At 54.0% G+C, this 115343-nt stretch carries 110 protein-coding genes and 3 tRNA genes (1 of these 113 running past the window's edge); 79 read left to right on the forward strand and 34 right to left on the reverse strand.

Annotated elements, in window-relative coordinates:
- The first annotated feature begins 22 nt into the window (after positions 1–22).
- A tRNA-Asp gene (locus tag ACOTY5_RS00005) sits at positions 23–99 on the forward strand.
- A gap of 160 nt (positions 100–259) precedes the next feature.
- Positions 260–1063 carry a 2,5-didehydrogluconate reductase DkgB gene (gene dkgB, locus ACOTY5_RS00010; RefSeq protein ID WP_045142002.1) on the forward strand — a complete coding sequence of 268 codons (804 nt, stop codon included), beginning with the start codon at positions 260–262 and terminating at the stop codon, positions 1061–1063.
- A gap of 30 nt (positions 1064–1093) precedes the next feature.
- Here the strand turns inward: dkgB and yafC are convergent, their stop codons facing one another.
- Positions 1094–1999: a DNA-binding transcriptional regulator YafC gene (gene yafC, locus ACOTY5_RS00015; RefSeq protein WP_015571393.1), complete on the reverse strand. Its 906-nt coding sequence runs from the start codon at positions 1997–1999 to the stop codon at positions 1094–1096.
- Positions 2000–2102: 103 nt separating this feature from the next.
- Between yafC and ACOTY5_RS00020 the strand changes: the two genes are divergently transcribed.
- The 3 genes from ACOTY5_RS00020 to ACOTY5_RS00030 all read left to right on the forward strand — a co-directional run bounded on the left by ACOTY5_RS00020 (position 2103) and on the right by ACOTY5_RS00030 (position 5067).
- On the forward strand, positions 2103–3278 hold the full coding sequence (locus ACOTY5_RS00020) for an MFS transporter (RefSeq protein ID WP_045142003.1): 1176 nt from the start codon (positions 2103–2105) through the stop codon (positions 3276–3278).
- Positions 3279–3415: 137 nt separating this feature from the next.
- The gene (locus tag ACOTY5_RS00025; RefSeq protein ID WP_026080641.1) at positions 3416–4216 is read left to right on the forward strand and encodes an endonuclease/exonuclease/phosphatase family protein; all 801 of its coding nucleotides are present in this window, start codon (positions 3416–3418) and stop codon (positions 4214–4216) included.
- 77 nt (positions 4217–4293) lie between these two features.
- A complete protein-coding gene (locus ACOTY5_RS00030) occupies positions 4294–5067 on the forward strand; it encodes a class I SAM-dependent methyltransferase (RefSeq protein WP_015571390.1) in 774 nt (257 codons plus the stop codon).
- A gap of 52 nt (positions 5068–5119) precedes the next feature.
- On the opposite strand, the gene mltD is transcribed toward ACOTY5_RS00030, so the two are convergent.
- The gene (mltD, locus tag ACOTY5_RS00035) at positions 5120–6484 is read right to left on the reverse strand and encodes a murein transglycosylase D (protein WP_023295957.1); all 1365 of its coding nucleotides are present in this window, start codon (positions 6482–6484) and stop codon (positions 5120–5122) included.
- A 68-nt stretch (positions 6485–6552) separates the two neighbouring features.
- Entirely contained in the window at positions 6553–7311 is a 759-nt protein-coding gene (gene gloB / locus ACOTY5_RS00040) for a hydroxyacylglutathione hydrolase (protein ID WP_032102816.1), read from the reverse strand.
- 32 nt (positions 7312–7343) lie between these two features.
- Here gloB and ACOTY5_RS00045 point away from each other — a divergent pair, with 32 nt between their 5' ends.
- A complete protein-coding gene (locus ACOTY5_RS00045) occupies positions 7344–8060 on the forward strand; it encodes a class I SAM-dependent methyltransferase (RefSeq protein ID WP_017383714.1) in 717 nt (238 codons plus the stop codon).
- On the opposite strand, the gene rnhA is transcribed toward ACOTY5_RS00045, so the two are convergent.
- Positions 8061–8639 carry a ribonuclease HI gene (rnhA, locus tag ACOTY5_RS00050; RefSeq protein WP_161799327.1) on the reverse strand — a complete coding sequence of 193 codons (579 nt, stop codon included), beginning with the start codon at positions 8637–8639 and terminating at the stop codon, positions 8061–8063. It lies immediately after the preceding gene.
- On the opposite strand from rnhA, the gene dnaQ reads away from it, so the two are divergent.
- A complete protein-coding gene (gene dnaQ, locus ACOTY5_RS00055) occupies positions 8593–9324 on the forward strand; it encodes a DNA polymerase III subunit epsilon (RefSeq protein WP_003863237.1) in 732 nt (243 codons plus the stop codon). The two genes, rnhA and dnaQ, sit on opposite strands and share 47 nt — an antisense overlap.
- Before the next feature lie 132 nt (positions 9325–9456).
- A tRNA-Asp gene (locus tag ACOTY5_RS00060) sits at positions 9457–9533 on the forward strand.
- A gap of 100 nt (positions 9534–9633) precedes the next feature.
- Here ACOTY5_RS00060 and ACOTY5_RS00065 read toward each other — a convergent pair.
- Both ACOTY5_RS00065 and fadE read right to left on the reverse strand, forming a co-directional pair.
- Positions 9634–10404: an amidohydrolase gene (locus tag ACOTY5_RS00065; RefSeq protein ID WP_045142005.1), complete on the reverse strand. Its 771-nt coding sequence runs from the start codon at positions 10402–10404 to the stop codon at positions 9634–9636.
- Between the two features lie 107 nt (positions 10405–10511).
- On the reverse strand, positions 10512–12956 hold the full coding sequence (fadE, locus tag ACOTY5_RS00070; RefSeq protein WP_015571378.1) for an acyl-CoA dehydrogenase FadE: 2445 nt from the start codon (positions 12954–12956) through the stop codon (positions 10512–10514).
- Positions 12957–13195: 239 nt separating this feature from the next.
- On the opposite strand from fadE, the gene lpcA reads away from it, so the two are divergent.
- Positions 13196–13774: a D-sedoheptulose 7-phosphate isomerase gene (gene lpcA, locus ACOTY5_RS00075; RefSeq protein ID WP_003863232.1), complete on the forward strand. Its 579-nt coding sequence runs from the start codon at positions 13196–13198 to the stop codon at positions 13772–13774.
- 48 nt (positions 13775–13822) lie between these two features.
- Positions 13823–14590 (forward strand): class II glutamine amidotransferase, encoded by a 768-nt coding sequence (locus ACOTY5_RS00080; RefSeq protein WP_017383120.1) that lies wholly within the window; start codon positions 13823–13825, stop codon positions 14588–14590.
- On the opposite strand, the gene dpaA is transcribed toward ACOTY5_RS00080, so the two are convergent.
- Complete coding sequence (gene dpaA, locus ACOTY5_RS00085) at positions 14561–15301, reverse strand: peptidoglycan meso-diaminopimelic acid protein amidase (RefSeq protein WP_045142006.1); 741 nt, start codon at positions 15299–15301, stop codon at positions 14561–14563. The genes ACOTY5_RS00080 and dpaA overlap by 30 nt on opposite strands.
- A gap of 300 nt (positions 15302–15601) precedes the next feature.
- Here dpaA and ACOTY5_RS00090 point away from each other — a divergent pair, with 300 nt between their 5' ends.
- The 8 genes from ACOTY5_RS00090 (at position 15602) to dinB (ending at position 22807) form a co-directional block, all read left to right on the forward strand.
- The gene (locus tag ACOTY5_RS00090; protein ID WP_045142007.1) at positions 15602–16945 is read left to right on the forward strand and encodes a Na(+)-translocating NADH-quinone reductase subunit A; all 1344 of its coding nucleotides are present in this window, start codon (positions 15602–15604) and stop codon (positions 16943–16945) included.
- A 2-nt stretch (positions 16946–16947) separates the two neighbouring features.
- Positions 16948–18183, forward strand: a complete 1236-nt coding sequence (locus ACOTY5_RS00095) for an NADH:ubiquinone reductase (Na(+)-transporting) subunit B (RefSeq protein ID WP_022647143.1) — start codon at positions 16948–16950, stop codon at positions 18181–18183.
- On the forward strand, positions 18176–18970 hold the full coding sequence (locus ACOTY5_RS00100; protein ID WP_062933932.1) for a Na(+)-translocating NADH-quinone reductase subunit C: 795 nt from the start codon (positions 18176–18178) through the stop codon (positions 18968–18970). The genes ACOTY5_RS00095 and ACOTY5_RS00100 overlap by 8 nt, the downstream gene beginning before the upstream one ends.
- Positions 18963–19601: an NADH:ubiquinone reductase (Na(+)-transporting) subunit D gene (locus ACOTY5_RS00105; RefSeq protein ID WP_003863219.1), complete on the forward strand. Its 639-nt coding sequence runs from the start codon at positions 18963–18965 to the stop codon at positions 19599–19601. The genes ACOTY5_RS00100 and ACOTY5_RS00105 overlap by 8 nt, the downstream gene beginning before the upstream one ends.
- Positions 19602–19607: 6 nt before the next feature.
- Positions 19608–20204, forward strand: coding sequence for an NADH:ubiquinone reductase (Na(+)-transporting) subunit E (gene nqrE, locus ACOTY5_RS00110; protein WP_003863217.1), 597 nt, complete (start codon positions 19608–19610; stop codon positions 20202–20204).
- Between the two features lie 10 nt (positions 20205–20214).
- Complete coding sequence (nqrF, locus tag ACOTY5_RS00115; RefSeq protein ID WP_045142009.1) at positions 20215–21438, forward strand: NADH:ubiquinone reductase (Na(+)-transporting) subunit F; 1224 nt, start codon at positions 20215–20217, stop codon at positions 21436–21438.
- 2 nt (positions 21439–21440) lie between these two features.
- Positions 21441–21641, forward strand: coding sequence for a (Na+)-NQR maturation NqrM (gene nqrM, locus ACOTY5_RS00120; RefSeq protein WP_003863212.1), 201 nt, complete (start codon positions 21441–21443; stop codon positions 21639–21641).
- A gap of 107 nt (positions 21642–21748) precedes the next feature.
- Positions 21749–22807, forward strand: a complete 1059-nt coding sequence (gene dinB, locus ACOTY5_RS00125) for a DNA polymerase IV (RefSeq protein ID WP_023303124.1) — start codon at positions 21749–21751, stop codon at positions 22805–22807.
- Positions 22808–22862: 55 nt separating this feature from the next.
- Here dinB and pepD read toward each other — a convergent pair whose 3' ends face one another.
- On the reverse strand, positions 22863–24320 hold the full coding sequence (gene pepD / locus ACOTY5_RS00130) for a cytosol nonspecific dipeptidase (RefSeq protein ID WP_023303125.1): 1458 nt from the start codon (positions 24318–24320) through the stop codon (positions 22863–22865).
- A gap of 258 nt (positions 24321–24578) precedes the next feature.
- Between pepD and gpt the strand changes: the two genes are divergently transcribed.
- From gpt to crl, 3 genes are all read left to right on the forward strand, one after another.
- Entirely contained in the window at positions 24579–25037 is a 459-nt protein-coding gene (gpt, locus tag ACOTY5_RS00135) for a xanthine phosphoribosyltransferase (protein WP_003863205.1), read from the forward strand.
- A 104-nt stretch (positions 25038–25141) separates the two neighbouring features.
- Positions 25142–26386 carry an esterase FrsA gene (gene frsA, locus ACOTY5_RS00140; protein WP_017694464.1) on the forward strand — a complete coding sequence of 415 codons (1245 nt, stop codon included), beginning with the start codon at positions 25142–25144 and terminating at the stop codon, positions 26384–26386.
- A gap of 56 nt (positions 26387–26442) precedes the next feature.
- On the forward strand, positions 26443–26844 hold the full coding sequence (gene crl, locus ACOTY5_RS00145) for a sigma factor-binding protein Crl (RefSeq protein ID WP_006809999.1): 402 nt from the start codon (positions 26443–26445) through the stop codon (positions 26842–26844).
- Between the two features lie 132 nt (positions 26845–26976).
- On the opposite strand, the gene phoE is transcribed toward crl, so the two are convergent.
- Complete coding sequence (gene phoE, locus ACOTY5_RS00150) at positions 26977–28029, reverse strand: phosphoporin PhoE (protein WP_017383128.1); 1053 nt, start codon at positions 28027–28029, stop codon at positions 26977–26979.
- Positions 28030–28334: 305 nt separating this feature from the next.
- Here phoE and proB point away from each other — a divergent pair, with 305 nt between their 5' ends.
- The 15 genes from proB to ACOTY5_RS00225 all read left to right on the forward strand — a co-directional run bounded on the left by proB (position 28335) and on the right by ACOTY5_RS00225 (position 42249).
- On the forward strand, positions 28335–29438 hold the full coding sequence (gene proB / locus ACOTY5_RS00155) for a glutamate 5-kinase (protein ID WP_015571369.1): 1104 nt from the start codon (positions 28335–28337) through the stop codon (positions 29436–29438).
- An 11-nt stretch (positions 29439–29449) separates the two neighbouring features.
- The gene (gene proA, locus ACOTY5_RS00160) at positions 29450–30703 is read left to right on the forward strand and encodes a glutamate-5-semialdehyde dehydrogenase (protein WP_045142010.1); all 1254 of its coding nucleotides are present in this window, start codon (positions 29450–29452) and stop codon (positions 30701–30703) included.
- 111 nt (positions 30704–30814) lie between these two features.
- Positions 30815–30890: transfer RNA gene (locus ACOTY5_RS00165), tRNA-Thr, on the forward strand.
- A gap of 164 nt (positions 30891–31054) precedes the next feature.
- On the forward strand, positions 31055–32245 hold the full coding sequence (locus ACOTY5_RS00170; protein WP_045324669.1) for a tyrosine-type recombinase/integrase: 1191 nt from the start codon (positions 31055–31057) through the stop codon (positions 32243–32245).
- Complete coding sequence (locus ACOTY5_RS00175) at positions 32235–33032, forward strand: hypothetical protein (RefSeq protein WP_421631805.1); 798 nt, start codon at positions 32235–32237, stop codon at positions 33030–33032. The genes ACOTY5_RS00170 and ACOTY5_RS00175 overlap by 11 nt, the downstream gene beginning before the upstream one ends.
- 108 nt (positions 33033–33140) lie before the next feature.
- The gene (locus tag ACOTY5_RS00180) at positions 33141–33341 is read left to right on the forward strand and encodes a helix-turn-helix transcriptional regulator (RefSeq protein WP_045324665.1); all 201 of its coding nucleotides are present in this window, start codon (positions 33141–33143) and stop codon (positions 33339–33341) included.
- 22 nt (positions 33342–33363) lie between these two features.
- Positions 33364–34248 carry a hypothetical protein gene (locus ACOTY5_RS00185; protein WP_226869115.1) on the forward strand — a complete coding sequence of 295 codons (885 nt, stop codon included), beginning with the start codon at positions 33364–33366 and terminating at the stop codon, positions 34246–34248.
- Positions 34249–34262: 14 nt separating this feature from the next.
- Complete coding sequence (locus ACOTY5_RS00190; protein ID WP_045324660.1) at positions 34263–35267, forward strand: P2 family phage major capsid protein; 1005 nt, start codon at positions 34263–34265, stop codon at positions 35265–35267.
- 108 nt (positions 35268–35375) lie between these two features.
- The gene (locus ACOTY5_RS00195) at positions 35376–35930 is read left to right on the forward strand and encodes a host cell division inhibitor Icd-like protein (protein ID WP_073970423.1); all 555 of its coding nucleotides are present in this window, start codon (positions 35376–35378) and stop codon (positions 35928–35930) included.
- Complete coding sequence (locus ACOTY5_RS00200; RefSeq protein WP_042713601.1) at positions 35927–36166, forward strand: hypothetical protein; 240 nt, start codon at positions 35927–35929, stop codon at positions 36164–36166. Before ACOTY5_RS00195 ends, ACOTY5_RS00200 begins: the two co-directional genes overlap by 4 nt.
- The gene (locus ACOTY5_RS00205) at positions 36156–36566 is read left to right on the forward strand and encodes a hypothetical protein (RefSeq protein WP_045324658.1); all 411 of its coding nucleotides are present in this window, start codon (positions 36156–36158) and stop codon (positions 36564–36566) included. Before ACOTY5_RS00200 ends, ACOTY5_RS00205 begins: the two co-directional genes overlap by 11 nt.
- Complete coding sequence (locus ACOTY5_RS00210) at positions 36563–39250, forward strand: DUF927 domain-containing protein (RefSeq protein WP_421631806.1); 2688 nt, start codon at positions 36563–36565, stop codon at positions 39248–39250. The genes ACOTY5_RS00205 and ACOTY5_RS00210 overlap by 4 nt, the downstream gene beginning before the upstream one ends.
- Before the next feature lie 277 nt (positions 39251–39527).
- Positions 39528–39800: an ogr/Delta-like zinc finger family protein gene (locus ACOTY5_RS00215; protein ID WP_023325787.1), complete on the forward strand. Its 273-nt coding sequence runs from the start codon at positions 39528–39530 to the stop codon at positions 39798–39800.
- Positions 39801–40351: 551 nt separating this feature from the next.
- Entirely contained in the window at positions 40352–40912 is a 561-nt protein-coding gene (locus tag ACOTY5_RS00220; RefSeq protein WP_045324654.1) for an SLATT domain-containing protein, read from the forward strand.
- On the forward strand, positions 40912–42249 hold the full coding sequence (locus tag ACOTY5_RS00225) for a reverse transcriptase domain-containing protein (RefSeq protein WP_045324652.1): 1338 nt from the start codon (positions 40912–40914) through the stop codon (positions 42247–42249). The genes ACOTY5_RS00220 and ACOTY5_RS00225 overlap by 1 nt, the downstream gene beginning before the upstream one ends.
- Positions 42250–42633: 384 nt before the next feature.
- On the opposite strand, the gene ACOTY5_RS00230 is transcribed toward ACOTY5_RS00225, so the two are convergent.
- The 6 genes from ACOTY5_RS00230 to ACOTY5_RS00255 form a co-directional block, all read right to left on the reverse strand.
- Positions 42634–43380 carry an SAM-dependent methyltransferase gene (locus tag ACOTY5_RS00230; RefSeq protein ID WP_045142019.1) on the reverse strand — a complete coding sequence of 249 codons (747 nt, stop codon included), beginning with the start codon at positions 43378–43380 and terminating at the stop codon, positions 42634–42636.
- 10 nt (positions 43381–43390) lie between these two features.
- Entirely contained in the window at positions 43391–43648 is a 258-nt protein-coding gene (locus ACOTY5_RS00235) for a YjhX family toxin (RefSeq protein WP_045142020.1), read from the reverse strand.
- A 259-nt stretch (positions 43649–43907) separates the two neighbouring features.
- Positions 43908–45845 (reverse strand): putative bifunctional diguanylate cyclase/phosphodiesterase, encoded by a 1938-nt coding sequence (locus tag ACOTY5_RS00240; protein WP_045142021.1) that lies wholly within the window; start codon positions 45843–45845, stop codon positions 43908–43910.
- A 17-nt stretch (positions 45846–45862) separates the two neighbouring features.
- Positions 45863–46357 carry a molybdopterin-dependent oxidoreductase gene (locus ACOTY5_RS00245; protein ID WP_023303170.1) on the reverse strand — a complete coding sequence of 165 codons (495 nt, stop codon included), beginning with the start codon at positions 46355–46357 and terminating at the stop codon, positions 45863–45865.
- A gap of 383 nt (positions 46358–46740) precedes the next feature.
- Positions 46741–48525: a diguanylate cyclase gene (locus tag ACOTY5_RS00250; RefSeq protein ID WP_045142022.1), complete on the reverse strand. Its 1785-nt coding sequence runs from the start codon at positions 48523–48525 to the stop codon at positions 46741–46743.
- A 114-nt stretch (positions 48526–48639) separates the two neighbouring features.
- Positions 48640–49749: an AI-2E family transporter gene (locus tag ACOTY5_RS00255; protein WP_045142023.1), complete on the reverse strand. Its 1110-nt coding sequence runs from the start codon at positions 49747–49749 to the stop codon at positions 48640–48642.
- Positions 49750–49906: 157 nt separating this feature from the next.
- Here ACOTY5_RS00255 and mmuP point away from each other — a divergent pair, with 157 nt between their 5' ends.
- From mmuP to tauD, 6 genes are all read left to right on the forward strand, one after another.
- A complete protein-coding gene (mmuP, locus tag ACOTY5_RS00260; protein WP_045142024.1) occupies positions 49907–51307 on the forward strand; it encodes an S-methylmethionine permease in 1401 nt (466 codons plus the stop codon).
- Positions 51294–52226, forward strand: coding sequence for a homocysteine S-methyltransferase (gene mmuM, locus ACOTY5_RS00265; RefSeq protein ID WP_040117252.1), 933 nt, complete (start codon positions 51294–51296; stop codon positions 52224–52226). The genes mmuP and mmuM overlap by 14 nt, the downstream gene beginning before the upstream one ends.
- A gap of 174 nt (positions 52227–52400) precedes the next feature.
- The gene (gene tauA / locus ACOTY5_RS00270; RefSeq protein WP_015571327.1) at positions 52401–53363 is read left to right on the forward strand and encodes a taurine ABC transporter substrate-binding protein; all 963 of its coding nucleotides are present in this window, start codon (positions 52401–52403) and stop codon (positions 53361–53363) included.
- Positions 53364–53373: 10 nt separating this feature from the next.
- Complete coding sequence (tauB, locus tag ACOTY5_RS00275) at positions 53374–54141, forward strand: taurine ABC transporter ATP-binding subunit (RefSeq protein ID WP_045142025.1); 768 nt, start codon at positions 53374–53376, stop codon at positions 54139–54141.
- A complete protein-coding gene (gene tauC / locus ACOTY5_RS00280) occupies positions 54138–54965 on the forward strand; it encodes a taurine ABC transporter permease TauC (protein WP_017383144.1) in 828 nt (275 codons plus the stop codon). The genes tauB and tauC overlap by 4 nt, the downstream gene beginning before the upstream one ends.
- Positions 54962–55813, forward strand: coding sequence for a taurine dioxygenase (gene tauD / locus ACOTY5_RS00285; protein ID WP_017694443.1), 852 nt, complete (start codon positions 54962–54964; stop codon positions 55811–55813). Before tauC ends, tauD begins: the two co-directional genes overlap by 4 nt.
- Positions 55814–55892: 79 nt before the next feature.
- On the opposite strand, the gene ACOTY5_RS00290 is transcribed toward tauD, so the two are convergent.
- On the reverse strand, positions 55893–57593 hold the full coding sequence (locus tag ACOTY5_RS00290; protein ID WP_045142026.1) for a lysophospholipid acyltransferase family protein: 1701 nt from the start codon (positions 57591–57593) through the stop codon (positions 55893–55895).
- Positions 57594–57721: 128 nt separating this feature from the next.
- Positions 57722–58696, reverse strand: coding sequence for a porphobilinogen synthase (gene hemB, locus ACOTY5_RS00295; RefSeq protein WP_015571323.1), 975 nt, complete (start codon positions 58694–58696; stop codon positions 57722–57724).
- Positions 58697–59148: 452 nt separating this feature from the next.
- Between hemB and ACOTY5_RS00300 the strand changes: the two genes are divergently transcribed.
- Both ACOTY5_RS00300 and ACOTY5_RS00305 read left to right on the forward strand, forming a co-directional pair.
- The gene (locus ACOTY5_RS00300) at positions 59149–61923 is read left to right on the forward strand and encodes an autotransporter outer membrane beta-barrel domain-containing protein (RefSeq protein ID WP_045142028.1); all 2775 of its coding nucleotides are present in this window, start codon (positions 59149–59151) and stop codon (positions 61921–61923) included.
- Between the two features lie 89 nt (positions 61924–62012).
- A complete protein-coding gene (locus ACOTY5_RS00305) occupies positions 62013–62639 on the forward strand; it encodes a helix-turn-helix domain-containing protein (protein ID WP_015571320.1) in 627 nt (208 codons plus the stop codon).
- Between the two features lie 2 nt (positions 62640–62641).
- Here the strand turns inward: ACOTY5_RS00305 and ampH are convergent, their stop codons facing one another.
- A complete protein-coding gene (ampH, locus tag ACOTY5_RS00310) occupies positions 62642–63802 on the reverse strand; it encodes a D-alanyl-D-alanine-carboxypeptidase/endopeptidase AmpH (RefSeq protein ID WP_045142029.1) in 1161 nt (386 codons plus the stop codon).
- 351 nt (positions 63803–64153) lie between these two features.
- On the opposite strand from ampH, the gene sbmA reads away from it, so the two are divergent.
- Positions 64154–65374 carry a peptide antibiotic transporter SbmA gene (gene sbmA / locus ACOTY5_RS00315; protein WP_003859162.1) on the forward strand — a complete coding sequence of 407 codons (1221 nt, stop codon included), beginning with the start codon at positions 64154–64156 and terminating at the stop codon, positions 65372–65374.
- Between the two features lie 12 nt (positions 65375–65386).
- Positions 65387–66484, forward strand: coding sequence for a DUF1615 domain-containing protein (locus ACOTY5_RS00320; RefSeq protein WP_045142030.1), 1098 nt, complete (start codon positions 65387–65389; stop codon positions 66482–66484).
- On the opposite strand, the gene ACOTY5_RS00325 is transcribed toward ACOTY5_RS00320, so the two are convergent.
- On the reverse strand, positions 66485–66787 hold the full coding sequence (locus ACOTY5_RS00325) for a DUF2755 family protein (RefSeq protein ID WP_421631807.1): 303 nt from the start codon (positions 66785–66787) through the stop codon (positions 66485–66487).
- 248 nt (positions 66788–67035) lie between these two features.
- Here ACOTY5_RS00325 and ACOTY5_RS00330 point away from each other — a divergent pair, with 248 nt between their 5' ends.
- Positions 67036–67257 carry a DUF2754 domain-containing protein gene (locus ACOTY5_RS00330; protein ID WP_045142031.1) on the forward strand — a complete coding sequence of 74 codons (222 nt, stop codon included), beginning with the start codon at positions 67036–67038 and terminating at the stop codon, positions 67255–67257.
- 3 nt (positions 67258–67260) lie between these two features.
- On the opposite strand, the gene ddlA is transcribed toward ACOTY5_RS00330, so the two are convergent.
- Complete coding sequence (ddlA, locus tag ACOTY5_RS00335) at positions 67261–68358, reverse strand: D-alanine--D-alanine ligase (protein WP_045142032.1); 1098 nt, start codon at positions 68356–68358, stop codon at positions 67261–67263.
- A 103-nt stretch (positions 68359–68461) separates the two neighbouring features.
- Here ddlA and ACOTY5_RS00340 point away from each other — a divergent pair, with 103 nt between their 5' ends.
- From ACOTY5_RS00340 to adrA, 5 genes are all read left to right on the forward strand, one after another.
- The gene (locus tag ACOTY5_RS00340) at positions 68462–69145 is read left to right on the forward strand and encodes an extensin family protein (protein WP_045142033.1); all 684 of its coding nucleotides are present in this window, start codon (positions 68462–68464) and stop codon (positions 69143–69145) included.
- 169 nt (positions 69146–69314) lie between these two features.
- Positions 69315–70529 (forward strand): multidrug efflux MFS transporter, encoded by a 1215-nt coding sequence (locus ACOTY5_RS00345; RefSeq protein ID WP_015571317.1) that lies wholly within the window; start codon positions 69315–69317, stop codon positions 70527–70529.
- Between the two features lie 209 nt (positions 70530–70738).
- Positions 70739–70999, forward strand: a complete 261-nt coding sequence (gene iraP, locus ACOTY5_RS00350) for an anti-adapter protein IraP (protein WP_003859148.1) — start codon at positions 70739–70741, stop codon at positions 70997–70999.
- Between the two features lie 294 nt (positions 71000–71293).
- Entirely contained in the window at positions 71294–71614 is a 321-nt protein-coding gene (gene psiF / locus ACOTY5_RS00355) for a phosphate starvation-inducible protein PsiF (RefSeq protein ID WP_015571316.1), read from the forward strand.
- 102 nt (positions 71615–71716) lie between these two features.
- Complete coding sequence (gene adrA / locus ACOTY5_RS00360; protein ID WP_045142034.1) at positions 71717–72820, forward strand: diguanylate cyclase AdrA; 1104 nt, start codon at positions 71717–71719, stop codon at positions 72818–72820.
- Between the two features lie 16 nt (positions 72821–72836).
- Here adrA and proC read toward each other — a convergent pair whose 3' ends face one another.
- Positions 72837–73646: a pyrroline-5-carboxylate reductase gene (proC, locus tag ACOTY5_RS00365; protein ID WP_015571314.1), complete on the reverse strand. Its 810-nt coding sequence runs from the start codon at positions 73644–73646 to the stop codon at positions 72837–72839.
- A 97-nt stretch (positions 73647–73743) separates the two neighbouring features.
- Here proC and ACOTY5_RS00370 point away from each other — a divergent pair, with 97 nt between their 5' ends.
- The 5 genes from ACOTY5_RS00370 to ppnP all read left to right on the forward strand — a co-directional run bounded on the left by ACOTY5_RS00370 (position 73744) and on the right by ppnP (position 76380).
- Complete coding sequence (locus ACOTY5_RS00370; protein WP_045142035.1) at positions 73744–74202, forward strand: YaiI/YqxD family protein; 459 nt, start codon at positions 73744–73746, stop codon at positions 74200–74202.
- 144 nt (positions 74203–74346) lie between these two features.
- The gene (aroL, locus tag ACOTY5_RS00375) at positions 74347–74871 is read left to right on the forward strand and encodes a shikimate kinase AroL (protein ID WP_017383154.1); all 525 of its coding nucleotides are present in this window, start codon (positions 74347–74349) and stop codon (positions 74869–74871) included.
- A gap of 44 nt (positions 74872–74915) precedes the next feature.
- Complete coding sequence (yaiA, locus tag ACOTY5_RS00380; RefSeq protein ID WP_003859135.1) at positions 74916–75107, forward strand: protein YaiA; 192 nt, start codon at positions 74916–74918, stop codon at positions 75105–75107.
- Between the two features lie 236 nt (positions 75108–75343).
- The gene (locus ACOTY5_RS00385) at positions 75344–76021 is read left to right on the forward strand and encodes an AroM family protein (RefSeq protein ID WP_045142036.1); all 678 of its coding nucleotides are present in this window, start codon (positions 75344–75346) and stop codon (positions 76019–76021) included.
- Positions 76022–76092: 71 nt separating this feature from the next.
- Positions 76093–76380, forward strand: a complete 288-nt coding sequence (gene ppnP, locus ACOTY5_RS00390) for a pyrimidine/purine nucleoside phosphorylase (protein ID WP_003859131.1) — start codon at positions 76093–76095, stop codon at positions 76378–76380.
- A gap of 47 nt (positions 76381–76427) precedes the next feature.
- Here ppnP and rdgC read toward each other — a convergent pair whose 3' ends face one another.
- Positions 76428–77342 carry a recombination-associated protein RdgC gene (gene rdgC, locus ACOTY5_RS00395; RefSeq protein WP_006809928.1) on the reverse strand — a complete coding sequence of 305 codons (915 nt, stop codon included), beginning with the start codon at positions 77340–77342 and terminating at the stop codon, positions 76428–76430.
- Between the two features lie 123 nt (positions 77343–77465).
- Here rdgC and mak point away from each other — a divergent pair, with 123 nt between their 5' ends.
- Entirely contained in the window at positions 77466–78371 is a 906-nt protein-coding gene (gene mak / locus ACOTY5_RS00400) for a fructokinase (protein ID WP_017383156.1), read from the forward strand.
- A gap of 83 nt (positions 78372–78454) precedes the next feature.
- Here mak and sbcC read toward each other — a convergent pair whose 3' ends face one another.
- Positions 78455–81586 (reverse strand): exonuclease subunit SbcC, encoded by a 3132-nt coding sequence (gene sbcC, locus ACOTY5_RS00405; protein ID WP_045142037.1) that lies wholly within the window; start codon positions 81584–81586, stop codon positions 78455–78457.
- Positions 81583–82788 (reverse strand): exonuclease subunit SbcD, encoded by a 1206-nt coding sequence (sbcD, locus tag ACOTY5_RS00410; RefSeq protein ID WP_017694432.1) that lies wholly within the window; start codon positions 82786–82788, stop codon positions 81583–81585. Before sbcD ends, sbcC begins: the two co-directional genes overlap by 4 nt.
- Positions 82789–82975: 187 nt before the next feature.
- Here sbcD and phoB point away from each other — a divergent pair, with 187 nt between their 5' ends.
- From phoB to ACOTY5_RS00445, 7 genes are all read left to right on the forward strand, one after another.
- Positions 82976–83665 carry a phosphate response regulator transcription factor PhoB gene (gene phoB / locus ACOTY5_RS00415; protein WP_045142039.1) on the forward strand — a complete coding sequence of 230 codons (690 nt, stop codon included), beginning with the start codon at positions 82976–82978 and terminating at the stop codon, positions 83663–83665.
- A 21-nt stretch (positions 83666–83686) separates the two neighbouring features.
- The gene (phoR, locus tag ACOTY5_RS00420; protein ID WP_017383159.1) at positions 83687–84982 is read left to right on the forward strand and encodes a phosphate regulon sensor histidine kinase PhoR; all 1296 of its coding nucleotides are present in this window, start codon (positions 83687–83689) and stop codon (positions 84980–84982) included.
- Between the two features lie 409 nt (positions 84983–85391).
- Entirely contained in the window at positions 85392–86711 is a 1320-nt protein-coding gene (gene brnQ, locus ACOTY5_RS00425; protein WP_003859118.1) for a branched-chain amino acid transporter carrier protein BrnQ, read from the forward strand.
- A gap of 81 nt (positions 86712–86792) precedes the next feature.
- Positions 86793–88166 (forward strand): proline-specific permease ProY, encoded by a 1374-nt coding sequence (gene proY, locus ACOTY5_RS00430; protein WP_017383160.1) that lies wholly within the window; start codon positions 86793–86795, stop codon positions 88164–88166.
- A 163-nt stretch (positions 88167–88329) separates the two neighbouring features.
- Positions 88330–90147: a maltodextrin glucosidase gene (malZ, locus tag ACOTY5_RS00435; protein ID WP_062933926.1), complete on the forward strand. Its 1818-nt coding sequence runs from the start codon at positions 88330–88332 to the stop codon at positions 90145–90147.
- 91 nt (positions 90148–90238) lie between these two features.
- The gene (locus ACOTY5_RS00440; protein WP_045142041.1) at positions 90239–92848 is read left to right on the forward strand and encodes a DUF2339 domain-containing protein; all 2610 of its coding nucleotides are present in this window, start codon (positions 90239–90241) and stop codon (positions 92846–92848) included.
- Positions 92845–94224: a DUF3999 domain-containing protein gene (locus tag ACOTY5_RS00445; RefSeq protein WP_045142042.1), complete on the forward strand. Its 1380-nt coding sequence runs from the start codon at positions 92845–92847 to the stop codon at positions 94222–94224. The genes ACOTY5_RS00440 and ACOTY5_RS00445 overlap by 4 nt, the downstream gene beginning before the upstream one ends.
- A gap of 49 nt (positions 94225–94273) precedes the next feature.
- Here the strand turns inward: ACOTY5_RS00445 and ACOTY5_RS00450 are convergent, their stop codons facing one another.
- Positions 94274–94876 (reverse strand): peroxiredoxin C, encoded by a 603-nt coding sequence (locus ACOTY5_RS00450; protein ID WP_003859113.1) that lies wholly within the window; start codon positions 94874–94876, stop codon positions 94274–94276.
- 127 nt (positions 94877–95003) lie between these two features.
- A complete protein-coding gene (gene acpH / locus ACOTY5_RS00455) occupies positions 95004–95585 on the reverse strand; it encodes an ACP phosphodiesterase (protein ID WP_032647405.1) in 582 nt (193 codons plus the stop codon).
- A 92-nt stretch (positions 95586–95677) separates the two neighbouring features.
- Between acpH and queA the strand changes: the two genes are divergently transcribed.
- From queA to ACOTY5_RS00490, 7 genes are all read left to right on the forward strand, one after another.
- Positions 95678–96748, forward strand: coding sequence for a tRNA preQ1(34) S-adenosylmethionine ribosyltransferase-isomerase QueA (gene queA / locus ACOTY5_RS00460; RefSeq protein WP_015571304.1), 1071 nt, complete (start codon positions 95678–95680; stop codon positions 96746–96748).
- A 53-nt stretch (positions 96749–96801) separates the two neighbouring features.
- Positions 96802–97929 (forward strand): tRNA guanosine(34) transglycosylase Tgt, encoded by a 1128-nt coding sequence (gene tgt / locus ACOTY5_RS00465; RefSeq protein ID WP_015571303.1) that lies wholly within the window; start codon positions 96802–96804, stop codon positions 97927–97929.
- Positions 97930–97951: 22 nt separating this feature from the next.
- Positions 97952–98284, forward strand: a complete 333-nt coding sequence (yajC, locus tag ACOTY5_RS00470; RefSeq protein ID WP_003859109.1) for a preprotein translocase subunit YajC — start codon at positions 97952–97954, stop codon at positions 98282–98284.
- 27 nt (positions 98285–98311) lie between these two features.
- Complete coding sequence (gene secD, locus ACOTY5_RS00475; RefSeq protein WP_017383164.1) at positions 98312–100159, forward strand: protein translocase subunit SecD; 1848 nt, start codon at positions 98312–98314, stop codon at positions 100157–100159.
- A 10-nt stretch (positions 100160–100169) separates the two neighbouring features.
- Entirely contained in the window at positions 100170–101141 is a 972-nt protein-coding gene (gene secF, locus ACOTY5_RS00480) for a protein translocase subunit SecF (RefSeq protein ID WP_003859105.1), read from the forward strand.
- A gap of 138 nt (positions 101142–101279) precedes the next feature.
- Entirely contained in the window at positions 101280–101645 is a 366-nt protein-coding gene (locus tag ACOTY5_RS00485; protein ID WP_045142043.1) for a VOC family protein, read from the forward strand.
- Positions 101646–101655: 10 nt separating this feature from the next.
- Complete coding sequence (locus tag ACOTY5_RS00490) at positions 101656–102336, forward strand: helix-turn-helix transcriptional regulator (RefSeq protein ID WP_017383166.1); 681 nt, start codon at positions 101656–101658, stop codon at positions 102334–102336.
- Positions 102337–102423: 87 nt separating this feature from the next.
- Here ACOTY5_RS00490 and ACOTY5_RS00495 read toward each other — a convergent pair whose 3' ends face one another.
- Complete coding sequence (locus ACOTY5_RS00495) at positions 102424–103308, reverse strand: nucleoside-specific channel-forming protein Tsx (protein WP_026080602.1); 885 nt, start codon at positions 103306–103308, stop codon at positions 102424–102426.
- A gap of 268 nt (positions 103309–103576) precedes the next feature.
- Positions 103577–104116 (reverse strand): DUF3251 domain-containing protein, encoded by a 540-nt coding sequence (locus ACOTY5_RS00500; protein WP_421631808.1) that lies wholly within the window; start codon positions 104114–104116, stop codon positions 103577–103579.
- 152 nt (positions 104117–104268) lie between these two features.
- Here ACOTY5_RS00500 and nrdR point away from each other — a divergent pair, with 152 nt between their 5' ends.
- The 5 genes from nrdR (at position 104269) to thiL (ending at position 107875) form a co-directional block, all read left to right on the forward strand.
- On the forward strand, positions 104269–104718 hold the full coding sequence (nrdR, locus tag ACOTY5_RS00505; protein WP_003859099.1) for a transcriptional regulator NrdR: 450 nt from the start codon (positions 104269–104271) through the stop codon (positions 104716–104718).
- A gap of 4 nt (positions 104719–104722) precedes the next feature.
- On the forward strand, positions 104723–105826 hold the full coding sequence (ribD, locus tag ACOTY5_RS00510; RefSeq protein WP_045142044.1) for a bifunctional diaminohydroxyphosphoribosylaminopyrimidine deaminase/5-amino-6-(5-phosphoribosylamino)uracil reductase RibD: 1104 nt from the start codon (positions 104723–104725) through the stop codon (positions 105824–105826).
- An 87-nt stretch (positions 105827–105913) separates the two neighbouring features.
- Positions 105914–106384, forward strand: coding sequence for a 6,7-dimethyl-8-ribityllumazine synthase (gene ribE / locus ACOTY5_RS00515; protein WP_003859098.1), 471 nt, complete (start codon positions 105914–105916; stop codon positions 106382–106384).
- Positions 106385–106405: 21 nt separating this feature from the next.
- Positions 106406–106825 carry a transcription antitermination factor NusB gene (gene nusB, locus ACOTY5_RS00520; protein WP_006809908.1) on the forward strand — a complete coding sequence of 140 codons (420 nt, stop codon included), beginning with the start codon at positions 106406–106408 and terminating at the stop codon, positions 106823–106825.
- Between the two features lie 78 nt (positions 106826–106903).
- Positions 106904–107875: a thiamine-phosphate kinase gene (gene thiL / locus ACOTY5_RS00525; protein ID WP_045142045.1), complete on the forward strand. Its 972-nt coding sequence runs from the start codon at positions 106904–106906 to the stop codon at positions 107873–107875.
- 99 nt (positions 107876–107974) lie between these two features.
- On the opposite strand, the gene ACOTY5_RS00530 is transcribed toward thiL, so the two are convergent.
- From ACOTY5_RS00530 to xseB, 4 genes are all read right to left on the reverse strand, one after another.
- Positions 107975–108949 carry an aldo/keto reductase gene (locus ACOTY5_RS00530; protein ID WP_045142046.1) on the reverse strand — a complete coding sequence of 325 codons (975 nt, stop codon included), beginning with the start codon at positions 108947–108949 and terminating at the stop codon, positions 107975–107977.
- Between the two features lie 62 nt (positions 108950–109011).
- Entirely contained in the window at positions 109012–110874 is a 1863-nt protein-coding gene (dxs, locus tag ACOTY5_RS00535; RefSeq protein ID WP_015571294.1) for a 1-deoxy-D-xylulose-5-phosphate synthase, read from the reverse strand.
- A gap of 24 nt (positions 110875–110898) precedes the next feature.
- On the reverse strand, positions 110899–111798 hold the full coding sequence (gene ispA / locus ACOTY5_RS00540; RefSeq protein ID WP_017383172.1) for a (2E,6E)-farnesyl diphosphate synthase: 900 nt from the start codon (positions 111796–111798) through the stop codon (positions 110899–110901).
- Positions 111799–112041 (reverse strand): exodeoxyribonuclease VII small subunit, encoded by a 243-nt coding sequence (xseB, locus tag ACOTY5_RS00545; protein ID WP_015571292.1) that lies wholly within the window; start codon positions 112039–112041, stop codon positions 111799–111801.
- Between the two features lie 178 nt (positions 112042–112219).
- Here xseB and thiI point away from each other — a divergent pair, with 178 nt between their 5' ends.
- Both thiI and ACOTY5_RS00555 read left to right on the forward strand, forming a co-directional pair.
- A complete protein-coding gene (gene thiI / locus ACOTY5_RS00550; protein ID WP_006809903.1) occupies positions 112220–113668 on the forward strand; it encodes a tRNA uracil 4-sulfurtransferase ThiI in 1449 nt (482 codons plus the stop codon).
- Positions 113669–113737: 69 nt separating this feature from the next.
- Positions 113738–114472 carry a GntR family transcriptional regulator gene (locus tag ACOTY5_RS00555; RefSeq protein WP_017383174.1) on the forward strand — a complete coding sequence of 245 codons (735 nt, stop codon included), beginning with the start codon at positions 113738–113740 and terminating at the stop codon, positions 114470–114472.
- A 26-nt stretch (positions 114473–114498) separates the two neighbouring features.
- Here the strand turns inward: ACOTY5_RS00555 and ACOTY5_RS00560 are convergent, their stop codons facing one another.
- Positions 114499–115221: a glucosamine-6-phosphate deaminase gene (locus ACOTY5_RS00560; protein ID WP_017383175.1), complete on the reverse strand. Its 723-nt coding sequence runs from the start codon at positions 115219–115221 to the stop codon at positions 114499–114501.
- Positions 115218–115343, reverse strand: partial view of a 6-phospho-beta-glucosidase gene (locus ACOTY5_RS00565; protein WP_015571289.1) — the final stretch only. 1200 nt of this gene lie beyond the right edge of the window; 126 of the gene's 1326 nt are visible here — the last part of the coding sequence; its start codon lies beyond the right edge, outside the window; its stop codon occupies positions 115218–115220. Before ACOTY5_RS00565 ends, ACOTY5_RS00560 begins: the two co-directional genes overlap by 4 nt.

The following is a 115343-nucleotide window of genomic DNA, read 5'->3' on the forward strand; positions in this document are numbered from 1 at the left end:
GGTGGTTACAGAAGTATTCGGTGGAGCGGTAGTTCAGTCGGTTAGAATACCTGCCTGTCACGCAGGGGGTCGCGGGTTCGAGTCCCGTCCGTTCCGCCACTTATTAAAAGCCCTGAGCTAACGCTCAGGGCTTTTTTCTTATCTGTCGTTTGATTGTTGCGAAATTAACAAAAATCCTCTGCGTTTTACGATCTTTTTCGGCATAACAACTACAGCGATAATTCTCCTCAGTTTACGAACATAACGATTGAGGAATCATATGACTATCCCTGCACTGGGTCTGGGTACTTTCCGCCTGAAAGACGACGTTGTTATCGCATCTGTTAAATCCGCACTTGAGTTGGGCTATCGTGCTATTGATACGGCGCAGATTTATGATAACGAAGCTGCCGTAGGCCAGGCTATCGAAGAGAGTGGCGTACCGCGCGACGAACTTTTCATCACCACTAAAATCTGGATTGAGAATCTCGGCCAAAACAAGCTGATCCCAAGCCTGAAGGAAAGTCTGAAAAAGCTGCGTACTGACTATGTTGATCTGACGCTGATCCACTGGCCATCACCTGACGATGCCGTCTCTGTGGAGGAGTTCATGCAGGCGCTGCTGGAAGCGAAAGAGCAGGGCTTAACGCGTAAAATTGGCATCTCTAACTTCACCATCCCGTTGATGGAAAGGGCCATTGCCGCAGTGGGTAAAGAAAATATTGCCACCAACCAGATTGAACTCTCTCCTTACCTGCAAAACCACAAAGTCGTGGAATGGGCGAAACAGCATGGTATTCACATCACCTCGTACATGACGCTGGCATATGGTAAGGCGCTGAAAGATGAAGTGATTGCACGCATCGCTGAAAAACACAATGCGACAGCCGCACAGGTGATCCTGGCATGGGCGATGGGTGAGGGCTATGCCGTGATCCCGTCTTCAACCAAACGTGAAAACCTGGCAAGTAACCTGTTAGCGCGGGATCTCCAGCTTGATGATGAAGATAAAAACGCGATCGCTGCACTGGAATGCAACGATCGTCTGGTCAGCCCGGAAGGGTTAGCACCAGACTGGGATTAATAAAAGCCCTTCCTCTGTACCCTTAAACCCTCACACAGCTCCTCCGGGAGCTGTTTTTATATGTTCGCTAAGGAAGTCGATAAAAGCGCGTATGCGCGTACTTACCGCTCTGTCACTGTAATACACTGCGCTAAAAGGCATCTCTACAGGTAAGCGTTTGTCAGCCATCAGTTCTACAAGCTGACCCGCAGCTATTTCCTTATCAATCATATAGTCTGATAAACAGGCGATCCCATTTCCTTCAAGACAAAGCTGTTTCAGCGTTTCTCCGCTATTAGACGAAAGTCCGCAAGTGATCTCATGAAGTTGTCCGTCATGACAGGCCACGGGCCAGGTGTTCAGCGAGACAGGTTCCGTAAAGCCCAGGCACAGGTGCTGCTTCAGCTCCTCAACGGTCTCCGGTTTGCCATGCTCTGCAATATATTGCGGTGACGCGATAATTTTGCGGTAGCTGGTGAACAGTGGGCGAGCGCGTAAACTTGAATCCGTCAGGGTTCCCGCGCGGATCGCCACATCAACTTTACGCTCAATCAGGTTAATAAACGTCTCTGAAGAGACCAGGGACAGAGTCATCTCCGGATAACGTTCCCGGAATGGCTTGATTAACGGCATCAGAAAATGAAGCACGACCGGCGTCGCCGCATCAATGCGTAGCAATCCACGCGGAGTGCTACGCGACTCCATTATTTCCGTCTCAGCTGCCGCCATCTCCTGCAAAACGGATTGTACGCGGCGAAAATAACGTTCACCTTCTTCCGTCAGGCTGAGCTGCCGCGTTGTTCTGTTGAGCAGACTTACCCCGAGCTTCATCTCCAGCTTTTTCACCGAGCGGCTGATGGCGGAGTTCGCCTGCCCGAGCTGTTCGGCCGCACGGCTGAAGCTGCCGCTTTCAACAACGGCAACAAAGATAGTCAGTTCTTCCGATGTGGCTTTCATTATTGCATCATCCGCAAAATTCTATTGAGATTCTAACCATTTTTGTTATTTAAACACTGGCGCATACTGCCTGTCATCTTAATCCTGAAGAGACGGAGTATTTATGCCACTGGCGCTTCTTGCCCTGACGATCAGTGCCTTCGCAATTGGCACGACCGAATTTGTTATTGTAGGACTTGTTCCCACTATTGCTGAACAACTCGCCATTTCGCTGCCTTCTGCCGGGCTGCTGGTATCTATTTACGCGTTAGGCGTCGCTGTTGGGGCGCCTGTGCTGACCGCACTGACTGGACGCTTTCCACGTAAACAACTGTTAGTTGCCCTGATGGTGCTCTTCACCGCCGGCAATATTCTGGCGTGGCAGGCTCCGGACTACACCACTCTGGTCATTGCCCGTTTGCTGACTGGCCTCGCACACGGTGTCTTCTTCTCCATCGGCTCCACGATTGCAACCAGCCTGGTGCCAAAAGAGAAAGCGGCGTCAGCCATTGCGATTATGTTTGGCGGCTTAACCGTCGCGCTGGTCACCGGCGTGCCGTTAGGAACGTTTATTGGGCAACATTTTGGCTGGCGAGAAACCTTCCTTGCGGTATCGCTGTTGGGCGTGATTGCTCTGGTAGCCAGCCTGCTGCTGGCGCCCTCCAGTATTCCGGGGCGCGCGAGCGCCAGCCTGAGCGATCAGGTTAAGGTTCTGACACACCCGCGCCTGCTGCTGATCTATGCCGTTACGGCTCTGGGTTATGGAGGTGTGTTCACTGCGTTCACTTTCCTTGCACCGATGATGCAGGAACTGGCTGGTTTTTCTCCGGGCGCAGTGAGCTGGATTTTACTGGGCTACGGTATCTCCGTCGCAATCGGCAATATCTGGGGCGGCAAGCTTGCAGATAAGCATGGTGCGGTACCGGCGCTAAAATTTATCTTCGCCGCGCTGGTTGTCCTGCTGATGATTTTCCAGTTCACCGCGTCGATACAATACGCAGCGCTGGTAACTGTGTTGGTTATGGGAATATTCGCGTTTGGTAACGTACCGGGATTGCAGGTCTATGTTGTACAGAAAGCCGAACGCTATACGCCCAATGCGGTGGATGTCGCATCCGGCCTGAATATCGCCGCATTCAATATCGGTATCGCACTCGGATCGGTTATCGGCGGGCAGACGGTTGAACACGTTGGATTAACCCAAACGCCATGGATTGGTGCGGTAATTGTGCTTGTCGCTTTCCTGCTTATTGGTCTGAGTGGACGGCTTGATAAACCCGCTCGTATAGCGCTTGGATAAGTATCAGTAAGTGCTTGCTTACAAAACTGGAAAGCGGTTTCTCAGTAATTGCGTTGAAAGTGTGACCTAAAATCCCTATAACATTAGAACCAGTCCGTTTTCCGGGCTGGTTCATGTTACAGAGGTCGTTTCCAAAAGTGCGAAAAAATACCTATGCCATGCGTTATGTTGCCGGAATGCCCGCGGAGAGGATCTTGCCTCCGGGGTCGTTTGCGAGCCTGGGTCAGGCATTACCGGCGGGCACGCCATTAAGCAGTGACGAAAAAATTCGCGTACTGGTGTGGAACATCTTTAAACAACAGCGTGCGGAGTGGTTATCCGTACTTAAAAATTTTGGTAAAGATGCGCATCTGGTTCTGTTACAGGAGGCGCAAACCACGCCTGAGCTGGTCAGGTTTGCAACGACAAACTATCTTGCAGCCGATCAGGTGCCTGCCTTTGTTCTGCCACAGCATCCTTCTGGGGTGATGACCCTTTCAGCCGCACATCCGGTCTATTGCTGCCCGCTGCGTGAACGTGAGCCAATCCTGCGTCTGGCAAAATCGGCGCTGGTCACGGTCTATCCGTTGCCCGACACCCGTCTGCTGATGGTGGTAAACATTCATGCGGTGAACTTCAGCCTGGGTGTTGATGTGTACAGTAAGCAGTTACTACCCATTGGCGATCAGATTGCTCATCACAGTGGGCCGATCATTATGGCCGGGGACTTCAATGCCTGGAGCCGTCCACGTATGAACGCGTTGTACCGCTTCGCGCGTGAAATGTCGCTGCGTGAAGTTCGTTTTAACGATGACCAGCGCAAGAAAGCGTTTGGTCGTCCTCTCGATTTTGTCTTCTATCGGGGTTTAAGCGTGCACGACGCCTCCGTTCTGGTGACGCGCGCCTCCGATCATAATCCTCTACTAGTTGAATTCAGTCCCGGCAAACCTGATAAATAATGGTGCGTCAGGTCTGCCGTGGGGCAGGCCTGTGCGGGTGCTGCCCTTTATTTTTTAACCCATAAAAGGACAGCAACATGACAACAACACACTCCCATCATGACAACGTCGAAAAACAGTTTGGTTCTCAGGCAAGTGCCTACCTGAGCAGCGCCGTGCACGCCTCTGGCCGCGATCTGGTACGTCTCGGCGAACGGCTCGCCGCGTTTCCTGACGCGCACGTGCTGGACTTAGGCTGCGGGGCGGGGCACGCCAGTTTTACCGCCGCACAGCAGGTTGCTCAGGTGACGGCATATGACTTATCGAGCCAGATGCTGGATGTGGTTGCTGAAGCGGCGAAAGCGAAAGGGCTGAATAACGTCACGACGCGCCAGGGCTACGCTGAATCTTTACCCTTTGAGGATGCGTCGTTTGAGGTTGTGATTAGCCGTTACTCTGCACACCACTGGCATGATGTGGGGCAGGCATTACGGGAAGTGAAACGCGTGCTCAAACCGGGCGGAATCTTCATCATCATGGACGTGATGTCTCCCGGACATCCAGTACGAAATATCTGGCTCCAGACGGTTGAAGCGCTGCGTGATACCTCGCACGTGCAAAACTACTCCAGTGGAGAGTGGCTTACGTTTATCACCGAAGCCGGCTTGATTTCACGCTCATTGATAACCGACCGTTTGCCGCTGGAGTTCACATCATGGATTGCACGGATGCGCACACCCGAGGCATTGACTCAGGCGATCCGATTGTATCAGGAGAGCGCCTCTGCTGACGTGAAGGCGTACTTTGAACTGCATGATGATGGTTCGTTTACCAGCGACACCATTATGGCTGAAGCGCAAAAAGCGGGATAAATAAAAAAGGCACCGAGGGGAATCGGTGCCTTTTTAACAAGCGATCGTACTATCAGGAATCTGGCGTGGCGCTGTTTTTCACAAACAACGTCAGCTGGTCGCCAGGTTGCAGGTTGTCAGTATCGTTGTTCCAGCGCATCACATCTTTGATGTTTACGCCGTGACGCTTAGCAATACTGGACAGCGAGTCGCCTTTACGTACGCGATAGGTAATGCTATCGCTGTTTTTAGCGAGACGCTGTGCGCTGCTACCTGCACCTACGGTCAGCGTTTGACCCACTTTCAGACCAGATCCGCGCAGATTATTCCACTGCTGGAGATCTTTCGCATTCACGCCAAGACGTGATGCAATACCTGAAAGCGTATCACCTGAACGCACCTTATAGCTGCGGCTACTTACAGGCGACGTATCAGCGATCAGCGTGGACTGAACGGCTGCAATTTCACCCGAAGCCAAAGACTCTCGTAACTGTTCCGCATGTTTCTGCGGAACCATCACATAGCCAGGGCCACTAGCGCCCAGCGTGGAGCCTTTAACACCTGCATTAAAGGTTTTAAGCTTACTTACCGACATACCCGTCATATCGGCAACCTGTTGAATATCAACCGGGCTGCTGAGGCGGACACGCGCCAGTGCACGACTTTCGTCTGGTGTTGGCAGTTGTACACCGTAACGTTTGCTGTTCTTGAGAATATCGCCCAGTGCCAGCATTTTCGGTACGTAAATCTTTGTTTCCTGTGGCAGTGAGAGCGACCAGAAGTCTGTGGGTTTTCCACGCGCTTTATTCGCTTTCATTGCCTTCAGTACACGACCTTCACCACTGTTATACGCCGCGACGGTCAATAACCAGTCGCCGTCAAACATCTTGTTCAGACGTTGCATCATGTCGAGAGCGGCTGTCGTTGAAGCGACAACATCACGACGCGCATCGTAGTTGCGGGTCTGCTTTAAACCATAATTTCGCCCTGTGCTCGGAATGATCTGCCAGATGCCTGCTGCATTGGCGCCAGACGTCGCGTGCGGGTCAAAAGCGCTCTCCACTATGGGTAGTAGTACCAGTTCCATAGGCATGTTACGTTTCTTAACTTGCCCGGCTATCCAGTACATATACGGCTCTGCCCGTAATGTTACATCGTGGAGATAGCTCTTATTTCTCAAATACTTCTGTTTCTGTTCGCGAATCCGGCTGTTTTCCGGAATTCCCATCTTTAGCTCGTCGCCAATAGAGGCCCACAAGTCTTGTTCCTGCGCGAAGGATGTCCCATCGTCCAACCATCGCGCCTGACTCGTAAACTTCCCTGCTTCCCCTTGACCAGCCGCAGAAAGGCTCTGTGCGTGCTGTTGTACGTTGCTGCCGTTTTGTGACTGGCAACCTACAAGCAGGACAGAGGCGAGTAATATCGCTTTTGCCTTCATGTGTGTGTCAATAGTTGCTTAAAAGACGAGCGATGATAACGGCGAAATTTTGAAAAGGCAACCCGCAATTATCTGAAGTTATCTTTCTTTGACCTTAACCATGCAAATCGCGCTTCAGGTTGTAACAAATTTGTTTCTTGATTAATTTTATTAATTAAATCAACATCATCAGTTCTTAAAAATAAATTTATTTGTCGCTCATTTTTCAGAATTACGGGGAGTGTTTTTTGGTTTTTTGCACGTAACTCCTTCACTTTCTGGTAATAATCCTGAATCGCCCGATCCTCAGGCAGCACGCTTGCAGCAAACTTCATATTCCCTAATGTATACTCATGTGCGCAACAAATTACGGTGTCGGCTGGCAGTGCATTAATTTTTTGTAAAGATTGATACATCTGTTCTGGCGTGCCTTCAAACAGCCTTCCACAGCCGCCAGAAAACAGCGTGTCGCCACAAAATAGATAAGGTTTGCTGTAGAAACAGAGATGCCCGGAAGTGTGACCTGGCGTAGCAAATACGGAAAACTCCCACCCGAGGATGAGGATACTTTCGCCTTCTTCGACAACTTGCGTTGTACCCTTATCCTGTGTCTCTGCTGGTCCGTAGACGGGTAGATGGGGATAGCGCGCAAGGAGATCGGGAACACCGCCGACATGATCGTGATGGTGATGGGTAAGGAGGATCGCCTCCGGCTGCCAGCCGTTTTCTTTAATCGCGTGCAGGATCGGTGCGGATTCGCCTGGATCAACAATGATGCATCTGCGATCGTCGTCGACTAAAACCCAGATGTAATTGTCCTGAAAGGCGGAAATACTGATAAGATTCATGCATTACCTCTTATAGCGTGGCGGGTGTTTTGATGAAACCGGCAAGGATACCTCAGACTGTCGCACCACCGGAACGTTGGGCAGAGTTGCCCTGGGGTGAATATTATCGCGAGGCCTTAGAACTTCAGCTTAAACCCTGGCTCGCGAAAATGTATGGTTTTCACCTACTTAAGATTGGCAATCTGAGCGCAGAAATCAATACCGAAAGCTGCGCTATCTCGCATCAGGTTAGCGTATCGCTTAATGGCTCCCCGGTTCAGGTGAAAGCGGATCCGCTGCATTTGCCGTTTGCGGAAAAATCCATTGATGCCTGTCTGCTCGCCCACACGCTGCCCTGGTGCAGCGATCCCCATCGTCTGCTGCGGGAAGCCGACCGCGTTTTGATTGATGACGGCTGGCTGATCCTGAGCGGTTTTAATCCGCTGAGTCTGATGGGGCTACGTAAACTGACGCCCGTTCTGCGTCGCACGCCGCCTTATAACAGCAGGATGTTTACCATGATGCGCCAGCTGGACTGGCTTTCACTGTTAAATTTCGAAGTGCTAAGCTACGGGGGTTTTCAGGTCATCCCCTGGACGCGTAAAGGCGGGGTCTTATTAAGCACCCATTTACCCGCGCTGGGCTGCATGCAATTTATTGTCGCGCGTAAGAGGACGATCCCCCTTACGCTCAACCCGATGAAGCAAAGCAAATCAAAAACGCGGATCCGCCAGACCGTGGGGGCCACGCGGCAGTACAAAAAACCGTGATCAGGATTCAGGTTGATAACCTGTATCCTCATGGGTCGGGTTGGATGCCGCCGCGCGAGCCAGCTCGTCACAGCGTTCGTTTTCAGGATGACCGGCGTGCCCCTTTACCCACTCCCATTTGATTTCGTGCTGACCGAGGGCGGCATCAAGACGCTTCCAGAGATCGACATTCTTGACGGGTTTTTTCTCTGCCGTTTTCCAGCCCCGCTTTTTCCAGTTGTGGATCCATTGGGTAATGCCCTGGCGGACATACTGGCTGTCGGTACTCAGCACCACGTCACAATGTTCTTTTAACGCTTCCAGCGCCACGATGGCCGCCATCAACTCCATGCGGTTGTTGGTGGTCAGGAAATAGCCTTCACTAAATGTTTTTTCATGCTGGCGATAGCGCATAATGGCGCCATAGCCGCCGGGCCCTGGGTTACCGAGACAAGATCCATCGGTGAAAATTTCTACCTGTTTACGCATCTCTGGTAGACTTCCTGTATTTGAAACGTTCAGTAAAACGATAAGTCTGACATAAATGACCGCTATGAGCACTGCAATTACTCGCCAGATTGTTCTTGATACCGAAACCACCGGTATGAACCAGATTGGCGCCCACTACGAAGGGCACAAAATCATTGAGATTGGTGCCGTTGAAGTGGTGAACCGTCGCCTTACGGGCAACAACTTCCACGTTTACCTTAAACCCGATCGGCTGGTGGACCCGGAAGCGTTCGGCGTTCACGGAATTGCCGATGAGTTTTTGCTGGATAAGCCCACCTTTGCCGACGTCGCAGATGAATTTCTCGACTACATCAGAGGTGCGGAACTTGTCATTCATAACGCGTCGTTCGATATCGGCTTTATGGACTATGAGTTCAGCAAGCTCAACCGTGATATTCCGAAGACGAATACGTTCTGTAAAGTCACGGATAGCCTGGCGCTGGCAAGGAAGATGTTCCCCGGCAAGCGTAACAGCCTTGATGCCCTGTGCTCTCGCTATGAGATAGACAACACCAAGCGAACGCTGCACGGCGCGTTGCTCGATGCCCAGATCCTGGCCGATGTCTACCTGACCATGACCGGCGGGCAAACGTCGATGAAATTCAGTATGGAAAATGAATCCCAGCAGACGCGGGATGAAGGGGGAATTCAGCGCATTGTGCGTCAGGCGAATCGCCTGCGGGTTGTTTTAGCCAGTGATGAAGAACTGATGAACCATGAATCTCGTCTCGATTTAGTGCAGAAGAAGGGCGGAAGCTGTCTGTGGCGCACGTGAAAATGTGCCGAAACGTTTGTTAAATCACCGTTTGGGTGAATTTTGCAGCAAACGATTCAAAACCTAAGAAAAAGCGTTGACGAGTTCAGAGGCAAACCGTAATATTCGCCTCGTTCCCCAAACGGGAACAGTGGAGCGGTAGTTCAGTCGGTTAGAATACCTGCCTGTCACGCAGGGGGTCGCGGGTTCGAGTCCCGTCCGTTCCGCCACTATTCAGGCCCACGTTATTTATAACGTGGGCCTTTTTCATTTCTGCTTTTCCCTGATGTTACGCAGGGCGATAAGCCAGGGTAACATCGCGGGTTGCGTTTATCCGATCGTAAACGGATCTGCATCCTGCCAGGCCGGAAACTTCTCCCGATACTCCTTTAACGTCGTTAACGAGATCTCAGCGTCAATTCGTGTTGCCTGATGCGGCTCGGCGGTGGCAATAATCTCACCCTGCGGACTGATCACCCGGCTGTCACCGCGATAGTGATGCCCGTTGCCGTCCGTTCCCACGCGGTTACAGCCAACGACATAAGCCTGATTTTCAATCGCGCGCGCGGTCAGTAAAGCCTGCCAGTGCAGGGAGCGTGGGGCGGGCCAGTTGGCGACGTACAACGCCAGGTCATAATCGTTGCGGTTGCGCGACCACACCGGGAAGCGCAGGTCATAGCAGACCAGCGGCAGAATACGCCAGCCGCGCCATTCAAATACCACGCGTTCGCTTCCGGCTTCATAATGTTGATGTTCGTCCGCCATGCGGAACAGGTGGCGCTTATCGTAGAAATGGACTTTTCCTTCCGGCTCAACCAGCAGGAAGCGGTTGACCGGTCCGCGCCCGGTCTGGAGTGCGACGCTACCGGCAATCAGCGCATTTGTTTCCTGCGCCCTGGCGTGCATCCAGGCCACCACCTCGTCCTGCGGCATGGACTGTTTTGCTGCCTCCATCGCGAAACCTGTGGTAAACATCTCCGGCAGGACAATCACATCGCGTCCGGTAATCTCTTCCAGCTGGCGATCAAAATGGCGAAGGTTGGCGGGGCCGTCCATCCACACTAAAGGTTGCTGCAAAACAGAAATCTTTAAACCAGGCACGATACAGGCTCCTTAATAAACACTTTTTGACACTGTAGCACGTCATTACCAGAAAATGTGGCAATAAAAAACCCCGCGCGGGGCGGGGTTTGTGGGAGCAAAAGGCCTTATGCCGCTTCAGGTTTGCGGTGCTTCTCTGGCAGCTTTACCGGCTGTGTCGCCAGCTCTTCAGGTTCGAAATCATCCACATTAATACTGCGCAGACGGCTCTCTTCGGCTTTCACCAGAATCGCAGCTTCGCTGTTGTCGATGATGCCACCTGCCAGCGCCTGTTTTGCCAGCTCATCCAGTCGTGTAAACGGCAGGTTTTTGCCCAGCTGTTTGCAGATCTTCTGGTGAATCGGGTCGGCGGCCATCACGTCAAGCAGCGCCTCTTCCAGCAAACCTACCGGGTTATGCGGGGTAGGTGCCAGATATTGACCCCGACCAATACGAGAGCGGGTTGCGCTTGGTACCTGGAGGATTTTTGCCACTTTGTGATCCAGCTTGTCGGACGGCGCCAGGTGATGACGACCGGTCGGGAAGATCACCGCGCGCAGGGCACCCGCTACGAAGCGGTTCGGGAAGTTCGCCAGCAGATCGTCAATCGCCTGTTCGGCCTGATACATCGCATCCTGAACGCCCCAGTGCACCAGCGGCAGATCCGCTTCCTGACGGCCTTCATCGTCGTAGCGTTTCAGCACCGCAGAGGCCAGGAAGATCTGGCTCAGCACATCACCCAGACGGGCGGAGATGCGTTCGCGACGCTTCAGGCTACCGCCCAGCACCGCCATGGAAACGTCAGACAGCAGAGCCAGGTTGGCGCTCAGACGGTTCAGGTGCTGGTAGTAACGTTTGGTCGCATCGCCGGTTGGCGTCGCGCTGGTCAGCCCGCGCGTCAGGCCCAGCCAGAAGCTGCGCACCTTGTTGCTGCCGACGTGACCGATATGTTTGAACAGCAGCTTGTCGAAGGCATCCACATCATTATTCTGCGCGGCAGCCATCTCTTCCAGCACGTACGGATGGCAACGAATCGCACCCTGGCCGAAGATCATCATGCTGCGGGTCAGGATGTTTGCCCCTTCCACGGTGATGGCAATCGGCGCACCCTGATAGCCGCGCGCCAGGAAGTTGCCTTCGCCGAGCATGATACCTTTACCGCCTGCGATATCCATTGCATCAATAATTGACTGCTGTGCGCGGTGGGTACAGTGATACTTCACAATCGCTGACAGCACGGCGGGTTTTTCACCCAGCATAATGCCGTAGGTAATCAGCGAGGCTGCGGCGTCCATCACATAGGCATTGCCCGCAATACGCGCCAGCGGCTCTTCGATACCTTCCATCTTGCCGATGGAGATTTTGAACTGACGGCGGATATGCGCGTAAGCCCCAATCCCCATCGCCACCGATTTCAGACCGCCTGTTGAGTTCGACGGCAGGGTAATGCCGCGGCCCACAGACAGACATTCCACCAGCATACGCCAGCCCTGCCCGGCCATTTTCGGGCCACCGATGATGTAGTCAATCGGAACAAAGATATCCTGACCGCGGGTAGGACCGTTCTGGAACGGCACGTTCAGCGGGAAGTGACGGCGACCAATTTCAACGCCCGGAGTTGAGGTTGGGATCAGCGCACAGGTAATACCCAGCTCTTCTTCACCGCCCAGCAGTTTTTCCGGGTCAGAGAGTTTGAACGCCAGGCCCAGCACCGTGGCAATAGGTGCGAGGGTGATATAACGTTTGTTCCAGGTCAGGCGCATACCCAGCACCTGCTGGCCCTGCCATTCGCCCATGCAAACCACGCCGGTATCAGGGATTGCGCCGGCATCGGAGCCCGCTTCGGGGCTGGTCAGCGCGAAGCACGGAATTTCCTGACCACGCGCCAGACGCGGCAGGTAGTGATCTTTCTGCTCTTCTGTACCGTAATGCTGTAACAGCTCGCCCGGGCCTAAGGAGTTTGGCACGCCAACGGTGATCGCCAGGATCCCGGAGACACCCGCCAGTTTTTGCAGCACCCGAGCCTGAGCGTAAGCGGAGAACTCCAGACCGCCGTACTCTTTCTTAATGATCATCGCGAAGAAGCGATGCTCTTTCAGGTATGCCCACAGCTCAGGCGGCAGGTCGGCCATTTCGTGAGTGATGGCAAAGTCGTTTGCCATGCGGCACGCTTCTTCTACCGGACCATCAATAAAGGCTTGTTCTTCGGCGGTCAGACGCGGCTGCGGATAGTTGTGAAGCTTTTTCCAGTCGGGGTTGCCCTGGAACAGATCGCCTTCCCACCAGGTCGTACCGGCGTCAATCGCTTCTTTCTCTGTACGCGACATCGGCGGCATCACTTTACGGAATCCCCTGAACACCGGTGCAGAGATCATTGACTTACGCATCGGCGTCAGGTTGAACGGCAGCAAAATGATGGCCAGGGGAACAAGGACCCAGATATTCCACAGGCCAGCGACGCCAAGTGCAGCCGTCCAGGCCAGAAGAATCAGGCTACTCAGGAATAAACTGACACGGTGATAGAACAACACACCGAGCAGCACAACGGTTGCGAAAATGCTCAAAATCATCATAAAGAAAAGCTCCCTTGCTTGTAGGAGGTCTGACCACTTGTGATGATATGGTTGTAGTTGATGTCATTTCCTTTAGCAATGTGTTTACAAAATAATTACAACTTGGTTCACATTGTTCGTGTTTTAGCCGGCACAAAAAATCAAAACGCCGGACGATTCGCATGGCTTTAGCTTCTCGCTTTTACTGCTATCCGGTACACTCCACTGTGTTATTTCATCAATACTGAAGGATTATCCTCATGTACCAGGATCTTATTCGTAACGAACTGAACGAAGCGGCGGAAACGCTGGCGAATTTTCTGAAAGATGATGCCAATATTCACGCTATTCAGCGCGCGGCGGTCCTGCTTGCCGACAGCTTCAAAGCCGGCGGTAAAGTGCTCTCCTGCGGTAACGGCGGTTCCCACTGTGACGCCATGCACTTCGCCGAGGAGCTGACCGGACGCTATCGCGAAAACCGTCCGGGCTACCCGGCGATTGCGATTTCCGACGTGAGCCACATCTCCTGTGTAGGCAACGACTTCGGTTACGACCATATCTTTTCCCGCTACGTTGAAGCCGTAGGCCGTGAAGGCGACGTGCTGCTGGGTATCTCCACGTCCGGTAACTCTGCTAACGTGATCAAAGCGATCGCCGCCGCGCGTGAGAAGGGCATGAAAGTGATCACCCTTACCGGGAAAGATGGCGGTAAGATGGACGGTACAGCGGACATTGAAATCCGTGTACCACACTTCGGTTATGCGGATCGCGTTCAGGAAATTCACATCAAAGTGATCCACATCCTGATCCAACTGATCGAAAAAGAGATGGTTAAGTAAGACTTCGCTGGGGGGCGTCGGTGCCCCCCGCTGTTGTGGAGGTGATCTATGTGCGAACTGCTCGGGATGAGCGCCAATGTGCCAACCGATATCTGCTTTAGTTTTACCGGGCTGGTTCAGCGCGGTGGAGGAACCGGGCCGCATAAAGACGGCTGGGGTATTACCTTCTACGAAGGCAAAGGATGTCGCACGTTTAAAGATCCACAACCCAGCTTTAACTCACCCATTGCCAGACTGGTGCAGGACTATCCTATTAAATCCTGTTCGGTGATCGCCCATATCCGCCAGGCAAATCGCGGCGAAGTGGCGCTGGAAAATACCCATCCGTTTACCCGTGAACTGTGGGGCCGTAACTGGACCTATGCGCACAACGGGCAGCTTTCGGGCTATAAGTCGCTGGAAACCGGCAATTTCCGTCCTGTCGGTGAAACGGACAGCGAAAAAGCATTTTGCTGGCTGCTGCACAAGCTGACCGAGCGCTACCCCCGTACGCCCGGCAACATGACCGCCGTTTTTAAGTACATAGCGTCACTGGCGTCTGAGTTACGCGAGAAGGGCGTCTTTAATATGCTGCTGTCTGACGGGCGCTACGTGATGGCGTTCTGCTCGACGAATCTGTTCTGGATCACCCGACGTGCGCCGTTTGGCGTCGCCACGCTGCTCGATCAGGATGTGGAAATTGATTTTCAGAAGGAGACCACACCGAACGATGTGGTCACTGTCATTGCAACGCAGCCGCTGACCGGCAACGAAACCTGGCAAAAGATCATGCCAGGCGAGTGGGCGCTATTTTGTCTCGGGGACCGCGTAATTTGACGCCAGCTGCGGCTGAACCACTTCATGGCTGAGCGGTTTACTCACCACGTAACGGCCATTGACGATGGACACCACCGGCGGCTTATGGGTCTGCTCGAAGTAGTCATAGCCCGGTTTTAGCTGTTTCCAGAAATCTGTGTAAACAGAGTACTTATGGCGCGCCATGTTCGCTTCCGTCATACGGAACGGGTAGATGCTGACCTGAACATTCGGCTGGCCGAAGACCAGTGCGCCCGTGACAAACTGGAAGATTTCATCAATGCCGGAATCCGTCATCGCATAACAACCGACTGACACGCAGGCACCGTGAATCATCAGGTATTTCCCTTCGTAACCGTGCGCACGGTCGAAGGCATTGGGGAAACCGATGTTAATCGCTTTATAGAACCGGCTGTCCGGTTTTAGCTGGTTACGCTGAACGTTGTAAAACCCTTCCGGACTTTTGAAGTCACCCTGACGCTGTTTCGGCCCCAGCCCGCCAGAATAGTTACAGATTTTGTAGCTATCGAGCAGCTGATACGTCTCGCCCATTTTGACAAACAGATCGAGTGTGCGCTCTTCCTTGAAGATTTGAATATAAACCGGGGATCCCATCAACTGCTGTTTATACTCTTTGCTGACCGGCGTCGTTGAACTATTACTGCCAAGCAGCCCGGCAAACGACATGCACGGTATCAGAAGCATCGCAATGAACAATGCGATTTTACGCATACTACTGGTTCCTTGATAAAACAATGACCAACTTGCCAGAACGGCAAAAGACACCCGAAATCAGACTAATCTGGACAGGAGCGCTCACATTAGCACCGATGGAGATTTTCGCAAGAGCCAACCTTTGCGTTTACAAATTAGTTTTACTTTATAACCCATTCATAATGTCCTGACTCCAGGAACTTTGCGCAATAGCTCGCATTTCGGCGCGCCAGACGGCGGATTTGCTGCCCCTGGCAGGGCCGAAAATGATACACTCCGGCCTCTCTGGATTGTTGTTCATGGATACCTGCTAACCACATGTTTAGAATCAGAAAAGGACTCGATCTGCCAATCTCTGGCGTGCCTGAACAGCACGTTACCACCGGCGCCAGTATTCATCATGTCGCCATTGTAGGTGATGATTACGTAGGCATGCGTCCTGCGATGCTGGTACAGGAAGGCGATCGCGTCATAAAAGGCCAGGCGCTCTTCGAGGATAAAAAAAATCCTGGCGTTATGTTTACAGCCCCAGCCAGCGGCACCGTTGTCGCCATCCATCGTGGTGAGCGTCGCGTCCTGCAATCGGTTGTTATTCAAATTGAAGGCGATGAGAAACGCGAATTTGCGCGTTTTGACGCCGCCGATCTTGCCACCCTCAGCCACGACGCGGTGCAGACGCAACTGCTGGAGTCGGGACTGTGGACGGCGCTTCGCACGCGCCCCTATAGCAAAACGCCCGTGCCTGGCACTGTGCCGGCCGCTATCTTCGTCACGGCCATCGACACCAACCCGCTCAGCGCAGATCCGCAGCCTCTTATCCTGGCGGAACGAAACGCTTTCGATGCCGGCCTCTCCGTGTTAACGCGCCTGACGCCGGGCAAAGTGCATGTCTGTCAGGCCAGCGGCGGTAAGCTGGGCGGGCATCCGCAAGGGCAGGTAGCCTTTAATGAATTTGCCGGCCCGCATCCGGCCGGGCTGGTGGGAACGCATATTCATTTCCTGGAGCCGGTAAGCCTGACGAAACAGGTCTGGCATCTTAATTATCAGGACGTGATTGCTATCGGTAAGCTGTTCACCACGGGTGAGCTGTGCGCAGAACGCATTATTGCCATCGGCGGCCCTCAGGCAACCCAACCGCGTCTGGTTCGCACGCTGCTTGGGGCAGACCTGACGGCGCTGTTGGCTGGCGAAACGAAAGAGGGTGAAAACCGTATTATTTCCGGTTCGGTGCTGAGCGGCAGGCACGCGACAGGCCCGATGGCCTGGCTGGGTCGTTTCCATCTTCAGGTGAGCGTTGTGCTTGAAGGACGCGAGAAAGAGCTGTTCGGCTGGGTACTGCCTGGTGCAGAAAAATACTCGGTAACGCGCACCACGCTCGGCCACTTCCTGCGTCGTAAGCTGTTTAACTTCTCCACCAGCACCAACGGCGGTGAGCGCGCCATGGTTCCGATTGGCAACTACGAACGCGTGATGCCGCTGGATATTCTGCCCACCGTGCTGCTACGCGATCTCCTGGCCGGCGATACCGACGGTGCCCAGGCGTTGGGCTGTCTGGAGCTGGACGAAGAAGATCTGGCGCTGTGTACCTACGTGTGTCCAGGTAAATACGAATATGGACCCGTATTGCGCGAGGTGTTAACCCGCATTGAGCAGGAAGGATAACCATGGGCTTAAAACACCTCTTTGAAAAAATTGAGCCGCACTTTACCGAAGGGAAGCTCAAAAAGTACTACCCGCTGTATGAAGCGACAACGACCATTTTCTACACGCCGGGTCTGGTGACGAAAGGCGCGGCGCACGTTCGCGACGCCATCGACCTCAAGCGAATGATGATTCTGGTCTGGTTTGCGGTCTTCCCGGCCATGTTCTGGGGGATGTATAACGTTGGGTTGCAAACTATTCCGGCGCTGCACCATATGTACGATGCAGAGCAGCTGGCGCAGGTGATTCAGTCTGACTGGCACTATCGTCTGGCGCAGTCGCTGGGGGTGAGCTTTGCGGCAGATGCCGGCTGGATCAGCATGATGACGCTGGGCGCTGTCTTCTTCCTCCCCATCTATATGACTGTCTTTATCGTGGGCGGTTTCTGGGAGGTGCTGTTCGCTATTATTCGCAAACATGAGATCAACGAGGGCTTCTTTGTTACTTCTATTCTGTTTGCGCTGATTGTTCCGCCAACGCTGCCGCTCTGGCAGGCGGCGATGGGGATCAGCTTTGGCGTGGTGATTGCTAAGGAGATCTTCGGCGGGACCGGACGCAACTTCCTCAATCCGGCGCTGGCAGGGCGCGCGTTCCTGTTCTTTGCTTATCCGGCGCAAATCTCGGGCGACCTGGTGTGGACGGCAGCAGACGGATTCTCCGGCGCGACGCCACTTTCACAGTGGGCGGCTGGCGGCGGCGAAACGCTGGTCAATAATGCAACCGGACAGCCTGTCACCTGGTTTGATGCGTTTATCGGCAATATTCCAGGCTCCATCGGTGAAGTGTCTACCCTGATGATTTTGATCGGCGGGGCCATCATCCTCTTTGGCCGCGTGGCGTCCTGGCGCATTGTCGCAGGCGTCATGCTCGGGATGGTACTCACCGCCACGCTTTTCAACTTCATTGGTTCAGACACAAACCCGATGTTCTCCATGCCGTGGTACTGGCACCTCGTGCTGGGAGGCTTTGCGTTTGGCATGATGTTCATGGCCACCGATCCCGTCTCGGCTTCGTTTACCGACAGAGGTAAATGGTGTTACGGCGCGCTCATTGGGGTGATGTGTGTACTGATTCGCGTGGTCAACCCGGCCTATCCGGAAGGGATGATGTTGGCCATTCTGTTTGCCAATCTGTTTGCGCCGCTGTTCGACTACCTGGTCGTGCGCGCCAACATTAAGCGGAGGAAGGCGCGTGGCTGAGATCAAAAATAACGACAGCATCAGCAAAACGCTGCTGGTGGTGCTGGTACTGTGTCTGGTCTGTTCCATTGTCGTGGCCGGTTCTGCCGTAGGGTTAAAACCGCTACAGCAGGAGCAACGAGCGCTGGATAAACAGCGTAACATCCTGGCCGTGGCCGGGCTGATGCAGGAAGGCATGACGAAGGATGACGTCGCAGCGGTGTTTGCCGAACGTATTACCGCACGGCTGGTGGATTTAAAAACCGGGGAGTTAATGGATAAAGACCCGGCGAAATACAACCAGGCGCTGGCGCTAAAAGATCCGCAGATGAGCACCACGCTTGACGCCTCGCAGGATCCGGCAGGCATTAAGCGCCGCAGCAATGTCGCGGAGATTTACCTCGTCCGTGACGAGCTAAAGCGCATCCAGGAAATCGTGTTGCCCATCTATGGCAACGGTTTATGGTCAATGATGTACGCCTTTGTGGCGCTGGATACCGATGGTCGTACGGTGAAAGGCATTACTTATTACGATCAGGGCGAAACACCAGGGCTGGGAGGCGAAGTTGAGAACCCTAACTGGCGGGCACAGTTTGTTGGTAAAAAAGTGCTCGACGACAACGGCCAGCCTGCGCTGAAGGTGGTGAAAGGGGGCGCGCGTCCCGGCGATGAATTTGCCGTTGATGGCCTTTCCGGTGCCACGCTCACCTCTAACGGTGTGCAGCACAGCTTTGATTTCTGGATGGGTGAACTGGGCTTTGGTCCCTTCCTGAAGAATGTACGTGAAGGAGCGCTGAATAATGGCTGATACGGGTGAACTGAAAGAAGTTAAAAAGGTGCTGATTGGCCCGCTGTTAGCCAATAACCCGATAACGCTACAGGTGCTGGGGGTGTGCTCGGCGCTGGCGGTGACCACCAAGCTGGAAACGGCGGTGGTCATGACGCTGGCGGTAACGCTGGTGACAGCGTTTTCCAGCATGTTTATCTCAATGATCCGCCACCACATACCCAACAGCGTGAGGATCATCGTGCAGATGGCGATTATCGCCTCGCTGGTGATCGTGGTCGATCAGCTCCTGCGCGCCTTCGCCTATGAAACCTCGAAGCAGCTTTCGGTGTTTGTCGGCCTGATAATCACCAACTGCATCGTGATGGGGCGTGCTGAAGCCTATGCGATGAAAATGCCACCGCTGGCGAGCTTTATGGACGGTATTGGCAACGGCCTGGGTTACGGCGTGATCCTGTTGACGGTTGGTTTCCTGCGCGAACTTATTGGCAGCGGCAAGCTGTTTGGCATTCCGGTGCTGGATACGGTACAGAACGGCGGCTGGTATCTGCCGAACGGCCTGTTCCTGCTGGCCCCAAGCGCATTTTTCATTATCGGTTTGCTGATCTGGCTGATTCGTACGTTGAAGCCTGAACAGCAGGAAAAGGAGTAACCGACAATGGCTCATTACCTGAGTTTATTTGTGCGCGCGGTGTTTGTTGAAAACATGGCGCTCGCTTTCTTCCTGGGCATGTGTACGTTCCTTGCCGTTTCTAAAAAGGTATCGACGGCATTTGGTCTGGGCGTGGCAGTTACCGTTGTGCTGGGGCTTTCCGTTCCGATTAACAACCTGGTATTCAACTTCGTGCTGCGCGATGGCGCGCTGGTGGAGGGGGTTGATCTTAGCTTCCTGAACTTCATCACCTTTATCGGAGTGATTGCGGCGCTTGTTCAGATCCTGGAGATGATCCTCGATAAATACTTCCCGTCGCTGTACAACGCGCTGGGGATCTTCCTGCCGCTGATCGCCGTGAACTGCGCCATCTTCGGTGGCGTCTCGTTTATGGTTCAGCGCGATTACAACTTCAGTGAATCGGTTGTGTATGGCTTCGGTTCCGGTATCGGCTGGATGCTGGCGATTGTCACCATGGCGGGGATCCGTGAAAAAATGAAATATGCCAACGTACCTGCGGGGCTTCGTGGCTTAGGGATCACCTTTATCACCACCGGCCTGATGGCGTTGGGCTTTATGTCCTTCTCCGGTGTGCAGCTATAAGGGCTAACAGATGGAAATTATTCTTGGCGTGGTGATGTTCACGCTGATAGTACTGGTGCTGTCAGGGCTGATCCTGGCGGCGCGTGCGAAGCTGGTCAATTCCGGAGATGTGATCATTGATATCAATGACGATCCGCAGAATCAGATCCGTACCCCGGCAGGGGATAAGCTGCTTAACACGCTCTCCGGCAACGGGATTTTTGTCTCGTCTGCCTGTGGCGGCGGTGGCTCCTGTGGCCAGTGCCGTGTGACGGTCAAAGAGGGCGGCGGTGATATTCTGCCAACGGAACTGTCGCATATCACGAAGCGTGAAGCGAAAAAGGGATGCCGTCTGGCGTGCCAGGTCGCTGTGCGCCAGAACATGAAGATTGAGCTGCCGGAGGAGATCTTCGGCGTGAAAAAATGGGAATGCGAAGTTATCTCTAACGATAACAAAGCCACGTTCATCAAAGAGCTCAAGCTGCGTGTCCCTGAAGGGGAGAGCGTCCCGTTCCGTGCGGGTGGGTATATCCAGATTGATTGTCCGGCACACACCGTCGCGTATGCTGACTTCGATGTGCCTGAGGAGTACCGGGCAGACTGGGATAAATTTAACCTCTTCCGCTTTGTTTCCGAGGTAAAAGAGCCCGCGCTTCGCGCCTATTCCATGGCTAACTATCCGGAAGAGAAGGGCATTATTATGCTCAACGTGCGTATCGCCACGCCGCCACCGAATGTGCCTGATGCCCCTCCTGGCGTCATGTCGTCGTATATCTGGTCCCTCAAGCCTGGCGACAAAGTGACGATTTCCGGCCCGTTCGGCGAATTCTTTGCCAAAGATACTGACGCGGAGATGGTCTTTATCGGCGGCGGTGCGGGTATGGCGCCGATGCGTTCGCATATTTTTGACCAGCTCAAACGACTTGGCAGCAAGCGTAAGATCAGCTTCTGGTACGGGGCGCGTTCACTGCGCGAAATGTTCTATGACGATGAGTTTGAACAACTGGCGCGTGATAACCCTAACTTTACCTTCCATGTGGCGCTATCCGATCCGCAGCCGGAAGATAACTGGACAGGCTATACGGGCTTCATCCACAACGTGCTGTATGAAAATTACCTCAAACAGCACCCGGCACCGGAAGACTGCGAGTTCTATATGTGTGGTCCACCAATGATGAACGCCGCCGTGATTAAGATGCTAAAAGATCTTGGCGTGGAAGATGAGAACATCATGCTTGATGATTTCGGAGGCTGATTATGCTGACTTTTCTGGCGACCTTTGCGGTGTTTGTGCTGGTGATCTTCGGCATGTCCTTAGGCTGGATCATCAAGCGTAAAAGCATTCAGGGCAGTTGCGGAGGCATCTCTTCCATCGGAATGGAAAAAGTGTGCGATTGTCCGGAACCGTGCGATGCGCGGAAAAAGCGGATGGCTCGCGAGCAGCAACGCATTATTTAGTCTTCCAGGTCGGGTAAGGCAACGCCGCCACCCGACAATTCCTGCGCGCACTTCTCAACCCTCATTTGTTTACTGTATACTTATCCAGTAATAAGTGAGGGCTTACTATGCGCAAAATAATCCATGTCGATATGGACTGCTTTTTTGCCGCAGTGGAGATGCGTGACAACCCGGCGCTGCGGGATATTCCGATCGCCATTGGCGGCAGCCGGGTTCAGCGCGGTGTCATCAGCACCGCCAACTATCCTGCTCGCAAATACGGTGTACGCAGCGCCATGCCGACAGCGATGGCGCTGAAACTGTGCCCGCATCTCACTCTTTTGCCCGGACGTTTTGATGCCTATAAAGAAGCATCGAGCCACATTCGGGAGATCTTCTCCCGCTACACCTCACTGATTGAACCGTTATCGCTGGATGAAGCCTATCTGGATGTCACCCACAGCATGCACTGCCACGGCTCCGCCACCCTCATGGCGCAGGAGATCCGCCAGACTATTTTTAATGAGCTGAACCTGACGGCATCGGCAGGCGTCGCGCCGGTCAAATTTCTCGCCAAAATCGCCTCCGATTTAAATAAGCCCAACGGCCAGTACGTCATCACTCCGGAAGAGGTTCCGGCGTTTTTAAAGACGCTGCCGCTCAGCAAAATCCCCGGCGTGGGCAAAGTCTCCGCCGCGAAGCTGGAAAGTATGGGGCTACGCACCTGCGAAGACGTTCAGCGCAGCGATCTGGCGCTGCTGCTTAAGCGTTTTGGCAAGTTTGGCCGCGTACTGTGGGAACGCAGTCAGGGCATTGATGACCGGGATGTGAACAACGAACGGCTGCGTAAATCGGTCGGCGTTGAACGCACACTGAGCGAAGATATCCATGACTGGACCGAGTGTGAAACCATTATTACGGAACAGCTTTATCCTGAGCTTGAACGACGCTTACTGAAGGTCAAACCGGATCTGCTTATTGCCCGACAGGGCATCAAACTGAAATTTAACGATTTTCAGCAGACGACGCAGGAGCACGTCTGGCCACGCCTCAACAAAGAGGATCTTATCGCGACGGCGAAAAAGGCGTGGGAAGAACGGCGGGGCGGACGAGGGGTGAGGCTGGTGGGGCTGCACGTCACCTTGCTGGATCCGCAGCTGGAGCGTCAACTGGTGTTGGGACTGTAGATTACGCTAATCGTAGGCCCGGCAAGCGTAGCGCCACCGGGCATCAAACGGCTAATTACTTAACAGGAATTGCTTTCAGCAGCTCAGTCAGCAGCGTCCAGTAGTGACCGACGCTTTCAATGTGAACCTGCTCATCCGGGGAGTGTGGCCCGGTGATGGTTGGCCCGATGGAGACCATGTCCATATCCGGATACGGTTTCTTGAACAGACCACACTCCAGACCCGCATGAATAACCTGAATGTTCGGGGTGCTGTTGAACAGTCGCTGATAAGTTTCACGCACCAGTGCCATGACCGGAGAACTTGCATCCGGCTGCCAGCCCGGGTAGCTGCCTTTTGCAGACGTTTTCGCGCCCGCCAGGGTACCCAGAGATTCCAGCATGCTCACAACGTACTCTTTACCGCTGTCGATCAGGGAACGGATCAGGCAGATGATCTCTGCGCTGTCGTCACCCATGGTCACCACGCCCACGTTCAGGGAGGTTTCCACCACGCCTTTCGCCACGTCAGAGTTGCGAATAACGCCGTTTGGCGTTGCGTTCAGCAGCTGGACGAACGTGTCACGAGACTGTGCGGTCAGCGCGGCTTTATCCGTCGTAACGGACTCCAGCACCACCGTCAGGTTTTTCTCTTTCGCAGACAGTTCGTTTTTCAGGATCTCCAGATACACGCTGGAGAGTTTTTTCAGTTCGTCCGCTTTCGACGCAGATACCGCCACGGTGGCGAAGGCTTCGCGAGGGATCGCGTTACGCAGAGTACCGCCGTTGAAGTCCACCAGACGCAGATCCAGTTCAGCGGCATGGCCCGCCAGGAAACGCGCTAGCAGTTTGTTGGCGTTGCCCAGGCCCAGGTGAATATCACCGCCGGAGTGACCGCCTTTCAGCCCTTTCAGCGTCAGCTTAAAGGTCTCGAATCCGGCAGGGATCGCTTCGCGGGACAGCGGCAGGGTAGAGATAAAATCGATCCCGCCCGCGCAGCCCATGTAGATCTCACCCTCTTCTTCGGAGTCGGTGTTGATCAGAATGTCCGCTTGCAGCCAGTTTGCCTGGAGACCGAACGCGCCATCCATGCCCGCTTCTTCAGTCATGGTCAGCAGCACTTCCAGCGGACCGTGTTCAACGCTGTCGTCAGCCAGCACGGCCAGCGCGGAAGCCATACCAATGCCGTTATCTGCGCCCAGAGTCGTGCCGCGCGCCTTCACCCACTCACCGTCGATGTACGGCTGGATCGGGTCTTTTGTGAAGTCGTGAACGGTGTCGTTGTTTTTCTGCGGAACCATATCCAGGTGCGCCTGCAATACCACTGGCTTACGGTTTTCCATACCTGCGGTGGCAGGTTTGCGGATAAGAATATTGCCAACCTGGTCGCGCTCAGCGTGCAGACCTTTTTCCTTTGCCCAACCCATAATATGTTCGGCAAGCTGTTCTTCGTGATAGGAAGGGTGCGGAATGGAGCAGATTTTGGCAAAAATATCCCACAGTGGCTGTGGAGATAATTGAGACAGTTCAGACACGATAGGTCTCCTTGTCGTTGCGCTGCAAAACAATGTTGCAGGTCACAGGGTTAGCAGGTTAATCGTTACCACAAGTCAGGCTTGCGAGATGCAACTGAGAATACCACTTTCTCCCGTGGCTGGTAGCATTAAGCATGTAAAAACTCAGGCTCATGGCGCGTAACACTGGTTTTTAGTGCGTCAGATCTCTATAATCTCGCGCAACCTGGTTCACCCTCATTTTTTTAAGCCGTATATAAACAGGCTGGGACACTTCACATGAGCGAAAAATACGTCGTCACCTGGGACATGTTGCAGATTCACGCACGCAAACTGGCTGCGCGTCTGATGCCTTCCGAACAGTGGAAAGGCATTATTGCCGTCAGCCGTGGCGGTCTGGTACCGGGGGCGCTGCTGGCTCGTGAGCTGGGTATTCGTCATGTCGATACCGTATGTATCTCCAGCTACGATCACGACAACCAGCGCGAACTGAAAGTGCTGAAACGCGCGGAAGGCGACGGTGAAGGCTTTATCGTTATCGACGATTTGGTGGACACCGGCGGTACCGCGGTGGCTATCCGCGAAATGTATCCAAAAGCGCACTTCGTCACGATCTTCGCGAAACCAGCGGGTCGCCCACTGGTTGATGATTACGTCATTGATATCCCGCAGGATACCTGGATTGAACAGCCATGGGATATGGGCGTGGTCTTCGTACCGCCTATCTCTGGCCGTTAATTTCAGTACGTAACTTTACACGCCCGGTTATGCCGGGCGTTGTTCTTTTTAGCCTGCCACGCGTTACAATGGTCTTCATATGACGTATCCATGGAGGCAACGCAATGACGCAGGCGAATCTTACCGAAACTCTCTTCAAACCCCGTTTCAAGCACCCTGAAACGTCGACGCTGGTGCGTCGGTTTAATCCGGGGACAATGCCTGCCGTTCAGTCAGCGTTAGACGGTAAGAACGTGCCCCACTGGTATCGAATGATTAACCGCCTGATGTGGATCTGGCGCGGCATCGATCCGCGTGAAATCCTCGACGTGCAGGCGCGTATCGTGATGAGTGAGTCCGAGCGTACCGACGGCGATCTCTACGATACGGTGGTGGGCTACCGTGGTGGAAACTGGATCTACGAATGGTCAAAGCAGGCCATGCTCTGGCAGCAAAAAGCGAGCCAGGAAGAAGACGCCACTCTCAGCGGAAAGCACTGGCTGCATGCGGCAAATCTGTACAGCATCGCTGCATATCCGCATCTTAAAGGCGACGAACTGGCAGAGCAGGCCCAGGCGCTGGCAAACCGGGCTTATGAAGAGGCCGCGCAGCGGTTGCCTGGCCGGATGCGTGAAATTGAGTTCGCCATTCCCGGTGGCAGCCCGGTGACCGGATTCCTGCATATGCCGGAGGGGGAAGGGCCGTTCCCGACGGTTCTGATGTGCGGTGGACTGGACTCGTTACAAATTGACTATTACAGCCTGTATGAGCGCTACTTTGCCCCAAACGGAATCGCCATGCTGACGCTTGATATGCCTTCCATTGGTTTTTCATCCAAATGGAAACTTACGCAAGACTCCAGCCTGCTGCACCAGCATGCTTTAAAAGCGCTGGAGAATATCCCTTGGGTTGACCACACCCGGGTTGGCGCGTTTGGCTTCCGCTTTGGCGCTAACGTCGCGGTACGGCTTGCCTACCTTGAATCTTCACGCCTGAAGGCCGTCGCCTGTCTTGGCCCGGTGGTGCATGCTCTGTTAAGCGATCCTGCGCGTCAGGGTAGCGTTCCTGAGATGTATCTGGACGTGCTGGCGAGCCGACTTGGCATGCATGATGCTTCAGACGAAGCGTTGCGCATTGAACTTAATCGTTATTCATTAAAAACGCAGGGCTTACTCGGCCGCCGCTGCCCAACCCCGATGATGTCCGGTTTCTGGAAGAACGATCCGTTTAGCCCTGAAGAGGAGTCACGCTTAATCACGTCGTCATCTTCTGACGGTAAATTGCTGGAGGTACCCTTCAGCCCGGTGTACCAGAATTTTGACAAAGCGCTGAAAGAGATCACACGCTGGATCACGCAGAGATTGTGTTAATAGTTTGCTAAATTTCGTTGGTTTGGTAAAACAGTGCTTCACAAAAGGAGATCGCAATGACGTTACCGAGTGGACACCCGAAAAGTAGACTGATTAAGAAGTTCATGGCTCTTGGCCCGTATATTCGAGAAGAGCAGTGTGAAGAGAATCGCTTTTTTTTCGACTGCCTGGCTGTTTGCGTCAACGTGAAGCCTGCACCCGAAAAACGTGAGTTCTGGGGCTGGTGGATGGAAATGGAAGCACAGGAAAACCGTTTTACCTATAGCTATCAGTTTGGCCTGTTTAATAAAGACGGGCACTGGCAGGCGACGAGCATCAAAGATCAGGAAGTGATCGATCGCCTGGAGCATACGCTAAAAGAATTTCACGGCAAAGCTCGCGACCTGCTGGCAACGCTGGATCTGAAGCTGGAGCCTGCGGACGATTTTTCCAGCGAAGCGGTGAAACTGAGAGCCTGATGATGTCACAGCGCCGGGTGGCGGCTACGCCTTACCCGGCATGAAAAATGTACTATCCCGTATGCCCGGTAAGCACAGCGTCACCGGGCACAAAAAAACCGGCTCAGCGCCGGTTTTTTTATTACCACAACATCAGAACTGGTAGGTCATGCCCAGCGCAACGATATCATCGCTGCTTACGCCCAGTTTATTATCGTCATCGATCTGGTTGATCTTATAATCAACAAACGCAGACATATTTTTGTTGAAATAATATGTCGCACCTACGTCGATGTATTTCACGATATCTTCATCGCCGATACCTTCGATATCTTTGCCTTTAGACTGCACGTAACCCAGAGATGGACGCAGACCAAAGTCAAATTGATATTGCGCAACCACTTCGAAGTTTTGCGCTTTATTTGCAAAGCCACCGGAAATAGGGGCCATATTGCGGGTTTCGGAATAGATAGTGGCCAGATAAATATCGTTGGCATCATATTTCAAACCGGTTGCCCAGCCTTCTGCTTTTTTACCTTCGCCGCGTGCCTGAAGGTTTTGATCGTTAGTGCGATCGGAGCTGGCATACGCACCAATCACAGAAAAATCGCTGCCGCCGAAGTCATAGCTCAGGGAGGTACCGAAGCCGTCACCGTTTTGCTTCTTCACGTCGCGGTTTTCATTTTTGCCCTGGTATTGCAGGGTCATGTTCAGGCCGTCAACCAGGCCAAAGAAATCGGTATTACGGTATGTGGCCAGACCGGAGGCGCGTTTCGTCATGAAGTTATCGGTCTGCGCCAGGCCGTCACCGCCGAACTCCGGGAACATATCGGTGTATGCGGCGACGTCATACAGCGCGCCCAGGTTACGGCCGTAATCCAGTGAGCCGAAGTCTTTCAGTTTCAGCCCGGCAAATGCCAGACGTGTTTTTTGAGAAGAGTCGCTCTCAGCTTTGTTACCTGCGAACTCAGCTTCCCAACGTCCGTAGCCCGTCAGCTGATCGTTAATCTGCGTTTCACCCTTAAAGCCGAAACGAACGTAAGTCTGGTCACCATCCTTAGCGTCATCATCACTGATGTAGTGCATTGCTTTTACTTTGCCGTACACGTCCAGTTTATTCCCGTTTTTATTATAAACTTCTGCTGCCTGAACAGATGCGGAAGCAACTACGCCCATTACCACTAATGCCAGAGTGCTCTTTTTCATTTTCAATCCTGATTTTATAAAAACGCGCTAATATTCGCTGAGTAATAAGATTCGACTTATTACCCCGTGAAAAACAGGAAGGGTTTTATCGTTCGTGGGTGAAAGTTTTATGACAAAGTAAGAATATGTCTAAAAAAGTATGTTTTAATTTTTCGGTAATAAAATTGTCAAAATCTGCCGCTACGCTTCCTGATCCCGCGCAACAAAGTGACGGGTCATGCGCTAAGGCAGTTGGCAACGGAGCTGACACCTGTTAAAACGTCTGACTGACATCATTTTCCCTTATTGTTGAACGGCAGAGAATCATGAGTGACAGCCAGACGCTGGTGGTAAAACTCGGTACCAGTGTGTTAACAGGCGGATCGCGCCGCCTGAATCGTGCCCATATCGTTGAGCTTGTACGTCAGTGCGCTCAGTTGCATGCCGCAGGGCATCGTATTGTGATTGTGACTTCCGGGGCGATTGCCGCCGGGCGTGAACACCTGGGCTACCCCGAACTCCCCGCGACGATCGCCTCCAAACAGCTGCTGGCCGCCGTGGGACAAAGCCGACTCATACAGCTCTGGGAACAACTGTTCTCCATCTACGGCATTCACGTCGGGCAGATGCTGCTGACGCGTGCGGATATGGAAGACAGAGAACGTTTCCTGAACGCCCGCGATACGCTGCGTGCGCTGCTGGATAACCATATCGTTCCGGTCATTAACGAAAACGACGCTGTTGCCACCGCTGAAATCAAAGTGGGCGACAACGATAACCTCTCTGCGCTGGCGGCGATCCTGGCAGGGGCCGATAAGCTGCTGCTTCTGACCGATCAGCAGGGGCTGTTTACCGCTGACCCGCGCTCTAATCCACAGGCTGAACTGATCAAAGACGTTCACGGCATTGACGATGCGCTGCGTGCCATTGCGGGTGACAGCGTTTCTGGTCTGGGGACAGGCGGCATGGGCACCAAGCTCCAGGCCGCGGACGTGGCGTGCCGGGCCGGTATCGACACCATCATCGCCGCGGGCAGCCGTCCGGGTGTGATCGGTGATGTGATGGAAGGCATCTCTGTGGGCACTCGCTTCCACGCCCAGGCGTCCCCGCTGGAAAACCGAAAACGCTGGATCTTTGGTGCGCCACCGGCTGGCGAATTGACCGTGGATGAAGGCGCGACCGCCGCTATTCTGGAAAGAGGAAGCTCGTTACTTCCAAAAGGAATTAAAAGCGTGACAGGCAACTTCTCGCGTGGTGAAGTGATCCGAATCCGTAACCTTGAAGGTCGCGACATCGCTCATGGCGTAAGTCGTTATAACAGCGACGCGTTGCGTCGGATTGCTGGTCACCATTCCCAGCAGATCGACGCCATCCTGGGCTATGAATATGGCCCGGTTGCCGTGCATCGTGACGACATGATTATTCGTTAAGGAGCCAGAACATGCTGGAACAAATGGGCGCAGCCGCGAAAGCCGCCTCTTATAAACTGGCGCTCCTTTCCAGCCGCGAGAAAAATCGCGTGCTGGAAAAAATCGCTGATTATCTGGAATCTCAGTCGCAGGAAATTTTGCTCGCCAACGAGCAGGATCTGCTGGAAGCGCGTCGCAACGGCTTGAGTGAAGCGATGCTCGATCGTCTGGCGCTGACCCCGGCGCGTCTGAAAGGTATCGCCGACGACGTCCGTCAGGTGTGCAACCTCGCCGACCCGGTAGGGCAGGTGATTGACGGTGGGGTGCTCGACAGCGGATTACGCCTTGAGCGTCGCCGCGTGCCGCTTGGCGTCATTGGGGTTATTTACGAAGCGCGTCCAAACGTGACGGTGGATGTCGCCTCCCTGTGCCTGAAGACCGGTAATGCCGCGATCCTGCGTGGCGGGAAGGAGACCTGGCGCACCAACGCCGCGACGGTAAACGTCATTCAGCAGGCGCTGGAGGAGTGTGGTTTACCGGCGGGTGCCGTGCAGGCGATTGAAAGCCCCGACCGTGCGCTGGTCAACGAGATGCTGCGCATGGACAAATACATCGACATGCTGATCCCACGCGGCGGCGCGGGCTTGCACAAGCTGTGCCGTGAGCAATCTACCATTCCGGTGATCACCGGTGGTATTGGCGTATGCCATATCGTGGTGGATGACACCGCGGAGATCGAACCTGCGCTGAAGATTATCGTCAACGCTAAAACACAGCGTCCAAGCACCTGTAATACGGTGGAAACGTTGCTGGTGCATCAGGGCATCGCCAGTACCTTCCTGCCAGCGCTGAGCAAGCAGATGGCGGAAAGTGGCGTCACGCTGCATGCGGACGAGAAGGCTCTTGCCCTTCTGAAAGACGGTCCGGCGAAGGTCGTTCCGGTTAATGCGGAGCAGTACGACGATGAGTATTTGTCGCTGGATCTGAACGTGAAGGTGGTTGCGGATCTCGATGACGCTATTGCGCACATTCGTGAACACGGAACCCAGCATTCTGACGCGATCCTGACACGCACCCTGCGCAATGCCGATCGGTTTGTGAATGAAGTGGATTCGTCTGCGGTTTACGTGAATGCCTCGACGCGCTTCACCGATGGCGGCCAGTTTGGTCTGGGCGCGGAGGTGGCTGTGAGCACTCAGAAGCTGCATGCCCGCGGTCCGATGGGGCTGGAAGCGCTGACCACCTACAAGTGGATCGGCTTCGGTGATGATACGATTCGTGGGTAAATAATCGCGGGTGATGCAAAAATAGCCGTTTGATTCAAAAGGGCATTGACGCATCACCCGGTTAGATCTACTCTTTTGCCCCGTGGTTACGCTCGTAACCGGCCTTTCAGGGCCGATATAGCTCAGTTGGTAGAGCAGCGCATTCGTAATGCGAAGGTCGTAGGTTCGACTCCTATTATCGGCACCATCCCCTAGTTTTCTCAAGTCAACTCACATCAATAAAATCCTTTTAAAACATAGGTTTTACGTTGTTTTCAGTCATTTGACGTCAACCTCTATCTATTGAAATCAACATGCCTTTGGGGGCACAATCAGGGGCATGTTCTGTTTGGTCTAGGAAATGTGCCCCCAATGATGCTGAATGCCCGAAAGGTTGAAGCCGCGAAAGGAAAAGAGAAGAGCTACAAGCTGTCTGATGGAGGTGGTCTGTATCTTCAAGTAGAACCCAATGGCTCACGTTACTGGCGTATGAAGTACCGTTTTGCTGGCAAAGAGAAGCGTTTATCTTTTGGTGTCTATCCAACGGTTTCTTTGGCTGATGCCAGGCAAAAGCGTGAAGACGCAAAGAAATTGCTCGCAGCCGGTAAAGACCCTGGTGAAGTGAAGAAAGCCAAAAAACATGCTTTAACCGCTGCTACAGAGATACTCAATCCATTCAAAGAAGTGGCGTTAGAGTGGCACAAAATGAAGTCACCTAAATGGTCTGAAGGCTACGCTTCAGACATCATTGAGGCATTTGAGAAAGACATCTTCCCGCAGATTGGCCATCGACCCATTGCTGATATTAAGCCCCTAGAGCTGCTTGAAGTTCTGAGATTAATAGAAGCCAGAGGAGCAATGGAAAAAGCGAAGAAAGTCCGTCAACGATGCGGTGAAGTATTCCGCTATGCCATCGTAACAGGTCGAGCGATCTACAACCCGGCACCGGATCTTGCCAGTGCAATGCAAGGGCACGAAGCAGTTCACTATCCATTCCTGAAAGCTAACGAGCTGCCGGAGTTCTTTACTGCTCTTAACGCTTATTCAGGAAGTCCGATTGTATTACTGGGTGCATATTTGCTCATCTTAACAGGTCTCAGAACTGGAGAGTTACGAGCAGCGGAATGGCGTGAGGTGGATTTTGAGAACGCACTGTGGGAAATCCCTAAAGAACGCATGAAAATGCGTAGGGCTCATATTGTACCGCTATCAAGCCAAGCATTAGCTCATCTCGGGCGATTGAAAGAACTGACAGGCAACTATCCGCTCATGTTTCCTGGACGCAACGATCCCAGTAAGTGCATGAGTGAAGCCAGCATCAACCAAGTTTTTAAACGTATTGGATATGCTGGTCGTGTGACGGGGCATGGTTTCAGGCATACGATGAGTACGATTCTACACGAGAAAGGTTTTAACAGTGCTTGGATTGAAACCCAGCTTGCACACTTGGATAAAAATTCTATTCGTGGGATTTACAACCATGCTCAATATTTAGAAGGGCGCAGGAATATGATGCAATGGTATGCGGATTTTATTGAGGGAATTAATCTTAATGGCAAATAAATCTACTCCTTTAAAATTATTTCGCACACATTATAAAGTGGCTGAAGTTGCTAAGATACTAAGTTGTGAAGAAGAAGATATTTTGTATCTGGCCGGGGAGAACGATTTTTTGTTCTCAGCCTATGTAGGCAGGGAGGGTAACTTCTCAAAGCATCGAGTAAGAAATATAAGTGAATTTATTAATCATATTGATTCATTGGATAAGGACGATGAGGGTTATAGTTATATTAGTCAATATAGCCTCATAAAAATATATGAAGTAAAAAATGATAAAAATTTAGTTATTGCACGTATCAAAGGTTATTTTAAATATCCGCCAAAAGTCCAAAAAGACTTTATCTTTTTTAGTGGTCAATTTCCAGATTACCCTTCACTTCTCGTTCCAGCTGGGAAAGTGTTTTCAAATGATGTTAAATTTATCCAGATGGACTGGAAAAATTCGGATGGCTTTTTTTTGGAGCATGATGGGTATCTTGAAAGCGAGGACGTTCGAAAGCTTCATAACATCATTAATAATGAGTCATCGTCTGCTGATGTATATAAAACGCTATCAATTGCTCAACAAGAGCGACATGCAGCAAAAAGAAATCAAGTTTTGAGTGTGGCCATTTATCTTTATAAAGAAAATTCGAATGTTAAAAAAGACAACGCTACAGCGTTAACAGAGCTTATCTTCACCCGAGCCGATGAATTTTGGCCTGATAAGAAAGAACCTCCGTTGTCTTTCGCAGTAATTAGTAAGTTGATTTCAAGTATTATCAAAAAACCTGTTTTTACAAATAATTAACATTATTGGTGAGTAAGTTTTTTTTTACTTACTCGCCTTTTTTACATCCAAACCAAGTGCTTTAATCCTCTCCGTTGACACGAATTGATGAATTGAGAGGAACGAATCATGGCGCTCACTGATACTCGCCCTAGTGCAGACTCACTAATTGATATGAAGTATATCACCTCTGATTGCTTGTTTACTGATAAGTGGATTTATAAGCTGATCTCTCTTGGTAAATTCCCGAAGCCGATTAAGTTAGGACGTATGTCAAGGTGGCGTGCTGGTGATTATTATGCCTGGAGAGATAGTCACACATCTAATTAAAATTGTTAAGAATAGGACCAATATGACTAATATGACATCTATTAAACTCCCAATGGAGGGTAAATCCTTTTATCCTTCTCTTAAATGCGAACAAGTTACGGTATTAGATACTTATAAGGTCAGTATCTTCAATGAAGGATATGGTGATTCTGCATGTATAATAAGAATCATCGAGATCTTTACGTTAAATAAACTGCGTCATAAAGGAGAGGAATTACGTTCTTTAACAGGGCTAACAATCCCCGATACGGAAGCGACTGCCGATGAAATCAATCTCTTAATGAGTCGACTTGAGGTGCTATGTCAGCGTGAAGAAGAAGAGTTATCCTTCCGACAAAAGGATGTTAGCTCTGCCGAGTACGCATTAAAAAATGCAGGGTTGAATGTTAACTCCAGAACAGTTTCTGAAGTAAAAAACAAAAATGCCGTGAAAGGGGCGCGTGATGCCTATGAACGACAGTACAATTCTGCATTTTTACGACAGAAAGAGCAGCAAACGCGGGTAAGTCTCTTCAGAGGATTCGGAAGTTTGTTACTTGAAGAGGCTGAACATATCGGGAAGAACATTAGTAAAAAATATCTTAACTCTTTTTCCAGACCGTTAACTTCTCCCGCTGAGTTTATTAACGTTTTAAACGATGCGACTTTAGTTCGGGATGTGAGATTTATCTTGGATGCTCTATGTGCACTGGATAATGCAGTTGAGCACATTCTTAAATGTTGTGCATACCCAAATGACCGTTACGAACTGGAAAGAGGTGGGATAAGTCGAACTATGGCCTATCGGGAGTACTATCGCGCTGAAAATGCCATTCTTCGCTCCGTAGTAAGCGATCGTGAATATGCAGAGCATGCTGTGAAATATAATCAGCTCTCTGAATACAAGAAAAAAATATTTCGTAAATAATAAAAGGATAAATCATGTACGCATTCAAAGCCGAAAGGCCGGACGCTGCACGCCGTTATCACAGTAAATTCGTATCTGGTACAAATTACCAGGAATCTTCAAATAGACGATTTTCATTAAGCAAACCAACTGAAAATATTTTGCGAAGCTCAATTCTTGAGTCTGGTTGGTTAATCAATAATATTACTTTGCGTGACGTTAATGCTATTTCAGGTAATGCCATTAATATTGGAGCCAGCGAGTTACATACAGGACGAGTTCACGGTGGCAGATTCCATAAGATGTTAGCGATAAATGGCACTGAATTTTTTCTGTCCGAAACTGACACATGTGCACGAATCAGCTATTTAGATATGTCACATATTTATCATACAGGTGCTCAGGGCGAATTTGATAAATCGGTCAGTACGTTTTTTAGTCAGGCTTATGCACTTGATATGTTGCGGGTTGGTTTTAATGGAGAGTCAATTGCCGATACGACTGATCCAGAGATGAATAAAAAAGGTGAAGACGTAAATATCGGGTGGCATGCGCTGGCAAAAAACTATCAGGGTGGTCAACAAGTCTTAACTACTCCTGTAACCCTCGGTGAAACCGGGGAATGGAAGAATCTCGACCTGCTTGCTAATCACCTCATTACAGAGCTGATTGCCGAACCTTATCGTGAAGATCCACGCTTGGTGGTTCTCGTGGGTGCCGAGCTTGCTGCTAAACAGCGACTTAAGCTCTTCAACGCGGCTGATCGCCCGGCTGATGTGGATGCTGCGCAAATGGCAGTCAGTTCGGTTGCCGGACGGTTTGCTTTTATCCCGCCGTTCATGCCGGGAAAACGTCTTGCGGTCACTACGCTGGATAATCTGCACATTTATACCCAGTCCCGAACCCGATCATTCCGGGCTGAGTTTGATGATGAGAAAAGTGAATACGTTAATTCTTATCTTCGCAATGAAGGCTATGCGCTGGGGGAGCCTGAGCTTTATGCCGCTGTGGATGAGAGCGCTGTAACTTTCTCCGACTGATGCTGAAGAAATAAAAAGACCCGCTTATTAGCGGGTCTGTTTCACAGCGTAGGAAAAATGAAAAACTCAACTTCAAACTGAGGCTTAAGCATGTCAGGATTTAGATGGATGTTCAATAAACTAAATTCGGTTATAAATTTCTTGCGCCTTGCCAATTGCTCGGGCTATATTCGCACCGTTGCCGCAAAATCGGCAACCGGGCGTGGAAACCCGTGTAATCTGAAGGCGACACCAGACGCGCCACGCGTCTTTTTTTGTGTCCGTGTCTTTGCACACCTATTGCTTTTACAGCGGTTTCTTTGCCGTTGTAGCTATCGAGTAATGGTGGCTCAGGCGGGGCTGACTTCGGTCAGGCCGGTATCCTTCAGAGCCGGTATTTCCACCCCCGTCTGGGCTACCACCAGTGGGCGTGGAAACTCCGGTGGTAGCGTTAACCGCTATCTGAAGGAGATTGCCGCCATGGCTTCGATCCCTACATTGTCACATCCAGAATTTACCTTTGTTTTTCTCGCAGTGCGCCGTACTGATTATGCCGCGCGTCCATTCGCTGTGCGTACTGTTGCAACCTGCGAGCGTGCTGCCCGCATGAAACTCGTTGCCGATTTTGTACTGAGCTTCGCCGCACGTATTCCGATGAACAAACTCGGGGAGGTGAGCGCATGAGTCATTTACCCATCCCTAACCACGGTTGCACCTTGACTGAAGCAGGCGAGAACCGTCTTTTACGGGCTGCGCTGGCGAGCGAGTTCCTGGCCGAAGTTCTGTCATTTCCTGCGATGAGTGGGCAGAGAACAGTTTCTGCTGAGGGAGCCGCAGCAATCATGGCCTGTATTGCAGAACAGCTGGAGGGTGTGGTGAGAGAAACCAGTACCATTAAAGGAGAAAAGCATGAACGCTAATCTCGTAGTCCATTCACCTGAGTTTCGGGCGGCATTTCTGCGTTCCTGCATTGCTGATGCCTATATTTCCCTGATGGTGCGAATTAATGGGGAGGCTGTGTATATCGAGGATGGCGAGCGTATCGAGCTTACACCTAATCGCGTGGCCATGAATATTCTTTATCATATTGAAGCGCCATGGATTAACGAATTCGGCCAGGAAGAGGGGCATCGTCTGGCGTGTGACGTTCTGGAGCGAATGCTGTCACCCGGTTACATGGCTGAAAATATTCGCCTTTCCGCATTTGGTGTCTCTGAGCTACGTGAAGTGTACCGGGACATCGTTTTCGGTGCGCCCGATGGAGAAGTACCTCCGGGTTTCAGCATTACCACTGCGGGAGTCGGGGAGGTACTGCTATGAAAGTTCAGTCTGTATCTGCGGTTTCGGGGGCAGCAAACGGGCGCTGGCCACATATCCTTTCCGCGTTAGGGATTAATGTTCCTTCCGCCCGACGCCACGGTGCCTGTCCGGCCTGCGGCGGAAAAGATCGCTTTCGTCTTGATGACAAAGAGGGGCGCGGAACATGGTTCTGTAATCAGTGCGGCAATGGCGATGGCCTTGATTTAGTCCGTCTGGTGACTGGACGCTCAGTGAAGGAGGTCGCGGGAATGGTCTGTGAGGTTCTGGCATTGCCTGAAGTACAGGATAAACCCGCTATGCCAGCCAGGAAAAAGACGGGGGGAAACGAGACCGGGGCAGACCGCTATCAGAAACTTAAAAAGCTGTCTCAAAACGGTGAATCAGCCTATCTGACCGGAAAGGGATTACAGGGTTACTCTTTACCGCTTCTTACTGCCACCATCAATCTGGCGGGGATGTCTTTTCCAGCCGGGTCGCTGCTGCTGCCCTTAACTGACATTACCGGGAATGTTACAGGCGGCCAGCTTATTAACTCTGATGGTGATAAAAGTCTTTTACCCGGCAGTCAGCTGTCAGGTGCTTTTATTGCCGTGGCTGATGTTCCGTCTGATGCTCCGGAACAGGTCATTATCACTGAAGGATATGCCACTGCGTTGACGGTCAGCCTCCTGGCTGACGGCTGGATCGTTGCAGCTATTGCGGCCACAAATTTGGTAAAGGTCGCAGAGCAAATCCGCATTCGATGGCCTGACACCCGGATTATCCTGGCTGGAGATAACGATCTTGTTGACGGGAAAGAGAACACTGGCCGGATATGGGCTGAAAAAGCGGCGAAAGCCGTAGATGGTTGGGTAACGCTGCCTCCGGTACGTCATAAAGCCGACTGGGATGATTATCGCCAGGAAACCGGGAAGGAAAGGGCGCGTGAAGCCTTCCGGGAGGAAATGACATTACACGGAAAAGGGCAAACCAGATTGCCGCAGGGGTTCAGGCTCACGAAAGAATATTTGTGGTACGACAAGCTGGTGAACAAATCAGATGGTGACACTGAGATCCGCAATATCAAGATTTGCAGCCCGCTGCGTGTGACAGCTATCACCAGCGATGCTGACGGCAGTAACTATGGCCGACTGCTGGAATGGGAGGACACCAACGGTATGAGCCGAAAATGGGCAATGCCGATGGAAATGCTGGATGGTAGCGGAGAGGAACTGCGGCGCGTACTGCTGGTCAATGGGCTTTCTTATATCAATATCAACGGGATGGCCAGAGCACACCTGATGGAATACATCTCCCTGTGCAAGCCCGACAGAAAAGTGACCTGCGTAAATAAAACAGGCTGGCATGGCGGGGTTTATGTTCTTCAGGATGAAGTGATCGGCAAAGAGTCACAATCTGTCATTCTCCAGACTTCCAGTGTTCAGGGGCGTGATTTTCGTGTTACGGGCACCACGGAAGAATGGCGGGAAAATATAGGTCGCTATTGCGTCAATAATGCCCGACTGGCCTTTGCCGTAAGCCTGGCATTCGCCGCGCCGCTTTTGAAGCTGGTTGGCATAGGTGGCGGCGGTTATCACCTGAAAGGTGAATCTACAGACGGTAAAACCACGACCATGAAAGTGGCTGCTTCGGTGTGCGGTGGTACGGATTTCTGGCATACATGGCGTGCTACCGGGAACGCGCTGGAAGGAACGGCAAGCCGCCGCAATGATGCCACACTGATGCTTGATGAGATCCGGGAGGTGGATGGCAGAGAGGCGGGGAATATTGCCTACATGCTGGCAAACGGCCAGGGCAAAGCCCGCGCCCGAACTGATGGTTCGGTACGGGAAACAAACCGCTGGAATTTGTTGTTTCTATCGACGGGGGAGCTGTCACTGGTCGAGCACGCCGCCAATGCCGGAGAGCGAACTTACGCCGGGGTAGAAGTACGCATGATCCAGATCCCGAGTGATTCGGGCAAGCATGGCGTATTTGAGGAGCTGCATGGCTTTAGTGGTGGTAAAGCGCTGGCGGAGCATCTGGAACACGCCGTTATTCATTATCATGGCTCACCCTTCCGCGACTGGCTGCATTGTCTGACAGCCGATCTCCCGGAACTGACCAGCCAGGCGAAAGCGCTGCTGAAGGACTACACCCGCAGGCTGACCCCAGCGGATGCTGGAAACCAAGTTGGGCGTGCCGTTACCCGTTTTGCGCTGGTTGCTATGGCTGGAGAACTTGCCACACAAGCCGGGATAACCGGATGGCCTGAAGGTGAGGCGTTCAGGGCTGCTGAGTGTTGCCTGGCCTCATGGATGGCTGATCGAGGGCATACCGCGAACCAGGAGGATAAAACCGCACTGGAGCAGGTCAGGGATTATATGACACGTAACCAGTTCAGCCGCTTTGCTGACTGGCACGACGACAGGAACCGCCCACTGTCGATGATGGGGTTCAGGAAAGTGGACAAGGGCGACAACGTGACAGAATCCACTGTGACCTTCTACGTATTGCCATCTGGCTGGAAAGAAATTTGTAAAGGGTTCGATTCACGAAAGGTGGCCAGATTGTGTGTTGAGGCGGGCTGGCTGAAAGCCGGAGAGGACGGGAGAACGCAAAACAGCGTTCGCCTGCCAGAAATAGGGCTTAAGCGCGTTTACCAGTTTAATACGCAAGTACTGGGTAGCGCCGATCCCGAATAGTTATCGCGTGAGTCTTATTTTTATGAGGTAACACTGGTAACAGAGGTAACAGGCAGTAATGACGAGGCTTGCCACTGTTACCAGTCAGAAATATCCACTGGTAACAGTGGTAACAAAAATCAGTGTGTTACCACGCGTTACCTCTTTATTTGGCTCACTGGTAACAGATTAATTTCAATTAAATCAAAGATGTTACACGTGTTACCAGTGTTACACGTTCAGAACAAGAGGGAGGGAACCAAAATCCCTTCTTCTGGCAGGCAACAGAGGTTTAGCTATGCGAGTGATGAAAATTTACTGCCCGGAGTGTATGTCTGCGGCAACGGTGAGGAAAACAAACCGAAAGCACCCCAAATTATCAGATGTGTACTGTTATTGCTCAAATGTAGAGTGTGGGCACACGTTTGTGATGAACGTTTCCTTCTCACACACGATTAGTCCCAGCGCTTTGCGCGGCCAGGGACGAATTAAAGAGCTAATGGATGCCCTGCCACCGGACGAGCGACAAAAAGCATTAGAACTCCTGATGGCAGCCAAAGAGAGTCACTGAACGGTTCGCCGGGAGTAACTAAAATTTTCCCGGCTTCGGTTCATTAAATTTCAGCTGCTTAAGAAAAAATGTCTATAAGAATCAGTTTGTTAACTTTAAAGTGTGCCGTCAGTTATCATGAAAAATCTCACCTAAAATTTTATATCCCTTTACTTTCAATAGCTTAAGTCAAGTGCTTACGATTTTGGAGTAAAGCTAAACTGAAAAAAGCTGAAATTCTTTTCACTCTTTTCAGTTCTCTGCTCGCTGTAAATCCCCAGTTGTGGCGCGGTCTGGCGCTATCATTTGTAAAAAATCCCAACTGAAAAATTTTTGCGATCTGAAAACCGCAGGCGGGTGCGGTGTAGTGCGATTTTGGTCGTTTGAAGTTTTTTTTTGTAATGAAAAGTAGTACATTTCCTGTGAGGCGTATCGTAGGTGATTCACCTGCGATCATCCATACCAAATGGGTGCAACTAATTTTGGGAGGCTTTGCCTCTAGTCTGACTAGTCTGTTTACAGGCGTTACTTATTACTACCTTCGGCGCCTCACATTAATTAGGGATTATATGATGAGCGATTTATCTGATAAAATATGGTGGACAAGAAAAGCGAAAATTAAAGCTGAGCGACGCCTACTTAATTTTGATTACTATTCTCAACTTCTTTTGCTTTGGTATTCAACTTTTCTAGTATGTTATTCTATTTATACCTTAGTAAAACCCGCTCAAAAGATAGAAGAAGCAGCGATAATGGTTTCTTTGTCAGTGCTAATTTTAGTGTTGACTCTTTTTATCAATAATATGAATTTTAAAGGCCGTGCATTATTAATTAAACAATGTTACGAGCGACTGAGTGTAATACATACCGCATCACTTTCCCCAACAAATCCTTCCGAATTAGATAAAGAATATCAAGCAGTGTTAGGTTCGTCAGAAAACCATTTAGAAAAAGATTTTGCAAAAGCCATAGTCGACGAATATTTTAATACGAATGATAAAAGCCTTTTAACGAAAAAACCTACTTTTATCCATTTCTTCATGATAGCCATACTTTTTCTTCGAAATGTAGCATCATTTTTGTTTTTGTTTCTTTTTCCTTTTATTATCTTGTTTTCATTGAGAGCAGTCTAATGAGTGCACATGATATATTTCTCAAGCATTTTCAATCATCTAATTTAAAAAGAATTTACAAAGAAGTGGTTTTGTTATCTGCGGCAACAGGTATCGATAATATGTCTCATGAAGTCTTTTGGCGCTTTCATGATCACGAAATAGAAACAATTAGAAGAAAGTGTTTAGCTGGTACTTATCGCTTTAATAAATATAAACTAAAGCTTATAAGTAAAGGTAAAGGTAAGGCGCCAAGGGAAATTTCAATACCAACAATCAGGGACCGAATCGCCTTAAGAGCTATTTGTGATTTCTTGCAAGAGGTTTATGCATTTGATTTAAATTTTGAGTTACCACAGAATATGGTGGTAAAAGTTAATAATATTATTTTGAGTAAGCAGTATGATTATTTTATGAAGTTTGATGTGGCGAATTTTTATCCGTCAATACGGCATAACAAGTTAATATCGAGACTTAGAGCAAAAATTAGAGATGAAAATATATTATCTCTAATAGGTAAAGCAATTAGCTCACCAACGGTTTCTAAGCCTAATGCAAGTGATAAAGCTAATGAATGTGGCGTACCTCAAGGATTATCAATTTCGAATATATTGGCTGCAATATACTTGATGAATATTGATAAACACTTTGCATCAAGGGATGATGTATCATACTTCCGATATGTTGATGACTTAATGATCCTTTGTCGTTCAGATAAGGCAGAATCTTTGATAGAAAGTGTTCTTGTAAAGTTCAGAAGGCTAGGACTTAAAATTTATGATCCAATTAAGAATCCTGAGAAATCTAGTATGGGTTTGTTAACCGAAAGTAAGTTTGGTTACTTAGGATATTATTTTAGCGAGGGAGGTAAGGTTTCAGCACGTGATGGATCTGTTGATAACTTACGACAATCTCTTTTATCGATTTTTACAGGGTTTAAACACTCCAGTATTAAAAGTCAAGAGTTTTTAACGTGGCGTATAAATCTGAGGATTACTGGTTGTGTATTCCAATCAAAATCAAAGGGATGGTTATACTTTTTTTCGGAAATTAACGATATAACGTTGCTTCATTCTCTAGATGATTTCATTGCTAGGCTCTGTAAACGATATAATGTTAACTTGCAATTAAAATCATTTGTAAGGGCGCACTATCAAATTAAACATAAAAGACGCGAAACCAAATATGTTCCTAATTTTGATAAATATAATCTAGAACAAAAGGCATATGTATTAAATCATTATTTTAATAAAAGTACTGAAAACTTAACAGATGAAGAAATTGAGTATAATTTTAATAAAAGAATAGCTAAACAGGTTAAGGATATTGAAACAGATGTTAAAGATGCAGGCTACTAATATTAGTCATCATTAGCAACTCACTGTTTAAAGTCACTCTTAGATTATTTTATGGCTACGTTTTACGTAGCCTTGGCAAAATTCGCACAAGTTAGCTCATGGAGCACATCTATGGTTTCGTGAAAAGAGCGAGCCAGTGGGGGCATTTACGGGGGCATATTTTTAAGCTTTCACGATAAATGTAAATGATATCAACTGGTTATAGTTGTTGTTTGTTCCTATTATCCCATCTAAATCAAAAAGTTACCCTGCATTCCAGTAAATCTCGTTCTCAGACCATGGCAGCAAATATTGCCATTGGCTGCACATTTTCGCGCAATCGTTTTGTACCTCAAAGAAGTTGATCGGCGGCATAACCCTAAAGGCTATACCGCCAGCGCCATGTTATCGCGCCATTAACGCAAACACTCCCCAGCCAAAGTACTCCCGCGTGTACGTCACATGACGTTCAGGCGCTATCGTCAGCTCCGCCCGAACCTCCTGCGCGAAGTCATCGTCTGGGTTTTCCTCCAGCCAGCGCCGCATGGTCATCCATTTTGCGGCTTCGTACCTGTCCCAGCCTTCCTGATCAGCCAGCACCATTTCAACCAGGTCATAGCCCTGTTGATCGAAAGACGCGACCAGACCGGGCAGAGTGAGAAAGTCTGCAATCGACGAGACGCCGCAGGCCTGGGCTGTCTCCTCCGTCGCAGGTACCTGACGCCAGTACGGTTCGCCGATGAGCATTATTCCCCCGGGCTTGAGGCTTTTTGCCAGCAGATCCATCGTCCCGGCTACGCCACCCGCAATCCAGGTTGCGCCAACGCAGGCCGCCACGTCACATTTTTCATTTGCGACGTAGCCGGCCGCGTCGTTATGAATGAAATGGACGCGTTCGCTGACGCCGAGTTCCTCTGCGCGCCGCGTGGCCTGCGCGGTGAAGAGCGGGCTCATATCGATACCGACACCGGTAATGGCGTGATCCCTAGCCCAGGTACAAAGCATCTCTCCCGAGCCGCTGCCGAGATCGAGAATGCGTGTGCCTGGCTTCATGCGTAACACGCGGCCCAGCGTCGCGTACTTCTCTGGCGTAAAGGGGTTATGAATGCGGTGTTCGCTTTCGCTAACAGTAAAAATACGTGGGATATCCATCATCCTCTCCTTAACGATTATCAGGCTGAGCGCGAACGTTGTTCAGCCCGGTGGTGTTAATGCGGTAGGGCTGACCGTTAACGGATTTGATCAGCTTTTTGGTTTTGAGCTTTTTGAAAACGGCGAGCGTGCAGTCAGCCAGCAGTAGCCCTTCGCGGCTATAGCATTCAATGGCGGTGACGCGGCCAGAGTTATCGCGGACGTGCACAATACGGCCACCTTTGGCGAGAACGTGTAAGGTACGTTGTTCCTGACGGGATAAATTCATACTGGAAAACCTGTTTAATCATCATGTGCAAAACGTGCAAACACACAGCGGTGTCCGCATACGATTTCGGCGCATTGATAATCAGTCCGGCCTGGAAAGGTCGGGAAGCTGATTATCGGATGATTACATTCTCCAGCATCAAAGCCTCGGTTTGAGTTGATAGGTATTTACGGGGTGAATGATAACACCTGGTTATTGTCAGTGAATACCCAGGGGTGAAAAATGTGATCCCGGTTGGTATCGGGCTGAGGAGAGGGGATCATTCCTGGCCGCTCTTAATTTTGCTGTCGACCTGAGGCTGTGGTTTGCTGAAAAGATATCCCTGCACAAGCTCGCAACCCAGAGCCTGAAGCCGCTCAAGCTGCTCTTCGGTCTCAACGCCCTCGGCAATAACGCCCATATTAAGGCTTTTAGCCATACCGGTAATCAGCTTCACAATATTAAGCGCATCTTCCTGCGTAGATATCGGATTGACAAAAGATTTATCGATCTTGATTTTATCAAAATTCAGTTCGCTGAGTCTGGAGAGCGACGAATAACCCGTGCCAAAATCATCAATAGAAATTCTTACGCCCAGTGAGCGTAGTTTTTTGAGGATCGCAATGGGGTTATTTCTGTCACTGAAGAGGGAAGACTCTGTGACCTCTAACTCAAGACGGTTAGCCGGGAGCCCGGTCTCAGCCAGAACGGACTGCACCGTATTAATAAATGATTTGCTGCCTAACTGAACAGGCGAGACGTTGACGGAGATCCTGGCCGGAACAGCCCATGAGACCGCTTCCCTACAGGCCAGTTTAAGTACAGTTTTACCTATCTCGTTGATCATGCCTGTTTTTTCAGCGGCGAAAATAAAGCTATCCGGGGAGAGCATCCCCTTGACGGGGTGCATCCAGCGAATAAGCGCTTCATAGCCGTAAATTTCCTTGCTGACGGAATTCACAATAGGCTGGTAATAAACAATAAACTCATCATTCTCTATTGCTCTTGCCATATCATTTTCAAGGGTTCTGCTTTCCTGCAACTTCTGTAGCATTCGCTGGCGGAAGACTTTGATTTGCTGAGAACCTTCTTTCTTGGCTTCATAGAGCGCCAGATCGGCAAATTTATAAAGGTAATCTGAACGTCGTTCGTTATCCGATAAAACAATACCCACACAGGTGGCTATTTTTATAAGTTGATTATTAATTGTATAGGGCTTGCTGATGCTATCACTGATTTCTCGCGCGCGTGAAACGGCTGCGGCTTCGGTTAAGCCACTGGAGAGAAACGCAAATTCGTCGCCGCCCAAACGATAAAATGTCTCTGAAAAGCGGCTCAAAGCGTTAAGGCGCGTGGATACCTCACGTAACAGTAAATCGCCAGCATCATGACCGTAGGTATCATTCACCTCTTTGAACCGGTCTAAATCGAATAACATCACCGTGACCGAAATATGTTTTTCCTCAGCCTGTAGATTAAGTTTATTGAGATCATCCCAGAAGAAAAGACGGTTTTTCATGCCGGTAAGGGAGTCATGATAAACATCGTATTCCAGTTTTGTATTCTGGATTTGCAGGGTTTCTTTGGACAGCTGAAGTTCTTCAGCCAGAGTTTTAACCTGTGTATGTGCTTTGAGAATGTTTTTATTTTGATAGATAATCAAAAAGCCCAGTATGAAGCTTAAAATAACCAGTAACAGCGAAAGTGCTGAATAAATATAATATAGAACCTGTATTTTTAGGTTAGTTTCATTGATTGTATTAACATCTTTTGTTAAAGCCGTTGATGAAAGCTGGCTTAGCGGTGCATCCAGTAAATGCATATTTTTCAGATAGAGCTTTAACTCTGAACGGCTCATTTTCTCAAGATGACCATCCAGATAGTTCAGTATATTTTCCAGGCGTAAGGCGAGCGCCTGATGCGCTTTCGCGCTGTTTATATAACGACCCAGGCCGCCCTCTTTCAATAAATCATTCTGGCTCAGCATGATTTCCAGGCGCATGCGAACCTGGTCTACCGTAACGTCATCAGTCTCGGTTGCGTACAGTCCAATCCATGATTCAAATCGGTAATATTCAGATACCAGTTGGGCTACAGACCAGGACTCAGTGTAGTGAGTCAATTTTTGCAACTCCTGCTGACGGTCGTAGACAAGAAAGGCTATATATCCCGTAGTGATAAAAAGAGAAAAAATGATACCAACCAGTATCCTGTTCATTATGTTCTCCTGAACTACTATTCAATCTTCATTTTGCTGACCTGCCAGGCCGATCGCGAGTAATAAATCTGATTATTGAGTTCAGGAAGACTGTCATAAGGGTAGACGATGAATGACGGACCTTTATCGCGGATGCGCATATATTCGCCATTGACCTTTAACGCCAGGATGGCGTTGTATTTCTGGAAGTCGCTGAGAGGGATGACGGTAGTATAATCATTGAGTGCAACCACATTCAGAACAGAACCCTTAGCACCCACATACTCCATGAGTTTGCGCATCGGGATACCCTCAAACTTCGTGCGGCCATTATACCAGGGAGAGGTCGTCTGGAAACTCACCATCCCCAGTTTTTCCAGGCTGGCAATATCAAAAACGGCTTTTCCATTTTCGTTCGTATTTTCTATATTACCGGTAATTGTTAAGATGGGTTTGCCCACAGGCTTTGGCAGTTCGCCAGCCCAGCTTAAACTTTGTACCAAAAAGCAGCACAGCATTAGGATTATTCGCATATTGGCCTCCTCTTTTTAACAGAAGTATAAGAATTATAAGTTAATTATCCTATAAGTTTGTCTATTTTGTTGAACGCCACGGCTTTTTGCAAACGATACTTCATTAAATGTATTAAAATCAAATGGATAATCGTTGTTTGCCCCGTGATTGCAGACCTCTGGCTGGAGCTTACGTTTTTTAAAACATTAAAACTCAGTGTAATTAGCCACCCGGGTTTAAAAAATGATCGCTTTGATTTATTGATATATTTACGCACCCCCATTTTTTATCAATGGTGGCATCGTTAAGATGAATTTATTTGTACAAAGAATGATAACGCACCCTCAATGTGAGGGAATAAGAGAGTGCGCGTACCTCTGACGTCATTTGCACTGAGTTTCGGTTAACCCGTCTCCAGCATACTGAAACTGACGATCCGCGAGCGCCCCAGCTCTTTCGCCCGGTAAAGCGCCACGTCTGCCGCGCGCAGCAGGTCGTCGCTTTGGGCGTGCTGCGGGTAACTGGCGATCCCGATCGACACATCCACTGGGCCAATCTCAGCAAGCCCATAGCGCAGCGACAGCGTATGGACGCCGTTATAAATCTCAGTTGCGCAGGCGTGAGCCGCTTCCTCATCCGCACCCGTTAGCAGCACCAGAAACTCTTCGCCACCAAAGCGGAAGGCCAGGCCGGCATCGTGCACGGCACGCTGAACAATTGTCGCCACGCTCTTTATCACATGATCGCCAGCCTCATGGCCGAAGCGATCGTTAATGCTTTTAAAGTGATCGATGTCGATCATCATGCAGCTCACCGGCTCATCATTGCGCATTGCCTGAGCTATCTGAGTGCGCAGGGTATCTTCCAGGTGGTGGCGGTTACGCAAGCCGGTGAGCGGGTCGAATAGCGCTTTTTCCAGCAGGGCATCGCGCAGACGCTGGTTGGCCAGCGCCAGACCCAGGGCTTCCGCCATTAATTCGAGATATGCGCGGGACGGCGCTGTTTCAGGCGTGATGTTCTGAAACGACAGCAAACCAATGGCTTCCCCCTGCGCAATGAGCGGCACGCACAGTGAACTGTCTTTTTGTGATTCAGGCAGATGCTGGCAACCGATATCCGGCTCGCCGTTGACCGGTGGGTGGCTCTGACCACGGCGTATGGCCCAGCATTGATCGGGGTGGAAAGCATTTTTTTCTCCCTGTGGAGATAACCATTCCGCCGCACAGCGCATCTCCCACGGGTTTCGATCCAGAATATACAGACGTCCGGCGACACCCGGCGCAATGTTGGGAGCAAACAACTCTGCCACCTCAATCACGTCGCTGACGTTCTCGCATCCCTGCAAGCGCTGGGTCATTCGCGCGAGCAGCTCGCGGATGGCCCAGTCTGCGTCGCGTTCTTTTTCAAGCCGCTGCCTTGCCAGCCCGTTCTCGCGGAAAATGCGAATGGCCTGCGCCATATCGCCTATCTCATCGACCTGGTTGAAATTGGGCGTTTCGACGCCGTAATCCTGTGAGGCCAGGCGGTGAACCACATCGCTGAGGCGCACTACCGGGCGCAGCACGCGGTGCTTGAGAATAAAGCCCATCACGAATAAGAAGAGCAGGGCGGTCAGGCCGACCATCACCTCTGAGGCGGTACGCAGCGTTTTCGACGTGTTGGTCGCCGCCTGGACATCGGCAATAATGCGCTTATCCAGCAGCATACGAAAATGGTCAATCTTGCTCTGGGCGCGTTCCGTTTCAAGTTCGTAGATTTTGCCGAAGAGTAACGCAATGGCCTGTTGTTCCTCACCCCGGGCGACGCTGGCAATTGCTGCCTGCTGTTCATCCTGTAGGCCATCAACAATCTTCAGCCCTTCATACAGCAGCGCCAGCTCTTCGCCCGTTGCGCCCGTATCTTTTAACTGTCCCACTTTGTGTTCAATATTCTTCAGTTCACCTTCTTTCGCCTGGTACGCTTTCAGCACATCGGGCTCTTTTTTGATGGCGTAAAGGCGCGCTAAATCGGAGAGCATCCAGGTTTCTGCTTCAATCTCTTCCGTAAGCTGGTCAAAAATTTGTCGTTGCTTAACAGCCTGACGCTCTACGTTGTCGGCATGGGAAGCCATCAGCATGACGATGCCGGAGGCAATGGTCAGGCACACCGTGACACCATAAGCCCAGTTTGTGATCGTGGCGATTCGCACCTGTTGGATCCTTCTACGACAAATGTGGAAGAGCGTTCATTTCAGATTATAGAAAACCCCTGATTTAACGCGAAAAAAAAGGCGGCACCGGGCCGCCTGTCCAAACGCGTTTCGTTAGAGGTCCGGATGATTTTTTCCCTCTTCGATAAAGTCTGCGTCCAGCTCTTCGGCGTTGCCTGCGTGGTCGCGGCCAGAGAAGAGGTTCCAGCAGGCGATAAACAGGGCGGCAATCAGCGGCCCAATCACAAAGCCGTTAATGCCGTACAGCTCCATACCGCCGAGCGTGGTGATCAGTATCAGGTAGTCCGGCATTTTGGTGTCTTTGCCCACCAGCAGCGGACGTAAAAGGTTGTCCACCAGCCCGACGATAATGACAAAGAAGCCCACAATGAACAGACCCTGCCACAGCTGGTGAGTGGCAAACAGGAAGATGGCGGCGGGAACCCAGACAATTGCCGAGCCGACGGCGGGCACCAGGGAGAGGAACGCCATCAGCGCTCCCCAGAGTACGCTACCGTCAATACCGACGATGGCAAAGGCGATACCGCCAAGCGTACCCTGAACCACTGCCACGACCGCCGTACCTTTTACAGTGGCTCGCGAGACGCCGACAAACTTAGCGAACAGGTGCTGTTTGGCGAAGTCAGACAGCGGCAGCGAGTCGAGGATCTGGCGCACCAGATAGGGCCCGTCTTTGAGCAGGAAAAACAGCAGGTACAGCATAATGCCGAAGCTAATAGCAAAGCCGAACGTCCCTTTACCAATCAGGAACGCGCTTCCCGCCAGATACTGCCCGCCCTGTAACGCGACATCGGAGAGCTTCTTCTGGATCTGCGCGGCGTTGGTCAGGTTGTGATCCGCCAGGAAGCCGCTGGCCCAGTCCGGCAGGCGGTTGAAGATACCGGCGATGACTTCCGGGAACTGCGTGTTGTTCTGTTGCAGCTTGGTGTAAACCATGTTCAGTTCTACCGCGAGCGAGGAAAGGATCACCATCAACGGAATAAACACGATCAGGCAGATAATGCCGAGTGTAAGGAGGGAAGCCAGCCCGTTGCGATCGCCCAGCGCGGTACGCAGTTTGTTTTTCACCGGGTTGAAAATGATGGTCAGGATAGCGGCCCACAGAATCGCCGAGAAATAGGGAGACAGCACGTCAAAGAAAGCCCAGGTAACAAGGGCCAGGATGAGAATAAAGAAACCTTTGGTCAGTCCGTTAAATCGCATAGTGAGTCCTGGTGAAGAAGAAACTGTGTCGACTATAGAACTGATTTAAAGATTTACCAATAATTGCGCCGAAGTCGTGCCGGGTGGCTTTTTGTTAACAATCGCGGTATAACACCCTTCTTTGGATGTTTAGATGTCCATACGTTTAGAAGGTAATATGCAATCAGAACAACAAAACGGGCAGCTTAAGCGCACCATGAAAACCCGTCACCTGATTATGCTCTCGCTGGGGGGCGTTATCGGCACAGGGTTATTCTTCAATACCGGATACATCATTTCGACAACCGGCGCGGCGGGCACGCTGCTGGCGTATCTTATTGGTGCGCTGGTGGTCTGGCTGGTTATGCAATGCCTGGGGGAACTTTCCGTGGCGATGCCGGAAACCGGCGCGTTCCACGTCTACGCCGCTCGTTATCTCGGCCCGGCGACAGGGTATACCGTGGCGTGGCTCTACTGGCTTACGTGGACAGTGGCGCTGGGATCGAGCTTTACCGCAGCCGGGTTCTGTATGCAGTACTGGTTCCCGCAGGTTCCCGTCTGGACGTGGTGCGTCGTCTTTTGCGTGGTGATTTTTGCTCTTAACGTCATTTCCACGCGCTTCTTCGCCGAAGGGGAATTCTGGTTCTCGCTGGTGAAAGTCATCACCATCATCGCCTTCATTATTCTCGGCGGGGCGGCGATCTTCGGTTTTATCCCGATGCAGGACGGTTCACCGGCGCCGGGCTTAAGCAACCTTACTGCCGAAGGCTGGTTCCCGCACGGCGGTCTGCCGATCCTGATGACCATGGTGGCGGTCAACTTTGCCTTCTCCGGAACGGAGCTTATCGGCATCGCGGCAGGAGAAACGGAAAACCCACACAAGGTTATTCCGGTTGCTATTCGCACCACCATCGCCCGGCTCATCATCTTCTTTATTGGCACCGTGTTTGTGCTGGCGGCGCTGATCCCGATGCAGCAGGCTGGCGTGGAGAAAAGCCCGTTCGTGCTGGTGTTTGAAAAGGTCGGCATTCCGTATGCGGCGGATATCTTTAACTTCGTGATCCTGACGGCGATCCTCTCGGCGGCGAACTCGGGTCTGTACGCCTCTGGCCGTATGCTGTGGTCTCTGTCTAACGAGAAAACGCTGCCGCGCTGCTTTGCCCGCGTCAACAAAAACGGCGTGCCGCTGACGGCGCTCTCCGTTTCCATGCTGGGTGGCGTGCTGGCGCTGTTCTCCAGCGTGGTCGCGCCGGATACGGTGTTTGTGGCCCTGTCAGCCATTTCCGGTTTTGCGGTGGTGGCGGTGTGGATCAGCATCTGCGCGTCACACTTCGTGTTTCGTCGCCGTCACGTGCAGTCCGGGCAGCCACTTTCGGCGTTGCAGTATCGCGCGCCATGGTATCCGCTGGTGCCCGTGCTTGGCTTTATCCTCTGTCTGGTGGCCTGCGTCGGCCTGTGGTTTGACCCCAGCCAGCGTATTGCCCTTTATTGCGGGCTTCCGTTTGTCGCCCTGTGTTATGGCGCGTACTACCTGACCCGAAACCTGACCACGCAGGAGCCTGAACATGTCGCAGAATAATCCGCTTACCGCCCTCCTTGAAAACCAGCCGTTTGTCGTGCTGGATGGGGCGATGGCAACGGAGCTGGAAGCGCGCGGTTGTAACCTTGCCGACAGCCTCTGGTCGGCCAAAGTGCTGATGGAAAACCCGGAGCTGATCCGGGACGTGCACCTCGACTATTACCGCGCGGGGGCACAGGTGGCGATCACCGCCAGCTATCAGGCCACGCCTGCGGGCTTTGCCGCACGCGGGCTGGACGAGGCGCAATCCCGGGCGTTGATTGGCAAAAGCGTAGAGCTGGCACGCAAAGCGCGGGAAGCGTACCTGGCAGAGAATGCGCAGGCGGGCACGCTGCTGGTGGCGGGGTCGGTAGGGCCGTACGGCGCGTACCTTGCCGATGGATCTGAATATCGCGGCGATTATGTGCGTCGCGCTGAAGAGTTCACCGCGTTCCACCGTCCCCGCGTGGAGGCGCTGCTGGATGCGGGCGCGGATCTGCTGGCCTGTGAAACGCTGCCTTCTTTCCCGGAGATTAAGGCGCTGGCGGCGTTGCTGACGGCGTATCCTCGCGCCCGGGCATGGTTCTCATTTACCCTGCGTGACAGCGAGCATCTGAGTGACGGGACGCCGCTGCGGGATGTCGTTTCTGCGCTCGAAAGCTACCCACAGGTTGTCGCTCTGGGGATCAACTGTATCGCGCTGGAAAACACCACCGCGGCGCTGACGCATCTGCACAGCCTGACGTCGCTGCCGCTGGTGGTCTATCCGAATTCCGGCGAGCATTATGATGCGGTGAGCAAAACCTGGCATCACCATGGTGACGCCTGCGAGACGCTGGCGGGGTATTTACCGCAGTGGCTGGATGCCGGTGCGAAGCTGATTGGCGGCTGCTGTCGCACCACGCCGCAGGATATTGCTGCGCTGACGGTTCAGCGCTGAGGTCTTTGCCGGGTGGCGGCTGCGCCTTACCCGGCGAAACAACCGCACAAAATTCACTATCCTTTCCCGCTTTTTTTCTAAAAACGAATCGTCATTAGCGATTCTTTTTTATTCCTTTATCAAATTTCTCGCGCCGGAAATACTGCCCTTATAACAACAAGGGGAGCAGGCACTATGGCAATTTCATCGCGAATCACATTACTCGGCGCACTGGCGCTGTGGGCATTTCAGGCGCAGGCGGTGGACGTCACCGTCGCGTATCAGACTTCCGCTGAGCCGGCGAAAGTCGCGCAGGCGGATAACACCTTTGCCAAAGCGAGCGGGGCGAATGTCGACTGGCGCAAGTTCGACAGCGGCGCGGCGATTGTGCGGGCGTTAGCCTCGGGCGACGTGCAGATTGGCAACCTGGGCTCCAGCCCGCTGGCGGTGGCCGCCAGCCAGCAGGTGCCGATTGAAGTCTTCCTGCTGGCGTCGCAGCTCGGAAATTCCGAAGCGCTGGTGGTGAAGAAAAGCATCACGAAACCCGAAGATTTGATCGGCAAACGCATCGCGGTGCCGTTTATCTCCACCACGCATTACAGCCTGCTGGCAGCGCTGAAACACTGGGGCATTAAGCCGGGCCAGGTGCAGATCATTAACCTGCAACCTCCGGCGATTATTGCCGCCTGGCAGCGTGGCGACATCGATGGAGCATACGTCTGGGCGCCCGCCGTCAACGAGCTGGAAAAAGAGGGCACCGTGCTGACCGACTCCGAAAAAGTGGGGCAGTGGGGCGCGCCAACCCTTGACGTCTGGGTCGTACGTAAGGACTTTGCCGAGAAACACCCTGAAGTGGTGAAAGCCTTCGCCAAAAGCGCCATCGACGCACAGCAGCCATACATCAGCAACCCGGATGAATGGCTGAAACAGCCCGCCAACCTGGAGAAACTCTCACGTCTGAGCGGCGTGCCGGAAGCTGACGTGCCGGGGCTGGTAAAAGGCAACACCTATCTGACGCCTGCGCAGCAGGTCCAGCAGCTGAACGGGCCGGTGAGCAAAGCGATTGTCGACACTGCGACGTTCCTGAAAGAGCAGGGCAAAGTGCCTGCGGTGGCGGCGGATTACAGCCAGTTCGTGACCGATCGCTTTGTGAAATAAGGGGGCTGCAATGCTGAACATTACAAACCTGTCTGCCGATTACGGCGGCAAACCCGCCCTGGAAGAGATCAACCTGACGCTGGACAGCGGTGAACTGCTGGTGGTGCTGGGGCCGTCCGGCTGCGGGAAAACGACGCTGCTGAACCTGATCGCCGGGTTTGTACCGTATCAGCACGGCACGATCCAGCTGGAAGGGAAACGGGTTACGGGGCCAGGCGCAGAGCGCGGCGTGGTCTTCCAGAATGAAGGATTACTCCCGTGGCGAAACGTTCAGGAAAACGTTGCGTTTGGTCTGCAACTGGCCGGTGTAGCGCGTGAACAGCGCCTGAGTACGGCGCGCGATATGCTGAAAAAGGTCGGGCTGGAGGGAGCTGAAAAACGCTTTATCTGGCAGCTTTCAGGCGGGCAGCGTCAGCGCGTCGGGATCGCCCGCGCGCTGGCGGCTAACCTACAGCTGCTGTTGCTGGACGAACCTTTCGGGGCGCTGGATGCCTTCACCCGCGAGCAGATGCAAACCCTGCTGCTGCGCCTGTGGCACGAAACCGGCAAGCAGGTGCTGTTAATCACCCACGATATCGAAGAGGCCGTGTTTATGGCGACGGAGCTGGTGCTGCTCTCACCGGGGCCGGGCCGCGTGCTGGAGCGCCTGCCGCTTGAGTTTGCCCGCCGCTATGTGGCGGGAGAGCCGGTACGCAGCATCAAATCCGATCCGCTGTTTATTGAACAGCGTGAATACGTCTTAAGCCGCGTGTTTGAGCAACGGGAGGCGTTCTCATGAGCATTGTTTTCAGTGAAAAAACGCGGCGGACGCGCCTTGCCTTACGCTGGCCGTTCTCTCGCCAGCTCACCTTAAGCCTCAGCACGCTGGTGGTGCTGCTGGCGGTATGGTGGGCGGTTGCCGCGCAGCAGTGGGTCAGCCCGCTGTTTCTGCCCCCGCCAGGCCAGGTTCTGGAAAAACTGATTACTATCGCCGGGCCGCAGGGCTTTATGGATGCCACGCTCTGGCAGCATTTAGGCGCCAGTCTGATGCGTATTCTGGTGGCGCTGCTGGCGGCGGTCATTATTGGCGTTCCGGTGGGGATCGCGATGGGACTGAGCCCGACGGTACGCGGCATTCTCGACCCGCTGATAGAGCTTTACCGTCCCGTCCCGCCGCTGGCTTACCTGCCCCTGATGGTGATCTGGTTTGGCATCGGCGAGACGTCAAAGATCTTACTGATATACCTGGCGATATTTGCGCCGGTAGCCATGTCGGCCCTGGCTGGCGTAAAGAGTGCGCAGCAGGTACGCATACGTGCGGCGCAGTCGCTCGGCGCCAGCCGCGCGCAGATACTGCTGTTCGTCATTTTACCAGGCGCGCTGCCGGAGATACTGACCGGGCTGCGCATCGGCCTTGGGGTGGGCTGGTCTACGCTGGTGGCGGCAGAGCTGATAGCCGCCACGCGCGGCCTTGGGTTTATGGTGCAGTCGGCGGGAGAGTTCCTGGCGACTGACGTGGTACTGGCAGGGATCGCGGTGATCGCCGCGATTGCCTTTGGATTAGAACTGGGACTGCGCGCGCTACAGCGTCGCCTGACGCCCTGGCATGGAGAAATACAATGAGTGAACGACTGACCATTACCCCGCTGGGGCCATATATTGGCGCGCAGGTGTCGGGCCTGGACGTAACCCGTCCGCTGAGCGATAACCAGTTTGAGCAGCTGTACCACGCGGTGCTGCGTCATCAGGTGGTGTTCCTGCGCGAACAGGCCATTACCCCACAGCAGCAGCGCGCGCTGGCCCTGCGTTTTGGCGACCTGCATATCCACCCGGTCTACCCGCATGCGGAAGGGGTGGAGGAAATTATCGTGCTGGACACCCATAACGATAACCCGCCCGATAATGACAACTGGCACACGGACGTTACCTTTATCGACACACCGCCAGCCGGGGCGATTCTGGCAGCAAAACAGCTGCCGGAGACGGGTGGGGATACGCTGTGGGCCAGCGGGATTGCCGCGTTTGAGGCGCTCTCCGCGCCGCTCCAGACTCTGCTGAGCGGCCTGCGGGCGGAGCATGACTTCAAAAAATCGTTCCCGGAGTACAAGTACCGCAAAAGCGAAGAGGAGCACCAGCGCTGGCTGGATGCGGTCGCAAAACATCCCCCGCTGCTGCACCCGGTGGTGCGTACCCATCCGGTGACCGGAAAGCAGGCGCTGTTTGTGAATGAAGGGTTTACCACGCGTATCGTGGACGTAGCGGAAAAAGAGAGTGAGGCGCTGCTCGGCTTCCTGTTCGCGCACATCACCAAACCGGAGTTCCAGGTGCGCTGGCGCTGGCAGGAGAACGATCTGGCGATCTGGGATAACCGCGTCACGCAGCATTACGCCAATGCGGATTACCTGCCGCAGCGAAGGATTATGCAGCGGGCGACTATCCTGGGGGATAAGCCGTTTTACCGTGCGCCTTGATTGCCGGGTGGCGGCGTTGCCTTACCCGGCCTACGTTTAATTGTAGGCCCGGTAAGCGCAGCGCCACCGGGCAACGGAGCTAAAGGTGTGCTTCTATATACCGCTGATAGCGGTTTGCCTTCAGATAACACAGATCCACCAGCACCAGCCCGTCGATACAGTTATTGAACGCCGGATCGCTGCCGAAATCGATAAACTGCACGCCGCCGGGTTCGCATAGCTCGGAATACTGTTTGTAGAGCGGCGGGATGCCGCAACCCAGGTTGCCGAGCAGGGATTTCAGCTTTGTCAGGTCATCCACGTAATCCACCCCGCCAAACTGTGCCAGCACGTCCGGAAGTGAGGCCGGGTAGGGTTGACGCGAGGCGGCTAAGGGATGGCTGGCCGGAAACCAGAGACGATAAAACGCCACCAGCAGATCCCGTGCGGCAGGCGGTAAGCCGCCGGAGATGGACACCGGACCAAACAGGTAACGGTAATGGGGATAGCGTGCCAGATAGGCGCCAATGCCTGACCACAGATAGTCCAGACCGCGACGCCCCCAGTAGCGCGGCTGTATAAAGCTGCGCCCCAGCTCAATGCCGTGCTCCAGTATGTCCTGCATTTTTTCGTCGTAGTGGAACAGGCTGTAACTGTACAACCCCTCGACGCCGCGCTTTTCCACCTGCATGGCCGTTGGCATAAAGCGGTACGCGCCGACAATTTCCAGGTCATCGTCATCCCACAGAATGAGGTGCAGATAGTCATCATCGTAGCTGTCCGTATCCCGGCGCTTCCCGCTGCCTTCCTCCACGGCACGAAAGGCAATCTCGCGCAGCCGCCCCAGCTCGCGCAGCAGAGGCGCCTCTTCCTGCCCGTTGCGCTGCCAAAGATAGATGGCCTTACCATCGCTGGTTTTGCCCAGACACTCGGCCTGCGCCAGTTCGCGCTTCAGCGTGGCCCTGTCTTCCGGGCGGGCAATGGCGCACTGGGTTTTAAAGACGCCAGGCAATCCCTTGCCAAGACGTATCACGTGCTGACGACACTGCTCGGCCATCTCACGCGATGAAAGGGGAGAACTAAACCGCTCATTCCAGGCAATCTGCTGGCCGATTTTGATCGGCAGCTGACTGTGACGGCGGCGAAACATCTGTTGCATCAGCAGCAGCATGGATACCGTTGGCGAGACCAGCGTGCTGGCATAAAACAGCAGGCTGTTGTGCGCCTGGATATGTACCGGAAGTAGCGGCACCCGTAATTTGCCGGCCAGCTTGATAAAGCCCGGATGCCATTTTTTATCGCGGATGCCTTTGCGCGTTGGGCGGGAAACTTCACCCGCCGGAAAGAAGATCAGCACACCGGCGTTTTGCAGGTGCTGCTCCATCAGTATCAGCGAGGCTTTTGCGGTTCTGCCGCCCATATTATCCACGGGGATAAACAATGAACTGAGGGGCTCAAGGTGGGACAGCATCCTGTTGGTAACAACCCTGACGTCGCGGCGCACGCGGGAAACGGCGTACAGCAGCGCCAGCCCATCCAGGGTGCCGGTGGGGTGGTTCGCTATCACAATAAGTGGGCCGTGTTCGGGGATTTGTTCGAGATCGCGGGCGGAAACGGAGCAGTGAATATCAAGGTGTTCCAGAACCTGCTCCACCATATCCAGCCCTTTCAGGTGACGGTGGCTGGCGGCAAACTGCTGAAATTCGTCTTCGTGAAGCAGTCTTTTTAACAGACTTTTTTGCCAGGGTGCGGGCCTCGCCTGAGGCCAAAGGTCATCAATAACGCTGTCGAGACTAAACATTGATCACTCCTCCTGCCGTCTTGCCCAGACAGTAGAAGGAGGAGATGTCGTTTGTATTGCAGTTTGGTGAAGATTAGTGCAGAGAGCAGGCCGGGTAAGGCGAAGTCGTTACCCGGCGCTAAAGCGGATTAACGCAGAATTTTCTTCTCAGCCAGATCCAGCGCGAAATAGCTGAAGATCAGATCCGCGCCCGCGCGTTTGATCGCCCCCAGGCTTTCGAGGATCACTTTCTCTTCGTCGATGGCACCCGCCTGCGCGGCGAATTTGATCATCGCGTACTCGCCGCTCACCTGGTAGGCGCCCAGCGGCAGTTCGGTGCGTTCGCGAATGTCGCGCAGGATATCCAGGTATGCGCCAGCCGGTTTCACCATCAGGCAGTCAGCGCCCTGGGCTTCATCCAGCAGAGACTCACGAATCGCTTCGCGGCGGTTCAGCGGGTTCATCTGATAGGTTTTACGATCGCCTTTCAGCGCCGTGCCGGCTGCTTCACGGAACGGGCCGTAGAAAGAGGAGGCAAATTTGGTGGAATAGGACATGATGGCGGTGTCGGTGAAGCCCGCAGCGTCCAGCGCCTGACGGATCGCCTGTACCTGCCCATCCATTGCCGCAGAAGGCGCAATGAAATCCGCACCCGCAGCGGCGGCAACTACCGCCTGCTTGCCCAGATTCAGCAGGGTCGCATCGTTGTCCACGCCGTGATCGCACAGCACACCACAGTGGCCATGAGAGGTGTATTCGCAGAAGCAGGTATCGGACATGACGATCATCTCCGGCACACTCTCTTTGCAGATGCGCGACATGCGGGCGACGAGGCCGTCTTCTTTCCAGGCATCGCTGCCGGTCGCGTCAGTGTGGTGGGAGATACCGAACGTCATCACCGAGCGGATGCCCGCATTCGCAATGCGTTCGATCTCGCGGGCCAGATGCTTTTCAGGAATGCGCATCACGCCCGGCATCGCGTCGATGGCTTTGTAGTCATCGATCTCTTCTTCAACAAAAATCGGCAACACCAGATCGTTTAAGGTCAGTGTTGTCTCTTCAAACATGGCGCGCAGTGCGGGAGACTTGCGCAGGCGACGGGGACGTGCAATTAAATCGGTCATGGTATGCCTGATGTTTGTGGAACAAAGAGGTATAGTGTACCTGAAAGCAGGGAGCGGTGTTTTACTAAAGTTGTCTTTTAGATTTTTGAAATCGACTAATATTCGCTGTATGTATTTTGTCTATATTATAAAGCTTATTCTGGTGTTCAGTGTGATATGTAATATTGGTGAGGTTTCTATATTGGTTCGGGATTATAAATATTAATGATTTATTGCTTTTTATTATATGTGCCAAAGCAACTAAAGTGGTTTGCAATCAGTTGAATTTATAATATTTATTCATAATGATTGATGTTGTCCTGGGTTTATAAGCCTATTTGTCTGAATACGGACTTAATGGAATCATTCATTGAACCTTTTCGAAGTGAAACTGCATAATTCCTTCCGCAATTTAATGTTGCTAAATGATTTGATGGACAAACTTGCTTACGTCCCTGAGGAGGGATGACCCAATGCAAACATGGAAAAAGAAACTGGTTGTATCACAACTTGCATTAGCCTGCACACTGGCTATCGCTTCTCAGGCCAATGCGAAAGATATATCCGGCACAACATATAATACTTTTGGCTATGACAATACCGCGTCCACGCCCTGGTATTATGGTTATGCTGACTGGGATTATTCAGATGCCACACATGATGGTGACATTTATCCAGTCATCAATAAATCAACCGTAAACGGAGTTATTTCGACATACTATCTGGATGATGGTGTCAATGGCCGTGCGAACGCGTTGAGTATTTCTAACAGCACCATTAACGGCATGATCACGTCAGAGTGTATGACCACGACGTGTGCAGATGGTGTGGATACTGACGGTACCACTCATACCCAGTATGATCGTTTTAGCCTGACTGTTGATAACTCCACCATCAACGATACCTACGAGCATTACGCCTATGATGTCGTCAATGGTGAAACCACTGAAACGCATTATCTGGACACCTATGGTCTGGGTAACGCGATCACGCTGGACGTTGAATCTGATATCGTTATTCAGAACAACTCCCATATCGCGGGCATCACGCTGACGCAGGGTTATCAGGAGCTGGATAACACGCCATACGACGGTGTTGAAGGGGTTGCTAACAGCAGCAATATCTTTACCGATACGCTGGTGGTGAAAGATTCTGTGCTGACCTCTGGTGCGTACAGCGATCTGGGTACCAATGGCTTCTACGGTCAAACGGCGAAGCCGAGCGACTACGGTGAAACCAACGCCACGGCTGCGGATGATGCGGCGCTGATCGTTGTTGCTGGCGCGTCTGATAACGCTATGCAGACCACCGCTACCTTCGATCACTCTACCATTACCGGCGACATCCTTTTCGCCAGCACCTTTGATAACAACTTCTACGAGAATGGCGATCCGGCAACGGATACCACCGATGACGGCGTCTATAACCCAACTACCAACGGCTGGGATGATACCGACAAGCTGGATGTCACGCTGACCAACGGCAGTAAATGGGTGGGTGCCGCGCAGTCCAGCGTTGAAGCCATCGGCACGGCGCAGATGTATGGTGAAGGCTACAGCGATGTAGACTGGCACACGCTTTCTCCAAACAGCATCTGGCCTGATTCTACCTTTGACAGCAACGGTCATGTTGCAGGTGAAGAAGTTTATCAGAGCGGCCTGTTCAACGTGGCGCTGGATAACGGTTCCGAGTGGGATACCCGTAAGATCTCCAACATCGACGCGCTGACGGTGAACAACCAGTCTCAGGTCAATGTTGAAAACTCCGGCCTGCTGGCAGATTCCATCACCCTGACCAATGCGTCTAGCCTGAATATTGGCGACAGCGGTGGTGTGGCTACCGACAGCCTGTATCTGGATAGCTACAGCCGTGCTGCACTCACTGAAGAGACAGCTGAGCTGTATGCCAACACCATTACCGTGGACAACGGTGCAGAGCTGGCGCTGGGTCTGGGTCAGGTTGATACGCACAATATGGTGCTGACCGATGGCGGTGTGCTTAACGTTGCCAGCCGTGATTATGTGCTGAACAGCGACCTGAACAACGCACGCTATATCACCAACGATCGCTCTAAAGCGGATTACGACTATGGTGTTGTCGCGCTGAACTCTGACGGCCATCTGGCGGTGAACGGTGACGTTGCCGGTAACTATAAAGTGCGCATCGACGATGCGACCGGCGCAGGCTCCGTAGCTGACTACGAAAACAAAGAGATCGTTCGCGTCTATGACAATAACGCGGATACCGCTGCCAGCTTTACTGCGGCAAACAAAGCTGATTTAGGTGCATACACCTATCAGGCGCAGCAGAAGGGCGACACCGTTGTTCTCCAGCAGGAAGAGCTGACTGACTACGCCAACATGGCGCTGAGCATTCCTTCTGCTAATACCAACATCTGGAATCTGCAACAGGATACCGTGGGTACCCGTCTGACCAACAGCCGTCATGGCCTGGCAGATAACGGCGGCGCATGGGTGAGCTATTTCGGCGGCAACTTTGACGCGGATAATGGCACCGTTAGCTACGATCAGGACGTAAGCGGCATTATGGTAGGTCTGGATACTCAGATCGACGGTAATAACGCGAAGTGGATTGTCGGTGGTGCGGCTGGTTTCGCGAAGGGTGATATCAGCGATCGTACTGGTCAGGTCGATCAGGACAGCCAGACTGCGATGATCTACGCGTCGGCGAAGTTCATGAACGACATCTTCCTCGACAGCTCCCTGAGCTACACCCGCTTCAACAACGACCTCTCTGCTACCATGAGCAACGGTCAGTATGTTGACGGTAATACCACGACTGACGCCGTTGGTTTCGGGATGAAACTGGGCTATGACTGGAAACCAAACCTGTCTGGCTACGTCACGCCTTACGCGGCGATCTCTGGCCTGTTCCAGTCCGGTGATGACTACCAGCTAAGCAACGACATGCGTATCGATGGTCAGTCTTACGACAGTATGCGTTATGAACTCGGCGTGGATGCAGGTTATACCTTCAACTACGGCGGCGAGCAGGCATTAACGCCTTACTTCAAACTGGCTTACGTGTATGACGATGCCGACAACAATGCTGATATCAACAATGACAGCATTGATAACGGCGTGGAAGGCTCTGCGGTTCGCGTGGGACTGGGCACTCAGTTCAGCTTCACGAAAAACTTCAGTGCTTACACTGATGCGACTTATCTGGGCGGCGGCGACGTTGACCAGAACTGGGGAGCAAACCTGGGTGTGAAATACACCTGGTAATATAGAAAGCGCGGGGGATTTTTCCCCCGCTTTTTTATGTGTTTTAAAAATTATAAAGAACCGACATATACAGATGACTTGAGGTATGCATGAACGTTAATGCGAAGCCACTTTCTGAATTAAGCCGGCTCATAAAGTGTCTGGAAGTCGCCGGTACCCCATTTAAGATCGAACCACAACAATTAATAACTACCGGCAATAATGATGATGAACCATTGACCGTTGTCATACAATCCGGCCTGACGGCCGTCCACCGTAAATCAGACGAATTACTTATGGGTATTGCGCGGGCACCGTATATCCACGGTTTAAGCGCATGGATAAATGAAAACTATCTTGAATATTCTTTGATGGCACAGACGCCTTGTACCGGATTTTATTTACCGGCATCTGACGCGTACCAGCTTATTCAGGACGCGCAACTTTGGCAAGAGGCTTTCTGCTGGCTGTCATGGCTTAACCATTTATTGGGAAAACGTGACATGCAATTGGTCGGAAATAATTCCTATAGCCAAATCCGGGCGATGCTGATCAATATGGCCGAGTGGGATGACACGCTACGTTCAAAAATTGGTGTTATGAATCATATTCAGCGTAGCACTCGTATTTCTCGTTCGGTCGTTGCTGAGGTTCTGGCGGCGCTGCGACAGGGGAACTACATCAATATGAGCCGGGGCAAACTGATCAGTATCAACCGTTTGCCCACGGACTATTGAGATCAGTTAGAGGCCGTAAGCACCTGCGCTTTATTGGCACTCAGCTCGGCCACCAGATTATTTACGCCATCACTCATATTCACGAAGCGTGTATTTGGCGACCGGGTGACCACCACAAAAGCGCCTACGTTTGATTGCGGAATCATCGCCATGTAGGTGATGAACCCGCCACCTCCACCGGTTTTTTGAATAATCCCCGGTCGGCCATCTTTTGGCGCCATATACACCCAGCCCATGCCGAGGGCATCGGCTTTACCTGGAACATCCATGCCAATGACGCGTCGTAGCTGAGTACGCTGGTAGATGAGCGTCTGCATTCGGTCGGCCTGATTGCTACGCGCGTAAAAATCCGATGAGAGGAACTGTTGCATCCAGCGCATCATGTCGCCAGGCGTAGAGTAAACGCCACCGCTGCCAATGGCGGCCAGCGTGTTATTGCACGGGCTGGCCCCTTTTTCCGCCACCATCAGACGCTTGCACTGGTCCGGGGAAGGGGTGTACGTGGTATCTTTCATCCCGAGCGGACGCGTGATCTGCTCTTCAAACAGTTGAGGGTAAGGTTTACCCGACGCCGTCGCTAAAGCGTCGGCCAGCAGATCAAACGCCAGGTTAGAATAGCCGGCCTGCGAGCCCGGGGCCGATTTCAGGGTTGCTGTGCTCAGGTAGTTCCAGCGTTGCTCGCGGGTTGGCCAGACAAAGACAGGGCGATGCGCAGCGCCACCGGGCTGTTCTCGCGGCAGGGCGCTGGTATGGGTCGCAAGATTCACCAGTCTGATCGGCGTTCCCTGATATGTCGGAACGCGAGCGCCGGGCGGTGCATATTTGCTGAGTGGATCGTCGAGTTTCACCACGCCCTGATCGAGCAGTTTCACCAGCATTTCGCTGGTCATCAGCTTGGTTATCGATGCGACACGGATAACGGAATCCAGCTGCGGACGAACGTTATTTCCCGGTCGTGTTTCACCGAAGCTGCGAAACACCCGCTGGTTACCGTCGATCACGACCAGCGCCATTCCCGTCGCACCGCTGCCGTAATAAATAAGGTTCGCGTAGCGATCGGCAATGTCAGAGGCCAGAACCGGGGCCGTCAGAGGCTGTGCTGCCTGGGCGGTGGACAGGCTCACCGCACACAGCGCGGCGATAGAGAGCAGACAACGTTTCAACGAAAAGCATCCATCAAGTGAATAAGGAAAGTTACGGGTAGTTATACTACTAATCGGCGTCGGGCAATGGCCCGATTTGCATAACGATAGCGAGAAAAACGTAACCGTGGGTAAATTTGAACAATTTACTTGCGGCGTGGCTCCCATTTTGTGACATCGACCGTATGATAGACGCTACGATCGCTGTTGCGAATGAAACGCACCGAAACAATTCCTGAAAACTGTGAAGCGAACTAATAATTCACCCGCAGGTCTCACTTTTTTGCCTGAGCCGGGAGGCTGGCACAGGCAAGGTTTCGTGTGGCGATATGTTGAACACAGCAACAGCCATAACAACAAGAAGGAAGCACAATGTTTAAGTCTTTTTTCCCAAAGCCGGGGCCCTTTTTCCTGTCGGCATTTATTTGGGCACTGCTGGCTGTCATTTTCTGGCAGGCCGGTGGCGGCGCGTGGCTGACCCGTCTTACGGGGGCAACGGGCGATATTCCCATTAGCGCAGCGCGCTTCTGGTCCATGAGCTATCTGCTTTTCTACGCTTATTACGTGCTCTGCGTAGGGCTTTTTGCCATGTTCTGGTTTGTCTATTCTCCTCACCGCTGGCAATACTGGTCGATTCTCGGCACGTCGTTAATCATCTTTGTCACCTGGTTCCTGGTGGAAGTGGGCGTAGCGGTCAACGCCTGGTATGCGCCATTTTACGATCTGATCCAGACGGCGCTGAGTTCGCCGCATAAAGTGACCATTAACCAGTTCTACCATGAGGTGGGGATCTTCCTCGGCATCGCCCTTATCGCCGTGGTGATTGGCGTGATGAATAACTTTTTCGTCAGCCACTATGTGTTCCGCTGGCGTACCGCGATGAACGAACACTATATGGCACACTGGCAGCACCTGCGGCATATCGAAGGTGCCGCACAGCGTGTGCAGGAAGACACCATGCGTTTTGCCTCTACTCTGGAAGATATGGGCGTGAGCTTTATCAACGCCATCATGACGCTGATCGCCTTCCTGCCGGTGCTGGTGACGCTCTCGTCGCACGTTCCGGAGCTGCCGATTGTCGGCCATCTGCCATACGGCCTGGTGATTGCTGCGATTGTCTGGTCGCTGATGGGAACGGGGCTGCTGGCGGTGGTGGGGATCAAGCTGCCGGGGCTGGAGTTTAAAAACCAGCGCGTGGAAGCGGCCTACCGTAAAGAACTGGTGTATGGCGAAGACGATGCCAACCGTGCGTCACCGCCTACCGTGCGTGAGCTGTTTGGCGCCGTACGTCGTAACTATTTCCGCCTCTATTTCCATTACATGTATTTCAATATCGCGCGCATTCTTTATCTTCAGGTTGATAACGTTTTCGGGTTGTTCCTGCTGTTCCCGTCCATCGTTGCGGGTACGATTACGCTCGGTCTGATGACCCAAATCACCAACGTCTTTGGTCAGGTTCGCGGTTCGTTCCAGTATCTGATCAGCTCCTGGACTACGCTGGTGGAGCTGATGTCCATCTACAAACGTTTACGCAGTTTCGAGCGTGAGCTGGACGATAAGGACGTGCAGGAAGTCACCCATACATTAGGTTAAAAAGGAATTGCTATGCCATTTGCCGTACCACGTGCATTACCGCTGACGTTACTCGCCGCTTTCGTGCTGGCGGGCTGTGCCGAAAAAGGGGCTGCCCCGCTCAAAGAAGGGGAGAAGCCCGTTGATGTGGCGAGCGTGGTGCGGCAAAAAATGCCCGCCAGCGTGAAGGATCGCAGTGAGTGGGCTGATGCGCTGGCCGCGACCTTCAAAAGCCAGAAGATCACGCCTACCGAGGAGAATATCTGCTCGGTGCTCGCGGTGGCGCAGCAGGAATCGATGTATCAGTCAGATCCTGTAGTGCCTGGCCTGAACAAAATCGCCTGGAAGGAGATCGACCGCCGGGCCGAATCGATGCATATCCCGGTTTTCCTGGTGCATACCGCCCTTAAAATCACCTCGCCAAACGGTAAAAGCTACAGTGAACGGCTGGATACGGTGAAAACCGAGAAACAGCTTAGCGCCATTTTCGATGATTTCATCAATATGGTGCCGATGGGGCAGAAGCTGTTTGGCTCGCTAAATCCGGTGCATACCGGCGGTCCGATGCAGGTCAGTATCGCATTTGCGGAAAAGCATACCGACGGCTATCCGTGGGATATCGACGGTACGGTACGTCAGGAGGTCTTCTCCCTGCGCGGTGGGCTGTGGTTTGGGACGTATCACCTGCTGAATTATCCGGCCAACTACGATAAACCGCTGTATCGCTTTGCCGACTTTAACGCGGGCTGGTATGCCAGCCGAAATGCAGCCTTCCAGAATGCGGTAAGCCGCGCCAGCGGTGTGAAGCTCGCTTTGGACGGCGATCTCATTGCTTACGGCAGCAGTGAGGCCGGGACCACCGAACGTGCGGTGCGAAAACTCTCGACGAAGCTGGAGATGAGCAACAGCGACATTCGCCGACAGCTGGAGAAGGGCGACAGCCTGGCGTTTGAGAAAACGGATCTGTATAAGCAGGTCTTTGCGCTGGCCGAGAAGAAAAGTGGAAAGGCTTTACCCAGAGCCATTCTGCCAGGCATTCAGCTGGAAAGCCCGAAGATCACGCGGAACCTGACGACCGCCTGGTTCGCGAAACGCGTTGACGATCGTCGGGCACGCTGTATGGGACTGTAATCAGTGGCGGTTGCGCCAGCGCAGGACAAGGGCAATCACGCCCAGAACCATGCTGCCCGCGAGGAAGGGAATGAGTCCAAATACGGTGCTCACGCCTAAAGCGATTTCAACGCGCGGGCGGCCTGTATCCTGCACCTGCATCAGATGCTCATACACGCCAGGGGCATGCACCAGCATATTCAGCAGTTGGGTTCCTGCCCAGAAACAAAACAGAACAAACAGGGCATAGGCAATGTTCCCCGCCGTGGAGGTTTTTGGTTGTTTTCCGCCAAAAATCGGTTTCGACAATGTAAAGTCTGCCATAAGACCTCCCGAAAATATCACTCTGTTTTAATACGCGTCGTACAGGGTGAGTGTGACAGGTCATAGCATTTGTCAATATCAGAATCGTGGGAAATTCGGCTCAGGATTTCTCCTGGATTGTCGATTTCTGCATCACGTCACAAATTGATAACATAAGTGAAACTGCGCCGCATTTCAGAATTTACGTATCCGCCACAGACGCCTTTATCAAACTGTGAGAGGATAGTTTTTTTTCTGCCGGAGTTGTCATGAAGCTCACTTCCAAATTACGCCGTGACTGGCATTACTACGCCTTTGCGATCGGGCTGATCTTTATTCTCAACGGTGTTGTCGGGCTGCTGGGATTTGAAGCGAAAGGCTGGCAAACCTATGCGGTTGGGCTGGTAACCTGGGTAATCAGTTTCTGGCTGGCGGGATTTATTATCCGCCGTCGTCCCAATGAGACGACGACGGCAGAGAAAGCTGACTAAGCGTTAGTTAACGGAACTTTTCAGGGCGCTGTCAGCGGCGTGGCGCTCCAGTGCCAGTTCAATCAGGCGGGTGATCAGTTCCGGATAGCTTATCCCGCTGGCCTGCCACAGCTTCGGGTACATGCTGATATTGGTAAAGCCCGGCAGAGTGTTGATTTCGTTAATCACCACCTCGTTATCCGGCGTCAGAAACACGTCGACGCGCGCCATCCCACAGCATCCCAGCGCCTGATAGGCTTCAACGGCGATCGCCCGGATCTTGTCGTTAACGTCAGGATCGAGCGCGGCGGGAACCACAACCTGGGCACCTTTGTCGTCAATATATTTGGTGTCGTAGGAATAGAAGTCACTGTTCAGTACCACTTCACCACAGGTACTCGCCTGCGGGAAGTCGTTGCCCAGTACGGCGCACTCAATTTCACGACCGTTAATTCCCTGCTCAACCACCACCTTATGGTCAAATTCAAAGGCCAGACGAACGGCATCGTTAAACTGCGCTTCGCTGGTGACTTTGCTGACGCCGACGGACGAGCCCTGATTCGCCGGTTTCACAAACAGCGGCAGGCCGAGTTGCGCCTTGATCTGCGCGAAGCTGTGTTTATCGCGGTTGGCGCGAGTGAGCGTCACGAACGGCGCAATATTCAGACCGGCGTCGCGCAGGAGACGTTTTGTGACGTCTTTATCCATGCAGGCGGCAGAGCCCAGCACATCGGAACCGACAAACGGCAGGTTTGCCATCCGCAACATGCCTTGCAGAGAGCCGTCTTCGCCCAGCGTGCCGTGAACGATAGGGAACACTACGTCAATCTGTGCCAGCGCCTGCGCGTTCCCGGCATCGATAAGCTGTCCCTGTTCCACGCCTGGAACCGTTGCGACGCTGACATCAGAAGGATTAAGGGCAATGTGCGCCGGATCGTCAGCGTGTAACAGATACTGGCTGGCATCGTTAACATGCCACTGGCCCTGTTTATCAATGCCCAGCAGCACCACGTCAAAACGGCTTTTATCAATCGCATCAACGATATTTTTAGCCGATTGCAATGACACCTCGTGCTCTGCCGATTTTCCCCCAAAGACAATACCTACGCGCTGCTTTGCCATCTCACTCTCTTCCAGTCTGACGAAAAGCCCATAACATACCACGATGCCCGGCGGGTTTCGCGGCCTTCTGCCATAATGTTTTGGGGATGCTGAAGGGGGGCGCGTGAAAGGAAAAGGTCTGCTTATTCTTATTGTTATTGCCGGGATCGCCACGGTGGGCTACCGCTGGTTGCCGCCGTATTACAATCCTTTCGTGCCGCTTACGCTTGACGATCCGCCCGGAAAAATAACCCAGTTTAAACTTCGACGTTTAACACCGCAGGCATGCGAAAGCCTGTTAGCGCAGGCGAATCAACGCCAGCTTATCCGTACCCAGGCTGTCGCTGACAGCGCCGGTGAGTGTCCGCTGAGTAACGTGGTGCGCGTGCGCGATTTTGGCCCGGTGAGCCTGAACAGCAGCTTTCTGGCCAGTTGTCCGCTGGCGTTAAGTTCTGCGCTGTTTGTCAGCCAGCAGGCCCGACCGCTCACCAAAACCTGGACCGGAAGCGAGCTTACGCGTATTGAACATCTGGGCAGCTTCGCCTGCCGCAATATCTACAGCCGCCCGGATGCGCGGCGCAGCGAACATGCCACGGCGGATGCGCTGGATATCAGCGCTTTCAGGCTGGCAAATGGACAGCGCGTTCCCGTCCTGAACGGCTGGAAAGCGGAAAAGACGCAGCCCTGGCTACAGGCCCTGCTCTCGGCAAGCTGTGGCTATTACGGTAACGGTCTGGGGCCGGACTATAATGCCGCCCATGCCAACCATTTCCATCTGGGGATGCGCGGCTATGGATTATGTCGATGAAGCATAATCTTCCGCCAAAAATTGGATAAATTGTGACTTATTTCACAAATATGATGACTGGGAAGATAAAACACCAAAGTCTGCAAGGCCGCATCTCTGGCGCTATGTCATTGCGCGTAACTTGCTAATCTGTCGGCGAATTCGCCTAAAAATGAAGACTATTTCTGTTATGGAATCCTGGAAAGTTAATCTCATTTCAGTCTGGTTCGGCTGCTTCTTCACCGGACTGGCTATCAGCCAGATATTGCCCTTCCTGCCGCTGTATGTGTCGCAGCTGGGAGTGACTTCCCATGAAGCGCTCTCGATGTGGTCCGGCCTGACGTTCAGCGTGACGTTTCTGGTCTCCGCCATTGTGTCGCCGATGTGGGGCAGCCTGGCGGATCGCAAGGGGCGCAAGTTGATGCTGCTCCGCGCCTCGCTGGGGATGGCGATAGCCATTTTGCTCCAGGCCTTCGCCACCAACGTCTGGCAGCTGTTTATTCTGCGGGCGATAATGGGGCTGACCTCCGGTTACATTCCGAATGCCATGGCGCTGGTGGCCTCACAGGTACCGCGTGAGCGAAGCGGCTGGGCGCTCAGCACGCTTTCCACGGCCCAGATCAGCGGGGTCATTGGCGGCCCGCTGCTCGGCGGCTTCCTGGCGGACCATGTCGGGCTGCGTGCGGTCTTTATCATTACCGCGATCCTGCTAACGATCAGCTTTCTGGTCACCCTTTTTCTGATTAAAGAGGGCGGGCGGCCTGTTGTCAGTAAATCCGAACGCCTGAGCGGAAAAGCGGTTTTCGCCTCGCTGCCTTATCCTGGCCTGATGATTAGCCTCTTTGTGACGACGATGGTGATCCAGCTCTGTAACGGTTCGGTAGGGCCGATTCTGGCGCTGTTTATCAAGTCGATGGCGCCGGACAGCAGCAACATTGCTTTTCTGAGCGGGATGATTGCCGCGGTGCCGGGCGTGTCGGCGCTGATGTCTGCTCCGCGTCTGGGGAAACTGGGCGACAGGATCGGTACGGCACGTATTCTGATGGCAACGCTCATCATTGCGGTGATCCTTTTCTTTGCCATGTCATTCGTCACCACACCTCTTCAGCTCGGCATCCTGCGCTTCCTGCTTGGCTTCGCAGATGGCGCCATGCTGCCCGCTGTTCAGACGCTGCTGGTGAAATATTCCAGTGACCAGGTAACCGGCCGCATTTTTGGCTACAACCAGTCGTTCATGTATTTAGGCAACGTAGCGGGCCCGCTTATCGGCGCCTCGGTCTCGGCGATGGCGGGTTTCCGCTGGGTATTTGCCGCGACGGCGGTGGTGGTCCTGCTGAATATTATTCAACTGGCCTTTGCCTTGCGACGCCGCAGGCGAATCGCTGAGGCAAAGTCGGCCCGGTAAACACGATAATATATTATTTATTCTTATGAACGCCGCATTTTTTATATAACGAAATGCGGCGCCTTTCTTTCAGGAAAACGTTTCGCTTTCGCGCTGAAATATCTTTTTTGGCAGCGATGTCACTTTTGCATAAGATAAAGCTAATCCATGCTTTTCATTATTCAGAGAGGGTGTTAATTTCAGGGGAAATCACATAAGGAAATAGCACCATGAAAAATCTCATTGCTGAGTTGTTGGTTAAGCTTGCCCAAAAGGAAGAAGAGTCGAAAGAGCTGGTTGCCCAGGTCGAGGCGCTGGAAATCGTTGTGACGGCGCTGCTGCGACAGATGGCAAAACCGGAGCAGGAGGCGTTGATCGACAACGTTGAAGGTGCGCTGGAAAAAGCGCGTCCTGATTCCCAGGTGCCTGCGGAAGATGCGGAGCTGCTTCAGCAATACGTAAAGAAGCTTTTAAGGCATCCTCGCAGCTAACCTGCCTGAGGTGAAATGACGTGTCACAGAATTGTCATGCAGGATGCCTGGCGTCGCTCTGTTTTTATTTTTACACATTTATGCAGGGAAAATTAAATTGAGACAGAGCACACCTTTCACCGCATAATTTCTGTTATTAATTACCGCCTCCCACCCGGCGAAACCGGTTAATGAATATTGTTCCGATACAGGGCTGAAATAACCGCAGAGCCCGGCGAAAATCAGAGTCGCAGGGTGGTTTTTTTCCCGTAACGAGCCAGACTTAACGTGGAACTTCACATAAAGGATGGTGCAATGAAAACAACAATACTGGTTACCCTGCTCTCTGGCCTGTGTCTGATCGCCTCAGCACACGCGGAAGAGAAAACGTTAACGCCCCAGCAGCAGCGCATGACGACCTGTAACCAACAGGCGACATCGCAAAGCCTGAAAGGGGATGCCCGTAAAACGTACATGAGCGACTGCCTTAAAAATGGTGCGGCTAAACCCGGTGAAAAAAGCCTGACCCCACAGCAGCAAAAAATGCGTGAGTGCAACGCCCAGGCGACACAGCAGATGCTGAAAGGCGACGATCGCAGCAAGTTTATGAGCGCGTGCCTCAAAAAACAGGCGTAGTGCTAACGGGTGAGTCACGGCTGTGGCTCACCCAAAATTTCATACTTTCCCCGCTACCCCCCTCTCTATAATTTGGGAAAATGTTTCAGAATATTCCCAAAAATGATGAATGATGAGTTTTATGACAATCACGAGAACATTCGGGAAGCGTGGCACCAGCAGCTTTCTCAGGATGATTCATACCGTTCCGGTCTGCGATTTGCCCGGCGAATACGGCTGGCACGCATCGTTGGTCTGGCGGCGCTATTTGTTCCGCTTGCCAGCGTCCTGGTGAGCCAGTTTCTTTCCGGCGTCTGGTGGTTATTGCTGGTGGGCTGGGTCTTTGTCTGGCCCCATCTGGCCTGGCAGCTGGCTTTTCGTTCGGCTGAACCCCACATCAGTGAAATTGTTAATCTGAAAATCGATGCCATTATTGCCGGTGTCTGGATGGGGCTAACAGGGTTCAATGCGCTACCAACAGCGGCGCTGATCGTGATGATCGGCATGAATATGATGGGATCGGGGGGATGTCGGTTATTTCTGACAGGACTGGCGCTGCTTGCCCTGTCTGCCTTGCTCACCGTGCAATCCACGGGTACTCCTGTGGTATTGACCTCTGAACCGCTGGCGTTGTGGCTGACGCTCCCCGTGCTGGTGGTCTACCCCATACTGTTTGCCTGGCTCAGCCACCGCACGGCGATCCGTCTGGCAGAGCATAAGCGTCGGCTTGAGCTGATGAGTACCCGCGACGGAATGACCGGCGTATTCAATCGCCGTCACTGGGAAACGCTGCTGCGTAACGAATTTGAGGCCTGCCGTCGAAGCCATCGACAGGCGACGATACTGCTCATCGATATCGATCACTTCAAGACGATCAACGACACCTGGGGGCATGACGTGGGGGATGAAGCGATTGTCGCCATCACGCGCCAGCTTCAGCTGACCCTGCGCTCAGGCGATTATATTGGCCGTTTTGGCGGGGATGAGTTCGCGGTGATCATGTCCGGCACGCCTGCCGACAGCGCGATTGCTGCGATGTCGCGCGTCCACGAACGGCTGGTCAACATGCCGCTGCACGGAGCACCTATGGCGAGGTTGTGTATCAGCGTTGGGGTTGCCCCCTGGGGGGCGCAGTTCACCCACTATCGTGAATGGCTAAAGGCGGCGGACGTGGCCCTCTATAAAGCCAAAAATGCCGGACGGGGCCGCACCGAAGTGGCCGCCTGACGCCCGGCGTAGCGCATCAGGACTTACTGAGCTTCTCTGATTTTTCCATGCATTTTTCCATCGCCTCGATCACGGCGGAGCGGAACCCGCGATCTTCCAGCACGCGCACGGCTTCAATGGTTGTGCCCCCCGGTGAGCACACCATATCTTTCAGTTCGCCCGGATGTTTACCCGTTTCCAGCACCATTTTGGCCGAACCCATCACCGCCTGCGCTGCAAATTTGTAGGCCTGCGCGCGCGGCATTCCACCCAGTACGGCGGCATCGGCCATGGCTTCGATAAACATAAAGACATACGCCGGGGCAGAGCCGCTCACGCCGACTACCGGGTGGATCATCGGTTCGGCAATCACTTCCGCTTCGCCGAAGCAGCGGAAAATATTCAGTACATCCGCCACGTCTTCAGATGTGACCAGCGCGTTCGGGGTAACGGATGTCATACCGGCATTCACCAGCGACGGGGTGTTTGGCATGGCGCGAACAATCTTACGGTCGTGGCCCAGCGCGCGGGCGAGCTGATCGAGGGTCACGCCTGCGGCAATCGATACCACCAGGGTCTCTTTGTTAAGGCTGGAGGTGATCTCGCTCAGGACTTTAATCATGATATTCGGCTTAACGGCGCCAAAGACAATATCCGCCACCTGAGCCACGTCCTGTGCGCTTTCGGCAGCGTTGACACCATACTCATCACGCAGCGCCGCGACTTTATCCGGGGATGGGGTATAGACCCAAATCTGCCCCGGCAGCACCTGCCCGCTGGCAATCAGTCCGCCGAGGATAGCTTTGCCCATATTTCCGCAGCCGATAAACCCGATTTTCTTATCCATCACGTCTCTCCGTTATTATGCGTTGTTATCTCTCATTGATAGCTTAACAACGAAATGCAGGCGACAATAGTCACCAGAATCATAATGGGGAGAGACTATGGCGATTTGGGTTGATGCGGACGCGTGTCCGAATGTCATCAAAGAGATTTTATTTCGTGCTGCCGAGCGCGTGCAGATGCCGCTGACGCTGGTGGCGAACCAGAATATCCGCGTGCCGCCCTCCAGATACATCCGTTCTCTGCGCGTTCCGTCCGGGTTTGACGTGGCGGATAACGAGATAGTACGCCTGTGTGACGCAGGAGATCTGGTGATCACCGCGGATATCCCGCTGGCTGCCGATGTACTGGCGAAAGGGGCGGCGGCGCTGAACCCGCGCGGAGAACGCTATTCGCCGGCAACGATCCGGGAGAAGCTCACCATGCGTGATTTTATGGATACGCTTCGTTCCAGCGGCGTGCAAACCGGTGGGCCGGACAGCCTGTCGCAGCGCGATCGCCAGCAGTTTGCCGCCGAGCTGGATAAATGGCTGCTGGAAGTGAAGCGCCGCCCGGCGTAGCCCACCTCCGGGCGGTTTTGTGGTACAGTGTGGCTTCCACAGGCTTGTCATTCCGTACCGCTTTGCAGTAAAGTTAGCGCAACATCTACTGCAATCATTTCTTTACAGCCTTCAGTTATCCGGCAGCAAGGGGAACACCTGGTTATGAACCCACCCATCTTTTTAGTTGGCCCTCGCGGCTGTGGGAAAACCACCGTTGGTCTGGAGCTGGCGCGTCTGTGCCAGAGTCAGTTTGTCGATACTGACCACTGGCTCCAGGAGAATGCCGGTAAGACCATCGCCGATATCGTTGAAGATGAGGGTTGGGAGAGCTTTCGTGCGCGTGAAACGGCCACGCTGGAAGCGGTGACCGCGCCGTCAACTGTGATTGCGACCGGTGGGGGCATTATTCTGGCGCCGTATAACCGCCAGTTTATGCGCGAAAAGGGTGTCGTGATCTACCTCTGTGCCCCGGTTTCTACGCTGGTGGGGCGGCTGGAGGCGTTTCCGGAAGAGGGACAGCGCCCGGCGCTGACCGCGAAACCGCTGAGTGAAGAGGTCAGCGACGTCCTCGCCGAACGCGATGCACTGTACCGCGAGGCGGCACACCACGTTGTGGATGCGTCAGCGTCACCCGAGAAAGTTGCGATTCAGATTATTACCGCCCTGCGTTTGGCTTGCGCCAGCTAACAGCCGTCTATACTCATAGCTCAGACATAAAAAAAGGATGAGCTATGCCAACCAGACCTCCCTATCCACGTGAAGCCCGCATCGTTACCGTTGAAAAAGGTAACGGCGATCAGACCGTAACCTGGTACCAGCTGCGTGCCGATCACCCTAAACCTGATTCGCTGATCAGCGAACATGAAACCGAACAGGAAGCGCTGGATGCGAAACGGCGCTATGAGGATCCTGAGAAGTCCTGACAGGAATCCGAATTCGTTACAACCGTGCCTGAATCACACTTTTAACATATCGCTGATGTTAAGCAGCAGTTAATATTTAGTTATTACAGGTGGATTCGGAAAGGCCAGTCGATCTTTACATTACGGTGTAGAGATCCCCTGCTACCCTTGGTGCTGTTTTGCTGAAAAAATGAACAGTGCAGCGTAGTGAGCCTGTACCTGTGTGGCAGTTGTGGTAGTAACGGAAGGCGATCAAAATGAAGGCGACGTTGGCGATCCTCACGATTGGTGTGGTGCCTGTAAGCGAAGTATTACCGCTCTTAACCGAGCATGTCTCTGAACAACAAATTACGCATCTTAGTCTGTTAGGGAAGCTGAGTCGGGAAGAGGTCATGGAAGACTACGCGGTCGGAGAGGGGGAAGATCCCCTGGCAACGTTACTCAGTGACGGTAAACTGGCGTATGTGTCGCGCCAGAAAATCGAACGCGCGCTACAGGGCGTGATCGAAGTGCTCGACAATCAGGACTATGACGTTATTTTGCTGATGAGCACGGCACCCGTTAAAGGCCTCAGCGCGCGTAATGCCATTCTGCTCGAACCGATGCGGATTATCCCCCCGCTGGTGGCCTCAATTGTTGATGGTCATCAGGTTGGGGTCATCGTTCCCGTTGAGGAACTGCTGGATAACCAGACGGTGAAGTGGGCCGCGCTGGAGCACACCCCGCTGTACGCGCTGGCAAACCCGTTCTGGGACAGCGAAGCGAAGCTGATTGCGGCCGGGCAGGAGTTGATCGACAGAGGGGCGGATGTCCTGATGCTCGACTGCCTGGGCTTCCATCAGCGGCATCGTGATTTACTGCAAAAGGCGCTGGATGTTCCGGTGCTGCTCTCTAACGTCCTGATGGCGCGCCTGGCGTCAGAATTACTGGTGTAATGATTTTGCGTGACAGGTCATGAGCATGGCCCCTATAGTGGATTTTTCTCAATAAATATAAGGGCCAGTTCATGCTTCAAAGTAACGAATACTTTTCCGGTAAAGTGAAATCCATTGGTTTTACCAGCAGCAGCACTGGCCGCGCCAGTGTCGGCGTAATGGCGGAAGGGGAATATACCTTTGGCACCGCAGAAGCGGAAGAGATGACGGTGGTCAGCGGCGCGCTGAACGTCCTGCTGCCGGGTGAAACGGAGTGGAAAGTCTATAGTGCCGGGCAGGTCTTCAACGTGCCGGGCCACAGCGAGTTCCATTTACAGGTTGCAGAGCCAACCTCTTATCTGTGCCGCTATCTGAAATAAAAGCATGCCGGGTGGCGCATTCGCTTACCCGGCCTGCGTTTTGCCTGTCAGCGCTGCGCTTCGCCGCCGAGACCTTCCACCAGGTTCTGAATCAGCGCCGCCAGCTCGCCGGTCATCAGGATAAAGTCTGCGTCAAAGCGCTGAGCATAATCTTCGCGGTCGATATCTTCGTTCTGATCGCGCAGTTCATCGCAGAACTTAAGGCGCTTCACGGAGCCGTCATCACACATCACAAACTGAATGCGCTGCTGCCAGTCGAGTGCCAGTTTGGTCACCACTTTGCCCGCTTCAATGTGCACGGCGATTTCGTCGCTCACCAGATCCTGTTTCTTCGCGCGGATCACGCCGCCATCTTCCAGCAGCGCTTTCAGCTCTGCTTCATCAAGGATCTGGAAGCCCTGCGCGGCAGTCCCGCTGCGCACCCACTCGGTCAGGGTCAGCTCAATCGGCGTTTCCAGCGCCAGCGGTACCACCGGTAATGAGCCAAGGCTCTTACGCAGCAGCGCCAGCGTATCTTCCGCTTTTTTGGCGCTGGCGCAGTCCACCATGATCAGCCCGTTAACAGTGTCGATCCACATCATGGTCTGGCTAAAGCGGCTAAAAGCGCGCGGCAGCAGCGAGTGCAGCACTTCATCCTTCAGCGAATCTTTTTCGGTTTTTTTAAGCTTACGGCCCTGTTCAGCTTCCAGCTTGAAGATTTTCGCTTCGAGCGCCTGCTTAACCACGGGCGTCGGCAGGATCTTCTCTTCTTTACGGGCGCAAACGATGATTTGCCCCGTGCTGCTGGCGTGGGTCAGCGCATCGCTTTGAGAACCCATTGGCGGAACCCAGCCGGTTTTTGCCATATCCTGGCTACCGCAAGGGGTAAAGGAGTAAGCGGCTAACTGTTTTTCCATCTCTTCTGCACGCAGCGAAACGTCGCGGCTGAGACGGTAAACCATCAAATTTTTGAACCACAGCATGATAATTTCCACGGCCTTGTCGTTAAATCAGCGGGCATGATAACGAATTGTCGCATCGCTTGCATTGCTAATCGGGAAGCGGGCTTCTACTCTGTTGATAATCAAAATAATGAGGAGTGTCTTGTGCGTATTGGGATTGATTTGGGCGGCACCAAAACAGAAGTTATTGCGCTGAGCGAGCAGGGGGAGCAACTGTTTCGCCACCGTCTGCCTACGCCGCGCGATGATTATCACCAGACCATAGAGACGATTGCCCGCCTGGTCGATATGGCAGAGCAGGCAACGGGCGAGACGGGCACGGTCGGGATGGGGATCCCCGGCTCCATTTCGCCGTATACCGGCGTGGTGAAAAACGCCAACTCCACCTGGCTCAACGGTCAGCCGTTTGATAAAGACTTAAGCCAACGCCTGAACCGGGAGGTGCGTCTGGCGAATGACGCTAACTGCCTTGCGGTCTCTGAGGCCGTGGATGGCGCAGCGGCTGGCGCGCAGACCGTATTTGCGGTCATTATCGGCACCGGCTGCGGGGCGGGCGTGGCCCTCGGTGGGCGCTCGCATATTGGCGGCAACGGCACCGCGGGCGAGTGGGGGCACAATCCGTTGCCGTGGATGGATGAAGATGAACTCAAATACCGCGCCGAAGTACCGTGCTACTGTGGCAAGCAGGGCTGTATTGAGACCTTTATTTCCGGCACGGGGTTTGCCACCGATTATCATCGTCTGAGCGGTCAGCCGCTGAAAGGTAACGAGATTATGCGTCTGGTTGAGGAGCAGGATCCGGTGGCTGAACTGGCGCTCAGCCGCTACGAAATGCGGCTGGCTAAGTCACTGGCGCATGTGATTAATATTCTTGATCCCGACGTGATTGTACTGGGCGGAGGCATGAGCAACGTCGACCGGCTGTACGCCACGGTGCCAACGCTGGTGAAACAGTGGGTATTTGGCGGCGAGTGCGAAACGCCGATCCGCAAAGCCGTCCACGGAGATTCCAGCGGAGTGCGCGGCGCGGCGTGGCTCTGGCCGGAATAAACGCAAAACCGTTTTTGATGTTTGTGCCCTCTCCCCGTGGGAGAGGGCCAGGGTGAGGGCACCAGAGCGCATCATCCCCCCATTTACTGCACCGCAAACTCCCTGTCCAGCCTGCTATATCCCAGCCCGTTGATCTTCTTCACTTTGATCTGCACCGGAATGCGCTCTTTCATTGCCTCTACGTGGCTGATCACGCCAATGGTTTTCCCGGTGGCGTTCAGCGCGTCGAGCGCGTCCAGCGCGGTGTCCAGCGTTTCGCTGTCGAGCGTGCCGAATCCTTCATCCAGGAACAGCGAGTCAATGCGCGTTTTGTGACTGACCAGATCGGAAAGCGCTAAAGCCAGCGCCAGACTGACCAGGAAACTCTCCCCGCCGGAAAGGGTACGGGTATCGCGTACCGCATCGGCCTGCCAGGTATCGACCACTTCCAGCTCCAGCGCGTCGCTGGCTTTACGCTGAAGCAGATAGCGGCCATGCAGACGGTTGAGCTGCTGGTTGGCAAGCCACACCAGATTATCCAGCGTCAGCCCCTGGGCGAATTTACGGAATTTATCGCCGGTGCTGGAGCCTATCAGCGCGTTGAGATAGCCCCAGTCGTCGGCCTGACGCGCCGCCTCCTCAATCTGCTGCATAAGCGCCTGCTGGTGCAGACGGTTATCGGCGTCCTGTTTGAGCTGCTGGCGGATCTCCCCCTGATGCGTGGTGTTGTTCCGAAGCTGTTGCGCCAGCTGGTGTAACTGCGCCTGAAGCGTTGCGGCATCGGTTTCCAGCCCCTCGGGGCGCTGTGCCTGATGCGCCTGAAGCTGCATGCTTGCCTGCACCGAAAGCGCCGTGGCCTGCTGGAGCTGGTTTTCCAGCGTCTGCTTTTGTTGTTCAAGCTGGCGGATCGACGTTTCATCCAGCAGGGCGGAGAGAAATGCGTCCCGATCGGCAAAGCAGCTCGCGGTCAGCGCGGCGTTGAACTGAGCCTGTGATTGCTGGAGCCGTTCACGCTCAAGCGTCTCCTGTTGCTGTAGGGTGGTGAGCTGACTTTGCAGCGACACGCATTCGTCGTGGATGCCGCGCCAGTTCTCAGGGATAACCGCGTCGGCTTCTGCATCATTGGTAACCGGCAGCGTCTCCAGAATGGGCATCAGGGCGTTAATACCTTCCTGAATCGTACCGTGCTGGGCCTGTTTTTCCTGCCACAGGGTATATTCGCTTTCGCGCGCGCTCAGCCAGGCGCTTTCAGCCCCTTCATCGGGCACGCTAAGCGACAGCGATTGTAACGAGGCCGCCAGCGCCTGACGCGTCGCCGTCAGCTGCTGCTGGTACTGGCGCGCCTGACCTTCCTGTTCATTGAGCTGGTTTTGCAGCGTCAGACGCTGGCTGAGCTGATACAGTTGGCGTTCATACTTTTCCTGTTCGCTCATCCAGGGGGCAATATCATCCTGAATATTCAGCGCTATGTTCAGGGAGGCGCAGACCTCCAGCCACTCTTTAGTGAGTGCTTGCTCTTCCTCAGAGAGAGCCTGTGCTTCCTCTGTCTCGCGCTGGATCTGCTGGGTCAGCGCATTCACCTGCGCGAGCACCAGCAATCCTTCCTCTTTTAGCGCAGCAACCTCTTTCTCCAGCGCGTCGCGGCGGCGCTGATTGTCAGTCAGTTCAAGCGCCTGATACTGCACAACTGCCGGATGTTCGCGTGAACCGCAGAGCGGGCAAGGCTTACCCGCTTCGAGCTGTGCACGATAGTTCTCAAGATCCTTGATTGTCGCCTCACGCTCACAGAGCGCTTTCAGGTCGGCATAGTGCTGATTTTTCTCTTTGAACTGCTGACGCCGCAGGATCAGCGTTTCATTGAGCTTAGCCTGCTCAGCCTGCGCTTTCTGCACGCTTTCCGCATTCTGGCGCAGCCGTTTTTGCAGCGGCTGAAAGCGAGCGTGAAGCGCTGTCAGACGCTGGCGGAGCGCCCGCGACTGTGCCTGTTGCTCCATTGCCGTCGCGAGATCCTCAGCCGTCAGCGTCAACGTACTTTCAGGCATCTCAGCCAGCTTCTGACGAAGCTCAGCCATGCGCGCTGACTGGGCAACAAGCTGATTTTTATCGCGACCCAGTTGCGTAAAATGCGCCCGCCAGCCGGCAATTTCCTGCCCCCACTGACGGAAACGATCGTGTTCGGTCAGCCACTGCGTCAGTACCTTGTGCTCTGTCTGCAACTGTTCACGGTTGCGCAGTGCACCGTTGCGAATACGCGAGCGCTGCACCGCTCTGTCGAGTAAGCGAGTATTTACTTCAACAATTCGCTCTGTTGTCTGCGCCAGGCGGGTGGTCTGCTCCTGCTGATACTCCCATAGCGGACGTAGCTGGGCGGCGGGCTGCGCCAGCTTGAGCTTCGCCAGTTGGGGCGCGGCGTCCGTCAGAGCCTGTTGCGCCTGCTGCTGCGAAGCGGCTGCACGCTGCTGCTCACGTATCAGTTCGTCGTTACGCGTAAGCCACTGAAAATCTTTCTGTTGGCTTTGCTGCTGTGCCAGCAGGACTTTTTCTTCGTCAGTAAGTGCCTGCAAACTTTGCTGCAAGTGCTGCTGCTGTTCCTCGCTCAGCAGCACAACCCCTGCGGCCTGCGCTTCGCACATCTCCAGCGCGTTACGTGCCGCTTTGTGTTTTTCAAAAACCATGGCGGAAATCTGGCCGTAAATTTCCGTGCCGGTCAGTTCTTCCAACAGCTCTGCGCGATCGCTCGGTTTAGCATTCAGGAAGGCGGCAAACTGCCCCTGAGAGAGCAACATCGAACGGGTAAAGCGACCATAGTCCAGCCCGGTAAGCGTGGCGGTTTGTTCCAGCTTATCCGTGACTTTGTCGGCCAGAATTTTGCCGTCTTCGCAGCGGGCCAGCTCAACGCGCGGTGCCTGTAAGTTCCCGTCCGGCTGGTTGCGGGCGCGGTTCTGGCTCCAGAAAGCGCGATAAGCAACGCCTTTGACCTCAAATTCTACTTCCGCCAGGCATTCGGCGGTATCGCGCGTCATCAGGTCGTTTTGCGCCTGAGAGACCTTATTAAGACGCGGCGTTTCGTGGTAAAGCGCCAGGCAGATGGCATCCAGCAGCGTGGTTTTACCCGCGCCGGTTGCGCCGGTGATGGCAAACAGCCCGTTGCTGGCGAACGGCTCCGCGGTGAAATCAATTTTCCACTCACCCTTTAGCGAATTCAGATTTTTCAGGCGCAGGCTCAGAATTTTCATGCGTTTTCGTCCTCGTCATGGAGGGAATGCAGGGTCTGGGCAAACAGCTCGTTAAGCCTGGTGCGTCTGGCCTCGTCCACCTCTTCATGCGCAAGCCGCCGCGCGAACACCTCTTCAACCCGAAGTTCGCTAAGCGTTTCACGCTGGGCGTTGAGCAGTATTTTCTCGCGCTGCTCGCGGCTGCGGCGTACCAGCAGCACCTCCACGGGAAGGTCTTCCGTCAGCGTCTGTATTTTACGCTGCATATCGTACAGGTAGTCGTCGGTGGTGATTTCGATATCGAGCCAGACGGGGGGATTAAGCGCTGCGCCGCGCCACTGCTCAAGCTGAGCGGTAATGGCGGCCAGATCGCCTTTCAGCACCGCCAGCGGCTGGGTGACCGGCACCTCAAGCGTCTCAACGGCGCTAAGTTTGCCTCCGGTGAAGCTCACCAGATGCACGGATTTGGCTTTGCCCGTTTCGTCAAAACTGAGCGAAATGGGCGAGCCGCAGTAGCGGATATGCTCGCAGCCGCCGATGATCTGCGCCCGGTGAATATGCCCGAGGGCAATGTAGTCGGCGGGGGGGAAGTTTTGCGCCGGAAACGCGTCCAGCGTACCGATATAGATCTCGCGCACCGCATCACTCTTACTGGCTCCGACGGTGGTGAGGTGTCCGGTGGCAATGATCGGAATGGCCTGATCGCCGCGCAGGGCGCAGGCTTCCGTATGTTGCTGGTGATAATAGCGGGTGATGGCCTGCAACAGATGCTGCTGTTTTTCGCTGCCGGACAGACCTGCCTGGCTTTGCACGATATCGCGCGGGCGTAAAAACGGAATTGGGCACAGCACTGCGCCCGGCGTGCCGTCGCGTTTTTTCAGGATCTGCGGCGCGTGTCCGGCGCTGGCCACCACGGTGGTATTGAGGAACGCCAGAATATCGCGGGATTCATTCAGCGTCGCCACCGAGTCATGGTTTCCGGCGACAATCACCAGGTGACAACCGGTTTGCTGGAGGTTGACCACAAAACGGTTGTACAGCTCACGCGCATAGCTCGGCGGCGATCCGGTATCAAAAATGTCGCCCGCCACAATAATCGCGTCCACCTCGTGAGCCTGAGCCGTCTCCAGCAGCCAGTTCAGGAACGCTTCATGTTCCGCGGCGCGGCTTTTGCTGTAAAAATTTTGACCCAGGTGCCAGTCTGAGGTGTGAAGTATGCGCATAAAAGATCCGTGGCAATAATAAGAAAGCAGGATTATAAACGTTCGGGGAACGGAAAATAACCGCTGTAATAAAACAACAGTTTGCTATTTATAGTGGTAATGTTTTTCATAAATCTGTCATAAATCTGACGCATAATGACGCCGCATTACAGACTTGTAACTTAAATACGATAAGACAGGGCAAAGTATGGCGAGACGTATTCTGGTCGTAGAAGATGAAGCTCCGATCCGTGAAATGGTGTGCTTCGTGCTTGAACAAAATGGCTTCCAGCCGGTTGAAGCGGAAGATTATGACAGCGCGGTGAACCAGCTGAATGAACCCTGGCCCGATCTGATCCTGCTGGACTGGATGCTGCCTGGCGGTTCCGGATTGCAGTTTATCAAGCATATCAAACGCGAGGCGATGACCCGCGATATCCCGGTGGTAATGCTGACGGCGCGCGGCGAGGAAGAGGATCGCGTGCGCGGTCTGGAAACCGGCTCGGACGATTACATCACTAAACCGTTCTCCCCGAAAGAGCTGGTGGCGCGTATCAAAGCCGTGATGCGCCGTATTTCACCGATGGCGGTGGAAGAGGTGATTGAGATGCAGGGGCTGAGCCTGGATCCTACCTCACACCGGGTCATGACCGGTGAAAATCCCCTCGATATGGGACCGACCGAATTTAAACTCCTGCACTTCTTTATGACCCACCCGGAGCGCGTTTACAGCCGCGAACAGTTGCTGAATAACGTCTGGGGAACTAACGTCTATGTCGAAGACCGAACGGTTGACGTCCATATTCGCCGCCTGCGTAAAGCACTGGAACTGAGCGGCCACGATCGCATGGTACAGACGGTCCGCGGCACGGGTTATCGTTTCTCGACCCGTTTCTGAACAATGACAGGAGTGTGACGCGTGCTGGAACGTCTGTCATGGAAAAGGCTCGTCTTTGAACTGATCTTATGTTGTATTCCGGCTCTCATTCTGGGGGCTATCTTTGGCTATCTGCCGTGGTTTTTACTGGTGGCCGTGACGGGATTGCTCGTCTGGCATTTCTGGAATTTACTGCGTCTCTCCTGGTGGCTGTGGGTCGACAGAAGTATGACACCCCCGCCGGGAAGCGGGAGCTGGGAACCGCTACTCTACGGCCTGCACCAGATGCAGATGCGTAACAAAAAGCGCCGTCGTGAGCTGGGAAGCCTGATCAAACGCTTTCGTAGCGGTGCGGAGTCGCTGCCGGACGCGGTGATCCTGACGACAGAAGAAGGGACAATCTTCTGGTGTAATGGCCTCGCGCAACAGCTGCTGGGCCTGCGCTGGCCGGATGATAATGGTCAGAACATCCTGAACCTTCTGCGTTATCCCGAGTTCACGCTGTATCTGAAAAAGCGGGATTTTTCGCGCCCGCACAATCTGAAGCTCAATAACGGTCGCCATCTGGAAATCCGCGTGATGCCCTACAGCGATCGGCAGTGGCTGATGGTAGCGCGGGACGTTACCCAGATGCACCAGCTTGAGGGCGCGAGACGTAACTTCTTTGCCAACGTCAGCCACGAGCTGCGTACGCCGTTGACGGTGCTTCAGGGCTACCTGGAGATGATGCAGGAGCAAACGCTTGAGGGGGCGCCGCGTGAGAAAGCACTGCATACCATGCGGGAGCAGACGTTCCGCATGGAAGGGCTGGTCAAACAGCTGCTGACGCTTTCAAAGATTGAGGCTGCCCCGTCGCTGGCGCTAAACGACATCATTGATGTGCCGATGATGTTGCGGGTGGTGGAGCGCGAAGCCCAAACGCTGAGTCATAATCAGCACACCCTGAGTTTTGACGTTGATAACACGCTGAAAGTGCTCGGCAGTGAAGATGAGCTGCGAAGCGCTATCTCAAACCTGGTCTATAACGCCGTGAATCATACCCCGAAAGGGACGCATATCGCGGTGTGCTGGCAGCATACCCCGGCGGGCGCTGAGTTTAGCGTCGAGGACAACGGGCCGGGGATTGGGCCCGAGCACCTCCCGCGTCTCACCGAACGATTCTACCGGGTGGATAAGGCGCGCTCGCGGCAGACCGGCGGGAGCGGACTGGGACTGGCAATTGTGAAGCATGCCGTCAGCCACCACGAAAGCCGGCTCAATATCGAAAGCACCCTGGGTAAGGGCACGCGCTTTAGCTTCGTGATTCCGGAACGATTAATTGCCAAAAAAAGCGCCTGACGGCAGATGTGTCAGGCTACCTTTCCACGGGCCAGCGATTGCTGGCCCGTTTGCTTTGCAGTCAAGCGAAACGCGGATGAATATTATACGGCTGGTGCTTTTTTGTTCGCATGATTAGCCATGAGTTTTTCTTATACATGGCATATTATTTTGGTCTGAATTTCCATGCTGGCATATTGTTCTGGTTTTACGATCCCTTCTTGCCTTTAAACGTTATAAGCGTTTAAATTGCCCCCCATATACTGTCAGACCGACTGTATTTGCGTGGTAAATCGAAAAACTATTCTTCGCCACGCCAGGACGGGAGCATATCCCGCTGAAATTGAGCAAATTTTCCGCTGTATCGTCCCGTGAGGGATGGCGAAAATCTCAACGTATTCAACACCACATCCACAGGCAGTAAGGTTTTATGACCCATCACTTGAAATCGCGTGACATTATCGCGCTGGGCTTTATGACATTTGCGCTGTTCGTTGGCGCAGGTAACATCATTTTTCCTCCAATGGTTGGCTTACAGGCGGGTGAACACGTCTGGACGGCTGCGTTTGGCTTCCTGCTTACTGCCGTGGGCCTGCCGGTACTGACCGTTATCGCGCTGGCGAAAGTCGGTGGCGGTGTGGACAGCCTCAGCACCCCGATTGGCAAAGTGGCTGGCGTTCTGCTGGCAACCGTCTGCTATCTGGCCGTTGGCCCGCTGTTCGCGACCCCACGTACGGCGACCGTCTCCTTTGAAGTGGGTATCGCCCCGCTGACCGGTGACGGCGCGATGCCGCTGTTTATTTACAGCCTCATTTACTTCGCCATCGTGATTCTGGTTTCTCTCTATCCCGGCAAACTGCTGGATACCGTGGGTAACTTCCTGGCTCCGCTGAAAATTGTGGCGCTGATCGTGCTGGCGGTTGCGGCCATCGTCTGGCCTGCGGGGCCCATCAGCTCCGCGATGGACGCTTATCAGAACGCGGCGTTCTCAAACGGTTTCGTGAACGGCTATCTGACAATGGATACGCTCGGTGCGATGGTGTTTGGTATCGTTATCGTTAACGCCGCGCGTTCCCGCGGGGTGACCGAAGCGCGCCTGCTGACTCGCTACACCATCTGGGCTGGCCTGATGGCCGGTGTCGGCCTGACGCTGCTGTATCTGGCGCTGTTCCGTCTGGGGTCAGATAGCGCAACGCTGGTCGATCAGAGCGCAAACGGCGCGGCGATCCTGCATGCTTACGTGCAGCATACCTTTGGTGGTGCAGGCAGCATGCTGCTGGCGGCGCTGATTTTCCTGGCCTGTCTGGTGACGGCGGTGGGTCTGACCTGCGCCTGCGCGGAGTTCTTCGCCCAGTATCTGCCGCTCTCTTACCGCACGCTGGTGTTTATCCTCGGCATCTTCTCCATGGCGGTGTCAAACCTCGGTCTGAGCCACCTGATTCAGGTGTCAATTCCGGTGCTGACGGCGATCTATCCGCCATGTATCGTGCTGGTGGTGCTGAGCTTCACCCGCCCGTGGTGGCATAACTCGACGCGAATTATTGCGCCGGCCATGTTTATCAGCCTGATTTTTGGTATCCTTGACGGGATCAAAGCATCAGCATTTGCAGAAATCCTGCCAGCCTGGACACAGCGTCTGCCGCTGTCCGAGCAGGGCCTGGCCTGGCTGATGCCTTCCGTTGTAGCGCTGGTTCTGGCGATTATCTGGGACCGTGCGGCAGGGCGTCAGGTGACATCCAACGCCCATTAATCAACGGCAACAAATTGTTTAACCACGGGGCTTAAGGCCCCGTGGTTTTTTGTTTTTTTCGTGTTGAATGGCAAGATTTTAATGGAAAGCACTAACAAACTTAAACGTGGATTGAGCACCCGCCACATCCGCTTTATGGCGCTGGGCTCGGCTATCGGCACCGGTCTTTTTTATGGCTCGGCAGATGCCATCAAAATGGCCGGTCCAAGCGTTCTGCTGGCCTACATCATCGGCGGCGTGGCGGCCTATATCATCATGCGTGCGCTGGGGGAGATGTCGGTTCACAACCCCTCTGCCAGTTCCTTCTCCCGCTACGCACAAGAAAACTTAGGCCCGCTGGCCGGGTTTATCACCGGCTGGACCTACTGCTTCGAAATTCTGATTGTCGCCATTGCCGATGTGACGGCGTTTGGCATCTATATGGGGGTCTGGTTCCCCGCCGTGCCGCACTGGATCTGGGTACTGAGCGTGGTGCTGATCATCTGCGCCGTCAACCTGATGAGCGTGAAGGTGTTTGGCGAGCTGGAGTTCTGGTTCTCCTTCTTCAAGGTCGCGACCATTATCATCATGATCCTCGCCGGTTTCGGCATCATCATCTGGGGTATCGGCAACGGTGGGCAGCCAACCGGCATCCATAACCTGTGGAGCAACGGCGGCTTCTTCAGCAACGGCTGGCTCGGGATGGTCATGTCGCTTCAGATGGTCATGTTCGCCTATGGCGGTATTGAGATTATCGGCATCACCGCCGGGGAAGCGAAAGATCCGGAGAAGTCCATTCCGCGCGCCATCAACTCGGTGCCGATGCGTATCCTGGTGTTCTACGTGGGCACGTTGTTTGTGATTATGTCCATCTACCCGTGGAACCAGGTGGGCACCAACGGCAGCCCGTTTGTCCTGACTTTCCAGCATATGGGCATTGCGTTTGCCGCCAGTATTCTCAACTTTGTGGTACTGACCGCCTCGCTGTCGGCCATCAACAGTGACGTGTTCGGCGTGGGTCGTATGCTGCACGGCATGGCGGAGCAGGGCAGTGCGCCGAAGGTGTTTGCCAAAACGTCGCGTCGCGGCACCCCGTGGGTAACGGTGCTGGTCATGACCGTGGCGCTGCTGTTCTCGGTTTACCTGAATTACATCATGCCGGAGAACGTCTTCCTGGTGATTGCGTCACTGGCGACCTTTGCGACGGTGTGGGTGTGGATCATGATCCTGCTGTCGCAGATTGCGTTCCGTCGCCGCCTGTCGCCAGAAGAGGCCAAAGCGCTGAAGTTTAAAGTGCCGGGCGGCGTGCCAACGACCATTGTCGGTCTCATCTTCCTGGTCTTCATCATTGGCCTGATTGGTTATCACCCGGATACCCGTATTTCTCTGTACGTGGGCTTCGCGTGGATCGTCCTGCTGCTGGTGGGCTGGATGTTTAAATGTCGCCGCGATCGTCAGCTGGCGGAAGCACAGTAAGGTAAAAATGCCGGGTGGCGCTGCGCTTACCCGGCCTACACTCCCTTTTGCCCTGGAAAAAATCTCCTCCTCCGTTCTCCTCCCCCAATAATCCCGAACACGATGAGCTATCTTTAATCACCCTGTGGCAAGGTGACGTCAATTTCATCAAAGGGGATTCGTGATGTTAAACGCCTGGCACCTTCCGGTTGCCCCATTTGTTAAGCAAAACAAAGACAACCTTGTGATTACGCTCTGGCTGGCAGGGGACAATCAGCCTGAACGTGTGACCCTGCGCGCCGAAGTGGATAACGAAGAAACGTCGCTGAAAATGCACAAAGTGCGCAGCCAGCCGCAGCCGGGCGTCACGGCGTGGCGGGCAAATATCGATTTGCGCAGCGGGCAGCCGCGTCGCCGCTACGGCTTCAAGCTGCTGTGGAACAACCGGCAGCTGTGGTTTACCCCGCAGGGCTTCAGCCGTTTTCCTCCGGCCCGGCTGGAGCAGTTTGCCGTGGATCACCCGGATAACGGCCCGCAGTGGGTTAACGATCAGGTCTTTTACCAGATTTTCCCGGACCGCTTTGCGCGCAGCGAAAAGCGCAACGCCGATCAGGACAAGGTTTATTACCATCATGCGGTCGGTCACGACATTATTCTGAAAAAATGGGACGAGCCGCTGACCGCCCAGGCGGGGGGATCGACCTTTTACGGCGGCGATCTCGACGGTATCAGCGAAAAACTGCCGTACCTGAAAACGCTCGGCGTCACGGCGCTGTACCTGAACCCGGTGTTTAAAGCGCCAAGCGTGCACAAATACGATACGCAGGATTATCGCCACGTTGACGAGCAGTTTGGCGGTGACGAGGCGCTGCTGCGGCTGCGGCACAACACGCAAAAAGAGGGTATGCGCCTGATCCTTGATGGCGTGTTCAATCACAGCGGTGATTCTCACGCGTGGTTTGACCGTCATAATCAGTCGATGAGCGGCGCATGCCATAATCCGGACTCACCGCAGCGTGACTGGTACAGTTTTGATGAGAATGGCCGCGCCCTGGACTGGCTGGGCTACCCGAGCCTGCCGAAGCTCGATTTCCAGTCGCCATCGCTGGTGAATGAGATCTACGGCGACGACGACAGCATCGTGCGCCACTGGCTGAAAGCGCCGTGGAGCATGGACGGCTGGCGGCTGGACGTGGTGCATATGCTGGGTGAAGCAGGCGGGGCGCGGAATAACCTTCAGCATGTCGCCGCCATTACCCGGTCGGCAAAAGCGGTCCGGTCGGAAGCATTCGTCTTCGGGGAGCACTTTGGCGACGCGCGTCAGTGGTTGCAGGCTGATGCAGAAGACGCGGCGATGAACTATCGCGGCTTCACCTTCCCGCTGTGGGGTTTCCTCGCTAACACCGATATCTCTTACGATCCGCAGCATATCGACGCAGAAACCTGCATGGCGTGGATGGAAAACTATCGCGCTGGCCTGTCGCATCAGCAGCAGCTGCGGATGTTTAACCAGCTCGACAGCCATGATACCGCGCGCTTTAAATCATTGCTGGGTAAAGATGTGGCGCGTCTGCCGCTGGCGGTGACCTGGCTCTTTACCTGGCCGGGCGTACCCTGCATCTACTATGGCGATGAAGTGGGGCTGGAGGGGAATAACGATCCGTTCTGCCGTAAAACCTTCCCGTGGGAGAGTGAAAAACAGGATCAGGATCTGTTCAGCCTGTACCAGCGTATGGCGACGCTGCGCAGGCAGAGTCAGGCCCTGCGCTACGGGGGCTGCCAGGTGATGTACGCCCACGATAACGTAGTGGTCTTTGTCCGCGTCTATAACCAGCAGCGCGTGCTGGTGGCGATCAACCGGGGCGAGGCGTGTGAAGTGGTGCTGGAAGATTCACCGCTGCTGGCCGGTAAAACGTGGAAGATCAAAGAGGGTAAAGCGACGTTCCAGGAGAGCGTGCTCACGCTGCCCGCGATCTCCGCTGCGGTCTGGTTCGGCAGCTAAGCGCAGGCAGAATAGTTTTCACCTTTTAAGATGGCGCAAATGCAACAATTTGTGTCAATCTTAGCGGATCGTTTACGGTGAAGGTGGAAACATGGACGAGCTTTACATCCTTGGCTGTTTGTTCCTGGTTTTTGCGCTGGTCGTGGCACCCGTGCTCGCGGTGATAGGCTTTAACCGAAGCACGGCGGCGCGGCAGGAGATCGCCCGGCTTCGCCAGCGCATTGAGGCGCTTGAGCAGCGCGGTGTCGCTGAGAAAGCGCCGGAGCCGGTGCAGACCGCCGCGCCGGTGGAGACGCCAGCGTCGGTGGCAGAAGCCGTTACCGCACCTGTCGATCCCTGGCGTCCCGAACCGCCCGTCACTGAAGCAGAACCAGCGCTTGTACCGGCGGCAAAACGGCCTTACACCTTTGGCGGCATCCTGTCCTCGCTGACGCGCTGGTTTATGCAGGGCAATCCGCTGGCAAAACTGGGGATTGTACTGCTCTTCCTCGGCCTCTCTTTCCTGCTGCGCTATACCGTTGAACATTCACTGTTTCCGCTTGAGCTGCGTCTTGCCGCCACGGCGCTGTTTGCCATGGTTCTGCTGGCCGTTGGATGGCGGCTGCGGCACAGGCAGCGGATCTACGCGCTGATCCTCCAGGGCGGGGCGACCGGCGTGCTTTATCTAACCGTCTTTGGCGCATTCCGGCTGTGGCAAATGCTGCCGATGACGCTGGCGTTTGCGCTGCTGGTGGTGATTTGCGCGGCGAGCGTCGGGCTGGCCGTGCTGCAAAAGGCGCTGAGCCTTGCCATGCTGGCGAGCCTCGGCGGATACCTTGCGCCGCTGCTGTTGTCTACCGGAGGCGGCAGCGTTGTGGCGCTGTTCTCCTTCTATCTCCTGTTATCCATCGGCATTCTCGTCATCAGCATCTGGCAGCACTGGCGCGAGCTCAACCTGCTCGGGCTGCTCTTCACGTTTGGCGTTGGCGGGGTGTGGGGGCTGAGCGACTACCAGCCGGAAGACTATGTTATTTGTCAGCTGTTCCTGATTGCCAATACGCTTATTTTTGGCGTGTTTAGCGTGGCGCTGTCGCTGCGGGCGCAGGAAAAAGGCAAACAGATTATTGACGGCGCACTGCTGTTTGCTCCGCCGCTGATTGGTTTTGGGATGCAGTATGGCATGACGTCTCACTGGACGTACGGCCCGGCGCTCAGCGCGCTGGGCTATGGTGCGTTTTATCTCTCACTGGCGTTTCTCGCACTGCGACGCTATCCGTCTGTCGGGCGGCCACTGATTATGGCGGCGCTGGCGATCGGCGGCGGGTTTGCCACGCTTGCCATTCCGCTGGCGCTTTCAGCGCGCTGGACGGCGATGGCCTGGGCGCTGGAAGGGCTGGGTATTCTCTGGCTGGGCGTGCAACAGCAGCAGCGCCGCATGAGCTATAGCGGGACGGCGCTGCTGGTGCTGGCGCTCGGCAGCGCGATATGTGCGCAAATGGACGGCGTCACCTCGTTGAGCCTGCTGCTTATTTTCGCAGTGCTCAGTCTTTGCTGGCTGGCTGCGGCCTGGCTGTGGCAGAAAATCGCGCAGCCGGGCAGTTGGGCATTGCTGGCCGGTGGGCTGCTGTTCTGGTTAGTGGCGCTGCTGGGCGCGTCGCAGCTGTTCCTGAAGCAGGAGTTATCGGTTCTGGAAGGCGTGCTGGCGCTGACGGCGGCGTCGGCCTGGGGATGGCGGCAGGCTGCCGCTCGTCTGGCGTGGCGGGAGCTGGATGCCAGCAAATGGCTGCTGTGGCCGGTGATGCTGCTGATGGTGCTGTATCAGATCTGGCAACAGCAAATCCTGGCGGCCAGCTGGGCAAATCTGGCCTGGGCTATTGCGCTGCCTGCCGCCCTGATGCTGCTGCGGCGCGACGAAGATAAACTTCTGCCGCGCATCTCAATGGGACTGCATCTGTCGCTGGTGTGGATGATTTTACTCGCCATAGCCGCCGAGCTTTACTGGTTTGCCCGCTCCCTGCCGTGGGGCATGGCGGCCTGGGGAAGCGGCATTGCGATGGCTGTTGGCGGTGGGGTGATTATGGCGCTCTCCGCGGCCGTACGGCGTCGCGGGTGGCCGTTCCGGGTATGGCCTGCGCTCTACGCCTGCCTTGCCGCGATCCCTGTGGTTGTGGCGCTGGTGGTATTGCTGGTCGTGACCAATTTGCAGGACGGTGTGGTCTATCAACAGACATGGCTGCCGCTGGTGAACCCGCTTGAGGAAGGGGCGGCGTTCGCGCTGCTGGGGTTGGTGGTGTTTTATCGGGAAGTGGATCGCTACTATCCGGCATCGCTTGCGCAGTCCCGTCCGTGGCCCGCCGTTGTGCTGATGGCCCTGGGTTTCTGGTGGCTTAACGGCGCATTGCTGCGCGCGCTGGCGTGGTACGGCGAGGTGGCCTGGAATTGGGAGTCGTTGTGGCATTCGCGGCTTATCCAGACCACCTTTGCCCTGTTCTGGATGTTGTGCGCGCTGGTGGTCATGATCCGCGCCACCCGTCACGCCTCCCGTCAGCAGTGGCTTGGCGGTGCGGCGCTACTGGGGGTGGTCATGCTCAAACTGATGCTGGTGGACAGCGCGGGCGGTGGCGGCCTGGCGCGCGCCGTCGCGTTTATTGGCGTGGCGATCCTGGTCCTGATTGTGGGCTATTTCTCGCCGCTACCGCCTAAAGCAGGAGAAGAAAAATGAAATGGATGAACGCGGTTGTTTGTACGGCACTGCTGGCCGTGGCCGGTCCGGCATTCAGCGAGGGCGCGCCAGCGGAATCCCCGCGGGATTATGCCTATGGCCTGTCCCTTGATACCTCTGCCTCTTCGCCGTGGTATCGGGTCATGCTGCCGCTGGCGGTTTATCAGCAGAGCACATCGCCCGATCTGCGCGACGTGCGCGTGTTTAATCAGTCGGGCGAGCCGGTACCGTTCAGCCTGGTTACCACGACGCGTCCGCAGCCGGCACCGACCACCACGGCGCTGCGCCTCTTTGCGCTTAACGCCTCGCCGGGCGGAGAAGAGGACAGCGGCGATAAAATTATGCTACGGGCCAGAAACGGCGTGGAAATTGTGCTGGAAGGGCAACACGCGGCGGCTGCCGGACAGCACTATCTGCTGACCCTGCCGGAAAACGCGACGGAGGTTCCGCTCTCTCAGCTCCAGCTTTTCTGGGACACGCCGCAGGGCTCGTGGCAGGGGACGGCATCGGTCTATTACAGCGAGGATCTGAAAAACTGGTATACCCTGCGCGAAGAGATGCCCCTGCTGGACGTGATGAGTGGACAGGATCGCCTGAAGCTCGACCGCATCGATACCGATCTGGTGTTATCGCCTGAGGCGAATCGTTATCTGCTGCTGGTGCTGAACACGGGGCGTTCTGCCCTGACGTTAACCGGCGTCAACGCGATTAACGCGACTGAACAGCCGGAATCTGAGCACATTAGCCTGGCGGGAGAGGGGGAGCGGTTATCCGAAAGCGAAGCCGTGTGGCGCTGGAAACATCCGCAGCCTCTGAGTGCGATCGGCTTCATGCTGAATGGCGACGGTGTTCTCCCGGCAGAAATAGCCTGGCGGGAGGCGGATAAGGATCGGTGGTATACGCTGAAAAAAGAGGTGATCTACCAGCTCGGCGGCAAAACGTCTGAACCTGTTCCGCTCCCTGGCGGGCTGGTCGAGGCGGTAAAAATCAAGACCCTCAATGCGCGTTTGCCTGAGAACCTGCCTGGCGTGACCGGGCAACGCGTGCGCTACGATCTGGTGTTTAACGCGCAGGGGAAGGGGCCGTACCTGCTCGCGTGGGGGAACGGGGCTGCGAAACCGGCGAGCGTGGAGACGGATATGCTGATCCCGACCGAACTGCGTAAAACCTACGATCTGGCAGCCCTGCCGATGGCGGATACGCTGGAACCTGTCCCGCTGGGTGGCGAGGCGCGTTTAACCGCGACGTCTGCGGCTGAGCAGGAAAGCAGAATGAAAACGCTGATGGTCTGGGGCGTACTGATTGCGGGGGTGATGGTGCTTGCGGGTATGGCATGGCGCATCTGGCGCGAGGTAAAAAAAGACGGCGCAGCATAAGCCATAAAAAAACCCGCGTATTCGCGGGTTTTTTGGTAAACCGTGCCGATTACAGGCTGGATACGTTCTCAGACAGGTATTTAGCTACGCCGTCTGGGGAAGCCGCCATACCTTCTTTACCTTTTTCCCACTGAGCCGGGCACACTTCACCGTGCTCTTCGTGGAACTGGAGCGCGTCAACCATGCGCAGCATTTCGTCGATGTTACGACCCAGCGGCAGATCGTTCACAACCTGGTGACGAACGATGCCGTTCGCGTCGATCAGGAAAGAACCACGCAGTGCAACGCCAGCGTCCGGATGTTCGATACCGTAAGCCTGCTGGATTTCGCGTTTGATGTCCGCAACCATCGCGTATTTCACTGCACCGATACCGCCGTTTTCGACAGGGGTGTTACGCCATGCGTTGTGTACAAATTCAGAGTCGAAGGAGACGCCAACCACTTCCACGCCACGCTTCTGGAATTCTTCGTAACGTTTGTCGAACGCGATCAGCTCAGACGGGCAAACGAAAGTGAAGTCCATTGGCCAGAAGAACAGAACGGTCGCTTTACCGTTGGTGTGCTGTTTGAAGTTGAAGTTTTCAACGATTTCACCATTGCCCAGAACGGCGGCAGCTGTAAAATCCGGAGCCGGACGAGTTACCAGAACCATATGATTCTCCTGTAGATACTAAGGTTATTTGGAACGCAACGCGGGTCAGTATAGAGGCAGTACGGGAATAAGACAAAGAGGTGGTAACAATCGTTCCACCAGCTTTTACCTATCAATCGAACCGACTTCACAGTTCTTTATTTTTCGCCTGCGTCATCATACGCGGGTAGAACTGCCAGAAGCGGGTTTCCAGCGCATCATAATGTTCATCCAGGTCATGCCATGAGTCGCGCAGCGCGTCCAGACGCGGTCGACGGCTCGCCATGCCGTTCAGGACGTTCTGAATGAAATCCATCTCGCGGTATCGCTCCAGCCAGCGTTCAGACCAGAGATAGTTATTCAGATTCACAAAGCGCGGCGGGGAGTCCGGCAAAATGATCGACACCTGCGCGTGGGCGTAGCGCACAAACTCAGGCAGCGACATATCAGGCGACAGCCGGGACCAGTGGCGCGACAGGAAATGATCCCACATGACGTCGAGCGTGATCGGCGCCACGCGTCGGGTTTCGGGGCGGAACCAGGCTTTGGCTTCCGTCACTTCCGGCAGGTTATCGGTCAGCACGTCGATGCGGCGGTGCATAAAAATCCCGTCGACAACCTCCGGGGAAAAGTCTTCCGCGGGGTTGCCGCGTACAAAATCGGCCAGCAAATTGCCGGAGAGGGAGCTGTCCGCGAGATGAGCGAGATGCAGGTGAGCGAGAAAATTCATGCGTTTTCGTTGTCCGGTGGCGGCTAGTTGTTGCAGCAAAAGGGTGTGAGCACTAGACTATGCCGCCTGTTTTTAAGTCACGAGTATACGTCATGCGCGTCGCCGATTTCTCCTTTGAACTACCTGAATCCCTGATTGCTCACTATCCCATGCCTGAGCGTAGCAGCTGTCGCTTGCTGTCACTGGACGGGCCAACGGGCGCGCTGACGCACGGTACTTTCACCGATCTTCTCGACAAGCTCAACCCTGGCGATCTGCTGGTCTTTAACAATACCCGCGTGATCCCGGCGCGTCTGTTTGGCCGTAAAGCCAGCGGCGGTAAGATTGAGGTGCTGGTCGAACGTATGCTCGATGATAAACGTATTCTGGCACATATTCGCGCCTCCAAAGCGCCGAAGCCGGGCGCTGAACTGCTGCTGGGGGATGACGAGAGCATCAAAGCGACCATGACCGCGCGTCACGACGCGCTATTTGAAGTGGAATTCAACGACGAGCGCACGGTGCTCGACATCCTCAACGCTATCGGCCACATGCCGCTGCCGCCGTATATTGAGCGCCCGGACGAAGAGGCCGACCGCGAGCTGTATCAGACCGTCTACAGCCAGAAGCCTGGCGCGGTGGCGGCGCCAACGGCGGGCCTGCACTTTGATGAACCGCTGCTGGAAAAGCTGCGCGCCAAGGGCATTGAGATGGCCTTCGTGACGCTGCACGTCGGCGCGGGTACCTTCCAGCCGGTGCGCGTGGACAGCATCGAAGACCACATCATGCACTCTGAGTATGCCGAAGTGCCACAGGAGGTTGTGGATGCGGTGCTGGCGGCGAAAGCGCGCGGTAATCGTGTCGTGGCCGTCGGTACAACGTCGGTACGTTCCCTTGAGAGCGCTGCGCAGGCCGCGAAAAGCGAGCTGATTGAGCCGTTCTTTGGCGATACGCAGATCTTTATCTACCCGGGCTATCAGTACAAAGTCATTGATGCGCTGGTGACCAACTTCCATCTGCCTGAATCGACGTTGATTATGCTGGTTTCCGCGTTTGCGGGGTATCAGCATACGATGAACGCCTACAAGTCTGCGGTAGAACAAAAATATCGCTTTTTTAGCTACGGTGACGCGATGTTTATCACGTACAATCCGCAGGCTTTGAATGAGCGTGTCGGGGAATAAGTCCGCGGCACCGTATTACAACGTTGGACTGTTTTTCTGACGTCGGAGAAAAAATGAAATTTGAACTCGATACCACCGATGGCCGCGCGCGTCGCGGTCGTCTGGTGTTTGATCGCGGCGTGGTAGAAACCCCCGCGTTTATGCCTGTGGGCACGTACGGCACCGTAAAAGGAATGACGCCGGAAGAAGTTGAAGCCACTGGCGCACAGATTATCCTCGGCAACACCTTCCACCTGTGGCTGCGTCCGGGTCAGGAGATCATGAAGCTCCACGGCGACCTGCACGATTTCATGCAGTGGAAAGGCCCGATCCTCACCGACTCCGGCGGTTTCCAGGTCTTCAGCCTGGGCGATATCCGTAAGATCACCGAGCAGGGCGTACACTTCCGTAACCCGATCAACGGCGATCCAATCTTCCTCGATCCGGAAAAGTCTATGGAGATTCAGTACGATCTCGGCTCCGATATCGTAATGATCTTCGACGAATGTACGCCATACCCGGCGGACTGGGACTACGCCAAACGCTCAATGGAGATGTCCCTGCGTTGGGCGAAGCGTAGCCGCGACCGTTTTGACGCCCTGCAAAACAAAAATGCGCTGTTCGGCATTATCCAGGGCAGCGTTTACGAAGATTTACGCGATATCTCGGTTAAAGGTCTGGTAGAGATAGGCTTTGATGGCTACGCTGTCGGCGGTTTGGCTGTGGGTGAGCCGAAGGAAGATATGCACCGCATTCTGGAGCATGTCTGCCCGCAAATCCCGGCGGATAAACCACGATACCTGATGGGTGTGGGTAAACCAGAAGATCTGGTGGAAGGCGTACGTCGCGGCATTGATATGTTCGACTGCGTTATGCCAACCCGAAACGCGCGTAACGGTCATCTGTTCGTTACCGATGGCGTGGTGAAAATCCGTAACGCGAAGCATAAGAGTGACACCAGCCCGCTCGATTCCGAGTGCGATTGCTATACCTGTCGCAATTATTCTCGCGCGTATCTGCATCATCTCGATCGTTGCAACGAGATTTTGGGGGCGCGTCTCAATACCATTCATAATCTTCGTTATTATCAGCGCTTAATGGCTGGTTTACGTAAGGCTATCGAAGAGGGTAAATTAGAGAGCTTCGTGACCGATTTCTACCAACGTCAGGGGCGGGATGTTCCACCGTTGAACGTTGATTAATTTTAATAATGAGGGAATTTGAATGAGCTTTTTTATTTCTGATGCGGTAGCAGCAACGGGTGCACCAGCGCAGGGCAGCCCGATGTCTCTGATTCTGATGCTGGTTGTGTTCGGTCTGATCTTCTACTTCATGATCCTGCGTCCACAGCAGAAGCGTACTAAAGAGCACAAAAACCTGATGAACTCCATCGCGAAGGGCGATGAAGTCCTGACCAATGGTGGCCTGGTGGGTCGCGTAACCAAAGTAGCGGAAAACGGCTACATTGCTATCGCCCTCAACGACACCACTGAAGTGGTTATCAAACGTGACTTCGTAGCTGCCGTTCTGCCGAAAGGCACCATGAAGGCGCTGTAATCCCAACTTTTCCCAAAGGGAACTGCCGTGTTAAACCGTTATCCTTTGTGGAAGTACATCATGCTGGTCGTCGTGATTATCGTCGGCCTGCTGTACGCGCTTCCCAACCTGTATGGTGAGGATCCGGCCGTTCAAATCACTGGCGCGCGCGGTGTCGCCGCCAGTGAGCAAACGCTGATCCAGGTCCAGAAAACGTTACAAGAAGAAAAAATTACCGCTAAGTCTGTGGCACTGGAAGAGGGCGCAATTCTTGCTCGCTTCGACACCACCGACACGCAGCTCCGCGCACGTGAAGCGCTGATGGGCGTGCTGGGTGATAAATATGTCGTGGCGCTTAACCTTGCTCCTGCAACCCCACGCTGGCTGGCTGCGCTGAACGCAGAGCCAATGAAACTGGGTCTTGACCTGCGTGGCGGCGTTCACTTCCTGATGGAAGTGGATATGGATACCGCGCTCGGCAAGCTACAGGAACAGAATATCGACAGCCTGCGCAGCGATCTGCGCGATAAGGGCATTCCGTACACCACCGTACGTAAAGAAGATAACTACGGCCTGAGCATCACGTTCCGCGACAGCGCGGCACGCGATCAGGCTGTGACGTATCTGTCTCAGCGTCACCGCGATCTGGTGATCACCTCTCAGGGCAGCAACCAGCTGCGTGCGGTAATGACCGACGCGCGTCTGAGTGAAGCACGTGAATACGCCGTTCAGCAGAACATTAACATTCTGCGTAACCGTGTAAACCAGCTGGGCGTGGCTGAGCCACTGGTACAGCGTCAGGGTGCTGACCGTATCGTGGTCGAACTGCCGGGTATCCAGGATACCGCCCGTGCGAAAGAGATTCTGGGCGCGACGGCGACCCTGGAGTTCCGTCTGGTTAACTCCAATGTCGACCAGGCTGCTGCGGCTTCAGGCCGTGTGCCGGGCGATTCTGAAGTGAAACAGACCCGCGAAGGCCAGCCTGTTGTGCTGTACAAACGCGTGATCCTGACCGGTGACCATATCACCGACTCCACGTCAAGCCAGGATGAGTACAACCAGCCGCAGGTTAACATCTCGCTGGATAGCGCAGGCGGCAACATCATGTCTAACTTCACCAAGGACAACATCGGCAAGCCGATGGCGACCCTGTTCGTGGAGTACAAAGACAGCGGTAAGAAAGACGCCAATGGCCGTGCCGTGCTGGTGAAAGAGGAAGAGGTGATTAACATCGCCAACATCCAGTCTCGTCTGGGTAACAGCTTCCGTATTACCGGTATCAGCAACCCGAACGAAGCGCGTCAGCTCTCTCTGCTGCTGCGTGCCGGTGCGCTGATTGCGCCAATTCAAATTGTTGAAGAACGTACCATCGGTCCAACCCTGGGTATGCAGAACATCAAACAGGGTCTGGAAGCGTGTCTGGCCGGTCTGGCGGTGTCCATCATCTTCATGATCTTCTTCTATAAGAAGTTCGGCCTGATTGCGACCTCCGCGCTGATTGCCAACCTGGTGCTGATCATCGGTATCATGTCCCTGCTGCCGGGGGCGACGCTGACCATGCCGGGGATTGCGGGTATCGTTCTAACCCTTGCGGTGGCGGTCGACGCCAACGTACTGATAAACGAACGTATCAAAGAAGAGCTGAGCAACGGTCGTTCTGTACAGCAGGCGATTGAAGAAGGCTACAAAGGGGCGTTCAGCTCCATCTTCGATGCGAACGTAACAACACTGATTAAGGTTCTTATCCTGTATGCAGTGGGTACTGGCGCGATCAAAGGCTTTGCGATTACTACCGGTATCGGTGTCGCAACGTCGATGTTTACCGCTATTGTCGGCACCCGTGCCATCGTGAACCTGCTGTACGGCGGCAAGCGCGTCAAAAAGCTGTCTATCTGAGGAGTGCGTTGTGGCACAGGAATATACTGTTGAACAATTGAACCACGGCCGTAAAGTCTGGGACTTTATGCGCTGGGACTACTGGGCCTTCGGCATTTCAGGTTTTCTGCTGATCTTGTCCATCGTCATTATGGGCGTGAAAGGCTTTAACTGGGGTCTGGATTTCACCGGTGGTACGGTGATCGAAATTACCCTGGAAAAACCGGTCGATATGGACCAGATGCGTGAGTCTCTGCAAAAAGCGGGCTTTGAAGAGCCGCTGCTACAGAACTTCGGCAGCAGCCGCGACATCATGGTGCGTATGCCGCCGGTACACGATGCCAACGGCAGCCAGGAGCTGGGCAGCAAGGTCGTCCAGGTTATTAACGAAACGACCAGCCAGGATGCAACGGTTAAGCGTATTGAGTTTGTCGGCCCGAGCGTTGGTGCTGACCTGGCGCAGACCGGTGCGATGGCGCTGCTGGTGGCGCTGATCTCGATCCTGATTTACGTCGGTTTCCGCTTTGAGTGGCGACTGGCGGCAGGCGTGGTTATCGCCCTGGCGCACGACGTGGTGATCACCATGGGCATACTGTCTCTGTTCCACATTGAGATTGACCTGACGATTGTGGCATCCCTGATGTCCGTTATCGGTTACTCACTGAACGACAGTATCGTGGTATCTGACCGTATTCGTGAAAACTTCCGTAAGATCCGTCGCGGCACGCCGTACGAAATCTTTAACGTGTCGTTGACCCAGACGTTGCACCGTACGTTGATCACCTCCGGCACCACCCTGATGGTGATCCTGATGCTGTTCCTGTTCGGTGGCCCGGTGCTGGAAGGCTTCTCGCTGACCATGCTGATCGGTGTGTCTATCGGTACGGCCTCGTCTATCTACGTCGCGTCCGCACTGGCGCTGAAGCTGGGCATGAAGCGCGAGCATCTGATCCAGCAGAAAGTCGAGAAAGAAGGGGCGGATCAGCCGTCCATTCTGCCGTAAGAGTCTTATGTAGTATCGAAATCCCGGCCTGTTGGCCGGGATTTTTTTTGTCTGCATCTCACAAACACTCCTGACAGTATGCTGTCAGGAGCTCTGTCGTAGACTCCTTCTGAACCCTAACAACAGGCAGGAGGACGTATGAAAAGTGTTATTAACTGGTTTGAAATTCCGGTCGCCGATATGGATCACGCCATCAAATTTTATGAGTCGGTGATGCAGGTCGCGCTGCGGCGCGAGAAGATGGACGTGGCTGATCTGGCGATTTTCCCGCACCAGGATCCGGCCACCGGCGGCGCGCTGGCGAAATTTGACGGCGTTACACCGTCTTCGCAGGGCGCTATTATTTACCTGCATACTGACAATCTGGCGGCCACGCTCGATCGTATTGCTTCTGCGGGCGGTGAGTGCGTGTTTGGCCCGCTGGAACTGCCGCAAGGCATTGGCACTATAGCCCTGTTTACCGACAGCGAAGGTAATCGCGTCGGCCTCCATCAACCGGTATGAGAGTAAACCGATGACCCGACGCGCTGACCGTTTGTTCCAGATTGTGCAGATCCTTCGGGGCAGGCGTCTGACAACGGCAGCGCATCTGGCGGAAAGGCTTGGCGTGTCCGAGCGCACGGTGTACCGCGATATCCGCGACCTGTCGCTTTCCGGCGTGCCGGTGGAAGGCGAGGCGGGAAGCGGATATCGGCTGATGTCGGGTTTTGATTTACCCCCGCTGATGCTGACCAACAAAGAGTCCGAGGCGCTGATGGTGGCGATTCGCCTGCTCAAAACCTGGGGCGGGGAATCGCTGTCGCGCGAGCTGGAGTCGGCCCAGGAAAAAGTGCTGGCGATCCTGCCAGAAGAGAGCCGCCGCAAGGCGGAGCAGACGCGTATATATGCGCCGGATATTGCGCTTCAGCCCCATTCCCGCAGCGGATTTGATGTGATTCATCAGGCGATTTCCGCCCAGCGCGTGCTAGCACTGCATTATCGTGATGAGGCTGGGCAGTTAACCTGGCGTGAGGTGCAGCCGCTTGGGCTGTTCTTCTGGGGGGAGCACTGGCTGTTGGCGGCGTGGTGCGAGCGACGCGATGACTATCGCTGTTTCCGGCTCGACCGATGCCTCAATATTGTGCAGACGGAGAGGCGGTTTAGCGAAAGTGCGGACAGGTCATTGGCAGATTTTTTGCGCAAGGTGAGGCAGTAAAAAGCCGGGGGGCGGCTACGCTTACCCGGCCTACATTCGGATCGTAGGCCCGGTAAGCGTAGCGCCACCGGGCGGAATCCGCACTGATTAGAAGTTGTAACCCACGACCAGGTAACCACCCCAACCGGTAGAGCGAACGCTGAAGTCGCCGTTGCCAAAGTTCAGGCTGGCGTCGTCGTTCCACTGGCCACCGTTGTGCCAGTAACGCGCAACAACAGAGTAGTGCCAGTGATCGTAGTTCAGCGCCAGAATGTGGCTGGACGCGATGGAGTCGTTAGTGCGCGCTTTTCTGCCGTTCAGGTCGCGGAAATCGTTATCGCCCAGGTCTGAACCCCAGTCAAAGTTGGTGAAGCCGATATAGCTCAGGTTGCCGCCCCACAGTTGGGTAATTGGCACGAAGTATTTCACTTTGAAACGGTAGCCGTCCCACTCGTTCTCGTTCGCGGCGCCGTAGTTCTGCCACTGGTATTTTGCGTAGACGTTCATGGACAGGCTCATCGGCAGGCCAGTCTCAATGTCTGTACCCAGACCCATGTACCAGGTGCTCTGGCGACCGGACTTGTTGCGACCCATGTCGTAGATGTAGTTGTTTGCGAAATACCACTCTTTGAACGGACCAAACGCCAGACTGGTACCGGTCAGTTTATCAATGGAGAAGCGGGGTTCGATCTCCATGAACAGTGGGGAACCGTGGTTCCAGATACCTTTCGCGTCGGTATTACCGCCGAAGAATACCGGTGCGTCCATGTAGCCATAGAAATCAAACCAGTCTTTTTTAGCGAATGCTTCGTACTCGAGGTAGGTATCGTTACGGATCTGCGGTCCGAAACGGGTATGGTAGCTGCCTACAACGTTAACGCTCTGATGCCACCAGTCGGAAAGGTATTGTGGTTTGTCGTTTTCCGCTGCGTTAACAGTGAAAGAGGTGGAGAGTGCCAGAACTGCACCGGCTGCGAGTAATGTTTTTTTCATAATCATGCCACTGATTGAAATTCCCTTCCGGGAGTGAAAAATGCGCGAATTGCGTTTCTAAATATTTCGTATTTCTGCGGAGCCTATTATAGGAATCCTTGCTCACAAAAATATGTGTTGTTTCACATATCTCTCACATACGTAATCGATTGCGTTCACGTTTGCGTACTTTAGACGGGCGGGATTGTAGCGGCAATCATTTATGTTGCCAATCCATACGAAATGTAAATGTTAGCGGAGTGACATTTCACTCCGCTAGAAGGGCGGGTTATTGCGCGGCGGGTTGAATGTCGTGAATACGGATAAAGCCCAGCTGTTCTGGGGTCAGTCCGCTCAGCTGGAGCGGGATATCAACATCGCTCGGCGCCAGCGTGCTGGCGGGGGCGGTGAAGAGCTGATTCTTCACGTTCACTTCCTGATAGCTCTCCGTGGTGCCCTGAATCTGGCCCCACTCTACGGTGCCGCTGAACGCGGGAAGCGGATGGTTGGACTCACCCTGAATGCGTAATGTTGCGCGAGTACCATCGGCATTCGCTGCAACATTCACCACAGACATCTTTAGCATGCCAATCTGGCTGTTCAGACGCGCGGGCGTGTTTGCACCTGGCAATAAATAAACGCCATTGCTGGATTTGGCATTCAGCGCGTTCTGCTGGGTGATCTTCACGGTTTCTTTGTTAAGTTTGTCCATCGCCACGTTAAGCGTATTCACGCTTTGTTTCATCTCGCGGACTTCGCTTTGCTGTGCGCAGGCGCTGAGCGTGAACAGGCTCCCCACCAGCACTATTTTCAGGTAACGTCTTGTCATTGCGTTTAATTCCTTGAAATCACAGATTGCTGCAATGGTAGACAGGATAGTGCCGTCAGGCATAGATCCTTTGTCTCAAAAAGCTCTTCCTTTGTTGTCGGGCCAGTTCAGGGTAAAATAGAAATCAGTTAACCAGATAACAGGGACATCGTATGCATTGCCCATTTTGCTCCGCTGTGGATACCAAAGTCATCGACTCGCGTCTTGTAGGCGAAGGGTCTTCCGTGCGTCGTCGTCGGCAGTGTCTGGTGTGCAACGAGCGTTTTACCACCTTTGAGGTGGCAGAGCTGGTAATGCCGCGCGTGGTAAAAAGTAACGATGTGCGCGAACCGTTCAATGAAGAGAAACTGCGTAGCGGGATGCTCAAGGCGCTGGAAAAACGGCCCGTCAGCTCCGATGATGTCGAAATGGCGTTAAACCATATTAAATCTTATCTGCGGGGGTTAGGTGAGCGCGAAGTGCCGAGCAAAATGATCGGCAATCTGGTGATGGAACAGCTGAAAAAGCTCGATAAAGTCGCCTATATCCGCTTTGCCTCCGTTTACCGCAGCTTCGAAGACATCAAAGAGTTTGGCGAAGAGATCGCCCGCTTACAGGATTAAGCCCATGCACGACGAGATGTACATGGCGCGAGCCATGAAGCTGGCGCAGCACGGTCGGTTTACCACTCACCCTAATCCCAATGTCGGGTGCGTCATTGTTAAAGATGGCGAGATTGTGGGGGAAGGTTTTCACTACCGCGCAGGCGAGCCGCATGCTGAAGTGCATGCCCTGCGCATGGCGGGTGAGAAAGCGCGTGGCGCGACGGCCTATGTGACGCTGGAGCCATGCAGCCATCACGGACGTACGCCGCCGTGCTGTGAGGCGCTGATTGCGGCGGGCGTCTCGCGCGTTGTCGCCGCCATGCAGGATCCTAATCCGCAGGTGGCGGGCCGCGGTCTGTATCGTCTGCAACAGGAAGGCATCGACGTCAGCCACGGCCTGATGATGCAGGATGCCGAAAACATCAACAAAGGCTTCCTGAAGCGTATGCGCACCGGCTTCCCGTTTATCCAGCTTAAGCTTGGCGCGTCACTGGATGGCCGCACGGCGATGGCGAACGGCGAGAGCCAGTGGATCACCTCGCCGCAGGCAAGGCGCGATGTGCAACGTCTGCGCGCGCAAAGCCATGCTATTCTCACCAGCAGTGAAACGGTACTGGCTGACGATCCGGCCATGACCGTGCGCTGGGAAGAGCTGAATGCGGATACGCAGGCGCTCTATCCGCAGGAGAACCTGCGTCAGCCGCTGCGCATTATTATTGATAGCCAGAACCGCGTGACGCCGGAGCACCGCATCGTGCAGCAGCCGGGTGAAACCTGGATTGCCCGCACCAAAGAAGATACGCGCGAATGGCCGCAAGGCGTGCGCAGTATTATGGTGCCGGAACATAACGGGCATCTGGATCTGGTGGTGCTGATGATGCTGCTCGGCAAACAGCAGGTCAACAGCATCTGGGTTGAAGCTGGCCCGACGCTTGCCGGCGCGCTGCTTCAGGCGGGGCTGGTGGATGAGCTTCTCGTCTACGTTGCGCCTAAACTGTTAGGTAACGACGCGCGCGGCCTGTTTGTGCTGCCCGGCCTTGAAAAACTGGCCGATGCGCCGCAACTCTCATTCAGCGAGATTCGTCCGGTAGGCCCGGATGTCTGCCTCCATTTAACGACAGCGTAATTGCTCCTGAAATAGGGAAGCAGTGCGCAAAGTATTATGATAAAATCCGCCCCCCTGCGGGGCCAAATGAACCCGTAAAGGAAGAGTATGAACATTATTGAAGCTGCTGTAGCTACCCCGGACGCTCGCGTCGCCATCACCATTGCGCGTTTCAACAACTTCATCAACGATAGCCTGCTGGAAGGTGCGGTTGACGCCCTGAAACGTATCGGCCAGGTTAAAGATGACAACATTACCGTCGTTTGGGTTCCAGGCGCTTACGAACTGCCACTGGCGGCGGGTGCGCTGGCGAAAACCGGTAAATACGACGCGGTGATTGCGCTGGGTACTGTTATTCGTGGCGGCACTGCGCACTTCGAATACGTTGCGGGCGGTGCAAGCAACGGTCTGGCACACGTTGCACAGGATGCTGAAATTCCTGTCGCGTTCGGCGTGCTGACCACCGAAAGTATTGAACAAGCCATCGAACGTGCTGGCACCAAAGCCGGTAACAAAGGTGCAGAAGCTGCACTGACCGCGCTTGAAATGATCAATGTATTGAAAGCCATCAAGGCCTGATTTTTTTGTAAGGGGAATTCCGTGAAACCTGCTGCTCGTCGCCGCGCCCGTGAATGTGCCGTCCAGGCACTTTACTCCTGGCAGTTGTCCCAGAACGACATCGCTGATGTTGAATACCAGTTCCTGTCAGAACAGGACGTGAAAGACGTTGACGTTCTGTACTTCCGTGAACTGCTGTCGGGAGTGGCGACTAATAGCGCGTATCTCGATGGTCTGATGAAGCCATACCTGTCCCGTCTGCTCGAAGAGCTGGGCCAGGTCGAAAAAGCAGTGTTGCGTATCGCGCTGTTTGAGCTGTCTAAACGTGATGATGTGCCGTACAAAGTGGCCATCAACGAAGCGATCGAACTGGCGAAAACCTTCGGCGCTGAAGACAGCCACAAGTTTGTTAACGGCGTGCTGGATAAAGCCGCACCTGCGATCCGTCCCCACAAAAAGTGATCCGCAAACCGGAGTCTTGCATTGCCTTTTTGGCAGTGCGGCTCCGGTTTTTTTATTTAATTTGCTGAGGCATAACGTATGGCATGCGGCGAATTCTCCCTGATTGCCCGTTATTTCGACCGTGTCAGAACCTCTCGTCTTGATGTTGAAACCGGCATTGGCGATGACTGCGCACTTCTCAATATTCCCGAAAAACAGACGCTGGCAATCAGCACCGACACCTTAGTGTGTGGGCGTCATTTCCTGCCGGATATCGATCCTGCCGATCTGGCGTATAAGGCGCTGGCGGTCAACGTCAGCGATCTGGCGGCAATGGGCGCCGACCCGGCCTGGCTGACGCTGGCTCTGACCCTGCCGGAGGTGGATGAAGCCTGGCTTGAAGCCTTCAGCGATGCCCTGTTTGAACAGCTGAATTATTACGATATGCAGCTGATTGGCGGTGATACCACCGCCGGTCCGCTGTCCATGACCCTGGCAATCCACGGCTATGTGCCTGCCGGGCGCGCGCTGAAGCGCTCGGGTGCAAAACCAGGCGACTGGATCTACGTGACCGGTACGCCGGGTGACAGCGCGGCAGGGCTGGCGATCCTTCAGAACCGTTTAACGGTTGAAGATGCTGACGATGCGGCGTATCTGGTGAAGCGTCATCTGCGGCCAACGCCGCGTATTCTGCACGGCCAGGCGCTGCGCGAGCGGGCCAGTTCGGCAATTGATCTCTCTGACGGGCTGATCTCCGATCTCGGCCATATCCTGAAGGCCAGCGGCGTGGGCGCACGCGTTGACCTGGATCTGTTCCCGCTGTCGGAGCAACTGCTTCGCCATGTCGAACCTGAACAGGCGCTGCGCTGGGCGTTATCCGGTGGAGAAGATTATGAGCTGTGCTTCACCGTGCCTGAGCTGAATCGCGGAACGCTGGATGTGGCGTTAGCGCATCTGGGGGCGAAATTTACCTGCATCGGGCAGGTGATGCCGGAAAGTGAAGGGCTGCTGTTTGTCCGCGACGGCGCCCCGGTTACGCTTGACTGGAAAGGGTACGATCACTTCGCGTGAGTTTGTGCGCTCTGTGTTGCCGGGTAGCGCTGCGCTTACCCGGCCTACAAAAGGTGCGATCGTAGGCCGGGTAAGGCGAAGCCGCCACCCGGCAAGTGTTTATTTAAACCCTACCACCGGATGCTGCTGATACGGCGTCTCCAGCTCGGCAATCTGCTCCGGCGTCAACGATAAGTCCACCGCACTCAACAACTCATCCAGCTGTTCTTCCCGCGACGTGCCCACAATCGGCGCGGCGACACCGCGCTTGCTCAGCAGCCACGCCAGCGCCACCTGCGCGCGCGTTGCACCGATATCGTCGGCGATCCCGGCTAAGCGTTCGGCAATTAACGCATCGCTGGCTTCTGTATCGTCATACAGGTTTTTACCCACTTCATCCGATACCAGCCGGGCGGTAGTTTCCCCCCACGGACGGGTTAACCTTCCGCGCGCCAGCGGGCTCCACGGGATCACCGCCACGCCTTCCTGGTAGCAGAGCGGCAGCATCTCGCGCTCTTCTTCCCGGTAAATCAGGTTGTAGTGATCCTGCATGGTGACAAAGCGCTCCCAGCCGTGCTGCGCCTGGAGATCGAGCGCCTGGGCAAACTGTGAGGCATGCATGGACGATGCGCCGATGTAGCGCGCTTTACCGGCTTTCACAACGTCGTTTAACGCTTCAAGCGTCTCTTCGATCGGGGTGTTGTAATCCCAGCGGTGGATTTGCAGCAGGTCGACGTAATCCATGTTCAGGCGTCTGAGGCTGTCATCAATGGAACGCAGGATCTGCGCGCGAGAAAGGCCTTCCGCCAGATCGCCTGACGGGTAGTACACCTTAGTGGCGACCACAACGTCATCACGACGGGCAAAATCTCGCAGGGCGCGGCCCACAATCTCTTCGCTGCTGCCATCTGAGTAGCTGTTGGCGGTATCGAAGAAGTTGATGCCGCCGTCAATGGCGCGCTTGATGATAGGGCGGCTGCTCTCTTCCGGCAGCGTCCAGGCATGATTTCCCCGGTCAGGCTCGCCAAACGTCATGCATCCCAGGCAAAGCCGGGACACCTTAAGGTCCGTTTTTCCTAATGTCGTGTATTGCATGGTTCCGCTCCTGCTGTTTAAACAATACGTTTAAGCATAGCAGGAGCAGAAAAGGGGAGGGATCAGGCCAGCCAGGTGCGGATTTTAGCTTCGATACCGGCGGCGTCCAGACCAATGTCGGCGCGCGCCTCGTCCTGGGTGCCTTGCGGGATGAAGTGGTCCGGCAGGCCGAGATTAAGCACCGGAACGGCCTTACGGTTCGCCATCAGCACTTCGTTCACGCCGCTACCCGCGCCACCCATGATGGCGTTCTCTTCCAGCGTGACCAGCACATCATGGCTTTCCGCCATGCTCAGAATCAGAGATTCATCGAGCGGCTTCACGAAACGCATATCGACCAGCGTTGCATTCAGGTTTTCAGCGACTTTTGCCGCTTCCGGCATCAACGTACCAAAGTTCAGGATCGCCACTTTTTCACCGCGGCGTTTCACCAGACCTTTACCGATGTCCAGTTTTTCCAGCGGCTGTAATTCAACGCCAAGGGCATTACCGCGCGGATAACGTACCGCGCAGGGACCGTCCTGATAGTGGTAACCGGTATACAGCATCTGACGACACTCGTTTTCGTCGCTTGGCGTCATGATCACCATATCAGGGATGCAGCGCAGGAAGGAGAGATCAAACGCGCCCTGGTGCGTCTGGCCGTCAGCTCCCACAATGCCCGCGCGATCGATAGCAAACAGCACCGGCAGCTTCTGGATGGCAACGTCATGGATAACCTGATCGTAGGCGCGTTGCAGGAAGGTAGAGTAGATCGCTACCACCGGCTTGTAGCCGCCAATCGCCAGGCCCGCAGCAAAGGTTACCGCGTGCTGCTCGGCGATAGCCACGTCGAAATACTGGTCCGGGTATTTTTTGGAAAACTCCACCATGCCGGAGCCTTCACGCATGGCAGGCGTCACCGCCATCAGCATGTTGTCTTTCGCCGCCGTTTCGCACAGCCAGTCGCCAAAGATTTTTGAGTAGCTCGGCATCCCGCCGCTGCTTTTCGGCAGGCAGCCGCTGGTATGGTCGAACTTAGGCACCGCGTGGAAGGTGATCGGATCTTTTTCCGCCGGTTCGTAACCACGCCCTTTTTTGGTCATGATATGCAGGAACTGCGGGCCTTTCAGGTCGCGCATGTTTTTAAGCGTCGTCACCAGGCCCAGCACATCGTGGCCGTCCACCGGGCCAATATAGTTAAAGCCCAGCTCTTCGAACAGCGTACCCGGCACGACCATGCCTTTGATGTGTTCTTCGGTACGCTTAAGCAGCTCTTTAATCGGCGGTACGCCGGAGAAGACTTTTTTACCGCCTTCACGCAGTGAGGAGTAAAGCTTGCCGGACAGCAGCTGCGCCAGATGGTTATTCAGCGCGCCGACGTTCTCGGAGATCGACATTTCGTTGTCGTTGAGGATCACCAGCATGTCCGGTTTGATATCGCCCGCGTGGTTCATGGCCTCAAAGGCCATCCCGGCGGTGATCGCCCCGTCGCCAATCACGCAGACGGTGCGGCGTTGTTTATTCTCTTTTTCGGCGGCAACGGCAATACCAATGCCCGCAGAAATGGAGGTGGAAGAGTGGCCGACGCTTAACACATCATATTCACTCTCGCCGCGCCACGGGAACGGGTGCAGGCCCCCTTTCTGGCGAATGGTGCCAATTTTATCGCGACGTCCGGTCAGAATTTTGTGCGGATAGGCCTGGTGGCCTACATCCCAGATCAGCTGATCGAACGGCGTGTTATAGACGTAATGCAACGCCACGGTCAGCTCAACCGTGCCAAGTCCGGAGGCGAAGTGGCCGCTGGAGCGGCTAACGCTGTCGAGCAGGTAGCGACGCAGCTCGTCACACAGCTTCGGCAGACTCTCTTTCGGCAACAGACGTAACTCCTGAGTGGAGTCAACTAACGCCAGTGTCGGGTATTTGGCAATATCAAAACTCATCAAAGGCTCATCGAGATTTATAGTTTATTTATCACGCTGGATTATGTAGTCCGCTAGCGCTTCCAGTGCCGAGGTATCCAGCGATTGCGCGGCCAGCTCATTCAGCGACCGGCGGGCATCGTCTATCAGATCCCGGGCTTTACGTTGGGCATGCTCAAGGCCCAACAGGGCGGGGTAGGTACTTTTGCCAAGCTGCTGATCCGCACCCTGACGTTTTCCCAATGTTGCAGTATCGCCCACCACATCCAGAATGTCATCCTGAACCTGGAATGCCAGACCGATACTTTCTGCGTATCTGTCCAGAACCGGCAGGGCTTTACGCCCGCGTTCACCCGCGCTCAGCGCGCCCAGGCGAACGGCTGCACGAATCAGTGCGCCCGTTTTGTGACGGTGGATGCGCTCCAGCTGTTCCAGAGTAACCTGACGCCCTTCAGCCTCTAAATCCAGTGCCTGGCCGCCGCACATCCCGGCGACGCCGCTGGCCATTGCCAGTTCGGACACCATTGCCAGACGATCGCGATCGCTCACCTCAACCATCGGCGCATCGCTCAGAATGGAGAAGGCCAGGGTTTGCAGCGCATCCCCCGCCAGAATGGCATTCGCTTCGCCAAATTTGATATGGCAGGTTGGCTGACCGCGACGCAGATCGTCATCGTCCATGGCCGGCAAATCATCGTGGATCAGCGAATAGGCGTGGATACACTCCACGGCGGCTGCCGGGGCGTCCAGCGTGTTATCGCTGATACCGAACATATTGCCCGTGGCATACACCAGGAACGGACGCAGGCGTTTACCCCCCAAGAGTGCGCCATAGTGCATGGCTTCAACCAGTGGAGTGTTCTGAAAAGGCTGCGGCTCAATGAATCGGCGCAGCGCATCGTTGGCGCGGATAACGCGCGCCTGAAGCGCGTTGGAAAAATCCATTTACTCGGCGTCCGGTGTGAATGGCGTGGTTTTAGCGTCTTCGCTGTCGGAAAGCAGGATCTGCACACGCTGCTCGGCCTGCTGGAGTTTTACCTGCCCCTGGCGCGCGAGCTGCACGCCGCGTTCAAATTCGTTGAGCGCGTCTTCCAGCGGGAGATCGCCGCTCTCAAGACGGATAACGATCTGCTCCAGTTCACTCAGCGCAGTTTCGAAACTGGCCGGTGCGTCGTTTTTCTTCGGCATAGTGAATTGACTCTTAAATTTTTCGCCCTGACATGGTAACGGACTCGGGGCAATTATCAAATAACGCGAGTGGCGCGATGGTGGTATACTTGCGCGCCTGGATGCAGCCACGGGTGTGGGCTGCTGTATCATTTTCCACTACAAGCCTTTATAAGCTTGCCTAAGAAACATTGCCGCCATGAAGTTTATCATTAAATTGTTCCCTGAAATCACCATCAAAAGCCAATCCGTGCGTTTGCGCTTTATTAAAATTCTCACCGGGAACATTCGTAACGTATTAAAACACTACGACGAAACGCTCGCCGTGGTGCGTCACTGGGACCACGTAGAAGTCCGCGCGAAAGACGAAAACAAACGTCTTGATATTCGCGACGCGCTGACCCGTATCCCGGGTATTCACCATATTCTGGAAGTGGAAGACGTTCCCTTCACCGATATGCACGATATCTTCGAAAAGGCGCTGGTGCAGTACCGCGACCAGATCGAAGGGAAAACGTTCTGCGTGCGCGTGAAGCGCCGGGGTAAGCATGAGTTTAGCTCTATTGAGGTTGAGCGCTACGTCGGTGGTGGTCTGAACCAGCACGTTGAAACGGCGCGCGTGCGCCTGACTAACCCGGACGTCACCGTTAACCTTGAGATCGAAAACGATCGCCTGCTGCTGGTCAAGGGTCGTTATGAAGGTATTGGCGGTTTCCCTATCGGCACTCAGGAAGATGTGCTGTCGCTGATCTCCGGCGGGTTCGACTCCGGCGTGTCCAGCTATATGCTGATGCGTCGTGGCTGCCGCGTGCACTACTGCTTCTTTAACCTGGGCGGCGCGGCGCATGAAATCGGCGTACGTCAGGTGGCGCATTACCTGTGGAACCGCTTCGGCAGCTCTCACCGCGTGCGTTTTGTGGCGATCAACTTTGAGCCGGTGGTCGGCGAAATCCTCGAAAAAGTGGACGACGGCCAGATGGGCGTGGTGCTGAAACGTATGATGGTGCGTGCGGCGTCCAAAGTGGCTGAGCGCTACGGCGTGCAGGCGCTGGTCACCGGTGAAGCGCTGGGGCAGGTCTCCAGCCAGACGCTGACTAACCTGCGTCTTATCGATAACGTGTCTGATACGCTGATCCTGCGTCCGCTGATCTCTCACGATAAAGAGCACATCATCGATCTGGCGCGTAAAATCGGTACTGAAGATTTTGCCCGCACCATGCCGGAATATTGCGGTGTGATCTCAAAAAGTCCAACCATCAAAGCGGTGAAGGCGAAGATCGAAGCGGAAGAAGAGAACTTCGATTTCAGCATCCTGGAAAAAGTGGTGGCGGAAGCGTCCAACATCGATATCCGTGAGATCGCTCAGCAGACCGAGCAGGAAGTGGTTGAGGTGGAGACGGTCAGCGGCTTCGGTGCTAACGATACGATTCTGGATATCCGTTCTGTTGATGAGCAGGATGACAAGCCGTTGCAGGTGGAAGGCGTCGAGGTGGTTTCGCTGCCGTTCTACAAGCTGAGCACCCAGTTTGGCGATCTCGACCAGAGCAAAACGTATCTGCTGTGGTGCGAACGTGGGGTCATGAGCCGTTTGCAGGCGCTGTATCTGCGTGAGCAGGGCTTCGCGAACGTGAAGGTGTATCGCCCGTAGTTTCTCGCCCGGTGGCGCGAGCGCTACCGGGCCTGCGATTCTATGCTCTTTTTGGCCGGGTAATCGACAATGGAAAAAAAACATAAGTACTGGGAAATCAAAGAGAGAATCAAAAAAGATATTCTCAATGAAGTCTACAAAAAGGGCGAAAGCATTCCGTCGGAGCGCGATCTTGCCGGTATTTATGACGTTACGCGCGTAACGGTTCAGAAAGCCATGGCGATGCTGGTACAGGAAGGGTATATCGAGCGTATCCACGGCAAGGGCATGTTTGTTTTAAAGAATACTGCCAGCAATATTTACATTCTGAATAATGAAAAGAGTGACAGTATTCTCGGGTTTTCCCGTGAATTTCAGGGGCGGGTCAATGTAACCAGCCGCTTGCTGACGTTGACGACCCTTCACGCCGACGCGGCGCTGGCACAGCACCTCGAAATTGCGCAGGGTGATGATGTCTGGTTTATTCGCCGTATCCGTTTACTGGACGGACAGCCGGTGTTAATTGAAGACAGCAATATTCCTCACAAGGTGGTTGCCACTGTTCCGCAGGCTATTCTCGAAGAGGGATCGCTGTATGGCTATATTGAAGACTTTACCGGTAAGAAAATCAGCGACGCCGATTCACTGATTGAAGCGGATCTTTTTGATGAGGAGCTGGCGGCCCATCTCAATATTCTGCCAGGCCAGCCGATGTTGAAAATTACCGAAGTCACGCGCCTCGATGACGGTAGAGCATTTAACTTCTCCATCAGCTACAACCGGGCAGATATTTTCCGCGTCAAGAATATGCATATCAAACGATAACAGGCGCATCAGCGCCTGTTTCTCTTTTACAGCTTAGCGGCTGCCGCTTTATCGACAATGATCCTTAACCGTGGGTGCGGCTTTAGCAGCGTCGCGGGAACCGCCGGGTCCGGTGCGGAATTGACGGTTGTTGCGATGATGTCGGCTTTTTTCTCGCCGCTTGCCATCAAAATAATGGCCCGTGAGGCCAGGATAGTCTTCATCCCCAGCGAAATGCCCTGACGGATATGACGCTGCTGGCCGAAGTATTTAACCGAAACGGCCTGCGTCACCGCATCCAGGTCCACGATGTGGCAACCGGTATCGAGGGCGGCGCCCGGTTCATTGAAGCCGATATGGCCGTTCATACCGATCCCCAACACAATGATGTCAGGCCCACCGTGGGCCGTAATAAAGTTATCCACACGCTGACACTCTTCCTCGGGGGATTGCGTCAGGCCATCAAAGAAACAGATCTGATCGTCGCGCAGGGCCAGGTGGCTGAAGAAATGGCCCCATACCATCTCCCGGCAGCTGCCTTTATCGGCCTGACCGAGCCCCAGCCACTCATCCAGGCCAACAAATGCCGCACGGGAAAAATCGACCCTACCCTGTTTGCTGGCGTGCACAAGCGCGGCAAAAACGCCCAGCGGCGTATCTCCACCCGCGATGCAAATCAGCGCATCGGGTTTTTGCGTAACGGTTTCAATGACCGCTTTCGCCACGGCGTCACTCAGCGCCGCATAATCGTCTGTCTGTTCTACGTTCATTGTGCGTCCTTACGTTTAGCATACTGGGGTAAATAACGGTGGTTGACCTCAAGATATTCATTAAGGATCTGTTCTGCCGCGGCGGCAGAAGGCACAAGGGGATTTACGCTCAGCGCCAGCAG

It is taken from the genome of Enterobacter cloacae complex sp. SHL018 (assembly GCF_049237905.1).
Lineage (GTDB): Bacteria > Pseudomonadota > Gammaproteobacteria > Enterobacterales > Enterobacteriaceae > Enterobacter > Enterobacter hormaechei_C.

Bases quoted from the DNA above. Each gene is read 5' to 3' on its own strand.
- sbcC (WP_045142037.1), bottom strand. From the start codon at position 81,586: ATGAAAATTCTGAGCCTGCGCCTGAAAAATCTGAATTCGCTAAAGGGT.
- yafC (WP_015571393.1), bottom strand. From the start codon at position 1,999: ATGAAAGCCACATCGGAAGAACTGACTATCTTTGTTGCCGTTGTTGAA.
- ACOTY5_RS00345 (WP_015571317.1), top strand. From the start codon at position 69,315: ATGGAATCCTGGAAAGTTAATCTCATTTCAGTCTGGTTCGGCTGCTTC.
- gloB (WP_032102816.1), bottom strand. From the start codon at position 7,311: ATGAATCTTATCAGTATTTCCGCCTTTCAGGACAATTACATCTGGGTT.
- hemB (WP_015571323.1), bottom strand. From the start codon at position 58,696: ATGACCGATTTAATTGCACGTCCCCGTCGCCTGCGCAAGTCTCCCGCA.
- ACOTY5_RS00230 (WP_045142019.1), bottom strand. From the start codon at position 43,380: ATGGATATCCCACGTATTTTTACTGTTAGCGAAAGCGAACACCGCATT.
- ACOTY5_RS00030 (WP_015571390.1), top strand. From the start codon at position 4,294: ATGACAACAACACACTCCCATCATGACAACGTCGAAAAACAGTTTGGT.
- gpt (WP_003863205.1), top strand. From the start codon at position 24,579: ATGAGCGAAAAATACGTCGTCACCTGGGACATGTTGCAGATTCACGCA.
- ACOTY5_RS00175 (WP_421631805.1), top strand. From the start codon at position 32,235: ATGGCAAATAAATCTACTCCTTTAAAATTATTTCGCACACATTATAAA.
- ACOTY5_RS00235 (WP_045142020.1), bottom strand. From the start codon at position 43,648: ATGAATTTATCCCGTCAGGAACAACGTACCTTACACGTTCTCGCCAAA.
- acpH (WP_032647405.1), bottom strand. From the start codon at position 95,585: ATGAATTTTCTCGCTCACCTGCATCTCGCTCATCTCGCGGACAGCTCC.
- thiL (WP_045142045.1), top strand. From the start codon at position 106,904: ATGGCATGCGGCGAATTCTCCCTGATTGCCCGTTATTTCGACCGTGTC.
- ACOTY5_RS00215 (WP_023325787.1), top strand. From the start codon at position 39,528: ATGCGAGTGATGAAAATTTACTGCCCGGAGTGTATGTCTGCGGCAACG.
- tauA (WP_015571327.1), top strand. From the start codon at position 52,401: ATGGCAATTTCATCGCGAATCACATTACTCGGCGCACTGGCGCTGTGG.
- crl (WP_006809999.1), top strand. From the start codon at position 26,443: ATGACGTTACCGAGTGGACACCCGAAAAGTAGACTGATTAAGAAGTTC.
- proB (WP_015571369.1), top strand. From the start codon at position 28,335: ATGAGTGACAGCCAGACGCTGGTGGTAAAACTCGGTACCAGTGTGTTA.
- frsA (WP_017694464.1), top strand. From the start codon at position 25,142: ATGACGCAGGCGAATCTTACCGAAACTCTCTTCAAACCCCGTTTCAAG.
- ACOTY5_RS00240 (WP_045142021.1), bottom strand. From the start codon at position 45,845: ATGAACAGGATACTGGTTGGTATCATTTTTTCTCTTTTTATCACTACG.
- ACOTY5_RS00090 (WP_045142007.1), top strand. From the start codon at position 15,602: ATGTTTAGAATCAGAAAAGGACTCGATCTGCCAATCTCTGGCGTGCCT.
- ACOTY5_RS00440 (WP_045142041.1), top strand. From the start codon at position 90,239: ATGGACGAGCTTTACATCCTTGGCTGTTTGTTCCTGGTTTTTGCGCTG.
- tauB (WP_045142025.1), top strand. From the start codon at position 53,374: ATGCTGAACATTACAAACCTGTCTGCCGATTACGGCGGCAAACCCGCC.
- thiI (WP_006809903.1), top strand. From the start codon at position 112,220: ATGAAGTTTATCATTAAATTGTTCCCTGAAATCACCATCAAAAGCCAA.
- ACOTY5_RS00200 (WP_042713601.1), top strand. From the start codon at position 35,927: ATGAGTCATTTACCCATCCCTAACCACGGTTGCACCTTGACTGAAGCA.
- tauD (WP_017694443.1), top strand. From the start codon at position 54,962: ATGAGTGAACGACTGACCATTACCCCGCTGGGGCCATATATTGGCGCG.
- ACOTY5_RS00555 (WP_017383174.1), top strand. From the start codon at position 113,738: ATGGAAAAAAAACATAAGTACTGGGAAATCAAAGAGAGAATCAAAAAA.
- ACOTY5_RS00245 (WP_023303170.1), bottom strand. From the start codon at position 46,357: ATGCGAATAATCCTAATGCTGTGCTGCTTTTTGGTACAAAGTTTAAGC.
- nqrM (WP_003863212.1), top strand. From the start codon at position 21,441: ATGCTGACTTTTCTGGCGACCTTTGCGGTGTTTGTGCTGGTGATCTTC.
- ACOTY5_RS00490 (WP_017383166.1), top strand. From the start codon at position 101,656: ATGACCCGACGCGCTGACCGTTTGTTCCAGATTGTGCAGATCCTTCGG.
- psiF (WP_015571316.1), top strand. From the start codon at position 71,294: ATGAAAACAACAATACTGGTTACCCTGCTCTCTGGCCTGTGTCTGATC.
- ACOTY5_RS00195 (WP_073970423.1), top strand. From the start codon at position 35,376: ATGTTCAATAAACTAAATTCGGTTATAAATTTCTTGCGCCTTGCCAAT.
- yaiA (WP_003859135.1), top strand. From the start codon at position 74,916: ATGCCAACCAGACCTCCCTATCCACGTGAAGCCCGCATCGTTACCGTT.
- phoB (WP_045142039.1), top strand. From the start codon at position 82,976: ATGGCGAGACGTATTCTGGTCGTAGAAGATGAAGCTCCGATCCGTGAA.
- dinB (WP_023303124.1), top strand. From the start codon at position 21,749: ATGCGCAAAATAATCCATGTCGATATGGACTGCTTTTTTGCCGCAGTG.
- ACOTY5_RS00300 (WP_045142028.1), top strand. From the start codon at position 59,149: ATGCAAACATGGAAAAAGAAACTGGTTGTATCACAACTTGCATTAGCC.
- ACOTY5_RS00220 (WP_045324654.1), top strand. From the start codon at position 40,352: ATGAGCGATTTATCTGATAAAATATGGTGGACAAGAAAAGCGAAAATT.
- nqrF (WP_045142009.1), top strand. From the start codon at position 20,215: ATGGAAATTATTCTTGGCGTGGTGATGTTCACGCTGATAGTACTGGTG.
- dnaQ (WP_003863237.1), top strand. From the start codon at position 8,593: ATGAGCACTGCAATTACTCGCCAGATTGTTCTTGATACCGAAACCACC.
- ACOTY5_RS00320 (WP_045142030.1), top strand. From the start codon at position 65,387: ATGCCATTTGCCGTACCACGTGCATTACCGCTGACGTTACTCGCCGCT.
- ACOTY5_RS00185 (WP_226869115.1), top strand. From the start codon at position 33,364: ATGACTAATATGACATCTATTAAACTCCCAATGGAGGGTAAATCCTTT.
- ACOTY5_RS00210 (WP_421631806.1), top strand. From the start codon at position 36,563: ATGAAAGTTCAGTCTGTATCTGCGGTTTCGGGGGCAGCAAACGGGCGC.
- ribE (WP_003859098.1), top strand. From the start codon at position 105,914: ATGAACATTATTGAAGCTGCTGTAGCTACCCCGGACGCTCGCGTCGCC.
- sbcD (WP_017694432.1), bottom strand. From the start codon at position 82,788: ATGCGCATACTTCACACCTCAGACTGGCACCTGGGTCAAAATTTTTAC.
- ACOTY5_RS00080 (WP_017383120.1), top strand. From the start codon at position 13,823: ATGTGCGAACTGCTCGGGATGAGCGCCAATGTGCCAACCGATATCTGC.
- ACOTY5_RS00495 (WP_026080602.1), bottom strand. From the start codon at position 103,308: ATGAAAAAAACATTACTCGCAGCCGGTGCAGTTCTGGCACTCTCCACC.
- dkgB (WP_045142002.1), top strand. From the start codon at position 260: ATGACTATCCCTGCACTGGGTCTGGGTACTTTCCGCCTGAAAGACGAC.
- tgt (WP_015571303.1), top strand. From the start codon at position 96,802: ATGAAATTTGAACTCGATACCACCGATGGCCGCGCGCGTCGCGGTCGT.
- ribD (WP_045142044.1), top strand. From the start codon at position 104,723: ATGCACGACGAGATGTACATGGCGCGAGCCATGAAGCTGGCGCAGCAC.
- ACOTY5_RS00045 (WP_017383714.1), top strand. From the start codon at position 7,344: ATGAAACCGGCAAGGATACCTCAGACTGTCGCACCACCGGAACGTTGG.
- xseB (WP_015571292.1), bottom strand. From the start codon at position 112,041: ATGCCGAAGAAAAACGACGCACCGGCCAGTTTCGAAACTGCGCTGAGT.
- iraP (WP_003859148.1), top strand. From the start codon at position 70,739: ATGAAAAATCTCATTGCTGAGTTGTTGGTTAAGCTTGCCCAAAAGGAA.
- mmuP (WP_045142024.1), top strand. From the start codon at position 49,907: ATGCAATCAGAACAACAAAACGGGCAGCTTAAGCGCACCATGAAAACC.
- tauC (WP_017383144.1), top strand. From the start codon at position 54,138: ATGAGCATTGTTTTCAGTGAAAAAACGCGGCGGACGCGCCTTGCCTTA.
- ACOTY5_RS00530 (WP_045142046.1), bottom strand. From the start codon at position 108,949: ATGCAATACACGACATTAGGAAAAACGGACCTTAAGGTGTCCCGGCTT.
- nrdR (WP_003859099.1), top strand. From the start codon at position 104,269: ATGCATTGCCCATTTTGCTCCGCTGTGGATACCAAAGTCATCGACTCG.
- proA (WP_045142010.1), top strand. From the start codon at position 29,450: ATGCTGGAACAAATGGGCGCAGCCGCGAAAGCCGCCTCTTATAAACTG.
- ACOTY5_RS00325 (WP_421631807.1), bottom strand. From the start codon at position 66,787: ATGGCAGACTTTACATTGTCGAAACCGATTTTTGGCGGAAAACAACCA.
- malZ (WP_062933926.1), top strand. From the start codon at position 88,330: ATGTTAAACGCCTGGCACCTTCCGGTTGCCCCATTTGTTAAGCAAAAC.
- proC (WP_015571314.1), bottom strand. From the start codon at position 73,646: ATGGATAAGAAAATCGGGTTTATCGGCTGCGGAAATATGGGCAAAGCT.
- ACOTY5_RS00450 (WP_003859113.1), bottom strand. From the start codon at position 94,876: ATGGTTCTGGTAACTCGTCCGGCTCCGGATTTTACAGCTGCCGCCGTT.
- yajC (WP_003859109.1), top strand. From the start codon at position 97,952: ATGAGCTTTTTTATTTCTGATGCGGTAGCAGCAACGGGTGCACCAGCG.
- ACOTY5_RS00560 (WP_017383175.1), bottom strand. From the start codon at position 115,221: ATGAACGTAGAACAGACAGACGATTATGCGGCGCTGAGTGACGCCGTG.
- ACOTY5_RS00205 (WP_045324658.1), top strand. From the start codon at position 36,156: ATGAACGCTAATCTCGTAGTCCATTCACCTGAGTTTCGGGCGGCATTT.
- ispA (WP_017383172.1), bottom strand. From the start codon at position 111,798: ATGGATTTTTCCAACGCGCTTCAGGCGCGCGTTATCCGCGCCAACGAT.
- ACOTY5_RS00485 (WP_045142043.1), top strand. From the start codon at position 101,280: ATGAAAAGTGTTATTAACTGGTTTGAAATTCCGGTCGCCGATATGGAT.
- ppnP (WP_003859131.1), top strand. From the start codon at position 76,093: ATGCTTCAAAGTAACGAATACTTTTCCGGTAAAGTGAAATCCATTGGT.
- ACOTY5_RS00445 (WP_045142042.1), top strand. From the start codon at position 92,845: ATGAAATGGATGAACGCGGTTGTTTGTACGGCACTGCTGGCCGTGGCC.
- ACOTY5_RS00385 (WP_045142036.1), top strand. From the start codon at position 75,344: ATGAAGGCGACGTTGGCGATCCTCACGATTGGTGTGGTGCCTGTAAGC.
- ACOTY5_RS00180 (WP_045324665.1), top strand. From the start codon at position 33,141: ATGGCGCTCACTGATACTCGCCCTAGTGCAGACTCACTAATTGATATG.
- ACOTY5_RS00190 (WP_045324660.1), top strand. From the start codon at position 34,263: ATGTACGCATTCAAAGCCGAAAGGCCGGACGCTGCACGCCGTTATCAC.
- rdgC (WP_006809928.1), bottom strand. From the start codon at position 77,342: ATGCTGTGGTTCAAAAATTTGATGGTTTACCGTCTCAGCCGCGACGTT.
- ACOTY5_RS00255 (WP_045142023.1), bottom strand. From the start codon at position 49,749: ATGCGATTTAACGGACTGACCAAAGGTTTCTTTATTCTCATCCTGGCC.
- ACOTY5_RS00290 (WP_045142026.1), bottom strand. From the start codon at position 57,593: ATGTTTAGTCTCGACAGCGTTATTGATGACCTTTGGCCTCAGGCGAGG.
- queA (WP_015571304.1), top strand. From the start codon at position 95,678: ATGCGCGTCGCCGATTTCTCCTTTGAACTACCTGAATCCCTGATTGCT.
- fadE (WP_015571378.1), bottom strand. From the start codon at position 12,956: ATGATGATTTTGAGCATTTTCGCAACCGTTGTGCTGCTCGGTGTGTTG.
- mmuM (WP_040117252.1), top strand. From the start codon at position 51,294: ATGTCGCAGAATAATCCGCTTACCGCCCTCCTTGAAAACCAGCCGTTT.
- ACOTY5_RS00370 (WP_045142035.1), top strand. From the start codon at position 73,744: ATGGCGATTTGGGTTGATGCGGACGCGTGTCCGAATGTCATCAAAGAG.
- sbmA (WP_003859162.1), top strand. From the start codon at position 64,154: ATGTTTAAGTCTTTTTTCCCAAAGCCGGGGCCCTTTTTCCTGTCGGCA.
- proY (WP_017383160.1), top strand. From the start codon at position 86,793: ATGGAAAGCACTAACAAACTTAAACGTGGATTGAGCACCCGCCACATC.
- mltD (WP_023295957.1), bottom strand. From the start codon at position 6,484: ATGAAGGCAAAAGCGATATTACTCGCCTCTGTCCTGCTTGTAGGTTGC.
- nqrE (WP_003863217.1), top strand. From the start codon at position 19,608: ATGGCTCATTACCTGAGTTTATTTGTGCGCGCGGTGTTTGTTGAAAAC.
- ACOTY5_RS00020 (WP_045142003.1), top strand. From the start codon at position 2,103: ATGCCACTGGCGCTTCTTGCCCTGACGATCAGTGCCTTCGCAATTGGC.
- ddlA (WP_045142032.1), bottom strand. From the start codon at position 68,358: ATGGCAAAGCAGCGCGTAGGTATTGTCTTTGGGGGAAAATCGGCAGAG.
- dpaA (WP_045142006.1), bottom strand. From the start codon at position 15,301: ATGCGTAAAATCGCATTGTTCATTGCGATGCTTCTGATACCGTGCATG.
- dxs (WP_015571294.1), bottom strand. From the start codon at position 110,874: ATGAGTTTTGATATTGCCAAATACCCGACACTGGCGTTAGTTGACTCC.
- brnQ (WP_003859118.1), top strand. From the start codon at position 85,392: ATGACCCATCACTTGAAATCGCGTGACATTATCGCGCTGGGCTTTATG.
- ACOTY5_RS00305 (WP_015571320.1), top strand. From the start codon at position 62,013: ATGAACGTTAATGCGAAGCCACTTTCTGAATTAAGCCGGCTCATAAAG.
- ACOTY5_RS00170 (WP_045324669.1), top strand. From the start codon at position 31,055: ATGATGCTGAATGCCCGAAAGGTTGAAGCCGCGAAAGGAAAAGAGAAG.
- ACOTY5_RS00330 (WP_045142031.1), top strand. From the start codon at position 67,036: ATGAAGCTCACTTCCAAATTACGCCGTGACTGGCATTACTACGCCTTT.
- phoE (WP_017383128.1), bottom strand. From the start codon at position 28,029: ATGAAAAAGAGCACTCTGGCATTAGTGGTAATGGGCGTAGTTGCTTCC.
- ACOTY5_RS00105 (WP_003863219.1), top strand. From the start codon at position 18,963: ATGGCTGATACGGGTGAACTGAAAGAAGTTAAAAAGGTGCTGATTGGC.
- adrA (WP_045142034.1), top strand. From the start codon at position 71,717: ATGATGAATGATGAGTTTTATGACAATCACGAGAACATTCGGGAAGCG.
- ACOTY5_RS00095 (WP_022647143.1), top strand. From the start codon at position 16,948: ATGGGCTTAAAACACCTCTTTGAAAAAATTGAGCCGCACTTTACCGAA.
- aroL (WP_017383154.1), top strand. From the start codon at position 74,347: ATGAACCCACCCATCTTTTTAGTTGGCCCTCGCGGCTGTGGGAAAACC.
- ACOTY5_RS00500 (WP_421631808.1), bottom strand. From the start codon at position 104,116: ATGACAAGACGTTACCTGAAAATAGTGCTGGTGGGGAGCCTGTTCACG.
- lpcA (WP_003863232.1), top strand. From the start codon at position 13,196: ATGTACCAGGATCTTATTCGTAACGAACTGAACGAAGCGGCGGAAACG.
- ACOTY5_RS00225 (WP_045324652.1), top strand. From the start codon at position 40,912: ATGAGTGCACATGATATATTTCTCAAGCATTTTCAATCATCTAATTTA.